This is a genomic window from Janthinobacterium sp. BHSEK (assembly GCF_056174685.1).
Genome location: NZ_JBWBYV010000019.1, coordinates 1 through 101,185, shown reverse-complemented (window position 1 = coordinate 101,185; position 101,185 = coordinate 1). Strand labels below are relative to the sequence as shown.

The following is a 101,185-nucleotide window of genomic DNA, read 5'->3' as shown; positions in this document are numbered from 1 at the left end:
TCCCGTTCGGCTGCCCATGCAACGGCTTCTGCCTTAGTACTGAATGTCTCTGATTCGCGGGTGCCAAGCACTGCTACTTCTGCGCGCCAGCCGCCTGAACGTTTTCTGAATGATGCCATGATCTCTCCAATTTGGCGTAATCATGGCGTAAATTTGGCGTAACGCCTATCAGTTTTTATCGGGTTTAATCGGGCGTGTTCGGAACGAATGGGCAAGAAAAAAGCCACTAAATCCTTGATTCTATTGGATTTAATGGCTTTATCGGTACTTCTTCGATTTGTCTGGTGGTGCCGGGAGCCGGAATCGAACCGGCACGCTGTTTCCAGCGCGGGATTTTGAGTCCCGTGCGTCTACCTATTCCGCCATCCCGGCAACGCGAGACGCATTATCACTGATTTGTCACAATCTGGCAAGTTTTATGCTTGGCGTGTGTTTTGCACAAGCATGCAGAATCGTTGACGGCGGCGATTCCAGCGCAAGAAGCGGAGTGCCGCGCCGGGCTTGCCGGCCTATCTTTTCCCTTTCAACCACTTGAAGGGGAAGCAAATGTTGCAACTGGAAAACAAGGTCGCCATCATCACGGGCGCCAGCTCGGGCATCGGCCATGCGGCGGCGCGGCTGTTTGCGCGCCATGGCGCGCGGCTGGTGCTGGTGGCGCGGCGGCGGAAGGAACTCGATGCGCTGGTGGCGCAGCTGGCGGACGGCGGCGCGCAAGCCGTGGCTTGCGCCGGCGACGTGGGCGACGCGGCGTGCGCGCAAGCGGCCGTGGCGCTGGCGCTGCAACGCTTTGGCGGCCTCGATATCGCCTTCAATAATGCGGGCACCCTGGGACCCATGGGGCCCACGCAGGAAGTTGCCCTGGAAGACTGGCGGGCGGCGGTCGATACCAATCTGACCAGTGCCTTCCTGGCGGCCAAATACCAGCTGCCCGCCATGGCGGCGCGCGGCGGCGGTTCGCTGATTTTTACCTCGACCTTTGTCGGCCATACGCTGGGCATGTCCGGCATGGCGGCGTATGCGGCCAGCAAGGCGGGCGTGATCGGTTTGACGAAGGCCCTGGCGGCCGAGTATGGCGCGGCGGGTATCCGCGTGAATGCCCTGCTGCCGGGCGGCACCGATACGCCGATGGGGCGGGCAGTGGCGAATACGCCCGAAGCGCTGGCCTTCGTGGCGGGCTTGCATGCCCTGAAACGTCTGGCCACGCCGGACGAGATCGCCCGCTCGGCGCTGTACCTGGCCTCCGATGCCTCGAGCTTCACCACCGGCACGGCGCTGCTGGCCGATGGCGGCGTGTCCATCGTGCGGACATAAACGCGGCGGCGAAAACGCCGACGGCCCGGGATGAGCCGGGCCGTCGGTGATTTGCGCTACATCAAGCTCAGTTGTGAACCGAGTTCAGCTGGCGCGCGATGATGTCGTGGTTGAGCCAGACGACGGGGGCTTGCGGCTCCGACATGGCGTGGAACATCAGCGGGCCCGTGCCTTCCAGCACCAGCGAGCTCAGGTGGTCGGTGATCAGTTCCTTGCGGTCCTTGTGCAGCTTGGTGATGTCGTCCGAGGTGCCGATCATGACGTCGGCCAGCTCTGGGGTGTTGTCCATCGGCCAGGCGGCGAAGTTGCGGAATTGCACGCTGGTGGCGTCGCCGTTGTAGGCGGCGATACGGTCCAGCAAGTCTTGCAGCGACACGCCGTCTTCCAGCAAGCCCTGGCAGATTTTCCACTGTTCCTCGGCCCAGGCGCCGCCGCCTTCTTTTTTCAGCGCGTCGAGCAGGGGGAACAAGGACAGTTCCACGCCGACGAAAATGTCGGACGAATTCGTGCGGATTTCCGGGCAATTGAAGACGGTCGCCTTGATGCCTTTTTCCCACGCGGCCTTGGCCACGTTTTCCAGGCGCATCTTGGCCAGGCCTTGCGTGTAGTTGCTGTAAGTTTGCCACTGGTATTTGCCGTCGATCAAGATCTCGGTACCGTGGTAGCCGTAGGCGCTGTAGCGCACCTGGCCGCCCGTCTGCTCGATGCGGGCACGGATGGCGGCGCTGCCGTCGATCAGGTGCTGCAGGGTGTTGGCCGTGACTTCGTCGAAGTTCATCAGGATCAGCTTGCCCAGGTCGCTGTCGAGCAGGGCGCGCGAGGACATGAAGCGCTCGCCGCGGCCTTTGTAGATGCGGTTGGCAATCGCCAGGAAGACCTTGACCTTGGGAATGCCGCCCGCCATGGTGTGGGCGAAATACACATTGCTGCCGTCAGGAATCAGGCTGTCCAGTTCGGCCATGGCTTTGGCCACGGACGCGCTGAAGCGGGCGATGCCGGCTTCGCGGCAGCGTTCGATCTGCGCCCAGTCCAGCTTGTCTTCTTGCCAGCTTTTCAGGGTCATGTCGGCCAGCAGGGCCGTCGGCGTCGGCTCGCCGGCGGGCGCGTCGAGGTCGAAACCGGCCATCAGCGGCACATTGATGATGCGGCCGCCCAGGTTGGCTTCGGCTTCGGCCAGCTCTTCCGCGTTCAGCGGGCGCAGCGCCATGTTTTCATCGCGGCGGCCGACCGTCATGCCGACGATATTCATGCCCGCCTTGCGCGCTTCGTCCAGCAAGCCATTTACATAGCCGCGGCCGAACAGCTCGCCGAACAGCACAAAGGTGTCGCCCTTGCGGAAGATATTTTTTTGCGGGATGTCTCTTAAGGACGTGATCTCGGTCATGGTGTCAATTCATTCAAAAATTAGCAGGGCAGACGGCTGGTGCTGCTGCCCGCTGGTTCAACATAGTGTTAAATTATGCGCCATTTCAGCGGGGAAAATCTTCTTGCGAACGATTCTCGTCTGGAATGGCATCTTCTTTTTCATGCAGCTCTTATTCTTTCGCCAAGGCGTATTTTACGCTGCCCCGGCGCACAGCGCCCGCGGACTGGCCCGGCAGGCGCCGATATTACCTCAGCTTTGCCATGCCGGTCAGCAGAATTGATCTAAAACAAATTCTGTTGCCCCGACACCAGGCGCGAAAAATCGTCGCCGAGGAAGGGCAAGATGGCGTCTGCCACGGGCTGCAGCTGGCGCGTCAGATAGTGGTGGTAGTCGATGGGCGAGCGCTGCGTTTCCAGTGGTTCCGGCCCCGCCACCGTGATGACATAGCTGATCCAGCCGCCATTCTGGTATTGCAACGGCCGGCCCTGCGCCAGGTTGTAGGCGTCGGCCGTGCGCGCCGCGCGCACGTGGGGCGGCACGTTGCGCTGATAATCGTCGAGCGGACGGCGCAAGCGCTTGCGGTAGACCAATAAGGCGTCGCATTCGCCGCGCACGGTGCGCGCCACGTAGTCGCGCACATAGTCCTGGTAGGCGGCGCGCTGGAAGATGCGCAGGTACAGCTCTTGCTGAAATTGCTGCGCCAGCGGCGTCCAGTCGCTGCGCACCGTCTCCAGGCCCTTGTAGACCATCTGTTCGCTGCCGTCGGGCTTGCCCACCAGGCCAGCGTAGCGCTTCTTGCTGCCTTCTTCCGAGCCGCGGATGGTGGGCATCAGGAAACGCCGGTAATGCGTCTCGAATTCCAGTTCCAGCGCATTCTCCAGGCCGAACTCCTCGCGCAGATGGGCGTCCCACCAGGCGTTCACATGCGCCACCAGGGCGCGGCCGATCTTGCCCGCCTCTTCATCCGTATGCGCTGTTTTGAGCCACACAAACGTGGAATCCGTGTCGCCATAGATCACCTGATAACCCTGTTCGGTGATCAGCTCGCGCGTGCGGTGCATGATGTCGTGGCCGCGCAAGGTGATCGACGAGGCCAGGCGCGGATCGAAAAAGCGGCAGCCGCTCGAGCCCAGCACGCCGTAGAACGCGTTCATGATGATCTTTAACGCTTGCGACAGCGGCGCGTTGCGCTCGCGCTTGGCCGCCTCGCGCCCTTGCCACACCTGTTTCACGATGGCAGGCAGGCAATGTTTTACGCGTGAAAACTGCGCGCCCCGGTAGCCGGGCACGGTATCGGCCTCGTCGCCGCTGGTGCCCACCACCAGGCCCACGGGGTCGATCAGGAAAGTGCGGATGATGGACGGGTACAGGCTTTTATAGTCGAGCACCAGCACGGAGTCGTACAGGCCCGACTGCGAATCCATGACGAAGCCGCCGGGGCTGTTTTCGCCCGAGATATCGCCCAGGTTGGGCGCCACGTAACCCTGCCGGTGCATCAGCGGCACATACAGGTGTTCGAAGGCGGCCACGGAGCCGCCGCTGCGGTCGGCCGCCAGGCCCGTCACGCTGGCCCGTTCCAAGAGAAAGGTCAGCAGCTCGGTCTTGGCGAAGATGCGCGTGACCAGCTCGCAATCCTTGAGGTTGTAGCGGGCCAGCGCAGGCTTGTCTTCGCGGAAACGCCGGTCGATCTCCGCCATGCGCTGGTAGGGATTGTCGATGGACTTGCCCTCGCCCAGCAAGGTCTGCGCCACGTTTTCCAGGCTGAACGAGGAAAAATTCCACGTCGCCGAGCGCAGGGCTTCGATGCCGTCGATGATCAGGCGTCCCGCGGCGGCGGCAAAATAATGTTCCTGCTTGCCGCCATGCTCGCGCCATTCCATCACGGCGCCGCCGCGCCCCAGTTTCAAGGGCACTTGATAACGTTCGGCATGTTCCTTGAGCACGCGCAAGTCGAACTGCACCAGGTTCCAGCCGATGATGGCGTCCGGATCGTGCCGCTCCATCCACGTGTTCAGGCGCTCGAGGATCTGTGCGCGCGTGTCGCAGTATTCGAGGTCGAAGTCGAGTAGCTCATCGCCGCCGTTTGGTGGCCCCAGCATGTAGACCTGGCGCTGGCCGCAGCCTTCCAGGGCCAGCGAATACAGCTCGCCATGCGCCGTCGTCTCGATATCGAGCGATGCCAGTTTCAAGCTTGGCCGGTAGCCGGGCGCCGGCCTCAGCTGCACTTCCTGCCCTGTTTCCCCTTTGACGCTTACCGGCGCCGTGATGAAACGCTCCATCAGGTAGCGCTCGGGCGGGCGGATGTCGGCTTCGTACACGTCGATGCCGTGCGCGCGCAGCTGCTTTTCCAGCTTCAGCAAATGTCGGTATTGCTTGCAGTACAGGCCCAGCACGGGACGGTGGTGAAAATCGCACAGCGACAGGGGCCGCAGCTCGGCATGGCGCTCGCCGCGCAGAAGCTGTTGCGCCTGTTCCTGCTGCTCCATGGGGATAAAGGCGACGGCCGTCTGCAGGGGCAGGCGCACGTGGCGGGGCCCGGCGTCCGTTGCCAGCCAGAAATCGACTTCCGTGCCGTCGCGCGTGTCGCGCCAGTGGCGGGTCAAGATAAAGCCCTGTTCGGGCGGGTGCTGCGCGTTGCCTGTCATGGTGCCGTGAGTATCTGCTGTGCTGGCCTGCACATTACAGCAAGCTGACGCAGGGCGGGGACGGTTGCGGCTATAATTTTCTGCATCGAAGACGATAACAAGAGCGCGCCGCGCCACCCACCCCGGAGACAGCATGCAAGCAATGAGTTATGTACACGGCGCCCACGAGACGCCGTTGATCGGCGAAACGATAGGCGCCTACCTGGACGGCATCGCCGCCCGCTACGGCCAGCACGATGCCCTGATCGTGGCGCACCAGAACGTGCGCTGGACGTATCTGGAATTCCAGCAGCGCGTGCACAAGCTGGCCGCCGGCCTGTTGAAACTGGGCTTGCAGCCGGGCGACCGGGTCGGCATCTGGTCGCAGAATTGCGCCGAATGGGTGCTGACGCAGTTTGCCACGGCGAAAGCCGGCTTGATCATGGTCAACATCAACCCCGCCTACCGGCGTTCGGAACTCGAATACGTGCTCGACAAGGTGCAATGCAGCGCGCTGATCCTGTCGCCCAGCTTCAAGTCCAGCGATTATCTGGCCATCGTGCAGGACGTGGTGCCGGAAATCGCCCGTTCGCGCGCGGGCGCCCTGCAGTCGCCGCGCCTGCCGCAATTGCGCCACGTCATCCGCCTGGGCGCGGCCGCCACGCCGGGCATGCACACCTTCGACGCGGTGATGGACGGCATCACGGACGCCGACCTGGCGCATCTGGCCGAAGTGAGCGCCACCTTGCAGTTTGACGATGCCGTCAACATTCAGTTCACGTCCGGCACCACGGGCGCGCCGAAGGGCGCCACCTTGACGCACCACAATATCCTGAACAACGGTTTCTTCATCGGCGAAGCCATGCGCCTGACGCAGCAGGACCGCTTGTGCATCCCCGTGCCCCTGTACCACTGCTTCGGCATGGTGCTGGGCAACCTGGCCTGCGTCACACACGGCGCGGCCATGGTGTTTCCGGGCGAAGGCTTCGATCCGAAAGCCGTGCTGGAAACCGTGCAGGCCGAGCGCTGCACGGGCTTGCATGGGGTGCCGACCATGTTCATCGCCATCCTCGACCATCCTGATTTCAAGCAATACGATCTGTCGAACTTGCGCACCGGCATCATGGCCGGCTCGCCTTGCCCGATGGAAGTCATGACGCGGGTCATCGAATTGATGCACATGGCGGAAATCACGATTGCGTATGGCATGACGGAAACGTCGCCAGTCAGCTTCCAGACGTCGATCGACGACCCGCGCGAGATGCGCGTCTCGTCGATTGGCCGCGTCCACCCGCACCTGGAAGTGAAAATCATCGATGCGGAAGGCCGCATCGTGCCGCGCGGCGAAAAGGGCGAATTGCTTACGCGCGGCTATTCCGTGATGCAGGGCTACTGGGGCGACCCGGAAAAAACCAGCGAAGCCATCGACGCGGCGCGCTGGATGCACACGGGCGATCTGGCCGTCATCGACGACTACGGCTTTTGCAGCATCGTCGGCCGCTCGAAGGACATGGTGATACGCGGCGGCGAAAACATCTACCCGCGCGAAGTCGAGGAATTCCTGTACCGCCACCCGAGCGTGCTCGACGTGCAATGCGTGGGTGTGCCGGACGCCAAGTATGGTGAAGAGCTGTGCGCCTGCATCATTCTGCGCCCGGGCACGCAGGCCACCAGCGACGACATCCGCGCCTTTTGCGACGGGCAGATCGCCTATTACAAGATTCCCCGCTATGTGCGCTTCGTCGAGGAATTCCCCATGACGGTGACGGGCAAGATCCAGAAATACCTGTTGCGCCAGCAGGTGGCGACGGATCTGGGGCTGAGCGCGGATTAAGTTTCTCGCCAGCACAATAAAAAACACCGGGACGCTCGCGCGGCCCGGTGTTTTTTTATGGATGTAGCGTAAAGCTTAAGCCATCGCGGCTTGCGGTGCGCGCGCTGGCGTGCGGCGGCGCATGAAGGCCAGCAAGCCCAGGCCGGCCAGCAGCATGGCGTAGGTGCCTGGCTCAGGTACGGCCGAGACGTTGACCGTGTTGAAGCCGGAGCCGTTCATCGCGACGTGGCCATAATTGATCGAGCTGACCGAATTGGCGATCAGGGTGCCATTCATGTCGCCCGAACCCGAGAACGCGCTGTGCGGCGCCAGGATGCTGCCGTTGATGCCGACGTTCTGCAGGCTGGTGGTGGTGGCGTTGGCGAAGTTGAACAGCGTGCGGTTGGCGAAACTGGCGAAATTGTCGAAGCCGCCGCTCATGGTGATGTTGGTGGCCGTGCCGTTGATGATGATGCTGGCCGTGCTTTTCAGCGAGGACAGGTCCAGGGTCAGGTTATGCAGGTTCGACGCATCGATGTTGAAAATATTCACGTCGGCGTTGACATTGCCCACCAGGGTCATGTTGCCGTACTGCGAAATCACGGTACCGTTCGATTGCAGCTTGGCCACGTCGCCCGACAGGGTCGTCAGTTGCTGCTTGGCGCCCGCGAAGTCCAGGGTGGACGCATTGCCTTTGCTGATGTTGTTCGTTGGGAACCATTGCGGCGCCGTCAGGGTGGCGTTAGGGTTGCTGACGCCGTACACGGCCGAACCGCTGAGCGTGCCCCAGCCCGTGTTCAGGTTGCCGCCAGCAACGACCGAATTGACGGCGCTGCCTGGCTTTTTATTCGTGCCAACGCTGTAGTTGTCCAGGTAGATATTGCCGCCAGCGGCAATGCTGCCGCCGACGCTGGTAAAGCCGCTGGAGCCGCTGCTGCCGATGTTGCCGAAGATAAAGGCCGAGTAGCCATTGGCAACGCCCAGGTCGACCACGGTCGCTTGCGCCGAAGCGCTGAAGGAGAAGGCGAACAGGGCGGCGCTGATGAGCGGCAAGGTGCGTGTGGTAAATAATTTCATGGACAATCTCATAGTGAATTGGGGGACGATTCGGGCGGGAAAGCAAGACACCGCCATCGCGCAGTCCGCTATTATAATCTAAAAAACAATGTTAGTTCAATTTAGGTAATTAACTATATTTTAAGACAACACTTTTCCTGGCGGCAATTATTCTCTGCCGGACGTAAAAAAACCGGGGCTGGCCCGGTTTTTTTTGCTGCTTACCTGACGCGCTGGTACAGGCGGAAGCGTTCCACGTCATCCGTGGGGCGGCGCCCTTCCCACAGCTTGATCCAGTCCGCACCGTGGTGTTCTGGCAGCTTTTCCTTGTTGTCGGGAACTTTGATGCTGTCTTGCAACAAGAACACATCGCATTGCTGCTGCCCCACCGTGGCAAACGGCAGGTGGCCGTAGTAGGCGAACGAGGAGCGCTGGGCGGCGCCGACGTTGCTGTTGATGCAAGTAGTGCCCGGCGGCAGGTGGACGGAAATCTGGTGCGCCACGCTGGCGTAGCTCTTGCTGTAGTTCAGCGGCGGCAGGAACAGGGTCATGATCAGCACCCAGATCAGGATCAGGCCGCCGGACGACAGCACCACGGCGCGCCACAGCACGGCCGGCTGGCGCGAGATGCGCCAGTGCACCAGCGCCACCCAGCCCGCGCTGGCGCAGGCGGCGACGAAGAAGGCCAGCAAGTCCAGCTCGGGCTTGAAGCCGGGCATGAGTTTCAGGGCATTATGCGACAGTTTCGGCGGCCAGCCGGTCAGGATGGCGAACCAGAACAGCCACAGCGCGAGGGCGCAGATGGTCAGCACCATCACGGAGAACCAGTCGATGGCGTTGATGGCGCCCCGTTTCATGGTCAGCAGGCCGAACGCGGCCATCACGGCCAGCGGCGGCAGCAGCGGCAGCAGCTGGCTCGGGTCGGGATCGGGATGGCACAGGCCCAGGATGGCCAGCATGGCAACAAAGGTCAGCGGCACGACGATGTGCAGCACGTGGTGCTGGCGGCGCCAGGCATACACGGCCCAGGCGGCGAACGGCCACGCGGGCCAGAAGAACCAGATGCCGACGCGCAAGAAGTACTGCACGCTTTTCAGGCTCGGGGCGCTGAACTGGCGGCAATTCCATTCCATCCATGCCTGCATCGGCGAATGGCCGTACGGTTGCAGCCATTCGCCCGGCAGCAGCCAGAGCAGGGTCAGCGCGGCGCCGATCAGGATGGCCAGCGCCAGGTGGCGCACGCTGCGCAGCAGCGGCAGGCGCAGGAAGACGGTGCACAGCAGCAGGGCGATGCTCAGCGCCGCCGGCGTGATCCAGCCGCGCGTGAGGGTCAGGCCGCCCAGCGCCAGGCCCAGCAGGGCTGCATTGCGCACGGACGGGCCTTCCATGTAGCGCACGGCGCGGTACAGCAGATAGGCCATCAGGGACACGTACAGCGCTTCGGCCGTGATGTCGTGGCTGTGCTGCAGCAGGCCCAGGCAGCCCAGATAGATGAGCACGGCGGCATCGGCCAGGGTGCGGCCGAAATCGTCCGGCTCGGGCTGGCCGCCGAAGGCCAGGCGCAGCGGCTGGGCGTCGTTGCGGCGGCCCAGGTTGAAGGCGGTGTACCAGACGGACAGGGTGCTGACGACGAAGATGCCGATGGTCGACATGCGCGCGCCGAAGACGTCGCCGTCGATCCAGCCGAACAGCTTGATGAAGATGGCGCCCAGCCAGAAGGTCAGCGGGCCTTCATCGGGCAGCGACAGGCCGGCCACGTTGGGCCACAGCCAGTCGTTCAGGCCGCCATGCGCCATGGTCCACATGATGCCGAAACTGGCGGCGTCATCGTTCTTCCACGGTTCGCGGCCGATCAGGCCAGGCAGGATGTACAGCAGGCCGAGCGCAAACAAGGCCCATCGTGGCAGCGCGAGTGTGGCAGCGGCGGGAAGGCGGACTGGCTTCATCGATAATCGGTATCAGAATAGTGGCAAGACGCGACGAATGGCGTCGGGTATGCGCGAGTATAAAGTAAAGCGGCCAAAGACAAAAAAGGCAGCCGTGGCTGCCTTTTCTCTGGCAGCCGAAGCTGCCCTGTTTTGCCGCAAAGCGGCAAAAATCAGCCTGCTGCGACTGCGGTTTTCGAACCAACCGAACCGAACTTCTGACGGAACTTCTCGACGCGACCAGCGGTATCGACGATTTTGTGCTTGCCCGTGAAGAATGGGTGCGATTCAGCCGAAACCTCGATCTTCACCAGTGGGTATTCTTTACCGTCGTGGGTGATTTTTTCGCGGGTTTGGATGGTCGAGCGGGTAACGAATTTGAAATCGCACGACAGATCGTGGAAAACAACTTCGCGGTATTCTGGATGGGTATCGACTTTCATGGTCTTCTCTCTAGTTTGGTAGCCAAACAGCACTTCGTCGGTCGTCCTGCTTCTTGACCCGATTGCCGATCACTTGCCAGGGTTTAAAATAATGCAACCGTCGATTATATAGCGCTTTGGGGCCGGAGGCAATAAAAAAGCCGCTCCAGGAGCGGCTTGGGCCGGTAGCGCATTGATATGACGCCACCGAGGGGAGGGAAACCGTAGCGAGCAGGCCCGATATACGGCCGAGTAGCGCAGCTGTACGAAGGTACAGCGAGCAACACAGGCCGTAGAGCGGGACGCGCAGTAGGTTTACCCCCCTCGGCGCATCATGTCGAAGAACTCGGCGTTGTTCTTCGTGGCCTTCATCTTGTCCAGAATGAACTCCATCGCTTCGATCTCGTCCATCGAGTACAGCAACTTGCGCAGGATCCAGATTTTCTGCAGCTCGTTCGGCTTGATCAGCAGTTCTTCGCGGCGGGTACCCGATTTGTTCAGGTTAATTGCCGGATATACACGTTTTTCGGCCAAACGGCGTTCCAGATGCACTTCCATGTTGCCGGTACCCTTGAATTCTTCAAAGATCACGTCATCCATGCGCGAACCCGTTTCGATCAGCGCCGTGGCGATGATGGTCAGCGAGCCGCCTTCTTCGATATTGCGCGCGGCGCCGAAGAAGCGTTTTGGACGTTGCAGCGCGTTCGCGTCGACACCGCCGGTCAGGACCTTGCCCGAGGCAGGGATGACGGTGTTGTAGGCACGGGCCAGGCGGGTGATCGAGTCGAGCAGGATGACCACGTCTTTTTTCATTTCGACCAGGCGCTTGGCTTTTTCCAGCACCATCTCGGCCACTTGCACGTGGCGCGTGGCCGGCTCGTCGAAGGTCGAGGCGACGACTTCGCCGCGGACCGAACGTTGCATTTCGGTAACTTCTTCCGGACGTTCGTCGATCAACAGCACGATCAGGGTGATATCCGGGTGATTGGCCGTGATCGCATGCGCGATGTGCTGCAGGATCACGGATTTGCCGGATTTCGGCGACGCCACCAGCAAGCCGCGCTGGCCTTTGCCGATCGGGGCGATCAGGTCGATGATGCGGCCGGTGATGTTTTCCTGGCCATTCATTTCACGTTCCAGGCGCAGCGGCTCGTTCGGGTGCAGCGGCGTCAGGTTTTCAAACAGGATGCGGTGTTTCGACATCTCCGGCGATTCGCCGTTGACCTTGTCGACTTTGACCAGTGCGAAATAGCGTTCGCCATCTTTCGGGGTCCGTACCTCGCCTTCGATCGAATCGCCGGTGTGCAGATTGAAGCGGCGGATTTGCGAAGGGGAGATGTAAATGTCGTCGGTGGACGCCATGTAGCTGGCGTCAGGCGAGCGCAGGAAGCCGAAGCCGTCAGGCAGCACTTCCAGGGCGCCGTCGCCAAAAATCTGTTCGCCGGACTTGGCGCGTTTCTTCAGGATAGCGAACATCAGCTCCTGTTTGCGCAAGCGGGCTGCGTTGTCAATGTCAAGACCGATCGCCATCTCAAGCAGGGCGGATACGTGTAGGGCCTTTAGTTCGGATAAATGCATATGTGTTGAGTGTCCCGAGACGGGATGTAAAGGTAGGGGAGGGGACTGCGTGGCGTTGATTAATTATTGGGGAAGGCTGTGCACGAATGAGGCAAAGCCGCTTCCCGGTCTATCCAGTCAGGCGGCGCTGCGGGCGCAGCGCTGCCCATCATACATTAAATGTTGCTGTCGACGAAAGCGGTCAACTGGCCCTTGGCCATGGCGCCCACTTTTTGAGCAGCTGCAACACCATCCTTGAACAGGATCAGGGTCGGGATGCCGCGGATGCCGAACTTGGCAGGCACTGCCTGGTTGGCGTCCACGTCCATCTTGGCGATCACGATGCGGCCGGCGTATTCCTTGGCCACTTCTTCCAGGATCGGAGCGATGGCCTTGCAGGGACCGCACCATTCTGCCCAGAAGTCGACCAGTACTGGCAACTCGGATTTCAGGACGTCTGCTTCAAAAGATGCATCGCTAATGTGTTTGATATTTTCGCTCATATTTTCCTCAAATGAGGGTGGGATCAATAATGCCTGGAATTAACCATACGCTGGTTCGCCATCCATGCTTCCTGGAATGCAGTGAGAAGATGGGGGCAATGGGCACAAATTCAATGTTCTTGGAAGGTGCGACCAGAGGTATGCAGGCGGGGATGGCTGAAATAATAACCCATTTTTTCAAAGCGTGGCGATTATTGCAGAAAAACTTGAGGCATATCACCAGCATATCGTCCCTGCGCGTGCCGGCAGGGCGGCAAAGCCGCATGTCTGCTGGCCTGCAGCGCCGTGTCCGCCCTCCCGGCCTGGCTGCGCGATCAGGCTTGGGCGCCGGCCTGACGCGCCGTGTGCTGCAGCTGCAAGTTCACCATGAGCTGCAGTTCCGCGCTTTCCATCGGCTTGCGGAAGGTGCCTAATATATGCAGGCCGTTGGCCATGGCCAGGCGTTCGGCCGCCAGGCGCACGGCCGAATGCAGGCCCGACAGCAGGACCACGCCGCCGCGGAAACCGTTTTCAGCCGCCATGCGCAAGAATTCGATGCCGTCGATGTCGGGCATGGACAGGTCGCAGATCAGCAGATCGGGCTGGTGCTGCTTCAGGGTGGCCAGCGCCTGTTCGCTGTGCGACTCGCAGCGGATGTCGAACGGACCCATCTGCTCGAGCATGTCGCTGAGCACGTCGAGCATGAACACGTCGTCGTCCAGCAGCAATACGCGCAATGGCGCCAGGCCTGCTTCGCTGTGTTCCCGGCTTGCTTGGTTTGATACAGTAGTCATCGTCCTGTCTTTCTATTGATATGCGCATCGCTGTCGATGCCGATACCTTGCCTCAAAGGAATTTGGCGGTAGCTAATCGTCATTGGCAAAGCTGGTGTTATTCATGATTTGTTCGGTAATCTGTTCCAGCAGGGGCCACAGGCGCGCGATGATATGCTGCGCCCGCTCCGCCTCGTCGGCCGGTTCGCCCGGCGCCAGGGTTTCCAGGTTGTGGCACAGCTCGGCCAGCCCCAGGGCCCCCACGGTGCGCGCCGACGACTTGATGCGGTGCCCCAGTTCCCGCACCTGGTGCACGTCGCCGCGCGCCAGGGCCGCATCGATGTCGCCAAAGCCATCCTGCGTCGTCTGCAGGAACTTGAAGGCGAATTTGCGCACCTTTTCCGGGTTGTAGCCCAGCAACTTGGCCAGGATCGACAGGTCGATCACCTGCGGGTCGCCCGCCAGCGTGGTCTTGAAGGCGGGCGCGGCGCGGCTGCGCGCCGGTGGCGGCGGCGTTTCGCGCGCCGGCAGCCAGCTGGCGATGGTCTGGTACATCATGGCCGGCTGGATGGGCTTGGAAATGAAATCGTCCATGCCCGCGTCCAGGCAGCGCACGCGGTCTTCGCTGGTGGCCGTGGCCGTCATGGCCAGCACGCGCAGGTGCGCCAGCTGCGGGTCGGCGCGGATGTGGCGCGTCGCCTGCAAGCCATCCATCAGCGGCATCTGCACGTCCATCAGCACGCAGTCGAACTGGGTCTGGCGCAGCAAATCGAGCGCTTCTTCGCCATTGTTGGCCAGGCAGACGGAGGCGCCCGCTTCCTCCAGCAATTCCAGCGCCACCTGCTGATTAAACGTGTTGTCTTCCACCAGCAGGATGCGCGCATGCTTGAGCGTACGCATCACCAGGGCCGCGTCGGCGCTGGCGCGCATGGCCGCCGCCGTCTGTACCATGCTGTCGAGCATGGCGGGCGCCGCCTGGTCGGAAATGCCCAGGTTGGCCGTGAACCAGAAGGTGCTGCCGGCGCCGGGACGGCTGTCGACGCCCACGTCGCCGCCCATCAGCTGGGCCAGCTGCTTGCAGATGGCCAGGCCCAGGCCCGTGCCGCCATATTCGCGCGTGGTGGAGGTATCGGCCTGCTGGAAGGACTGGAACAGCTTGCTCATTTCATCCTGCGACAGGCCGATGCCGTGGTCGCAGACTTCGAAGCGCACCAGGCAGTGCCTGGCGTCCGCCACCACCTTGCGCACTTTCACGGTAATGCTGCCCTGTTCGCTGAACTTGATGGCGTTATTGGCGTAGTTGATCAGCACCTGCCCCAGGCGCAGCGGGTCGCCCACGAGCACGGCCGGCAACTGCGGGTCGATCTCGAACAGCAGCTCCAGGTTTTTGCCGGCGGCGCGCGGCGCCACCACCGTCATCAGCGTCTGCACCACGTGGTCGAAACTGAAGTTGACGCGCTCGATTTCCAGCTTGCCCGCCTCGATCTTCGAGATGTCGAGGATATCGTCGATGATGCCCAGCAAGTGTTCTCCGGCAAAGCGGATCTTTTCCAGGTAATCGCGCTGGCGCGGTTCCAGGTCCGTTTTCAGGGCCAGATAGGCCATGCCGATCACGCCATTCATGGGCGTGCGGATTTCATGGCTCATGTTGGCCAGGAATTGTCCCTTCGCCAGGCTCGCCTCTTCGGCCACCTGCTTGGCCTGGTCCAGCTGCTCCGTGCGCTGCGCCACGCGCTCTTCCAGATGTTCGTTGAGTTCGCGCAAGGCGCTCTCGCTGCGCTTGTGATACGTGATGTCCGTCAGGCTGGCCACCACCATGCCCACCTTGCCGTATTCATCGCGGATGGCCTCGGTATTTACGGACAGCCACGACAGGCTGCCGTCGGGCTGCTGCACGCCCATCAGCACGTCGCGCATGGCCTCGCCCGTCGACAGGGTGATGTGCACGGGATGGCTGCGCTGGTCGAAGGCGGAGCCGTCTTCGCGGATGGCTTGCCACAGGCTGTTGCCGGCCGGACTGGCCGCCAGCATGCGCTCGGCGGCGGCGTTGCTTTCCAGAATGTGGCCGTGGCTGTCCTGCACCACCAGGCCATTCGTCACGGCGCCGAACACGGACGCCATGCGCTGGCTCGAGTTCGACAGGGCGATCGACGCCTGGCGCCGTTCCGTGATGTCGGTGATCATCGCCAGGGTGCCGCCCGGCTCGCCATTGTCCGACTGGATGCTGGTGCTTGACAGCAAGCCCCACAGGCTGGACTGATCCTTGCGGAAGAAGCGGAAATCGACCTGGTCCGGCTGGCTGGCGGCACTGCCGTGGCTGGCCAGGCGGCGCTGCATCAGCAGCTGGCTGTCGCGGTCCATGAAGTCGAGCAAGGGGCGGCCCAGCATTTCCTGCACCGTGTAGCCCAGCATGTGCGCCATCTTCGGGTTGACGAAGGTGGTCTTGCCGTCCGCATCCGTCATCCAGATGCCTTCGGCGGCCGTCTGCACGATCAGGCGGTAGCGTTCCGAACTGGCGTGCAGGGCTTCCTCGGCGCGTTGCCGCTGCGTCATGTCGCGCAGCGAGACGATGGAAAACACTTGCCCGGCCATGCGCAGCGGCGACAGGCTGACCTTGGCCGGGAAGTGCGTGCCGTCGCGGCGGCGCGCCATCATCACCCGGCCTGGCAGGCTGTGCCGCGCTTGCGGGTCGCCGACGGACTGGCTGGCCGTGCTTTCCGGTACCAATTGCTCCAGCGACATGCCCGTCAATTCGGCGAGAGGATAGCCGAAGCAGCGCGCGCCGATCTGGTTGGCGTAATGCACCTTGCCCTCGACGTCGGCCACCAGCATGGCTTCGGGCGCCGCTTCCAGCATTGAGCGCATGCGCGATTGCTCGTCCTGCTTGCGCTCGCTGATATCGCAGACGATGCCGCTGGCCTGCGTGGCGGCGCCGTCCGAGGCGCGTGTCAGCACGGCGCCGCGCGCCAGCAGCCAGCGCCAGTGGCCGTCGCTGTGGCGCAAACGGAATTCGCAATTGAAGGTGCCGGGCGCCTGCCCATCCAGATGCTGGCGAAAGGCCAGGCTCAGACGTGCGCGGTCGTCGCGGTGCACCTCGGCCAGCCAGTCGGCCAGTGCATGGTCGAGCCTGGCGCCCTTGTCGCCCAGCACGTCCTGGTACTGGGGGGCGAACAGCAGCCGGTCGGACTGGCGCCGCCAGGTCCAGCCAGCCAAGGCCGCGCCGCGCAAGGCGTGCACGGCATCCTGTTCGGCCAGGGCCTGCGCGGGCAGCAGCAGGCGGCGCAACTGTTTCCGCAGCCGCCAGGCTTGCCAGCAAGCCACTCCCGCCAGGGCGGTGGCGCTGGCGGCAGCATACGGCCACAGCAGTGCCGGCGCCATGCCGTGTGCCGCCGCCTGTACCGGCAGCGAGACTGCCAGGCCTGCCGCCAGCATCGTACGCGCGAGCCGGCGCAGCGCAGGGCGCCGTCGGCGTGGTGCGCTGAAACTCGTGTGGCTGCAATACGACAAATGCATCCCTTTCTGGGGCGTGATTGGACTGGGCTGGCAGTGCATGATGCGCGCTCAAATAAACGCCTGCGGCGCTTTCTGGCGGCAACTATAGCATCGAATATTTAGTCGGAGTAGTTAAGTTCTGAAACAGCCAGAACGGGATTTTTTTTGCCCCGGAATGGCTGTTTTTTTTGCGATTTGGTGAGAATCTGAGAGAAAGTTGGCGCGAAATCGTGCTACTCAATCGAGGCGATAGCCTTTAAGCGAAACTGCCGGCAAACTGATAGCGGTGTCCGGGATGCCACATGGTGGCGATCGAGGCGATCTTGCCGCCCGAGCGCGTCTGGCGGCGCAGCACCAGGCATGCCTGTTTCGTGTCGATGGCCAGCATTTCGGCGATGTCGCGCGGCGCCGACAGCGCCTCGATGCTGTAGGTGGCCCCTTGCAGGGGCGCGGCGGCCATCAGGTATTCGTTCGGCGTGATGCTGGAAAAATTCTGCGTCATGTAGTCGGGCGCGCACTCGGGGTTGACCCAGCGGTCTTCCACCTGGATCGGCACGCCGTTTTCAAAATGCACGATCAGCGAATGAAACAGCGGGTGTTCCGGCGGCAGGCCGAATTGCTTGGCCAGCAAATCCGAGGCCTTGGTACGCTCCAGCAATTGCAGGCTGCTGCGGTGGATATGCCCGCGCGCGCGCACTTCATCGGCGATACTCTTGATTTCCAATAAGGTCGCCTGGTATTTTTGCTGTGCCACATAGGTGCCCGATCCCTGGCGCCGCGTCAATATTTGCTCGCTGGTGAGTTCGCGCACGGCGCGGTTGACCGTCATGCGCGAGACGCCGAACTGTTTCACCAGGGCTTGCTCGGACGGAATCACGTCGCCTTCCTTCCAGCGTCCGGCGGCAATGCCGGCCAGCAGAAAATCCTTGATGCGCTGGAAAATGGGCGTATTTTCTTGTGTATTCTGGTCGTCCAATGCGGTTTCTCCGGGGCGCGGGCAGGACGCGCCGCCGGCTGGAGGCGCGATGGCCGATTTTAGCACCGAGCAAGGCAGGCGCCGCCAGCCTTTTTTTGAATTCAAAAGCAAGCGCCGGAGTGTGGCGCGCGCGGGCGCTGGCTATGCTGGTGACTTGTTATTGACCTGCACGGAGTTCGCCATGGAACACGCTTACCTGACTGACGATGAACGCTGGGACGCCCTGCAGCGGCGCGCGCCCGACGCCGACGGCGTCTTTTATTACTCGGTGCGCACGACGGGCGTGTATTGCCGGCCATCCTGCGCCGCGCGTCCCGCCTTGCGCCGCAACGTGGCCTTCCACGCCACGTGCGAGCAGGCGGAGGCGGCCGGTTTTCGCCCCTGCCTGCGCTGCAAGCCGAACTTGCCGCCGCTGGCCCAGCGCCAGGCGGCCATCGTGGCCGACATCTGCCGGCTGATCGACGCCAGCGACGAGCTGCCTGACCTCGACAGCCTTGCCAGCGCCGCCGGCATGAGCCGCTTTCACTTCCACCGCGTCTTCAAGGCGCACACGGGCATCACGCCGAAAGCGTACGCGGCGGCGCGGCGCGGCGAGCGCCTGAAGGCCGGCTTGCAGGGCGCGGCGAACGTCACGGAAACGTTGTATGCGGCCGGTTTCAATTCCAGCGGCCGCCTGTATGCCGCCACGCCCGGCTTGCTGGGCATGACGCCGGGCGCATTCCGCGCTGGCGGCAGCGGCGCCGTGATCCGCTTCGCCATCGGCGCCTGCTCGCTGGGCGCCATCCTCGTGGCCAGCACGGAGAAGGGCATTTGCGCGATTCTGATCGACGACGACCCGGAAGTGCTGCTGCGCGACTTGCAGGACCGTTTCCCGCAAGCCGAGCTGCGCGGCGCCGAGCCTGACTATGAACGGACGGTGGCGCAGGTGGTGGGACTGGTCGAGGCGCCGGCGATCGGCCTGGACTTGCCGCTCGACGTGCGCGGCACCGTGTTCCAGCAGCGCGTGTGGCAAGCCTTGCGCGAGATTCCCGCCGGCAGCACGGTCAGCTATGCCGAGCTGGCGCGGCGCATCGGCGCACCGAACGGGGCGCGGGCCGTGGCGGGCGCCTGCGCTGCGAACGCGCTGGCCGTCGCCATCCCCTGCCACCGGGTCGTGCGCAACGATGGCGCGCTGTCCGGCTACCGCTGGGGCGTGGAGCGCAAGCAGGCGCTGCTCGAGCGCGAGGGCGAGCGGTGAGGGCGCTGGACTGGCGCCAGATCGAGGATGAGCTGAATCAATACGGCTGCGCCGTCGCGCCGGGCTTGCTCAATCCCGCGCAGTGCGGGGCGCTGGCAGCGCAGTATGACGATGCGTCGCGCTTTCGCAGCCGTGTGGTAATGCAGCGCCACGGTTTCGGCCAGGGCGAGTACCAGTATTGGGCGCATCCGCTGCCGGACGTGGTGGCCGCCTTGCGCGAACAGTTGTACGGGCCGCTGGCAGCGATCGCCAACCGCTGGCACGCCAGCATGGGCCTGGCAGCGCGCTTTCCCACCAGCCACGCGGATTTCCTCGCGCGCTGCCATGCGGCGGGGCAGACGCGGCCCACGCCCTTGCTCTTGCGCTACCGCGAGGGCGATTACAACTGCCTGCACCAGGACCTGTATGGCGAGCACGTGTTTCCGCTGCAACTGGCCGTGCTGCTGTCCCGTCCGCAAGACGATTTCACGGGCGGCGAGTTCGTGCTGACGGAGCAGCGCCCGCGCATGCAGTCGCGCTTGGAGGTCGTGCCGCTGGCGCAGGGCGACGCCGTGATCTTTCCCGTGGCGCTGCGCCCCGTGAATGGCACGCGCGGCAGTTACCGCGTCAACATGCGCCATGGCGTGTCGCGCCTGCGCTCGGGCTTGCGCCACACCCTGGGCATCATTTTCCATGATGCGAGCTGAACGCTAGCTGCGGCGCTTGAGTTTCCGCAATTACATGGCATGATGGCTACTCCCTGTCACTTTTCACTTTTGCCATGTCCGCGTTGCTCCGCCTGTTGTGCCTGTTGACGATCTTCCTCTTCCCCGTGGCCCATGCGCAGGACGCTGCGCCATCGCTCGTTACGGAGACTGCCAGCGTCATGGCGCCGGCGCATGCCACGGCCGTCAAGACGGCGCCATTGATGTTCGCCAACCGCAAGGTGTTCGTCTTCCGCGCCGCGCTGGCCGGCTATCCGCCCGATGAACGGGCCATCGGCGCGCAGCGCCGCCTGGAAGGCGTGCTGGCGAAAAACGGTCCGCTGCAGGCAAGCACGCGCATGATTCCCGAGGGCACGCAGGTGCTGCTCGACGGCGTGCAGCTGTTCGTCGTCGTGCCTGGCGACGTCAACTTGCTGGCCGGCGACACGACGGAAAGCGTGGCGAAAACGGCCGCCAGCGAGTTGAGCAAGGCCGTGTTTGACTATCGCGAACAGGGCAGCTGGCGCTACCTGTCGATTGCCGCCGCCGTGTGCGCGGCCGCCACCCTCGTTTTCTGGCTCGTGTGGATGGGCTTGACGCGCTTGTACCGCTGGGCCAAGCGCCGCAGCGGCATCCTGCTGGCCTCGCGCCTGCGCGACGTGCGCCTGAAAAACGTGCGCGTGCTCGACGCCGAACACTACATCGCCTTCGCGTATCAACTGCTCAGCGCCGTGCTGTGGGGTTTGCGCCTGATGGCCACCTATCTGTGGGCCGCCTTCGTGCTGGGCCGCCTGCCCTACACGCGTTCCTGGGGCGAAAGCCTGAGCGGCTACCTGTTCGACGTGGCCGCCGACGTCTTCCACGCCATCATCGGCGCCTTGCCGGGGCTGGTGCTGGTGTGCGTGATCTTCGCCATCGCGCGCCTGATCGCCGCCACCGCCGCCTCGCTGTTCAAGCGCGTGGAAAGCGGCGAATTGCAGATCGGCTGGCTGGACAAGGACACGGCCCTGCCCACGCGCCGCATCGCCAGCGTGGTGATCTGGCTGTTCGCGCTGGCCATGGCGTATCCATACCTTCCCGGCTCGCACACGGCCGCCTTCCAGGGCCTCTCCGTGCTGGTGGGCCTGATGGTGTCGATCGGCGCGTCGAGCATCGTGGGCCAGGGCGCCAGCGGCCTGATCCTGATGTACACGCGCGCCCTGCGCAAGGGAGAATACGTGCGCGTGGGCGACAGCGAGGGCACGGTGGTCGACGTCGGCATGTTCGAGACGCGCCTGCGCACGGGCCTGGGCGAGGAAGTTGCCTTGCCGAACGCCTGGGTGATGTCGCAAACGACAAAGAACTATTCGCGCGCCCAGCCCGGCGGCGGCTTCGTGCTCGACTCCACCGTCACCATCGGCTACGCCACGCCATGGCGGCAAGTGCACGCCATGCTGGAACTGGCCGCTGCCCGCACGCCGGAGCTGTCGACCACGCCGAAACCGTACGTGATGCAACTGGCGCTGCAGGATTACTACGTGCAATACCGCCTCGTCGCCTACGCCAGCGCCGAAGTCCCCCGCCAGCGCGCCGAAGTGCTGAACCGCTTGCACCAGAACATCATCGACGTCTTCAACGAATTCGACGTGCAGATCACCTCGCCGCACTATATCGACGACCCGAAGGAGTCGCACGTGGTGCCGCCCGGTGAATGGTTCAGGGCGCCGGCGAAGCGGGGGGAAGAATCGATTGAGGTGGTTCCGCCCAAGTCTTGAACGCGAGGCGTGGTCTGTGCGTGACGGATGCAATGGCACGCGCTATCTTGGTTTTTCCTCGGGAGCGCAGGTATTCTTGCCATTTGTCAGCTGAATTACCTGGAAACCCCCGGCGGGTGCCGCGAGCAGGCAGAAATCTGCGGAGTAGCGCGAAGTGGGATCGGACGCGGATGGCGGCCTTCCCAGGAAGGATACGCCATACACTTTTCCCGCAAGCAGCGGCGCGGCAGCGCTGCTCTCGGCCCCCTCGGGTGCCTTGCCATAGCGCACGCATCCCTTGTTTGGCAGACGATAGCTGGGATCGCCAAACGAGGCATTGGGAAACATGACCGTCCATACATCTTTCCAGCCATTCGGCCCAGGTGTGCTGATCGTCAGCATCTTCAGGCTGACTGGTCCCCTTGAGCGTTCCTCTTCGCTGGCAATCTTGAAGCAGGGAAGGCCAGCCTCAGTCATGACGGCGGCAGTGCCCATGCGCGACCACGCCGAGGCATTGATGCTCGTCAAGGCGGCAAGCAGGAATAACAGTGTGTGACGATATGGCATGGCGATCCTTGCACTATCTGATGAGCGAATGTTCTGGGCAGCTATTTTTTTTCCACGCTGGCATGTCGCTGCCAATGGCGATGATTTTTCGTTCATCTGTGGAGGTGACAGCGATGCAGAATTTCCCTCTGTAGCCATAGGTCGGGTCGGAAGGATCATCTGGACGCCCATTCAAGAAGACGCTGTAAACCCGCCCGGTTTGCAGTTCAGGGGCAGGCGTGCCATTTGCGCCCTGTGGAATATCGCCATAGAGAAGGCAGATTTTTGATGAAAGCGGAATTTTTCTTCCTCCGGTCATCACATAGCTCCATACTTTGGTAGCCGGTTTTACTGACAGGTCTGAAATACTGAGTGCCCCCAGGAGTGGCTGGCCGTTACGTTTCTCTTCCGTCTGCGAGATTGTGAAGCAGGGTGTGCCATTCACTGAATTGATTTCAGCATCGGCGATGCGTGATGTTGCACCCGCATCAAGGTATGTCGACGAGAGGAGTACGCTCGATATACCCGCCAGGTAAATTCTTTTCACTTTTTCTGTCGGTGAAAAAATCATTGAGTACCTCTTCATAAACTGCTTGGTCATTAGCATATTGCTCCTGGCGCATTGCGGAGGAATCCTTTAAGTATTTCAATGCGTAGTAGTCGGCTAACAAGTCTCCTTGTGCCTCCATGTTGTAGTCGGCTAATTTTTTTTGGGACGACAAAACGTACTTGTAGTCCAGTCCTATTCTGAATGCTCCACGCATTGCCACCGGATATTTCAGTTGATATTGCCAAACATGGACCATTTCATGAATGAACCAATGACGCTCGGTATTATCTGCATTGGAAAAATCGTCCAGAAATCTCGACTCATGAAAGTACATTTCCCCATTGGGTGTCATGGCAGTGTTTTTTGGTTGGAACAGCCATAGATAAGGCCTCTTGTGAATTTTGACTTTGCTATAGTCGACGGCATCCTCGAAAATCATCCATGCCATGTCTATTTCACCCTGGGTAAGCGGGCGAGCAATGCTATCGATTTTTACCTGTTTTACTGATGTATCGATATCCTTGTCGGTCGTTTTTACGTCTTGTAGCTCCACTATGATCGCCGTCGAAGCCACTGGGTCTGGTGCAGCAGAGCAGCAGGGAAGGCTGTCTTCTTGTGGGAAAAATTCCACCGTCGTGATTTGCTCTTCCCGCTTGCTGGCGATGCGCCCCGTGCGTCCCTTCGCATCCGTCGTCCCCGTCCACGTTTCCCCATTGCTCAAGGTGAGCCGGTAGTCGGCGTGCGCCAGCGGCACCTTGTTTTGCGAGACGAATTCCAGCTGCTCGTCGTAGCCGCAGCACCAGCATTCGTCGGGCTGGCCGGCCAGGCGGTGCAGTTCGCAGCCGCTTGTCGCGTTGCGCAGGGTGGCACCCAGCACGGGTCGGCCGTTGGCGCTGAAGGTGACGATCATGCTGTCGAAGCGCGCGCCCAGGCTTTTCTTCTGGTGGGCCACGAGCTTGAAGAACACGTCGCACGCGGTGGTGCTGATGACATGGTGCCTGGCCATAGGGGCTCCGCGATAAAACGCCAGCGTAGGCCAGCGGCGGCGGGGAGGTATTGACTGGGCGCAAGGCCTGGGCGCTTGCGTTAAGATGCCGGGCGTTTCCCCGTTACGATGAAAAGAAAGAGAACCCATGTCCAGCGCACCCCATACTGAAGCATCGCAAGCCGCCCGCAGCCTGGCCGCCGCCCTGATCGGCGACCCGTTCTACCGCGCCGTCACGGTGGCCTGCGGCGACGATGAAGCGGCGCGGCTGGCCATGCTGGAAGCGTATTTTGCGCTGGCGCTGGACGAAGGCTGGCAGGCGGGCCGCGTCGACCTGGCTGGCGATGGGTGCAATGAGGCGGGCAATGGTGCCGCCATCTGGACGACGGATACGCCGGCAGCCCGGCGCCAGGCCGCGTATGCGCAGCGCGAAGACGCCTTGCGCGTGCTGCTGGGCGAGCAGGGTTTCGCGCATTTTTCGGCCATCGTCGAGAACATGGAGCATGCGCTGGCGCCGCATGGTCTGCAGGACGCGTGGTACCTGTCGATCGCCGGCATCCACCCGGACGCACAGGGCCGGGGATTGGGCGCGTCCGTGCTGGCGCCGGGCCTGGCGGCCGTCGATGCGGCCGGCGCCGTGTGCTTCCTGGAGACCTACAACGAACGCAGCCTGGCGTTCTACGGCCGTCTGGGCTTCGTGGTGGCGGGGCGTTATGCGGAAGCCGTCACGGGCTGTGATTACTGGCTGATGCTGCGGCAACCCACTGCTGCCTGATTGACCATTTTGCCAATTTCTATACACTCGTCTTTTCACTCATTTATTAAAAGACCTGGAGATGGAAATGCCGACCCCGCACCTGCGCCGCACCCTGCTAGTTCTCGCCTGCCTGGGCGCCCTCGGCCACGCTCACGCCGATACCGTCATCGACAATGCGAATGGCTACACGCTCGACGCGCATGGCAGGGTAGTCCGCTTCACGGCGCTGGCGTTTGACGACGCTGGCAAGCTGCTCGCCGTCGGCAGCGCCGCGCAGGTGAAGCGCAAGGCGGCCAACGGTGCCCTGCACGTTGACGTGCAGGGCAAGACCGTGCTGCCAGGGCTGATCGACGCGCATGGCCACGTGTTCGGCCTGGGGACGATCGCCAGCGGCGTGATGCTGTACGGTTCGTCCTCATTGCCTGCCGCCGTGCAGGCCGTGGGCGACTTCGCCCGCGCGTATCCCGAGCGCAACTGGATCGTCGGCAGCGGCTGGAACCAGGAAATCTGGAAGCTGGGGCGCTTTCCCACGGCCGCAGAACTTGATGCGGCGGAAAGCGCACGGCCCGTGTGGCTGCGCCGGGTCGATGGCCACGCGGGCTGGGCCAACAGCCGCGCGCTGGCGCTGGCCGGCATCACGCGCGCCACGCCGGATCCGGCGGGCGGCAAGATAGTCCGCGACGCGGATGGCAACGCCACCGGCGTGCTGGTCGATAATGCCATGGACTTGATGGATGCCGTGCTGCCCAAGCCGGGCGACGTGGAAAACCGCGCCGCCCTCGATGGCGCGCTGGCGCAGCTGTCGCAGGTAGGCCTGACCAGCGTGCACGATGCGGGCATCGGCCAGATGCAGGACCGGCTGTTCCGCGACTACGCGGACCACGGCAAGCTGACGGTGCGCGTCTACGGCATGATTGCCGATACCACCGAAGACTTCGACGTGCTGTCGAAAAGCGGCCCATTAAAAAGCTATGCGCGCGACATGTACGCCTTGCGCGCCGTCAAACTGCTGTCCGACGGCGCCCTGGGCAGCCGCGGCGCGGCCCTGCTGGCGCCGTACAGCGACGATCCTTCTACCCGCGGCCTGCTGTTCTTCAAAGATGACGCCATGCGCGCGAAGATGGAAAAAGCCATGCGCGCCGGCTACCAGGTGAACGTGCACGCCATCGGCGACGCGGGCAACCATCAAATCCTCGACGGCTACCAGGCCTTGATCGCGCAATATCATAGCGTGGGCATGCGCCACCGCATGGAGCATGCGCAGGTGGTGCAGTTGTCCGACATCCCCCGCTTCAAGGCGCTGGGCATCGTGCCGTCGATGCAGCCCACGCACGCGACGTCCGACCAGAACATGGCGGAGCAGCGCGTCGGCCACGAGCGCATCAAGGGTGCGTATGCGTGGCGCACCTTCCTCAAGCAGGGGTCGCGCATCGCCTGCGGCTCCGACTTTCCCATCGAGTCGCCGAACCCGTTCGAGGGCATCCACGCGGCCGTCACGCGGCAGAACAGCGAGGGGTTCCCGGCCGGCGGCTGGTATCCGCAGCAAGCCATGACGGTCACCGAGGCGCTGCGCTGCTTCACCCTCGACGCGGCCTGGGCGGCCCACCAGGAAAAGGTCATCGGCACGCTGGAAGCGGGAAAATGGGCGGACTTCATCGTCGTCGACCAGGACCTGTTCAAGGTGTCACCAGCCGCCATCGGCAAGACGCAGGTGCTGCAGACGTGGGTGGCGGGCAAGCGCGTGTTCGAGAAAAAGTAAGGATTTGACACCTGCAAAAACCTGTTGACTTGGTTGTATAGACAACCTATGCTGGGAGTACCAGAGCGGACCACGCATGTCCGCTCGCACCCTACGAGGAGACAGCATGAACAGCACAATGGACACCGATCCACGCTTTGATGCCAGCCGTACCATCCGCGCGCCGCGCGGCACGGTGATGGCTTGCAAGAGTTGGCAGGCCGAGGCGGCCTACCGCATGTTGCAAAACAACCTGGACCCGGAAGTGGCGGAAAATCCGCAGCACCTGGTCGTCTACGGCGGCATCGGCCGCGCCGCCCGCAACTGGGCCTGCTTCGACCAGATCCTCGCCTCGCTGCGCGAGCTGGAAGACGACCAGACTCTCCTGATCCAGTCCGGCAAGCCGGTGGGCGTGTTCCAGACCCACGCGGACGCGCCGCGCGTGCTGATCGCGAACTCCAATTTGGTGCCGAAATGGGCCAACTGGGAACACTTCAACGAACTCGATCGCCAGGGCCTGTTCATGTACGGCCAGATGACGGCCGGCAGCTGGATCTACATCGGCACGCAGGGCATCGTGCAGGGCACGTATGAAACCTTCGCCGAGGCGGGCCGCCAGCATTTCGGCGGCGACTGGGGCGGGCGCTGGATCTTGACGGCGGGCCTGGGCGGCATGGGCGGCGCGCAGCCGCTGGCCGCCACCATGGCGGGCGCCGTCTCGCTCAACATCGAATGCCAGCAAAGCAGCATCGATTTCCGTTTGCGCACGCGCTACCTGGACAAGCAGGCCGCCAGCCTGGATGAAGCTCTGGAACTGGTGAAATACCACACCGAACGCAAGGAAGCCATCTCGATTGGCCTCCTGGGCAACGCGGCCGAAGTGCTGCCGGAACTGGTGCGCCGCGCCAAGGCGGGCGGCCTGGTGCCGGACCTGGTGACGGACCAGACGTCCGCGCACGACCTGGTCAACGGCTACCTGCCGCGCGGCTGGAGCGTGTCGGACTGGAAGGCGGCGCAGCAGGACCCGCAGCGCCACGCGCGCCTGACGGTGGCCGCCGCCGATTCCTGCGCCGCCCACGTGCAGGCCATGCTCGATTTCCACGCCATGGGCGTGCATACGGTCGACTATGGCAACAACATCCGCCAGGTGGCGTTCGACCAGGGCGTGCAGAACGCCTTCGACTTCCCCGGCTTCGTGCCCGCCTACATCCGCCCGCAGTTCTGCGAAGGGCGGGGGCCGTTCCGCTGGGTGGCCCTGTCGGGCGACCCGGAAGACATCTATAAAACGGATGCGAAGATCAAGGAGCTGTTCCCGCACCACAAGCAAGTGCACCACTGGCTGGACATGGCGCGCGAGCGCATCGCCTTCCAGGGCCTGCCGGCGCGCATCTGCTGGCTGGGACTGGGCGAGCGCCACATCGCGGGCCTGGCCTTCAACGAGATGGTGCGCACGGGCGAACTGAAGGCGCCCATCGTCATCGGCCGCGACCACCTGGACACGGGTTCCGTCGCCAGCCCGAACCGCGAGACGGAAAGCATGAAGGACGGCACGGACGCCGTCTCCGACTGGCCGCTGCTGAACGCCATGCTGAACACGGCCGGCGGCGCCACCTGGGTCTCGCTGCACCATGGCGGCGGCGTGGGAATGGGGTATTCTCAGCATGCGGGCATGGTCATCGTGGCCGATGGCACGGAAGGGGCGGCGAAACGCCTGGCCCGGGTGCTGGTCAACGACAGCGGCTCGGGCGTCATGCGCCATGCCGATGCCGGCTACGAAACCGCGGCCGCCTGCGCCAAGCGCAACGGCCTGATTCTTCCAATGCTTCCTTGAGACCTTGATGCGAATGACTATGACACAGCATGCCAAAAGTTGGACCCTGAAACCGGGCGCGATGACCCTGGGCGACCTGCGCGCCGTCTGGGCCGCGCCCGCGAAACTGATCCTCGCCGCCGAGGCCTATCCCGTCATCGAGGCGTCGGCCGCCGCCGTGCAAGCCATCGTCGCCAAGGGCGATGCGGCCTACGGCATCAACACGGGTTTCGGCCTGCTCGCCAAGACGCGCATCCCCGATGAAAAACTCGAGCAATTGCAGCGCAACCTGATCCTGTCGCATTCCGTCGGCACGGGAGAATTGCTGTCGGACGCCGTCGTGCGCCTGATCATGCTGATGAAGATCGGCAGCCTGGCGCGCGGCTTTTCCGGCGTGCGCCCGCTGATCGTCGATACCTTGATCGCCCTGTACAACGCGGGCATCATGCCGGCCATTCCCGCCAAGGGTTCCGTCGGCGCCTCGGGCGACCTGGCGCCCCTGTCGCACATGACCCTGGCCATGTTGGGCGTGGGCGAGGTGCGCGTCAACGGCGAATTGATGCCGGCCCCCGAGGCACTGGCGCAGGCAGGCATCGCGCCCGTCGTGCTGGCGGCAAAAGAGGGGCTGGCCCTGATCAACGGCACGCAGGTGTCGAACGCGCTGGCGCTGCATGGCCTGTTCATGGCCGAGCGCCTGCTGGAAGCGGCCATGGTCACAGGTGCGCTGTCGCTGGACGCGGCCAAGGGCAGCGATGCGCCGTTCGACGCGCGCGTGCACGCCGTGCGGGGACAGCCGGGGCAGATACTGGCCGCGCAGATGTACCGCCAGCTGGTGGCCAACAGCGCCATCCGCGCTTCGCACCTGGAAGGCGACGAGCGCGTGCAGGACCCGTACAGCCTGCGCTGCCAGCCGCAAGTCATGGGCGCCTGCCTGGATTTGATCGGCAACGTGGGCCGCACCCTGCTGATCGAAGCCAATGCCGTCACGGACAATCCGCTGATCTTCCAGGATGGTCCCAACGGGCAGGCGGAGATCGTCTCGGGCGGGAACTTCCATGCCGAACCGGTGGCCTTTGCCGCCGATACCATGGCGCTGGCGATCGCCGAAATCGGTGCGCTGGCAGAGCGCCGCATCGCGCTGCTGATCGACGCGACGCTGTCCGGCCTGCCGCCGTTTCTCGTGCGCGACCCGGGCGTCAATTCCGGCTTCATGATCGCCCACGTGACGGCCGCCGCGCTGGCGTCGGAAAACAAGTCGCTTGCCCATCCGGCCAGCGTCGACAGCCTGCCCACGTCCGCCAACCAGGAAGACCACGTGAGCATGGCCACGTTCGCCGGGCGCCGCCTGGACGACATGGCGCACAACACGGCCGTCATCGTCGGCATCGAGCTGCTGGCCGCCGCGCAGGGCATCGATTTCCACCGTCCGCTGAAAACCTCGCCGCACCTGGAACACGTGCACCACCAGCTGCGCCAGAAGGTGCCGTTCTTCGACGCCGACCGTTTCTTCGCGCCCGACATCGAGGCTGCCAAGCAGATGGTGCTGCAGGGTGAATTGAGCAGCACCTGCAAGAATTTGTTCGCCCCGCTGTACGCTTAAGCGGGAGCAAGGAGACAGGCATGGATTTTCGCTTCAACGAAGGCAGCATCCCGCTGCTCGTGTCGATGCCCCACGTGGGCACCGACATACCGGACGATATCGCCGCGCGCATGACGCCGCAGGCCTTGGTCAAGGCCGACACGGACTGGCATCTGCGCGAGCTGTATGACTTTTTGCAGGAGATGGATGCGTCCGTGCTGTCGGCGCGCTGGTCGCGCTACACCATCGACCTGAATCGCCCGCGGGAAGACACGAACCTGTACCCGGGCCAGGATACGACGGGCTTGCTGCCCAACGATACCTTTCACCGCGAGCCGCTGTACCTGGCCGGCAAGGAACCCGATGCGGCCGACGTGCAGCGCCGATTGCAGCGCTACTGGGCACCGTATCATGCGCAGCTGCGCGCGGAACTGGACCGCCTGCTGCGCGTGCATGGCGCCGTGGTGCTGTGGGATGCCCATTCCATCGCCTCGCATGTGCCGCGCTTCTTCGACGGCAAGCTGCCCGACCTGAACTTCGGCACGGCCGATGGCGCCAGCTGCGATGCGGGCCTGACGTCCGCCGTGGTGGATATCGCGCGCGCGCAGGAACAGTTTACCGTGGCGCTCAACGGCCGCTTCAAGGGCGGACATATCACGCGCCATTACGGCCAGGCGGACAAGCGCGTGCATGCGATCCAGCTGGAGATGTGCCAGTGCCTGTACATGAATGAACCTGGCATGGACGAATCGGCGCCTTTCGGCTACCGGCCCGACCTGGCGGCCCGGGTGCAGCCGCTGCTGCGCCGGATGATGGAAGCGGCCGTGGCATGGGTGGCGCATTGAGTACCGGTTTGTTTGCGCGCCACGCGCTGCTGCCGCAGGGCTGGCGCCGCGACGTGCTGCTGGAATGGGACGCGGCCGGCGACTTGACCCACGTCGAGGAGGGCGCCACGCCGCCGCCAGGCGCGGAAGTGGCCGAATATGTCTTGCCCGGCATGGTCAACCTGCATTCGCATGCCTTCCAGCGGGCGCTGGGCGGCATGACGGAGGTTGCAGGCGACGAGGTTAATCATGTCGCGGACAGCTTCTGGACCTGGCGCGACTTGATGTACCGCTTCGCCCGCCACATCACGCCGGAACAGATGGAGACCATCGCCGCGCAGCTGTTTGCCGAATGCCTGCGCCATGGCTACACGTCCGTCTGCGAATTCCACTACCTGCAGCGCGATGCGGCTGGCGCCCTGTATGCGCGTCCCGCCGAAACGGCCGAGCGGGTGCTGGCGGCGGCGCGCATCAGCGGCATCGGCATGACCATGCTGCCCGTGCTGTACAGCCATGCGGGCTTCGGCGAGCAGCCCCTCAAACCCGAGCAGGCGCGCTTCCGCACGGGTGCGGACGATGTCTTGCGCATCGTCGAGGCGCTGGCGCCGCAGCGCGGCGGGCAGGTGGAAGTGGGCTTTGCGCCCCATTCGCTGCGCGCCGCCGGTGTGGCGCAGATCCGCGAAGTGGCGCAAGCGCTGCCCGCGGGCCGCCCTATCCACATCCATATCGCCGAACAGCAGGGCGAGGTGCGCCAGTGCCTGGACTACAGCGGCCGGCGCCCGGTGCAGTATTTGTACGATCAGCTCGACGTCGATGCGCGCTGGTGCCTCGTGCACGCCACGCACGTGCAGCCCGACGAAGTGGCGCGGATGGCCGCCAGCGGCGCCGTGGCGGGCCTGTGTCCGACGACGGAAGCGAACCTGGGCGACGGCCTGTTTCCGCTGGCCGAATTCATCGCCGCCGGCGGGCGCTTCGGCGTCGGCAGCGACAGCCATGTGTCGCAGTCGCCGGTGGAAGAATTGCGCTGGCTCGAATACGGCCAGCGCTTGCAGCGGCAGCAGCGCAACGTGGCTGCCACGCCGGAGCAGCGGCATGTGGGCGACTATCTGTGGCAGGCGGCCTTGCGGGGCGGCGCGCAGGCGGCCGGGCGCAAGCTGGGCGCGCTGGCGCCGAGCTGCCGCGCCGATGTGCTGGTGCTCGACGACGCGCACGTGAACCTGAGCGGCGTGCCCATCGCCGATGTGCTGGGCAGTTTTATCTTCTGCGGCAACGACAAGCTGGTGCGCGACGTGCTGTGCGGCGGCCAGTGGCAGGTGCGCGATGGACGCCACGTGGCGCAGGATGCCATCGCCACCGCCTACAAGCGCACCCTGGCGCAACTGAGGGCGCTCTGATGGCGACCTTCATCCCACAGGAATACCTGCGCGCCGCGCCGTGGAAAAACGGCGGCGGCAGCACCATGGAAATTGCCATTTCTCCCCCGGACGCCGGTTTCGGCGATTTTGACTGGCGTATCAGCCTGGCGACGATCACGGCCAGCGGGCCGTTTTCCAGTTTTCCCGGCATCGACCGCAGCCTGATGCTGGTCGATGGGGACAGCGTGCAGCTGACGCTTGACGGCACGCGCAAGGTGGTTTTGAGCGCGGCGCAGCCGATGCTGTGGTTTCCCGGCGAGGCGGTCGTGGAGGCGCAAGTCAAGGGGCCGACGACGGATTTCAATGTGATGACGCGGCGCGACCGCTGCCGCCACCAGCTGGAAAAAATCACGGCGCCGGGCAAGCTGGTACGGCGCAGCGCGGCCACCTTGCTGTTCGTCGCCGGCGAAGGCCACGTGCTGGCGCGCGCAAGCGACCAGCAGTTTGCGCTGGCCCGCCATGACGCGCTGCTGCTGGACGCCGACGATGCGCAGGAATGGCGGCTCGACGCCTTGCAGCGCACGGCCGTGTTCCGCGTCGACCTGTTCATCTAGGAGAGAAAAGCAATGCAAGACTGGGATATGGTCATCCACAACGTCCACCTGGCCACCATGGAACACGGCTATGGCGAACTGCTGGACGCGGCCATCGCCGTCAAGGAGGGCCGCATCGCCTGGTTCGGCCCCGGCGACGAGCTGCCGGTCAGCGGCGCGGTGCTGATTGACGGCCAGGGCTGCTGGCTGACGCCCGGCCTGATCGACTGCCATACGCACGTCGTCCACGCGGGCAACCGCAGCGACGAATTCGAGGCGCGCCTGAATGGCGCCAGCTATGAAGACATCAGCCGCGCCGGCGGCGGCATCATGTCCACCGTGCGCGCCACGCGCGCGGCCAGCGACGACGAACTGCTGCGGCAAAGCCTGCCCCGCGTGCTGGCGCTGCTGGCCGAGGGCGTGACCACGCTGGAAATCAAGTCCGGCTATGGCCTGACGGCGGACAGCGAGGCGAAGATGCTGCGCGTGGCGCGCAGGATAGGGAAACAGCTGCCGGTCACCGTGCGCACCACGTTTCTCGGCGCGCACGCGCTGCCGCCCGAATACGCGGGCCGGCCCGACGCGTATATCGAGCTGCTGTGCGCGCAGATGCTGCCCCGGCTGGCTGGCGATGGATTAGTTGACGCCGTCGACGCCTTTTGCGAGCGCATCGGCTTTACGCCGGCGCAAACCGAACGGGTGTTCGAGGCGGCACAGGCGCTGGGCCTGCCCGTCAAACTGCATGCGGAGCAGCTGTCGGACCTGGGTGGCGCGGCGCTGGTAGCCCGCTACGGCGGCCTGTCTGCCGACCATCTGGAATTCTTGTTGGACGAGGGCATCGCCGCCATGGCAAAACACGGCACGGTGGCCGTGCTGCTGCCGGGCGCATATTACTTTTTGCGCGAGACGCAGCCGCCGCCTGTCGCGGCCTTGCGCGCGGCGGGCGTGCCGATGGCCGTATCCACCGATTGCAACCCGGGCACCTCGCCCATGACGTCATTGCTGCTGGCGATGAACATGGCGTGCACCCTGTGGCGGCTGACGCCGCAGGAAGCGCTGGCCGGTGCCACGTGCCACGCGGCGCGCGCGCTGGGCCTGCAGCAGGAAACGGGCAGCCTGGCGGTGGGCAAGCGCGCCGATTTCGCCCTGTGGCGCATCGCGCGCCCGGCCGACCTGGCATATGCGCTGGGCCTGAACCCGTGCGCGGGCGTGGTGCATGGCGGTGTCTGGCGCACGCCGGTGGTAAGCTTGCCGGATTGATCATCCGTCCCGGAGCGCCGCGTGCGTGCTGCTTATTTGCCGTTTTACTTGCTGTTGTTACTTGTCTTCGCCGCCGCGCCCATGTCCTCCCTTGCCATGGACGGCGGCACCCTGAAGGTGGGTTCGAAGCGTTTCACGGAATCGTACATCCTCGGAGAGATCATCCAGCAAAGCGCCGCGCCGCACGTGAAGGCCGAACACCGCCAGGGACTGGGCAACACGGCCATCGTGCTGGCCGCGCTGCAGGCGGGCAGCATCGACGTGTATGCCGAATACATGGGTACCATCGCCAGCGAAATCCTCAAGCACGATAAAGCCATTGATCTGGATCAGATGCGGCGCGAGCTGGCCGCGCTGGGGCTGGGCGTGGCCGTGCCGCTGGGCTTTAACAATACGTATGCGCTGGCCATGCGCGGCGATGAACAATCCATCGCCAGCCTGGCGCAGCTGGCGCAGCACCCGGCCTTGAAATTCGGTCTGTCGCATGAATTCATCGGCAGGGTCGATGGCTGGCCGGGCCTGGCCGCGCGCTATGGCTTGCCGCAGCGCCCGCGCGGACTCGATCACGGCATTGCGTATGAAGCGCTGGCGCAGCGCCAGGTGGACGTGATCGACATCTATTCGACGGACGCGAAGATCCGCCAGTACGGCTTGCGCGTGCTGGCCGACACGCAGCAGTATTTCCCCCGCTACGACGCCATGCTGCTGTACCGGCTCGACGTGCCGCGGCGCTTTCCCGCCGCCTGGCACGCCTTGCAGGGGCTGCAGGGGCGCATCAGCGAGGGCGACATGATCGCCATGAATGCGGCCGTGGAAATCGACGGCAAGAGCTTTGCCGGCGTGGCGCGGCAGTGGCTGGCATCGGGCACGCGGGCGAACAAACCGGCCGCCGCGCGCAGCGGCCTGCTCGATAAAATCCTCGGCGACGATCTGTGGACCCTGACGCGCCAGCACCTGACCCTGGTGCTGCTGTCGGTGGCCCTGGCCTGCCTGATCGGCATTCCGCTGGGCGTGCTGGCGGCGTTTTCGGCGCCGCTGCGGCAAACGGTGCTGGCCTTCGTCGGCGTGCTGCAGACGGTGCCGTCGCTGGCCCTGCTGGCGATATTGATTCCCGTGCTGGGCATGATCGGCTTGGCGCCGGCGCTGGTGGCGCTATTCGTGTATGCCTTGCTGCCCATCGTGCGCAATACGTGCACGGGCATCTTGCAGGTGCCGCAAGGCTTGCGCATGGCGGCGCTGGCGCTGGGCCTGAGCCGGCGCGACCGCCTGCTGCACGTGGACTTGCCGCTGGCCTTGCCCGTCATGCTGGCGGGCGTGAAAACGGCGGCCGTGATGAGCGTGGGCACGGCCACCATCGCCGCCTTCATCGGCGCGGGCGGCTACGGCGAACGCATCACCATCGGCCTGGCCCTGAACGACAACGACATGCTGCTGGCCGGCGCGATCCCCGCAGCCGTGCTGGCCCTGCTGACGCAAGGCTTGTTCGAGCTGGTGGAGCGCTGGGCCGTTGCCGGCCGGCAGCACTGACGGCATCACGGTTACAGCGAGTGCAGTTTGGAGCGCACCGAGACGACGGCCTGGTGCAGGATGCGTTCGGCCTGGAAGTCGTTTTCGCGCTGTTCGGCGATGGCTTGCAAGTCGCGCGTGTAGCGTTCCAGGCGGGAACGCAGGTAGGCGCGGTAGATTTTCATGACGAGCGGTTTGGCAGAGACATTCATGATGTGGCTCCCAGTTGCGGAATGATGCGTTCATTTTGTGTGAGCGGAATGCAGCCACTTTGCGTCATATCAAACGCCATGACCCCGGCAAATTGGCGCGTTTGACATTACGCAATGCCCCCAACGTCGAAGATGCCACACTGAATCTTCCCTGCTCGCCTGGACATCATCAGCCGCGGGCCCTGATTCCATCAAGCATACTCGAGGAGCGTCGCATGGTCATTTTTGCCGTGGTTGCTGGCTGCATCGCCTGCCTGACAGTGTACCAAATCTATAAAAATGCGCAGGGTGGCAGTGGCGTTACGCAACAACATATCGGCTTGCACGGCACATTGATTGAACCACGGAAATAATCAGTGTCATCCAAGCGACACCTGGCACCTGCTTGGCGGATTTAAGTCAAATGTAAGGTCCGGTAAGCAAATGTAAAGGTCGGCGCGGTGACCAGTCGTAGCGTTTATATTGATAACCGTTGATTGCATTCTCCCCCTCCCACTTGACAATGGGTTCACCCCGCGGTGCCGCTAGCCCGCGGGGATTTTTTTGGGAACTTGCATTGTCAGTGCCCTCGCTACAATTCCAATCAGGCCGCTTTTGGCGTGCCCGCCGACAATTGCGTCAAGGCATCGCCAGCCACGCGGCAGATGCGCCAGTCCGGCATCACGTCCGCGCCCATGCCCTGGTAGAAGTTGATCGCGTTGTCATTCCAGTCCAGCACCGACCATTCGAAGCGGCCGCAATCGCGTTCGATGGCCAGTTGCGCCAGCGCCACGAGCATCTGCTTGCCATAGCCCTTGCCGCGCACTGATTGCTTCACATACAGGTCTTCCAGATACAGCCCCTTGCGGCACAGGAAGGTGGAAAAATTGTGGAAGAACAGGGCGAAGGTTACGACCGTGCCGTCTTCCTCGCCCACCAGCGCCTCGCACGCGGGGTGTGTGCCGAACAGGCTGTCGTGCAGCATGGATTCCTTGGCGATCATCATGTGTTCGAGTTTTTCAAACACGGCCAGTTCGTGGATCATGCCGAAGATGGCGCCCACGTCGGATGCGGTCGCGGGACGGATGGCGAGGGAGGAAGAGGTGCTCATGTTGCCTTTGTTGAGGGAGTGGTGGAAAGGGAAGCAATGCTACTCGTCTTGCGCGCGCCCGACGTCAGGGCCCAGGCCACGCTGGACAGGCATAGCACCATGCCTACCAATTCGATGGGGGCGGGCCGGTAATGTTCGAACTGCACCGACAGCAGCACGGAAATGACGGGCGTGACGACGCCGATATACACGGTCTTTTGCGTGCCGATGCGCGCGATTAAAGTGAAATACGCGCTGAAGGCGATCACCGAGCCGAAGAGGGCCAGATACAGCAATCCCATCCAGTAACTCGTGCGCGTAGGCAATTGCCAGGACTGGCCCGTGGCGATGGCCCAGGCGGCGACCATCAAGGTACCCCACAGCATGGTCCAGGCCATGGTCAGCATCACGTTGCCGGACTGTTCGCGCACTTTCATGACGAGGGCATTGCCCACCGTGCTCGACACGGTGGCCACCAGGGCCAGCATGAAGCCGAGCAGAAAATGGCCATTGCCGCCGCCGAGCATATCGTGCAGCGCCGCGCCGATGGACTGGTAAAACAGCAGCACGATGCCGCAGATGGCGACGAACGCCGCGCAACAGGTGCTCCAGGTGATCGGCGTGCCGAAGGCGATGCGGTTGAGCAAGGGCGTCCAGAACACCATCAACGCGAACAGCACGCTGACGAGGGCCGACACCAGGTATTGTTCCGAGCTGTAAGTACACACATAGCTGAGGGCAAACGAGGCCAGGCCCTGCAGCAGCATCCATTTTTGCGCGCGCCAGGGCAGGCGCAGGCGGTCGCCGCGCAGCGCGCACCAGGCGAACAGGGTGGCGGACGCCAGGCCGAAGCGGTAGACCACGGAAACGGCGGGGGCGACGTCGCCCAGCTGCAAGGTGATGGCCCAGAAGGTGGAGCCCCAGATCAGGCAGGCAATGATGAACAGGAGAGGAGAGGACATCGCGCAAGTATACGGGCATCGCGCGGGGATGGCGAGTCTTGGTCGAGCTTGCCCGATGAGCCGTCAGCAGACACTCCGGCATTGAGCCAGCGCAGTGCTTCTGGAGAATGTTGAATTTATGAAAATATTTACTTTAATATCAAGTAAATATTTTCCAAATTGCATCTTTGAAGGGGAACCGCCATGCCAGCCTCACTGCAGATCAAAGTATGGAGCGTGCTTGTGTATGTTGTCGTGGCAACCTTGATGGCCATCTGGCTGCACGAGGGCATGTCGCCCTCGGCCTTGCTGATGGCTGCCGGCGCCTTTGGTTGAACCCGTGCACCGGCAAGCAGATCAGTGGGTGACGCGGGTCTTGCGGCCATCCGACAGCAGGCGCACGCGCTCGCCCGGACGGAACAGCTCGTCCGCGTCCTGCACGATGGCGCGCATGTCGCCATTGTCCAGGCGCACGGTGATTTCCAGGCCGGGTTTGTTCGAGGCGTTCGCTTCGATGCTCTTGCCGGCCATGCCGCCGGCGACCGCGCCGAGAATGCTGGCCGCGATGGCGCCCTTGCCGCCTCCGACGGTCGAGCCGGCCACGCCGCCCAGCGCCGCGCCAGCCAGCACGCCCGTGCCCGTTTCGCCCTTGTCGATGGTTACCTGGCGGACGGATTCAACCGTGCCCATGCGAACCGACTGTTCGTTCTGCGCCTGGCGCGCGTTGTACACATTCGCCGAGTTCGGTTGTACGGCACAGCCGGCCAGGGTGGCGAGCAATGCCACTGCAATAATTGGTGCTTTCATGTAGGACTCCCTTGGACAAAAGTTGGTTGCCGATTGCGTCGACCGGCAGATGATGACTTATCATAAGGACACTTGTCGCAGATAACTAGTTGCGAATAGTAAAAATCTGTTACCGGTCCCGCGTAACCGCTTGCCGCTCAATACGCCAGCCGCAGGCGCCGGTACAAAAATCCCAGCACGAACAGCGGACCCACCAGCAAAAAGCGCACATCGTCGAGAAACGACGGTTTCTTGCCTTCGATCTGGTGGCCGATGAACTGGCCTATCCAGGCCAGCACGAACAGCGCCAGCGACACGGGCAGGATGGTCAGCGGGGGCATGAGCAGCAGCAGGCCCAGCATGGCGGCCAGCATCGCCAGCATGCCCGCAGCAAACGGGCGCGACAGCTTGTAGTAATAGTATAAGGCCAGAATACTGCCGAGCAGCGCCACGCTGGGATGCACGCTCCACAGCAGCCCCAGCAGGCTGAAAACGATCAGTGGCACGCACACGATGTGCACCCATTCATTGACGTGGTTGCGGTGGCTTTCGCCATACTGGGCCAGCAGGGTGTCGATGGTGCGCATGGGCGGTCTCTTGTGTGGGAAGGTGGTGCGGGAATTCTACACCGTCGCGTGGCCGGGTAAAATGGCCCTCCATCTTGCCTTCCGGACCTCTCATTTGAATCGCCCAGCCCTCTTGCCGGACCCTGCTGCCGATGCGCGCAAGCGCTGTTTCGATCCCGTCGTCGACGCCGGCACGCGCTTATTGATACTGGGCAGCCTGCCTGGCGAAAAATCGCTGGCGCACAGCCAGTACTATGCGCACCCGCAAAACAGGTTCTGGATGCTGTTGGGCGAAGTGCTGGGCGTGGAGTTGAAGAGCCTGCCCTATGAAGAGCGCCTGGCCGGCGTGCTGGCGCATGGCGTGGGCTTGTGGGACGTGGTGGCGCAGGCGCAGCGCACGGGCAGCCTGGACAGCAATATCCGCTTCCGCGACGATAACGACTTGGTGGCGTTGGCCGCCAGCCTGCCGCAGTTGCAGACGATCGCCTTCAACGGCGGCACGGCCGCCAAGCTGGGCATCAAGGTGCTGGGCGACCATGCGCAGCGCTACCGCATCGTCAGCTTGCCGTCGAGCAGCCCCGCCTATACCTTGGCGTATGCGCAGAAACTGCAGGCGTGGCTGTCGCTGCGTGACCAGCCGGAGCCGGCCGCGCGCTGATCGTGTCGCCGGCCTTACGCCGGCGCGTACGGCTGCGCTTCCAGCGGCTGCCCCTTGGCATCGAATTTCAGCGCCACGGACAAGCTGGTGACGCCGATGGTGGCCAGCGCGTCGCAGATGTCGTCGACTTCGTCCTGCAGGTCGGCGGCCAGGTCCAGCGGCTTGTCTGCGCTGTGCAGCAACTGGCCGCCCGCCGTGCTGACGTTGACGCGCAGCAGCATTTCGCCATGCTCATCGGCCGGGCCGACGACCACCGAGACGTCGCCCGCGTCCACCTTGTTTTCCGCCAGTGCATGATTGATGCCGGACATCATCTGCAGCATCGCATACTCGCTCATGCCTTGTTCCTTGCCACCGTGGAACAGATCCTGGTACAGAAAACTCACTTCCAGGGTACTGCCGGCCGGCGCCAGGCAGCGTTTCACCAGGTCGCCCACTTCCGTCGTCCACTGCTGGTAGCGGGCCATGCGCGCATCGAACCAGGCGTCGAGCGCCGCTTCATCCTTCGGTTCCGCATAGAACGGGTCGTCCACGCGCTTCAAGGCAAAGCCCAGCAGGAAGCGCAGTTCGACGGCCGTGTCCTGCGGGCCGAAAGCCGTCTCGCTCCAGCCGACGATGCTGCTTTCCAGACCCGGCGTGGCGACGATTTTCTTGTCCGTCATCGACGAATAGGCATCGCGCACCATGTCGTGCAGGTGGCTGTAGGTGATGCGGTCGATCTCGTTGAGGTCGTAGGCATGGCTCATCAGGACCACCTTGGCCTTGGCGCTTTCCAGTTGCGCCTGCTGGAAACTCTTCACCAGCGCTTCGAACGCGTCCTGGTCCTGGAAACTGTCCGCTTCCCGCAGGCCGCCCGTGCTTTGCACCAGCAGGGGCACGACGAAGGCGTTGATTTCCATGGCCGGGGCATTCTCGCGGCGGATCACGGAAACGGCAGCCGCTTCCTCGATATGGCTGCGCAGGTACTGGTAGGCGCCCACGTCCTCGTACTTGGCACGCTCGATGGCGTCGTACAGGATTTCATCCTTCTTTTGATTCAGGGCCTTACGGATCAGGCGGCCGAACTCGACGGCTTGCTCGGCCAGCACCGTGCCCTGCGATTCGCTGTCTTCCTGCTCCGCCAGGTTCAGCGCCATCGTGCACAGCATGCGTGTGACGGACTCGTCCTTGTCTTCGGGCGTGTTGGCGGATTTACGGGGGACAGGGCGCTTATTTTTGGGCATGGCGATCAAGAGGTTAAGAAATACGGGTCAGGCAAACGGAAACGGGCGCCAGGACTCTACCAGGCGCCGGGACGGATCATACAGGCGGACGCGGCCGCCTGATACCTCAATGGTCGGTATCGAACATCTCGTGCAGCTCGTCGAGCAGGTCGGCGGCTTCTTCCTGCGACAGGCCAAGATGCTGGCAAGCAAGTTCGCCGCCCTTGTCCCACTCGAGCGAAGTACTGTTGCCATGGTAGCGCTGAATGCCCTTTTCGGCCAGCAGCGACAGGGCGACGAGCGAGCGGATGGCGTCGTCCGTGGACGGGTCGGCCAGCACCGTGTAGTCGTGGTGGTGCAAAATCGCCCAGGAGACGTCGGAGGACAGGCCCCAGTTGCGCGCCAGCAAGCAGCCGATGGCCGCATGGTTGGTCTTGTGGCGCGCGTCTTCCAGTGTCGTAAAACAATTGTGCGCATCGTTGGCCGCCGCCGCGTACGTCTTGACATAGTCGGGGAAGCGGTTCATCAACAGGGGCACGCCGATGTCGCAGAACAGGCCGAAGGTATGCGCGATGTCGGGCGGGGCGATGCGCAGCTTGCGCGAGGTAAATACCAGGGCGCGCGCGCGCTTGGCCGACACATCCCAGAAATTGGTCAGTTCCACGCCTTCCGCTTCCAGCGCCTGGCGCGCCAGCAAGCCCGTCATCATGGCGCTGCACTGGTTGATACCGAGAAAGTTGATGCCTTGCTCGACGGATTTGGCTTTGCGCGCGGCGCCATAGAACGGTGAATTCGCCAGTTTCAGCAGGGCGCCCGACATGCCGACGTCGTCGGCGATGATGCGCGCGATGCGGCGCGGCGACGGGTCGTCTTCCGCCAGTTCGCGCTGCAGGTCGACCAGCAGGCTGGGACGCGGCGGGATACGGATGGAACGCATCAAGGCGTCAACCGGATCTTCCTGCACTACCTGCTTTTGCGCTGCCGCTCTCATCATCACGCTTTCATCATCATTTTTGTGTCCGGTGCTTATTCTGTCGCGCGCTGCCGCTGCCCGCCTCATGAGCGTCTGGCGCAGTGCCCGACGATTATCGCTGTTTATGCATGGCAATAGTTCATATCTGCAATATATTGTCGCAAAAATCCCCGTTTTGGCCTGGTCCGGCCGCCATTTTCGTCATTTTACGACGCTGCCCATCCCGATATCCGTGATAAAAAGTTCAAGTTTTATTTGTTTTCAAGGCGGGGGTGAGGCGTGCGGTGGACAGCGCGGCGGTACAATTGCCGGATGAAAAAAATCCTCGCGGGTATCGATTTTGCGGACGATTCCAGCAGCGTGGCGCGCCAGCTGATCGGCGTGACCGTGCTGGTCGACGGCGTGGGCGGGCGCATCGTGGAAACGGAAGCGTATGACCGGCTGGACCCCGCTTCGCACACGTATGGCGGCATGACGCCGCGCAATGCGGCCATGTTCGGCCCGCCCGCGCACGCCTATGTCTACCGCTCGTACGGCATCCACTGGTGCCTGAACTTTGTGTGCCGCGAAGCGGGGCATGGCGCGGGCGTGCTGATCCGCGCCATCGAACCGCTCGTGGGACTCGATGCCATGCGCGAGCGGCGCGGCGTCGAGGATGCGCGGCTGCTGTGCTCGGGACCGGGCAAGGTGTGCCAGGCGCTCGGTGTGAGCCATCTGCAGAACCGGCTGGCGCTCGATGCGCCGCCCTTCATGCTGCTGGCCCGCGAGGACGAGGTTGCTGTACAGGCGGGACCGCGCATCGGCATTTCCAGGGCGATGGAGACGCCGTGGCGTTTCGTGCTGGCCGGCTCCGCTTATCTGAGCAAACCGATGCGCGCGCCCGTCATCTAGTTACCTTCCTGCCCGCGCCGGCGCGGGGGCGCATCCTTGGCGCCACGCATGCCGGGCATGCCGCGCAGCGGACTGTGCAGCGCGCGCCGTTCCCGGGCGGGCATCCTGGCGGGGTCTTGAAAGGCGTCGTCTTCGGCGCCGGCGGGCGTGGCCGGCGCGGCTGGATCCAGGGTGAACACGCTGACCGCCGCCGACAGTTTGACGGCCTGGTCCTGCAGGCTGGCCGCCGCCGCTGCCGCCTGCTCCACCAGGGCCGCGTTTTGCTGCGTGACGTCATCCATCTGCGCCACGGCCAGGTTCACTTCCGTGATGCCCGACGCCTGCTCGGCGCTGGCCTCTTTGACGCGCTGGATGATCTCGTTGACTTGCTGCACCGAGGCCACGATGGCGCCCATGCTGTCGCCCGCCTGCTGCACGGCCACGCTGCCGCCGTCGATGGTGGTGACGGACGTGGCGATCAGGGTCTTGATTTCCTTGGCCGCCTGCGCCGAGCGTTGCGCCAGGGTGCGTACTTCCGACGCCACCACGGCAAAGCCGCGGCCCTGTTCGCCCGCGCGCGCTGCCTCCACCGCGGCGTTCAGCGCGAGGATATTGGTTTGGAAGGAAATACCGTCGATCACGCCGATAATATCCACGATCTGGCGCGAATTGGCCCGTATCGTCGCCATCGTCGCCACCGCCTGCTGCATCGACGTGCCCCCTTGCACGGCCAGGGTGGACGCTTGCCCCGCCAGCTCGCAGGCCAGCTGGGCGTTGTCCGCATTGTTGTTGACGGCTTCCGTTAAGGTTTCCATGGCGCTCGATGTTTCTTCCAGCGAACTGGCTTGCATTTCCGTGCGCGCCGACAAGTCCAGATTGCCGGTGGCTATTTCGCGCGAGGCCGTGTCGATCGATTGCACGGCGCCCATGATGGTGCGCAAGGTCTGGTTCAGGTGGGCGATGGTCTGGTCCAGCACGCGCGAGGTGGCGGCGATTTCGTCATTGCCCGGCTTGGGGGCGCCGGCCATCAGCTTGCCTGCCGCCAGGTCTTGCACGGCGTCGGCAATGCCGCGGATTTCCACCAGCATGGCGCGGCGCACCAGCATGGTCACCACGATGGAGACGAGGATGGACAGCAGGACGGTCAGCAGCAGGCTCCAGCCCAGGCTGCGGAACTCGGCGCTGGCCGTCGCATGGGCCTGGCTGCTGAGCTTTGTTTCCAGGGCCGACAGCTGCGCCAGCTGCGTATTGAACTGGACGAATTGGGTTTCCGCCTTGAGCATGGAATTGGTGGCGATCGACTGGTCCATCTGCGCCATTTCCATGGTTTCCAGCACGGCCTTGCGATAGCCGGCCAGGGCCGCGATGGCCGCATCGACCAGGGTGCGTTCGGCGCCCGTGGCCGTGGAACGCAAGGTGGCCAGCTGGGCGCCGATGGCCGCGTGGCGCGCCTTGATCTGTTGCTCTAGCGCATCGAGGCGAGCCTTGGCGAAGCTGCCATTCGTCCACGACAGCAACTGGTACATATTGCCATGCACATGCTTGGCGTCGCCGACGACGTCGGCGGCCGCTTTCAAATGCGCGATGCGTACCAGCACCATGTTTTCCAGCGAGGCATTTTGCCGTACCATGCCATACCAGGCGCCGGTCGAGCTGAGTATCAGCAGCAGCAAGACCAGGGTGGGCGCCAGCAACAATTTTGGTCCGATGCGTAATTGATTGAGCATGCTTGACTCCTGGCTATGGCTGTTCAACGCGCAGGCGGCGCGCTGCGCGCGCGCCGCCCCTGCCCTATTTTTTGTAGATGCCCGCTTCCAGCACCACATCGTTGACGCGCAGAATGTACGTGGTCTTCGGCTCGATCTTGCCGCTGGTGGGATTCTTGTACTGATAATCGACCCAGCCCTTGCCCTGCTTTTGCGCCAGCTCGATGATTTCACGCCGATATTTCTTGCCGTTCGCATCCGGCACATCCGTCAAGTCCTTGCCCACGATGGAAGGATTGATGGGGTGGGCCAGCACGATGCCCGTCTTGATATCGCGCATGTCCACATACAGCGAACCCTGCACGAAGTCGGGATCTTTCGCCGTGATTTTCTTCATCATTTCTTCCTTGCCATGCGCCTTCATGAAGGCGGCGCCCCGTTCGGCCATGGCGATGGCGTCTTTCTCCGTTGGTTCGACCGCGGCGTTGACGCTGCCGCCTGCAAATGCCAGACACAGCAGGCTACCCGTGAATAAGCGTTTCATGAAAGCTCCTTGTGATATCGAGGGATGTGTTGCCAAGTCGTAATTTACGTCGCCGACGGTGCCGTCAAATTGCGATGGAACAAACTAAGGTGTTGCTTGTAGGCAGCGTGCAACGTATCGAGAGGCTTGTTGATATGTAGCAATTTGATTCCGAGTGGCAAGAACTATGATGACTTTCACAGCATGCCGAGGTGGACTGGCATGGGGGAGGAAGAGGCTGAAATTGGCCGCTATACGGCCGACTTCATGAAAGTTGTCGCTATTTACAGGCAAGGAGCCGATCGTGTCCGCACTCATTACCGAGCCGTTTTCACCCAAGTTCAAGCCATATACGCGGCAAACCATTCAACAGGCGCGGCAGTGGGAATGGCTGCCGGAAGAGCAGCGCGAAGCCGTGCAAGTGGTCTCGCACGTCTTGCCGTTTCGCACCAATGAATATGTGCTCGATCAGTTGATCGACTGGAACAATATCCCTGACGATCCCATCTACCGCCTCGTCTTTCCCCACCGCGACATGCTGCCGCCAGAGCAGTATGCGCACCTGCGCGACCTGGTGCTGGTGCGGCGCGACAAGGCGGCCATCGACGCCTATGTGCATGGCTTGCGCCTGGGAATGAATCCCCATCCTGCCGGGCAAATGACGCATAACGTGCCGAGGGTCAACGATGCGCCCGTGCGCGGCCTGCAGCATAAGTATGCGCAAACGGTGCTGTTTTTTCCCAGCGCGGGCCAGACCTGCCACGCGTATTGCACTTTCTGTTTTCGCTGGCCCCAGTTCGTCGGCATGGACGACATGAAGTTCGATGCGCGCGAGTCGCATGAGCTGGCCGCCTACCTGAAACTGCATCCGGAAGTGACGGACGTGCTGATCACGGGCGGCGATCCGATGATCATGAGCACGCGGCAACTGGCCGCCTACCTGGAGCCGCTGCTGGCGCCGGGCCTGGAACATATCCAGAACATCCGCATCGGCACCAAGGCGGTGGCGTATTGGCCGCAGCGCTTTGTCTCGGACCGCGATGCGGATGACTTGATGCGCCTGTTCGAGCGCATCGTCAAGGCGGGCAAGAACCTGGCCGTGATGGGCCATTACAGCCATGCCGTCGAGTTGCGCCAGGACATCGCGCAGCAAGCCGTGAAACGCATCATGTCCACGGGCGCCACCTTGCGCATGCAGGGGCCGCTGATCCGCCACATCAACGAAGATCCGGCAAGCTGGGCCGAGCTGTGGCAGACGGGCACGCGCCTGGGAGCGATTCCGTATTACCTGTTTGTCGAACGCGACACGGGCCCGCGCGGCTATTTCGAGTTGCCCCTGGCGAAGGCGCACGAGATTTTCCAGGCTGCCTACCAGATGGTGTCGGGCCTGTCGCGCACGGTGCGGGGACCGTCCATGAGCGCCTTTCCCGGCAAGATCGTCATCGACGGCGTCGTCACCATCAATGGCGAAAAACTGTTTGCCCTGCAATTTTTGCAGGCGCGCAACCCGGACTGGGTGCGGCGGCCGTTTTATGCGAAGTTCGATGCGGAAGCGACGTGGATGGACGATTTGAAGCCGGCTTTTGGCCACGATAAATTCTTCTTCGAGATGGATGACCCTGTGCCGCAGTTGCCGCATAAAATCATCCGCCTGGCGCAGGCTGCCTGAGCATGTCTGCCGCCGGTGCGCCTGCCCGCTCCGGTCTGGCCGTGTTTTGTCTCGTATTCCTGCCGTTTGCGCTCGGGCATTACCTGTCGTGCCTGCTGCGCGGCGTGAATGCCGTGCTGACGGCGGAATTGCTGGGCGCCATCGCCCTGACGCCAGCGCAGCTGGGCCTGCTGACCAGCGCCTTTTTCCTCGCCTTTGCGCTGGTGCAATTACCAGTCGGCATGGCGCTCGACCGCTACGGCCCCCGCACGGTGCAACTGTGGCTGCTGGCGCTGGCGGCCCTGGGCGTGTGGCTGTTCAGCCGGGGCCACAGCTTTGCCGAGCTGATGTGGGCGCGCGCCCTGATGGGGGCGGGGCTGGGCGGCTGTTTCATGGCCGCCGTGAAAGCGATCTCGTGCGCCATCGCGCCGGCGCGCCTGCCGTCCGTGCACGGTTACCTGATCGCCGTGGGCGGCCTGGGCGCGGCCACGGCCACCATGCCCGTCAAGCTGGCCCTGCATTACACGGACTGGCGCGGCGTGTTCCTGGGCCTGGCGCTGGCGGCGCTGGCCATCGGCTTGCTGATCCGCCTGCTGTCGCCGGCCATGCCCGCGCGTGCCGCAGGCATGCACAAGGCGAGCAAGGTCAGCGTCTGGAGCGTGTACCGCGATCCCGGCTTTCGCCGCACCATCGCGCTGATCCTGCTGCCGCACACGGTGTTCTTTGGCGTGCAGGGCTTGTGGGTGGGGCGCTGGCTGGCCGACGTGGGCGGCTTGTCCGATGACAGCGTGGCGTATCTGCTGTACCTGGGCATGGCGGCCGTCATCTTCGGCGCCATCGGCATGGGCATGCTGACGGAATGGGCAGGGCGGCGCGGTATCGCACCCATGCAGGTGGCGGCCGCCGGCATCGTCCTGTTTGTCGCCGTGCAAGTGGCGATGGCCTGCAATGTCGTGCCCGGCCTGCCTTTGCTGTCCGTGCTGTTTACCTTGCTGGGCACGGTGACGGGCCTCGAATACGCGATCGTCGCGCAAAGCATGCCGGCCAGCTTGACGGGCAGGGCGGCCACCTGTTTGAATCTGCTCATTTTTACGGGCGCCTTCCTGGTGCAGGCGGGCTTTGGCCTGATCCTCGGCTGCTGGCCCCTGAACAGCCAGCAGCAGTACCCGCCGCAGGCGTATCAGGTGGCGTTTGGCGTGCTGGCGGCCTTGCAACTGCCGGGACTTGCGATGTTTTTCATCAACCGCTACAGGCGTGCCGGGCCATCCGGTAAAATGCCAGCCTGCACAGCGGCAATGATCAACTCCAAGGAAGACTATGAAACTCGTTCGTTATGGACGTCCAGGCAAGGAAAAACCGGGCCTGATCGATGAAGAAGGCAAACTGCGCGACCTGTCCGGCGTGATTGCCGATATTGACGGCGCACAACTGTCCGACAAGGCCCTGCGCAAGCTGGCCAAGCTCGACGAAAAGACCTTGCCCCTCGTGCGCGGCAACCCGCGCTTCGGCGTGCCGCTGGCGAAGGTCGGCAAGTTCATCGGCATCGGCCTGAACTACGCGGACCACGCGGCCGAATCGGGCATGCCGATCCCGGCCGAGCCGATCGTCTTCATGAAGGCAATCACTTGCCTGAACGGCCCGGACGACAATGTCGTGCTGCCGAAAGGCTCGAAAAAGACGGACTGGGAAGTGGAGCTGGGCGTGATCATCGGCACGCGCGCGCAATACGTGAGCGAAGAAGACGCGCTGAAATACGTGGCCGGTTACTGCGTCGTCAACGACATTTCCGAGCGCTCGTTCCAGCTGGAACGGGGCGGCCAGTGGGATAAAGGCAAGGGCTGCGACACCTTCGGCCCCGTCGGTCCGTGGCTGGTGACGCGCGATGAAGTCATCGATGAGCAGGATCTGGACCTGTACCTGGAAGTCAACGGCAAGCGCATGCAGACGGGCAATACGCAAACCATGATTTTTACTGTCGCGCAGATCGTCAGCTACCTGTCGCAATTCATGACCCTGGAACCGGGCGACGTCATCGCCACGGGCACGCCGCCGGGCGTGGGCCAGGGCCGCAAGCCGCAGCGCTTCCTCAAAAAAGGCGACAGCCTGCGTCTGGGCATCGCCGGCCTGGGCGAGCAGCAGCAGGACGTCGTCGCCTGGACGGCCTGATGGCCGGTAGCAATATCGACCGTTTGCCCGCGCTGCCGCTGGACCGGCTGGACCCGCAGCAGCGCGCGGCCGCGCAAGCCATCATCGACGGCCCGCGCGGGGCCCTGTACGGCCCCTTCGTGCCCCTGATCCGCAGTCCCGAGCTGATGGAAACGGCGCAGCGCATGGGAGAGTATTTGCGCTACCGCAGCGCCATCGGCACGCGCCTGTCGGAGCTGGCGATCCTGGTGACGGCGCGCCAGTGGGACCAGCAAGTCGAGTGGGCCATCCACGCGCCGCTGGCCGTGCAGAACGGTATCGCGCAAGCGGCCGTGGACGCCATCGCCGCGCGGCGCATACCGCTTGCCCTGAAGGAAGACGAGCAAGCCGTGTATGACTTCTGTATCGAGCTGCAGCAAAACAAGCGCGTCAGCGACGCCACGTATGCGCGGGCGCTGGCGCTGTTCGGCGAGCACGGCGTGGTCGACTTGATGGGCATCAATGGCTATTACACCTTCCTGGCCATGGTGATGAATGGCGCGCAGACGGCCGTGCCGGCCTTGGGCGTCACGCCTTTGCCCGATTAGAATAGTTCTTCGGGCAAAGATGGACAAAGTGTAATGAAGTTGCAATTATTCAATATATAATTTTGCTTCCCTTCCATTGCCCATTAGCTCAATGAAAACTCGTCCGTGCATCACCCTGATGGGCCGCGCCTTCCTGGCGCTGGCCCTTTCTTTTTCTCCCTTGATGACGCTGCGCGCGCTTGCCGCCGAGACCGCCGCTACGGCGAACGCCAGCGCTTCCGCCCTGGAAAATTCCGTCGTCAAGGTGTTTTCCACCCTGCGCGGGCCGGACCCGTATAAACCCTGGAGCAAGGCCGCGCCGCAGGAAGTGACGGGCTCCGGCGTCGTCATCGAAGGCCGCCGCATCCTCACCAATGCGCACGTGGTCGGCTATGCCAGCCAGGTGCAGATCCAGGCGAATGGCGCCGGCGACAAGATACCGGCGACCGTGCTGGCCATTTCGCGCGGCATGGACCTGGCCTTGCTGAAGATCGACGACGACAGTTTTTTCGCCAGCCACAAGGCGGTGCCGCGCGCGAACGTCTTGCCGGACGTGCGCGATGCCGTGCTGGCGTATGGCTATCCGACGGGCGGCACCTCGCTGTCGATCACCAAGGGCATCGTCTCGCGCATCGAATTCGTGCGTTACAGTTTCCCCGTGTCCGGCCTGCGCATCCAGATCGATGCGGCCATCAACCCGGGTAACAGCGGCGGCCCCGTGATCGCCGGCGACAAGATGATCGGCCTGGCCTTTGCCGGCATGCTCAATGCGCAAAACATCGGCTACATCATCCCCAACGAGGAAATCGAGCTGTTCCTGCGCGACCAGGAAGGCGGCGCGCCCAAGGGCAAGCCGGCCATGCGCGATGTGACGCAAACGCTGGAAAATCCCGCGCTGCGCACGTATTTGAAACTGGCCAAGGGTGTCGAGGGCGCCGTCGTGATGACGCCGGCCAGCAAGGATGCCGCCTATCCGCTCAAGGAATGGGATGTCATCACACATATCGGCGATTTTCCGGTCGACAACCAAGGCATGGTCAAGCTGAATGCCAACAGCCGCGTGCGCTTCCAGTACCGGGTGCAGCAACTGGCGAAAGACGGGCAATTGCCATTGACGGTGGTGCGCCAGGGCGCGCCTCTGAAAATCAAGGTGCCCGTCTCGGCGGCGCACCCGATGCTCATCAGCGGCCTGCAGGGCAGTTATCCGTCCTATTTCATCTTCGGCCCGATGGTGTTTTCGCGCGCCACTACGGAATTCATGGCGGCGCCGAATGGCAACCCGGCAATGTTGGGCGGTATGGCGTTTGCCGGTAATCCGCTGGCCACGCGGCGCGGCGATGCGCCCGACAGCGAGCGCGAAGAGCTGGTGGTGATCGCCGCGCCATTCTTCCCGCACAAGCTGATGAATGGCTACAGCACCCGTTTCTTCTCGGTCGTCGATTCCGTCAATGGCGTGCGCGTGCGCAGCCTGGCGCACCTGGTGGCCTTGCTGCGCGACCAGACCGATGAATTGCTGACGTTCCGCTTCCAGCAGCGCGATGCGGAAATGGTCGTCGTGCCCCGCAAGGAGATGCTGGCCGCGACGGAATCGGTGCTGACGGACAACGGCATCCGCTCGGAAGCGTCGCCCGACATGTTGAAAGTCTGGAATGAAAAAACGCCGGCGAACTGATCGTTCCCGGCGTTCCGAATGACAACAGGCGCGGCGCACACCGCGCCTGTTTTACTTTAAGCCAATACTTTTTTCAGCCAGGCGCCGATGGCGTCGATTTCTTCCTGGCACAGCGAGTGCTGCATCATGTATTCGTGCCATTCCACCTTGTAACCCATGCCGGTGAGCAAGTCGCGCGATTGCTGCGCGCGGGTAATCGGCACCACGGGGTCGGCCGTGCCATGCGCCATGAAGATGGGCGTCTGCAGGCTGGCTGGCGTGCGCTCGGCTGCCGTCTTGTCGGCCAGGGGCAGGTAGCCGGACAGGCACATCAGGCCGGCCAGCGGTTCCGCGTGGCGCAAGCCCGTTTGCAGGGTCATGGCGCAACCTTGCGAGAAGCCGGCCAGGATGATGCGGCTTGCGGGAATGCCGCGCGCCTTTTCGCGCGCGATCAGCGCTTCGATTTGTCCCTGCGAGGCGCGCAGGCCAGCCTCGTCCTCGCGGCGCACGAGGTCGTTCACGAGGATGTCGTACCAGGCGCGCATCACGTAGCCATTGTTGATGGTGACGGGCATGGTGCCGGCGCTGGGGAAAATGAAGCGGATGGCGGGGCAGCCACGCAAATCGAGTTCTTTTACCAAGGGCACGAAATCGTTGCCGTCGGCGCCCAGGCCATGCATCCAGATGATGGAAACGGTGGGATTCGGTGCGCTGTCGAGTTCTATGGTTTCCAGCAAGGTGCTCATGTATTTTCCTCAGGTAATGGTTGCGCCGGACGCAGCGCCGATTTGGGACGGAAGGCCTTGCAGATGGCCGGGTCGGTTTCCATGTAGGGACCTCCGATGAGGTCGATGCAATACGGCACGGCGGCAAAGATGCCGTTCACCAATTGATTTCCATCAACATCCTTCAAGCCTTCCAGGGTTTCCTTGATGGCTTTTGGCTGGCCCGGCAAGTTCATGATCAGGCAAGCGCGCTCGGGCGTCTCGCGGATCACGGCCACCTGGCGCGACAGGATCGCCGTCGGCACGAATTGCAGACTGATCTGGCGCATCTGTTCGCCGAAACCGGGCATTTCCTTGGTGCCCACGCTGAGCGTGGCGTCCGGCGTGACGTCGCGCCGTGCGGGACCCGTGCCGCCCGTCGTCAGGATCAGATGGCAGTGGTTCAGGTCGACCATGTCGATCAGGGTGTTTTCAATTTGCGAGCGCTCGTCCGGGATCAGGCGTTTTTCCAGGCGGAACGGCGTGCGGATGGCGGCGGACAGCCAGCTTTCCAGGGCCGGGATGCCCAGGTCTTCATACACGCCGCCGCTGGCGCGGTCCGAGATCGACACGAGGCCGATAATCAATTCGTCTTCTATCGTGGTCATGGGGCACCTGTCTATGTCGTAAAAAAACCGGGCTGATCCCGGTTTTTAGCTACTTTCGGGGTCAGACCCGCCGGGTCAGACCCAGTTGCTTATTCGTCTTCTTCTGGCTCGACGCCATCTTCATCGGCATCTTTCTTGCCGCTGTTGTTCTTCTTGGCGATCTCTTTCAAGATCTGGAAGATTTCGCGGTAGGCTTTCGGCGGCTTGTTCTCGGCTTGCTCCTTGCGGGCATTGCGGATCAGGGTGCGCAGGTGTTGCACGTCCAGTTCCGGGTTTTCCGACAGCAAGACGGTCAATGCCTTGTCGTCCGTCAAGAGTTTGTCGCGGCGGCGTTCCATCGCGTGCATATTGGCCGTGTCGGCTTTCGACAAGCCTTTCCAGCTATCGATGGTGCGTTGGATGGCGGCAACTTCTTCTTCATCCAGGGTGCGCATTTTCTTGCCCACGTATTGCAGCTGGCGGCGGCGGCCTTCGTGATCCTTGATTTGCTGGCATTCGAGAATGGCGTCGCGCACGTCTTCCGGCATCGGGACGCGCTTGACGCGGTCACGTGCCTCATTGACGAGTTCTTCGCCCAGCTTTTGCAGGACGGTCATCTGGCGCTTGAGTTCCGATTTCGATGGACGTTCATATTCCTGTTCGAATTCGGTGGATTGGAAGCCGCAAGCTCCCCGGTTTGGATTTGGCATGATAAGGCGGGATTGGCCGCGTAGGCCGCACCTGTAAACTGTAAACGACTGCTATGATAACCTTTTTAGCGGCTTTCCGAAGAAAACAGCGCATGAACGACTCCGTATTTACCCATAGTCAAGAGCAATTGCAGCAACTGGCCCGTGATGTGTTGTCTTTTGCGCGGGAAGCGGGCGGCACCGACGCTGCCGTCGAGGTCAGCGAAGGCGGCGGCCTGTCCGTTTCTGTACGAAAAGGCAAGATCGAGACGATCGAGCAAAACAAGGACAAGGGCATGGGCGTGACCGTGTTTGTCGGCAAGAAACGCGGCAATGCCAGCACCTCCGACTTTTCGCCGTCCGCCCTGCGCGCCACGGTGGACGCCGCCTACAACATCGCCCGCTTCACGGCCGAGGACGATTGCGCGGGGCTGGCCGACGCCGACATGCTGGAAATGTCTCCCCGCGATTTGCAGCTGTTTTATCCGTGGCTCATTTCCGCCGAGGAAGCCGTCGCACTGGCCCAGCGGGCCGAGGCGGCCGCGTTTGCCGTGGACCCGCGCATCACGAACAGCGAGGGCGCCAGCGTGCACGTGCAGCAATCGCACTTTGTGTCCTCCAATTCGCGTGGCTTCATCGGCGGCTACCCGTTTTCACGCCATACGCTGTCCGTGGCGCCCATCGCCGGCAGGGGCGCCAAGATGCAGCGCGACGACTGGTATTCGTCCGTGCGCGACGCCGCCAAGATGTCGAGCCCGGAAGCCATCGGCCGCTACGCCGCCGAGCGCGCCCTGTCGCGCCTGAACGCGCGCAAGCTGGGCACGCGCACCTGTCCCGTGCTGTTCGAGGCGCCGCTGGCGGCCGGTTTGCTCGGTACCTATGTGCAAGCGACCTCGGGCGGCGCCCTGTACCGCAAATCCACTTTCCTGAACGATTCCCTGGGCACGCAGGTGCTGCCGTCGCACGTGCAGATCTTCGAAGACCCGCACGTGATCGGCGGCGTCGGTTCCGCGCCGTTCGACGAAGAAGGCGTCAAGACTGTCAGCCGCGACGTCGTCAAGGATGGCGTGGTGCAAGGCTATTTCCTGTCGACCTATACGGCCCGCAAGCTGGGCATGCAGACGACGGGCAATGCGGGCGGCTCGCACAATCTGTACCTGACCTCGAGCCTGACGGCCGCCAGCGACGATTTCAGCGCCATGCTGAAAAAGCTGGGCACGGGCTTGCTGGTGACGGAGCTGATGGGGCAAGGAACCAATTACGTGACGGGCGACTATTCGCGCGGCGCCTCCGGTTTCTGGGTGGAAAACGGCGTGATCCAGTATCCGGTGGAAGAAATCACGATTGCCGGCAACATGAAGGACATGCTGCGCCACATCGTCGCCGTGGGCGCCGACACCTTGCGCCGCGGCACCAAAGAGACGGGTTCCATCCTCATTGAGAGCATGGTGGTGGCCGGCGGTTAAATCTGCCCGGTACCACCCCAGCCTGCGGCATAGCTGCCGGTTGGCTGGGGTGGTACCGCATTACCTTCTTACGTTGATTTGACGTTGACGCATGTCCAAGAAATATTCGAGGCGTCCCAGGTCGCTTTCCAGTTGATCGTCGTCTGGTCCCTGCATGCTTGCTCAGATGCAAATTTGGTGTCCTGGTAGCGCTGGTAGATATAGCCGTCCTGAGGACGCCAGACGGCGCCATACCAATAGTTGTTGGCATCGACGGCGGTGGCCGGCTGTTCCAGTGGCTTATTCAGGGCCGTGTTCTTGTAATCGATAGCGGAACTGCCATCCGGGTTGAAGAGTCGAATCCACACGGAATTGTTCTGCGTACCAGCCGCATCGACTGGAATGCACATTCTCGTTTTGGCCGTGTACAGGCTATCAGGCATTGTTAGGCAGAAATATGGACTTGGCGAACCTGCTGCAATCGACCATTCCACGTTGCTGGTCGTCGTGCCGCTTGGGTCGCAGTAATTCGCGTATTTGCCCGATTTGAAGCCTTGGACATAAGTCGACGTTTGCACACCCGAAAAATACGTTCCGGATGAATTGCTGAGGGTGGGCAACACATTACGGCCTGTGACGGACATGCATGCCTTGTAGCCGGCATCGGCATACCCGATCGCCATGCCGATGGGGTGCATATTCGTATCCAGATGCAATTTCCAACTATTCCGGTATTGCAGCTTGCCACTGGCATTGCTACGTAGCAGTGAAATGACTTTGACGGATGTTGCTTGTTGCGATACTCCATTGGTAATGAATGGCGCAGACTGTCCAGATTCCTGGCTCACGATTAAGGTCGCCGTCCCCAGGCTGCCATCGTTGGATGCCAGATTCGAGATGGTCAGGTCGCTTCCCAGGAATTTATTCAATGCATCAGCGGCATTGATGGATGCCAGCACCGGTGTCGGTGGAACCACCGGTTTAGGATCCGGACTGCTGCCATTCCCGCCACCGCCTCCGCCGCCTCCGCAAGCGGCGAGCAAGCTGACGATCGCGCACAATATGCTCTGTTTCTTCATCTTTACAACCTAATATAGCGACAAGAATGCGTGTCGTTGCGCCGCCGCATTATAGGGAGTGTTGATTGTAGGAAATCTATCCAATTGTATCGATGGTCCCCCATTTGCCCTTTCATTGCCGGCGCCATGTTTTTCTTACGCTCGAATCAAAACATGGCTGCCTGGCGAGAAAAGCCGTGCTGGATGAATGATGCCGGCGGCCGGCGCAATACGTGCATGTGCTGCGTGTCGGCCAGCGTGCAGGTCTCGCTCCTCCAATAGTGATCAGCGCGTCATACGGCGGAAATATTCGCTTCGTATGATGGCGCCATCTGACGTTATCTGCGTAATTTAGATGCTTTTAATGTAAGTAAGCCGAACTTCGTGATATTTCATGCAAGATACGAGTCTTGCTGTGACGCGTCGTTGTTGATCCAACCTGCATAGTGAACCCTCCCCATGACCTGTTCCCGTACCCGCATCGCCCGCGCGGCGGCCCTGTTGTGCGCCATGAGCGCTGTCTTCGCCAGCCAGGCGCATGCCCATGGCGATGCGCCCGCCGCGCCCGTTGCTGCCAGCGATACCCTTGATGCACCGCAAGCCGTGATCGTCACCGGCACGCGCGGCAGCAACCGAACCCAGTTCGACACCATGGCGCCCGTCGATGTGTTCAACCGCAGCGATATCGGCGCCGTCGAATCGTCGGACTTGAATGATGTCCTGGCGCAATTGGTTCCCTCGTATGTGGTGCAGCGCTTGCCGATGGCCGATGGGCAAGTCTTCGTGCGCCCGGCTACCTTGCGCGGCCTGTCGCCGGACCAGACCCTGGTGCTGGTCAATGGCAAGCGTTTCCACCGCAGCGCCCTGCTGGGTGCGCGCGGTGCGCAGGCGCCGGACCTGGCGCAGATTCCCGTGTCCGCCATCAAGCGCATCGAAGTGCTGCGCGACGGCGCTTCGGCCCAGTACGGCTCCGACGCGATCGCGGGTGTGATCAACATCATTCTCGAAGACACGGTCGGCACGGAAATCTCCGTGCACCATTCGCAATACTCGGAAGGCGACGGCAAGGGCAATGAGCTCAACCTGAAGACGGGCTTTGCCTTTGGCGAGACGGGCAAGGCGACGATTTTTGGCGCCCTGGCCAAGTCCGACCCCACTTCGCGCACGCGCCAGCGGGCCGACGCCATTGCTTTCCAGCAAGCGCATCCGGAACTGAAGGTGCCCAACCCCGTGCAGCGCTGGGGCCAGCCTGAACTCGACAGCAAGCGCCTCGGTTTCAATGCCGGCATGGCTCTGTCCGACACGGCGGAACTGTACGGTTTCGGCCTGTTCAGCCGCAGCGACGGTACCTCGGATTTTAATTGGAGAAATCCCGATACCAGCACGGGCGCGTATAAGACCAGCAGCCTGTTCCCCGGCTGGGACTTGCGCAGTGTATATCCGCTCGGTTTCAGCCCCAGCTATTCGAACGAGCAGGATGATGTGCAGCTGGTGGCCGGTGTGCGCGGTCACTTCAACGACCGCTTGGGCTGGGATGTGAGCGCTTCCTATGGCCGCAACCGCATCGATTACAAGCTGGCCAATTCCATCAACGCCTCGATGGGGCCGGCCAGCCCGACGTCGTTCTACCTGGGCCAGTTGTCGCAGGCGGAAAAGATTCTCAACGCCAACTTCAACTATGAACTGCCCGTGGCATCGTTGCCGCAACCCGTCAATATCGCGTTTGGCGCGGAAGCGCGCAATGAAACGTACGGCGTGAAGGCGGGCGATGTAGCGTCCTGGACGGTAGGGCCGGGCGCGGCCATCGGCCTGGACGCGAATGCCAACGGCGCACCCGGTTTCAGCGGCCGCCAGGCGGGCAGCTGGGGCCAGGACAGCTATGCGGCCTACCTGGACGTGGAAGTGCCCGTCAGCAAGGCCCTGAGCCTGGGCGGCGCGGCCCGCTACGAACATTTCTCGGAATTCGGCAGCACCGTCAACGGCAAGCTGTCGGCCCGCTACGCCTTGAGCGAAGACCTGGCCCTGCGCGGTTCCTACTCGACGGGTTTCCGCGCGCCAACGCCGGGCCAGTCGAACACCAACAGCACCAACCAGGGCCTCGACACCAAGACCCTGCTGTTGTTTACCAGTGGCCGCCTGGCCAATAGCGACCCGCTGGCCATCCTGCTCGGTGCGCAGGCGCTGAAGCCGGAGAAATCGAAGAACCTGTCGCTGGGTTTTACCTGGAAGACGCCGGCCGGTTTTTCCGGTTCCGTCGACGTGTATGACATCAAGGTCAGCGACCGCTTCAGCACGTCCGCCGCGTTTGCCGTGCCCGCTGGCGTGGCCAACCCGCTGCGCTACACCTCCGTCAGCTATTTCACGAACGACTTCGACACCACCACGCGCGGCATCGATATCGTGGCCAGCCACCTGAGCCGTATCGGCGACGGCAAGCTGAACCTGACCCTGGCCTACAACTACAACACCACCAAGGTCGACGGCGGCAAGTCCAGCCTGGTGACCAATGCAGCCCAGCGCCAGGTGTTCGAAGAGCGCCTGCCGCGCCAGAAAGCCACCATCAGCGGCAACTATGACCTGGGCAACTGGAATGCCCTGGCACGCGTACGCTATTACGGCGCGTGGACGGACAATTCCGGCAACGCCACGGGCGATATCTTCCAGCGCTTTGGCGCCATGCAATTTCTCGACCTGGCGGCCAGCTACAAGATCAGCGACAAGCAATCCGTGCGCGTGGGTATCGACAACGTGCTGGACAAATATCCCGATGAGGCAACCTTCCAGGCCAGCCGCGGTCTGATCTATTCGCGCAATGCGCCGTACGACACGGACGGGCGCAAGCTGTACGTCGAGTACAAAGTGACGTTCTAAGGGGGTAATGTGAATATGAATCCACAACGCCGCGCCTTGTTGCGCGCCGGTTCGCTGGCGGCGGCGCTGCCCTTGACGGCGGGCGCAGGATCGGCTGCGGCGGCGTCCGCCGCCTTGCCTCCTGCCTTGCCGCCATTGCCAGCAGTACCGGCCGGCACCACGCCGGAAGCGCTGGCCAGCAACCAGGCTTACTGGCAAGCCGTGGCCGCGCAGTACGACACCACCGATGCCATCGTGCAACTCGACAACGCCTACTGGGGCTCGATGGCCAGGCCCGTGCTGCGTCATTACGAGCAGCAACTGGCCATGGTCAACCGCGACAACGCCTGGTATGCGCGCATGCGCTTTCCCGCCGACTTCGAGGCGGCCCGCGCGGCGGCGGCCAGGGCGCTCGGCGTGGGTGTCGATGAAATCGTGCTGACACGGGGCGCCACGGAAGCGCTGCAAGTCCTGATCGCCGGCTACAACCGCCTGCAGCCGGGTGATGCGGTGCTGTACGCGGACATCGATTACGACAATATGATCACCGTCACGCGCTGGCTGCAACAGCGGCGCGGCGCCCAGGTGGTGTCCATTGCGATCCCGGAACCATTTACGTATGACAATGTTGTTGCTGCCTATGTTGCCGCCATGGAACGTCAGCCGAAGCTGAAACTGATGCTGCTCACGCATGTCAACCACCGTAACGGCATGGTCTTGCCCGTGGCCGAGATCAGCCGCCTGGCGCGCGCGCGCGGCATCGATGTGATCGTCGACACGGCGCACGGCTTTGGCCAGCTGGACATGACGATCCCCGACCTGCAGGCGGACTTTGCCGGTATCAACCTGCACAAATGGATAGGCGCGCCCGTCGGCGTGGGGGCCGCCTACATCAAGCGGGGCCGGGTGGCCGATATCGACCCCTACCTGGGAGAAAAGGCGGGCGACGATATCCGCACCCGCGTGCACACGGGCACGCTCAATTTCGCCGCCTACCTGAGCTTGCCGGCGGCGCTGGACTTGCATGCGCAGATCGGCGTGGCCAACAAGCAGGCGCGGCTGCGATTGCTGCGCAACCGCTGGGTGGAGGCGGCGCGCGGCATCGACGGCATCGAGGTGCTGGCATCGAGCGACCCGCGCCTGACGAGTGCCATCGCTTCGTTCCGCTTAAAAGGCAGGAGCAGCGCGGCAGACAGTTATGCCCTGTCGAAAAAGCTGGTGCAGGAACACGGCATCTTTGCCGTGCCGCGCGACGGTCTGGCCAGCGGCGCGTGCGTGCGCGTCACGCCGGGCATCTTTACGCCCGAGTCGCATCTGGACCGGCTGGTCGATGCCCTGCGCAAGGTGGCGCGCGGCTAGTTGCCAGGGGGCGTTCCGGCGCTGGAACCCCCCATGTCTTACTGCTGGACTTGATAGCCATCCGTCAAGGTGGCTAAAAACTTCACCATATCCTCGATCTCGCCCGCCGTCAGTGCGGGCGCCATGCCGCGCCTGCGGTCGAACGGCGCTTCGCTGACGTTGACGTTGGCGCGGTACCTGGCCGGTACGTCATTGAATTTCTGCACTTTTCCCCGCTTGTCGCGCGGATACCATTCTTGCGGATGCGTATCGCGCCGCACGTAGAAACGCAGGGCATCCGTCAGGTTGTCGAACACGCCGTTATGGAAAAACACCTGGCGCGTGGCCACATTGCGCAGGCTGGGCACCTTGAAGGCGCCGCATAGCTCGGCTTTTGTTGCCAGGTCGGTGCGGTCCGGGCCGCACAAGCCCAGGTCGAAATACGCGGGGTCGGCCGTGGCGGGAATGCGCGTATTGCGCGGCACGCCCAGATTGTCGAAACTGAAGTCCGTAAACAAGGGTGGCGCGCCATGTTCGCCCCGCACGCTGGGGTGGCAAGCGGCGCAATTGCCCTTGCGTTCATCGTTGAACAGGGCCAGGCCACGCAATTCCGCCAGCTCCAGCGGAACCTTGTTGGCCAAGTAGAGGTCATATTTGGAATCGTAGCGGTGGAAGTCCGGCTCTTCCTGCTGGAATTGCTGCAAGGCATAGGTGATACGGCGGAATGCCTGTTGCGGTTGCGTAAAGATGGCGGCGCCAAAGACGTGCCGAAATGCTTGCGCGTAACTGCCATTGCGCAGCCGTTCCACAACTTCATCCGTGCTGGTATTGGCCATTTCGTGCGCTGCCAGGAAAGGCCGTTCCGCCTGTTCCGCCAGGCTGGCGGCGCGGCCGTCCCAGTTGATGCCGCCGTTGGGCGCGCCTTCCTCATCAAAGCGGAAGGGCGGATTGTGTTCCAGGTAGCGCAGCGATGGCGTGGCGCGGTAGCCGTGCGCCTGGCCATCGGCGCCCCCCAGTTGCACGGCCAGCTGGTTGCCGGGTGCGTAAGCGTGGGCCGGGTCATGGCAACTGGCACACGACTGCTTGCCCGAGGCGGATAGGCTGGCATCGTGGAAGATGCGCCGCCCCAGCTGTGCGGCGGGGCTGAGTTCGGCCGCCGTGCCTGGCATGCCGTACAAGCCAGCAAACAAGAATATGCACACGTGTGCAAATCGGGTCGGTGAAAATCGCGCCGCAGCGCGTGGCTGGTCTTTGATGGTCATAGGTAGGAGCTTATCGGCAAGGGAAGGGACGAACAATGCTGCGCCCAGTATAGGCAGCAATGGCCGGCGTGGCAACGATTAGCGGTGCTGCGCTGCGCCATGGCGGCGCGCCGCTCCCGCCGCGCTGGACGGCGGCACGGGCGGCTGGCTGCTGCCCGGTCAGGTCAGTATTGTTCCCACTCGCCTTCCGCCGCCATGGCGGGCGCGGCGCTCTTGCGGCTGGCGGGAGCGTTGGCGACGAGACGGGGCGGGACCGCCCTGGCGGCTGCGGCCTGTGGCGCTGGCTTTGGCGCCGGCCGCGCTGCTGGCGCGGCGGCTGGCAGCGTCTGCGTGCCGTCGAGCTTGAACACGCTGACGGCCTCGGCCAGGATGCCCGCTTGCTCCTGCAGCGCTTCGGACGCGGCGGCCGCTTCTTCCACGAGCGCGGCATTTTGCTGGGTCACGGCATCCATTTCCGTAATGGCCTGGTTGATCTGTTCGATCCCTGCTTCCTGCTCGTTGCTGGCGGACGTGATCTCGGCCATGATGTCCGTAACGCGTCGCACGCTGCTGACGATCTCTTCCATGGTGCTGCCCGCCTGGTTCACCAGATTGCTGCCGAGATTGACCTGGTGCACGGAATCGTCGATGAGGATCTTGATTTCCTTGGCGGCGGAGGCGGAGCGGTGGGCCAGGTTGCGCACTTCCGTGGCCACCACGGCAAAGCCCCGTCCCTGATCGCCCGCCCTGGCCGCTTCCACGGCCGCATTCAGGGCCAGGATATTGGTCTGGAAGGCAATGCCGTCGATGACGCCGATGATGTCGACGATTTTCTTCGACGAGGCATTGATGGAGTCCATGGTCGTGATCACTTCCGCCACCACCTGGCCGCCCTTGCCGGCCACGCTGGAGGCCGATTGCGCCATCTGGTTGGCCTGGCGCGCGTTTTCGCCATTCTGCTTGACGGTCGACGTCAGTTCTTCCATCGATGATGCCGTTTCTTCCAGCGAGCTGGCTTGCTGTTCCGTGCGCGAAGACAGGTCCATATTGCCGGAGGCGATTTCGCGCGAGCCGTGGGCGATAGCGTCCGTGCCATGGCGCACGCGCGCCACGATGCCTTGCAGATTGTCGTTCATGTCTTTCAGGGCGCGCAGCAGCTGGCCCGTTTCATCGGTGCCGCGCGCGTCGATGGTGCCCGACAGGTCGCCGGCCGCCACCCGTTGCGCCACTGTGACGGCTTCGGCGATGGGCCGGCTGATGGAGCGGCTGATCAGGACGGCCAGCGCGATGGCAATGGCCGTCGCCGCGATGGACAGGGACAAGGTCAGGATGATGGCCATGCGCCCATCGGCCGCGGCTTGCTTGCCTTCGCTTTCCATCAGCGATTCCTGGAAGCCGGTCATGGCCGCCAGTGCAGTCAAGAATTTTTCTTGGGGATAGCGCAGCTGCGTCAACAGGAAGATGCCCGCCGTTTCCGATTTGCCTTCTTGTAGTAGCTTGATGTTCGCATCGCGCGTCCTGGCATAGCTTTCGCGGCTGGTCATCACGGCCTGGAGCAGTTCCTGGCCCTTGGGCGTATTGACCATGGTTTTCAGGCGCGCCAGCAGTTCCAGGTTCTTTTTGATCGAGGCCTGAATCTTGGCCACAGAACTGCTGACTTCGTCGGCATCGTTGGCGCCGATGATGGCGATGCTCAGCAGGCGGGCCTGGATATTGACCTCGGACTGTATCGTATTCGACAACATGACCTTGACATAGCGGTCGTTGAGAATTTTTTCCGTCGATGCATTGATGTTGCGGATGCGGCTGACGGAAACAAATGCCACCATGGCAAGCAGGACAATGATCAGGCCGAAACTGAAGGTCAAACGGGTACTGATTTTAAGCTTAGACATAGATCATTCATCCTCGGCGAAAAGCGGAAAGCGTGCGCTGGGAATCGTCCCGCGGACAGGCGGTGTCCATTCAAGACGATGCTGATGCGGTCAGTTTGCGTTACAGAAAGCTAATTCGGCAGGGACAGGGCCGTGGATGCGTATTGCCGGTGGCCGGGAAGTCATGGCGACCCGCCCGGCGAGATATTCTTGCGGGGCAGCGCAGCGTGGCGTGGCCCGATTCTGTTGCTTAGTGTAGGACGATAATTTCTGGTAGGCAAGATGTTAGGAAAAAAATCTGCTCGGCCAGCAACGCTTGTCGTGCGGTCAAAAAAAATGCCCCGGCGAGCGGGGCATGGGATCAAGCGGGCCGCTTCGGCCCAGGCGCTCAGGCGCGCAAGGTGGACAGGATAGGCTGCAGCACGGCCGCGCCCAGGGCAGCGCTGCGGGCGCCGCTCCAGCCCGTTTGTGGGTCGGGATCGTTGGCGTTGTCCTTGAACGGCAGTTCCAGGGTCAGCGACAGGCAGCCGAAGGCGTGCGTGATGTGGGGCGAACCCATGGTCAGTACTTCCGGCGTGAACGGGCCGTCTTCGTAGCCGTGCTCATCCTGGAAGTCGGGGCTGGCCACCTTGAAGTCGGCGATGAAGCGGTCTTGTTCCGCCTTCTGGGCTGGCGTAAAGTTTTCCAGCGCATCGCTGCCGGCCACGAAGACGTAGGGCAAGCCTTCGTCGCCATGCACGTCGAGGAACAGGTCGCAACCGATTTCATGCATTTTCTGTTTCACCAGGAACACTTCCGGGCTGCGCTCCATGGTCGGCGTCATCCACTCGCGGTTCAGGTTGGCGCCGGCCGCGTTGGTGCGCAGGTTGCCATGCACGGAACCGTCCGGGTTCATGTTCGGCACCACGTAGAAGACGGCGTCCTGCAGGCACTGGCGGGCAAACGGATTGGCCTGGTCCAGCAAGGCTTCGAGCATGCCTTCGACAAACCATTCGGCCATCGTCTCGCCCGGATGCTGGCGCGCGATGACCCAGACTTTTTTCTCGGCATCGGCGTCGCCGACGACCAGCAGATTCATGTCGCGGCCTTCCACCGTGCTGCCCAGGTCGATCAAGCGCACCAGCGGCGACGCTTGCGCGCTGTCGATCAGGGCCAGGTGGCGGTCCCATGGGTACGGCTCGAAATAGGCGTAGTAGACGCTTTCTTCCTCGGGCGTGTGTTCGATGGTCATCACCGTGCCGTCAAAGCTGGTGGGTACGCGGAACCAGGTTTCGCGGTCGTAGCTGGCCACGGCCTGGTAATCTTTCCAGCCGTCCGGGTAGGCCGACTTGCCTGCGTTCATGAAGCGGATCGTGCACGCCTCGCCTTGCGCGCCTTGCAGGCGGAAGTAAAACCACTGCGTGATGTCGGCGTGGGAATCCTTGCGGATGTTCAGCTCGATGGAGTGGGCATCGTCGGCGCGCAGCACCTCGATCGCGCCGGCGTCGAATTGCTGGCTGATTTTAATGGTCATGAGTGTTCCTGATAAAAACGTATGGGTTTTGCATCGTGTGCAATGGCGCGATGATACCTGTTTTGCGGTGGCCTTTGTGCTGGCGCAAACGATGACGGACATGCTTTGCTAACGTGGAAGCTCCGATATGGGGAGAGCATCATGGACGACAACGGTAAACACATACGCGAACTGGAAAAGAAAATCAGCGCCCTCAGCGACGCGCTGGCGCACCTGGGCAAGGGGACGACCTTGCAGGAATTGCTGCGCATCATACGTTTCCCTGGCTACACGACGCCGGCCGAATTCACCTTCAATGTGGCCATCCTCGACACCATGCTGGTGCAGGCCAATGCGCTGGAAAAGCTGGGGCAGGATTTGTTGGCGGGGGCCAAGCAGGTGGTGGCAAAACAGTGAGCAGGCGGTGACTTACAACACCTAACAAAACCGTAGCGAGAGGAAGGGAGTTGTGCTTGAGAAGCGCAACTGTACGAAGGTACAGTGAGCATCGCAGGCCGCAAATACCGACGCGCAGTAGGTTTTGATAGGTGTTCTTATTCCTGAACACCTGAAAAATGGCCAGGGCAAGGCGCAGGGCCGCAGGCAGTACGAACGTACGCCCAGGCCCTGCAACGCCGCCATGGATGTTTTATCAGGTGTTCAGTCCGCCGAAGCGTTCGTAAAACCACGGCTCCACATCCGGCGCGTGCTCATCCTCGCGACGCAGGGTGGCCAGGATGTGTTCCTCTGCAGGAGCGTACGTGATGCGGTACAGGTCGCGCGCCAGCGCATAGGCTTGCGTGCCGGGCCACGGTTCGGGCAGCAGTTCGACGGGCAGTTGCGGGTCGTGCAACTGCACGCGGCGGTAGGCGTGCGTCAGCAGCGAGCGGATGACGAAGGCCTGCTCGGCATCGAACACGGGTTCTTCCTGCAGCAGGGTCAGCAGCGGCTGGAAGCTGGCGATGAATTTTTCGTAGCCGGCCATCACTTCCGACAAGTCCCAGCAGTCGCCCACCATGTCGCGCAGGGGACGCGTGCTGACACCGGGCAACTCTGTTGTGTGGCAGACATACAGCTTGCCCTGCACCTCGTTGCGCACGAGAATATCTTCCAGCGCCTCCGCATTGCTGGCCGGGTGGCCAAAGATGCCGGGCGAGATCAAGCCATAGCCCGCCCACAATAATTCCTTGCGCAGCGCGCCCCGTTCGGCGGCGCCGATGCTGCCGGCCGGCCCGATCACCAGAGTCCAGCTGCCATCCCAATGCACGACCAGCGGCGCATAGATGCGGCGGTAGGCGCGTTCGAAGCGGGCCAGCGCCTCCGGGCGTATCGCATAGGCGCTGCGGCGGCCGTCGCGCTGCGAGCTGAGCCAGCCTTCCTGCGCCAGGCGGAACACGCTGGTGCGCAATAGCCGGTCATTGACGCCGAATGGCGCCAGCAGTTCGATCAGGCTGCCCAGCCAGATGGCGCCGCCGCGCGGCACGATGGCGTCGCCGAAGATGGTCATCACCAGAGACTTCGAGCGCGGTGGGTCGCTTTCCAGGAAATCGGCTATCCATGCCGTGCAGCGGGTGTTCTTCATGTGGTTCCGGTCTGGCCGTGTTGCGGTCGGTTCAATAAAAGCAGCAGTTTACTTGGCTGCGCGGGTAGCGCGGCAATAATTTGCCGGAAGCGCGGGTAGCGCCCCATGGTGTTTTCTCATAAGCAATATCATACGCACAAAAAAGCGGCATAAGATACGTTTTTTTAAAATGATTCATATCAAGTGTATGCAAATCGTTTTTTGTATCGTATTATCTGTTCATCGCACCGCGCGGCTGCGCAAAATCAAAGACATGGGAGACACATCATGTACGCACAAATGGTTGAAACCGGCCTCAAGAACGTCCGCTCCATCGACGACATGGGCCAGGAAGAGCGCGCTTTCCAGGCGCGCATCGACGAAGGCATCAAGATCGAGGCCAAGGACTGGATGCCGGACGCCTACCGCAAGACCCTGATCCGCCAGATTTCGCAGCACGCCCACTCGGAAATCGTCGGCCAATTGCCCGAAGGTAACTGGGTTACGCGCGCGCCGACCCTGAAACGCAAATCGATCCTGCTGGCGAAGATCCAGGACGAAGCGGGCCACGGTCTGTACCTGTACAGCGCCGCGGAAACCCTGGGCGTCTCGCGCGACGATTTGCTGGCCGCCTTGCACTCGGGCAAAGCCAAATATTCCAGCATCTTCAACTATCCCACCCTGTCGTGGGCCGACATGGGCGCCATCGGCTGGCTGGTCGACGGCTCCGCCATCATCAACCAGATTCCCTTGTGCCGCTGCTCCTACGGTCCGTATGCGCGCGCCATGATCCGCGTCTGCAAGGAAGAATCGTTCCATGCGCGCCAGGGCTACGACATCATGATGTCGCTGTGCAAGGGCACGCCCGAACAGAAAGCCATGGCCCAAGATGCCTTGAACCGCTGGTGGTGGCCATCGTTGATGATGTTCGGCCCGTCCGACGCCGCCTCCGTCAACAGCGCCCAGTCGGCGCAATGGCGCATCAAGCTGTTCTCGAACGATGAATTGCGCCAGCGCATGGTCGACCAGACCGTGCCGCAAATCGAATACCTGGGCCTGACCGTGCCCGATCCCGACCTGAAGTTCAATGCGGAGACGGGCCATTATGAATTCGGCGAGATCGACTGGTCCGAGTTCAACAATGTCTTGAAGGGCAATGGCCCGTGCAACCGCGAGCGTTTGCAAACGCGCGTGAAAGCGTATGAAGACGGCGCATGGTTCCGCGATGCCTTGCTCGCGTATGCAGACAAGCAAGCCGCCAACAAAGCGGCAGCGTAATTACATAAGACAGATAGGGGATAGCAACATGAGCAAAGAATGGCCTTTGTGGGAAGTTTTCATCCGCAGCCAGCACGGCCTGGCGCACAAGCATGTGGGCAGCCTGCACGCTTCCGACGCCACCATGGCGGTCAACCATGCGCGCGACGTCTACACGCGCCGCAATGAAGGCGTGAGCATCTGGGTGGTGCGCGCGGCCGATATCGTCGCCAGCAGCCCCGGCGACAAGGGCGCCCTGTTCGAACCGTCGAACAGCAAGGTGTACCGCCATCCCACCTTCTTCCCGATGCCGGAAGAAGTCAAGAACCTGTGATGGGAGCGCCTGTAATGGATGACAAGGTCAATTACCTCCTGCGCCTGGGTGACAATGCCCTGATCCTCAGCCAGCAGCTGTCGCAGCTGTGCGGCAAGGGCCCGGCGCTGGAAGAAGACATGGCGCTGACCAACGTGTCGTTGGACTTGCTGGGCCAGACGCGTTTGTGGTTCAGCTATGCGGCCGAACTGGAAAACGCGGGCCGCGACGAGGACGACATCGCCTTCCTGCGCGATGCCCACGATTTCAAGAACTGCCTGCTGGTCGAACAGCCGAACGGCAATTACGCCGACACCATGATGCGCCAGTTCTTCTTCGACAGCTGGCATTACTTCCAGCTGCTGGAACTGACGAAATCGACGGACGCGCGCATCGTCGAGGTGGCGCAGAAGTCGATCAAGGAAGTGACGTATCACCTGCGCCGCAGCGGCGACCTGATCGTGCGCCTCGGCGACGGCACGGCGGACAGCCATGCAAAAACGCAGGTGGCCGCCGACAAGCTGTGGATGTACACGGGCGAGATGTTCAAGTACGACGCCGTCGACCAGGCCATGGTCGCCGCCGGCATCGCGCCGCCATCGGACGTGCTGCGCCGGGCCTTCCTCGAGCACGTGGCCGAGATCTTCGCCGAAGCGACGCTTGTCATGCCGGCGCCCGACGCGTGGATGCAAAAGGGCGGCAAGCAGGGCACGCACACGGAGCACCTGGGTTTTATCCTGGCCGAGATGCAGTTCCTGCAGCGCGCCTATCCCGGGGCGGAGTGGTAATGCACGCCGCCGGCGCATCACTGGACGCGGCCCAGGTCTGGGCCTGGCTCGGTGACGTGCCGGACCCGGAAATCCCCGTCATCTCGGTGGTGGACCTGGGCATCGTGCGCGCCGTCGAAGTCACGGATGGCGATGCGTGCATCGTGACGATCACGCCCACATATTCGGGCTGCCCGGCCATGCAGGTGATCGCCGACGCCGTCACCGATGCCTTGCGCAGCCATGGCGTGGCCAGGGTGACCCTGGTGAACCAGCTGGCGCCCGCGTGGACCACGGACTGGATGAGCGAGACGGGCAAGGCCAAGCTGAAAGGCTACGGCATCGCCCCGCCGCAGCAGCAGGTGATCGACATCAGTGGTTTGAAAGGTGGCGTCAAGCGCCAGGCTGGTCCCAAGCTGGAGGTGATCTGCCCGAACTGCGGCTCCACGCATACGCAGCTGACCAGCCAGTTCGGCTCCACGCCGTGCAAGGCCCTGTACAAATGCCTGGCTTGCCGTGAACCGTTTGACTACTTCAAGTGCCACTAAAAAAATCAGGCACACGTTCCGAAGAAACTGGAGATGAAGCATGAGTAAATTTTATCCGCTGTGCGTAGCGAACGTGCGCAACGAAACGCGCGACACCATCGCCGTCACGTTCGATGTGCCCGCCGAGCTGCAGCAGCAGTTCCGCTTCCAGCAGGGCCAGCACCTGACCCTGCGCGCCCATATCAATGCGGAAGACGTGCGCCGCTCGTATTCCATCTGTTCGGCGGTGCAGGACGGCACGCTGCGCGTGGCCATCAAGCGCACGCCAGGCGGCGCCTTTTCCACCTGGGCGAACGACACCCTGAAAGCCGGCGCCACCATCGACGTGATGCCGCCCATGGGCCACTTCAACGTGCCGCTCGACTGCGTCAACCGCAAGCACTACCTGGCGTTTGCGGCCGGCAGCGGCATCACGCCCATCCTCTCCATCATCAAGACGACCCTGCTGACGGAACCATTGAGCCGCTTCACCCTGTTCTACGGCAACCGCGCCTCGTCCTCCGTCATCTTCAAGGAAGAATTGACGGACTTGAAGGATGTGTACCTGGAGCGTTTGAACCTCGTCTACGTGATGAGCCGCGAGCAGCAGGACATCGAACTGTTCAACGGCCGCATCACGCAGGAAAAATGCGAGCAGTTCCTGCAGCACTGGATCAAGGTCGAAGACTACGACAACGCGTTTATTTGCGGCCCGGAAGACATGATGCTCGGCGTGTCCGCTGCCCTGCAGGCGGCCGGCATGCCCAAGCAGAACATCAAGATCGAACTGTTCGCCGCCAGCATCCCGAAAAACGCCCACAAGCCGCGCGCCCAGCTGGCCGCGGATACGGTGCAGGAAACGGAAGTGACCGTCGTCATGGATGGCAACCACACCACCTTCACGATGGACAAGGACAAGGAATCCATCCTCGACGCGGGCCTGCGCCATGGGCTGGACATGCGCTACTCGTGCAAGGGCGGCGTGTGCTCGACCTGCCGCTGCAAGATCCTCGACGGCAAGGTCGAGATGGACGTCAACTACGCGCTGGAAGACTACGAAGTGGCGCGCGGCTTCGTCCTCAGCTGCCAGAGTTTTCCATTGACCGACAAGGTGGTGGTCGATTTCGACCAAGCTGAATAGTCGCAAACCCCAAACAACATCTGGGGTCGGACCTTAAGGGTAATTCGGCCCAGTGGGGCGAATGACGATTCCGCAGGAACCGACCTTACTTGTCCCTGGGTTAAAAATAAACGTATACGAGACACGCCATGACCTACCAAAACATCCTCTTCACCATCGAGCAGGGCATCGCGACGCTCACCCTGAACCGTCCCGACAAGCTCAATAGCTTTACCCAGGCCATGCACGAGGAAGTGCGTGACGCGATTGCGCAAGTGAACGCCGACAGCACCGTGCGCGTCTTCGTGCTGACGGGCGCTGGGCGCGGCTTTTGCGCCGGCCAGGATCTGTCCGACCGCGCCGTGGAGCCGGGCTCGAAGGGCGTGGACCTGGGCGAATCGGTGGAAAAGAACTATGCGCCGCTGGTGCTGGCCTTGAAAGCCTTGCCTATGCCCGTGATCTGCGCCGTCAACGGCGTGGCCGCCGGCGCGGGCGCCAACCTGGCGCTGGCCTGCGACATCGTCATCGCCGGCAAGTCGGCCAGTTTCGTCGAAGTGTTCTGCAAGCTGGGCCTGATCCCGGACACGGGCGGCACCTTCTTCCTGCCACGGCTGATCGGTTCGGCGCGCGCCATGGGCCTGGCCATGCTCGGCGAAAAACTGACGGCGGAAAAGGCCGAGGACTGGGGTTTGATCTGGAAATGCGTGGATGACGCCGAACTGGCGCAGGAAACGCGCAAGCTGGCCGTGCACTTTTCCACGGCGCCGACCAAGGGCCTGGCGTATACCAAGCAGGCGCTGGCTCTCAGTGGCGCCAATACCCTGCCGCAGCAGCTGGCGCTGGAAGCGCGCATGATGAGCGATCTCGGTAACAGCGACGATTACCGCGAAGGCGTCGCCGCCTTCATGGAAAAGCGCGCACCGCAATTCAAGGGACACTGATATGGCAGCTTTGGACAAAAACAGTATCGTCGCCGTTATCGGCAGCGGCGCCATGGGCGCCGGCATCGCGCAGGTGGCCGCTGCCGCCGGCTACCGCGTCAAGCTGTACGACACGCGCGCGGAAGCGGTGAGCAAGGCGCTGGCCGACATCGGCAAGATGTATGCGAAGCTGGCCGAGAAGGGCCGCATGACGTTGGACGAAGCCGCCGCCGCCACGGCGCGCCTGCAGGCGGCCGGCAGCCTGGCTGATGTGAGCGATGCTGTCCTGGTGGTGGAAGCCATCGTGGAAAACCTCGACGTCAAGCGCGGCCTGTTCGCCGAACTCGAAGCGTTAGTCAGCGACGACTGTATCCTGGCGACGAATACCTCGTCGATCTCCGTCACGGCCATTGCCGCCAAGCTGCGCCGGCCGGAACGCCTGGTCGGCATGCACTTCTTTAATCCCGTGCCCCTGATGGCGCTGGTGGAAGTGATCAGTGGCCTGGCCACCAGCGAGCAGGTCGCCGCCACCGTCTACGACACCTCGATTGCCTGGGGCAAGAACCCCGTGCATGCGAAATCGACACCCGGCTTCATCGTCAACCGCGTCGCCCGTCCGTTCTATGCGGAAGGCTGGCGCCTGTTGAACGAGCAGGCGGGCGACCCCGCCACCATCGATGCCGTGCTGCGTGAAGCGGGCGGCTTCCGCATGGGCCCATTCGAATTGATGGACCTGATCGGCCATGACGTGAATTTCTCCGTCACGCAATCCGTGTTCGGCGCCTACTTCAACGACCCGCGCTTCACGCCGTCCGTGCTGCAGCAGGAGATGGTCAACGCCGGTTTCCTGGGCCGCAAATCGGGCCGCGGCTTCTACCTTTATGGCGAAGGCGCCAGCGCCCCTGTCGCGCAGGCGGAAGGCGCGCAAGCGACCCCGGAATTCGTCGCCCTGTCGGCCGCCATCGGCGGCGATGGCCGTGGCCACAGCGGCATCATCCGCAGCCTGGTGCAGCGGCTGGAGCAGGCGGGCGTCACCGTCAGCCGCCGCGTGACGCAGGAAGGCCAGGTGCATGACGAAGCGCCCGCCCTGCATTGCCATGGCGCCGCGATCTATCTGACCGATGGGCGCAGCGCCACCCAGCGCGCGCACGACAACCAGCATCCGGACACGGTGCTGTTCGACCTGGCGCTCGATTACGCCAGTGCAAAGCGCATCGCCGTGGCCCGTGCCGACCAGTGCAGCGACGACGCCTACGCGGCCGTCGTCGGCCTGTTCCAGGCGGCCGGTTTCATCGTCACGCGTCTGGACGACGTGCCTGGCCTGGCCGTCATGCGCACCGTCGCCATGCTGGCCAACGAAGCGGCCGACGCCGTCAACCAGGGCGTGTGCACGGCGGACGCCGTCGATATCGCCATGCAGAAGGGCGTCAATTACCCGCGCGGACCGCTGGCCTGGGCCGATGCGGTGGGCGTTCAACAGATCGTGACCGTGCTGCACCACCTGGCGCAAGGCTATGGCGAGGACCGCTACCGGGTCTCGCCGCTGCTGCGCCGCAAACTCGCCAATGGAGTACCGTTTCATGGATAAGGAAGACCAATTTCACGCCGCCCAGGCCTTGGCTGAAGCGGCCGCCGCCTCCATGCTGTCGCGCGATAACGCCACCGCCGCCATGGGCATCGCCCTGGCCGACGTGGGCCCCGGCCATGCACGCATGACGATGACGGTGCGCGCCGACATGCTCAACGGCCATCAGACCTGCCATGGCGGCTTTATCTTCGCCCTGGCCGACAGCGCCTTCGCCTTTGCCTGCAACAGCTACAACATGAACACCGTGGGCGCCGGCTGCACCATCGATTACCTGGCGCCGGGCCGCGAGGGCGACGTGCTGACGGCGCACGCCGTCGAGCAGGCGCTGGCCGGCAAGAGCGGCGTCTATGACGTCAAGGTCAGCAACCAGGATGGGCGCGCCATCGCGCTCTTCCGCGGCAAGTCGATCCGCGTGGCGGGCGAAGTCATTAGTGATTGAAGGTACAAGAGCAGGCTTGAACTGCCGTTGCAGCATTTCATAGTAAAAGAACCGATTAGGAGACAATGATGGTCCAACGAATTCCCGCCCCGAATGACCTCGAGCCGATCGAGCGCGCCAGCAAGGATGAACTGCAGGCGCTGCAGCTCGAACGCATGAAATGGACGCTCAAGCACGCGTATGACAACGTGCCCCATTACCGCGCCGCTTTTGACGCAGCGGGCGTGCATCCGGATGACCTGAAGTCCCTGGCCGACCTGGCCAAATTTCCGTTCACCGACAAAAAAGTCTTGCGCGACAATTACCCGTTCGGCCTGTTCGCCGTGCCGCGCGAGCAGGTGGTGCGCATCCACGCATCGAGCGGCACCACGGGCAAGGCCACGGTGGTCGGCTACACGCAGAACGACATCGATACCTGGGCCAACGTGGTGGCGCGCTCGATCCGTGCCGGCGGCGGACGCGCGGGCGACATGGTGCATATCTCCTACGGCTACGGCCTGTTCACGGGCGGCCTGGGCGCGCACTACGGCGCCGAGCGCCTGGGCTGCACGGTCATCCCCATGTCCGGCGGCCAGACGGAAAAGCAGGTGCAGCTGATCCAGGATTTCAAGCCGTCCATCATCATGGTCACGCCGTCGTACATGCTCAACATCATCGAGGAATTCACGCGCCAGGGCCTGGACCCGGCCGAATCGTCGCTGAAGGTGGGCATCTTCGGCGCCGAGCCGTGGACGGACGCCATGCGTTCGGAAATCGAGGCGCGCGCCGGCATCGACGCCGTCGACATCTACGGTCTGTCCGAAGTGATGGGCCCTGGCGTGGCGTCCGAGTGCATCGAGAGCAAGGACGGTCCCGTCATCTGGGAAGACCATTTTTATCCGGAGATCATCGATCCGGAAACGGGCGAAGTGCTGCCGGACGGCGAAGAGGGCGAGCTGGTCTTTACCTCCTTGTCGAAAGAGGCGCTGCCCATCATCCGCTACCGCACGCGCGACCTGACCCGCTTGCTGCCGCCGACCTCGCGGGCGATGCGCCGCATCGGCAAGATCACGGGCCGCTCGGACGACATGCTGATCATCCGCGGCGTGAACGTCTTCCCCACGCAGATCGAAGAATTGATTTTGAAAATGCCGAAGCTGGCGCCGCAATACCAGCTGGTGGTCACGCGCGACGGCCACCTCGACAAGCTCGAAGTCATCGCCGAGCTGCGCATCGACCTGACGGCCACCATCTCGGCCAGCGAAACGGACGCCCTGGCGCGCGAGCTGGAACACCGCATCAAGACGCACGTGGGTGTGAGCACGCGCGTGCGCCTGGTGGCCGCCGCCGGCATCGAACGCACGCTGACGGGCAAGGCCCGCCGCGTGGTCGACCAGCGCCCGAAGATTTTCTCCTGATAGCCCGAACAAGGAAACAAACATGAACGAAGCCTTTATCTGTGACGCCGTGCGCACCCCCTTTGGCCGTTATGGCGGCGCGCTGTCCAGCGTGCGCGCCGACGACCTGGGCGCGCTGCCGATCGCCGCGCTGATCACCCGCAACCCGTCCGTCGACTGGTCCGCCATCGACGACGTGTTCTATGGCTGCGCCAACCAGGCGGGCGAAGACAACCGCAACGTGGGCCGCATGGCCGCGCTGCTGGCCGGCTTGCCGGCGGCAGTCCCGGCCAATACCATCAACCGCCTGTGCGGCTCCAGCCTGGACGCCGTCGGCATGGCTGCCCGCTCGATCAAGGCGGGCGAGGCGGAACTGATCATCGCCGGCGGCGTGGAAAGCATGACGCGCGCACCGTTCGTGATGGGCAAGGCCGACAGCGCCTTTTCGCGCGCGGCGAAAATCGAGGATACGACCCTGGGCTGGCGCTTCGTCAACGGCAAGATGAAGGCGCAGTACGGCATCGACACCATGCCGGAAACGGCGGAAAACGTGGCCGTGGAATTTGGCGTCAGCCGCGCCGACCAGGACGCGCTGGCCTTGCGCAGCCAGCAGCGCTGGGCCGCCGCCAACGCGGCCGGCGTGTTCGAGCGCGAAATCGTGCCCGTCGCCGTGCCGCAAAAGAAGGGCGAGCCGAAGATGGTGACGATGGATGAGCATCCGCGTCCGGACACCTCGCTGGAAATGCTGGCGAAACTGAAAGGCGTGGTGAAAGCGGACGGCACGGTCACGGCCGGCAATGCCTCGGGCTTGAACGATGGCGCCTGCGCGATTTTGCTGGCGTCCGCCGCCGCCGTGGATAAATACAAGCTGACGCCGCGCGCAAAAGTGCTGGGCATGGCCACGGCCGGCCTGGCGCCGCGCATCATGGGCTTTGGCCCCTCGCCGGCGTCGCGCAAGGTGCTGGCGCAGACGGGATTGAGCATCGAACAGATGGATGTCATCGAACTCAATGAAGCGTTTGCGGCGCAGGCGCTGGCCGTCACGCGCGACCTGGGCCTGGCCGACGATGCGGCCCACGTGAACCCGAATGGCGGGGCGATTGCCATCGGCCATCCGCTGGGGGCATCGGGCGCGCGCCTGGTGATGGCCGCGCTGAACCAGCTGGAACGCACGGGCGGGCGCTATGCGCTGTGCACCATGTGCATCGGCGTGGGGCAGGGTATTGCCGTGGTGATTGAACGCGTATAAAAAAGTAGAAAAACAAAAAAGGCGCAGGCTTGTAAAAAAGCGCCAATATTAATTGACCGTAGTGCCAACCTGGTGGAGACCACAATGATTGCCAATATCTTCAAGAAAACCCTGATCGCCGGCGTGCTGGCCATGACTGCCGCGGGTGCGTACGCGGCCGACAACATCAAGATCGGTTCCGTGCTGTCCGTTACGGGACCGGCCGCCTTCCTGGGCGATCCTGAACTGAAAACCCTGCAGCTGTATATCGAGAAAATCAATGCGGCAGGCGGCGTGCTGGGACGCAAGCTGGAACTGGTGCACTACGACGATGGCAGCGACGCGGCCAAGGCCAACGGTTTTACCAAGCGCCTGATCGAGTCGGACAAGGTCGACGTGCTGATCGGCGGCACCACCACCGGCGCGACGATGGCGATGGCGCCGCTGGTGGAGCGCGCCGGCATGCCGTTCATTTCGCTGGCGGGCGCCGTGGTGATCATCGATCCGGTCAAGAAGTGGGTCTTCAAGACGCCGCATACGGACCGCATGGCGGCCGAGAAGGTGTTCGAGGACATGAAGAAGCGCGGCATCAGCAAGGTGGGCCTGCTGTCGGAAACGAGCGGCTTTGGCGCCTCGGGCCGCAAGGAATCGCAGATCGTCGCCTCGAAATACGGCATCACGCTGGTGGCCGATGAAACCTACGGTCCGAAAGACACGGACATCACGGCGCAGCTCACGCGCATCAAGAACACGGCCGGCGTGCAGGCCGTATTCGTCTTCGGCCTGGGCCAGGGCCCGGCCGTGGTGACCAAGAACTACGGCCAGCTGGGCATGGCCGCGCTGCCGTTGTACCAGTCGCATGGCGTGGCGTCGGACGAATACCTGAAGCTGTCGGGCAAGGCTGCCGAAGGCGTGCGTCTGCCGACGCCGGCCCTCCTGATCGGCGCCATGCTGCCCGACAGCGACGCGCAGAAGGCCATCGTCGTCGGCTACGACAAGACGTATAAAGAGCGCTACAAGATCGATCCATCGACCTTTGGCGGCTATGCGCTCGATGCCCTGAACCTGTCGGTGGACGCCATCAAGCGCGCCGGCGGCACGGACCGCGAAAAAGTGCGCACGGCGCTGGAACAGACGAAGGGTTTTGTCGGCACCACCGGCGTGTTCAACATGTCGGCCAAGGACCACATGGGCCTGGACCTGTCGGCTTTCCGCATGGTGCAAGTGAAGAACGGCGAATGGCAATTGTCGAAGTGATGTAAGCCAGAGTACCTGCGCGAGGCCGCCCTCGAAGGCGGCCCGCGCACAGCCGAACATAATGGAGACACCATGGAAGTCGCTCAATTTTTACAATTTCTGTATTCCGGGATGACGGTCGGTTCCGCCTACGCGCTGGCGGCGCTGGGCTTTACCATCATCTACAACACCAGCGGCGTGATCAATTTCGCCCAGGGCGAATTCATCATGCTGGGCGGGATGCTGGCCGCCGTGATGTCGGCCGCCGGCGTGCCGCTGCCGCTGGCCATCATCCTGGCCGTCATCGCCACCGGTATCGTTGGCCTGCTGATGGAAAAAACCGTGATCGAGCCGGCGCAGAACGCGCAGGTCATCACCCTCTTGATCATCACCATCGGCGCCTCGCTGGTGCTGCGCGGCCTCGTGCAGATCTGGCTGGGCAAGGATACGCACTCGCTGCCGGCGTTTTCCGGCGACGCGCCGATCGAATTTCTGGGCGCCAGCCTGCTGCCGCAAAGCCTGTGGGTGCTGGGCGTGACCGTCGTCATCGTGCTGGTGCTGGGCTGGTTCTTCGGCCGCACGCTGATGGGCAAGGCCATGCTGGCCACCTCGCACAACAAGCTGGCCGCGCAACTGGTGGGCATCAACACGCGCAAGGTGCTGCTGTTCTCGTTCGGCCTGTCAGCCCTGCTGGGCGCGGCGGGCGGCATCCTCGTCGCACCGATCACGTATACCTCGTATGACGCGGGCATCATGCTGGGCCTGAAAGGCTTTGTCGCCGCCGTACTCGGCGGCCTGGGCGGCGGCGCGGGCGCGATTGCCGGCGGCCTGATCCTCGGCATCGCCGAAGCCATGACGGCCGGCTATATCTCGTCGGCCTACAAGGACGCGGTGCCGTTCGTGCTGATCTTATTGATCCTGTTCTTCCTGCCGCAAGGCTTGTTTGGCGCTAAAAATTCGGAGCGTGTATGAAGAATTTCCTCACCCGCTCGCGCCACGGCGGCCTGTTGTTGCTGGCCCTGGTGCTGGCCATCCTGCCGCTGTTCCTCAGCAATGCGTTCTACTATGACGTGGCGATCCGCATCGCGCTGAATGCCATCGTCGTCATCGGCCTGAACCTCTTGATGGGCTATACGGGCCAGATCAGCCTCGGCCACGCGGGTTTCTACGGCCTGGGCGCGTATGCCTCGGCCGTGCTGACCACGCACTACGGCTGGCCGCCGCTGGCCGCCTTGGCCGCCGGCGCCGTCGCCACGGGTCTGCTGGCGCTGCTGCTGGCGCGTCCCGTGTTGAAACTCAAGGGCCATACCCTGGCCATGGCGACCCTGGGACTGGGCATCATCATTTCCATCGTCATCAACAACGAGACGCAATGGACGGGCGGCCCGGACGGCATCGGCGTGTCCGCCTTCAGTGTCGCCGGCCTGGAAATCGCCGGTGAAAAATCGTGGTACCTGGTGTGCGCCGTGCTGCTGTTGCTGGTGACGTGGCTGGCCCTGAACCTGATCGATTCGCCCGTCGGCCGCGCGCTGCAGGCCATCCACGGTTCGGAAGTGGCGGCCCGCGTGGTCGGCGTCGATACGACGCGCTTCAAGGTGCGCGTGTTCGTGCTGTCGGCCGTCATTGCCAGCATCGCGGGCAGCATCAGCGCCCATTACATCGGTTTCATCACGCCCAACCTGGCCGGTTTCTTCCACTCGATCGAGCTGGTGACGATGGTGGTGGTGGGCGGCATGGCCTCGATCTTCGGTTCCATCATCGGCGCGGCGCTGCTGACGATCCTGCCGCAATTGCTGTCCAGTTTTGAAGGCTGGGAAACGGTGGTGTTCGGCGTGATCCTGATGGCCACCATGATCTTCATGCCCAAGGGCCTGGTGCCCAGCCTGGCCAGCCGTTCGCGCAAGCGTTCTGCGACGCCGAAAGCACCGCCTCAATCTGCACGGGAGGTGTGAGATGCTGACGATTAACAACCTGAGCAAGAGTTTCGGCGGCGTGCACGCGGTGCAGGACGTAAGCTTTACGGTCAAGGAAGGCAATATCCACTCCGTGATCGGGCCGAACGGCGCCGGCAAGACGACCCTGTTCAACCTGATCACCGGTGTCTACACGCCGACCAAGGGCGAGATCCTGCTCAATGGCGAGAACGTGGCCGCCATGTCGCCCGATGCATTGGCGCGGCGCGGCATGAGCCGCACCTTCCAGAACCTGCAGGTGTGCATGAACATGACGGCCATCGACAATGTGATGGTGGGCGCGCACCTGCGCCTGAACCAGAACCTGTTCGCTTCCATGCTGCGTTTGCCGTCCGTGCGCCGCGCCGATGCGGCCTGCCGCGACGAGGCGGCGGGCCTGATGGAATTCGTCGGCGTGGGCCGGCATATCGGTGACGAGGCGGGGCAGATGTCGTATGGCGCCTTGAAGCGCCTGGAAATCGCCCGCGCGCTGGCGGCCAAGCCGAAGGTGCTGCTGCTCGATGAACCGGCGGCGGGCCTGAACCACACGGAGACGGGCGAGATCGAAGCCCTGATCCGCAAGGTGGCGCAATCGGGCGTGACGGTGGTGCTGGTCGAGCATGACATGAAACTGGTGATGAATTTGTCGGACCATATCCTGGTGCTCGACTATGGCAAGAAGCTGGCCGAAGGGACCGCCGCCGAAGTGCGCGCCAATCCCGACGTAGTGGCGGCATACCTGGGAGTGGCGGCATGATGAAGATGGAAAAACCTCAGACACCGCTGGTGCTCGATATCGCCGGCCTGACCAGCCATTACGGCCGCATCCAGGCCCTGCACGGCATCGACCTGCAGGTGCGCCAGGGCCAGCTGGTGGCGCTGGTGGGCGCGAACGGCGCCGGCAAGACGACCCTGTTGCGGGCGATTTCCGGCGTGCAGCCGATCAGCGCCGGCAGCATCGCCTTCGCCGGCCAGGACGTCAGCCGCATGAGCGCCGACAAGCGTGTGCGCGCCGGCATTTGCCAGGTGCCGGAAGGGCGGCAAGTGTTCGGCCCCATGACGGTGGAAGACAATCTGCGTCTGGGCGCCTTCACACGCCCCGCACAGGACGTGGCGGGCGACATGGAGCGCATGTACGGCCTGTTCCCGATCCTGAAGGAAAAGCGCCTGCTGCTGGCCGGCACGCTCTCCGGCGGACAGCAGCAGATGCTGGCCATGGCGCGCGCGCTGATGGGCCGCCCGCAACTGCTGCTGCTCGATGAACCGAGCATGGGCCTGGCGCCGCTCCTGATCGCGGAAATCTTCCGTATCGTGGCCGAGCTGCGCGACCAGGGCATCACCATCTTCCTCGTCGAGCAGAACGCGCACGCCGCCCTGTCGATCGCCGACGTGGGCTATGTGATCGAGACGGGCGCGATTACCCTGTCCGGTCCCGGGCCTGAATTACTGCACAACGAGCAGGTACAAAGCGCGTACCTGGGTATGTGAAGACGTAGGTCGGATTAGCGGGGGCGCCGAGCCGCTTGCGCGTAATCCGACATCAGCCGCTACGGCTGGCAATAATGTTTTGGAGAGCAACATGGTCAAAGTCTACGAAATCAACGGCGTCACCCCCGTCGTCCACCCCAGCGCCTATGTGCACCCGTCGGCCGTGCTGATCGGCGACGTGATCGTCGGCCCGCGCTGCTATATCGGCCCGCTGGCCTCGATCCGCGGCGATTTCGGCCGCTTGATCCTGGAAGAGGGGGCGAACCTGCAGGACACCTGCGTCATGCACGGTTTTCCCGGTTGCGACACGGTGGTCGAAGTCGACGGTCATGTCGGCCATGGCGCCGTGCTGCATGGCTGCCGCATCGGCCGCAACGCGCTCGTCGGCATGAACGCCGTGGTGATGGACAACGCCGTCATCGGCGAGGAATCCATCGTCGCCGCCATGAGTTTCGTGAAGGCGGGCATGCTCGTCGCGCCGCGCAGCATGGTGGTGGGCACGCCCGCCAGGGTGACCCGCGCGCTGACCGACGATGAAATCCAATGGAAAAGCTCGGGCACGGGCCAGTACCACGAACTGGCCGTGCGCTCGATGCAGACGATGCGCGAGGTGGAAGCCCTGACGCAAGTCGAGGCGAACCGCCAGCGCCTCAATTTCGAATCGGCCTTGCCGCTGCACTTGCACAAGAACGCTGCTGCGCAATAAACAGTATGGGCGTAGGTCGGATCAGCGGGGCTGCGCCTCGCGTCATCCGACACCACCAACGTCACCAACACCCTCGTTTTACGGAGAAACCACATGGCTCACATATCCACCCTGCAAAGCCTGATCGCCGGCCGCTGGCTGGGCGACAGCGCCGCCGTGCCCCTGCACAGCGCCTTGAACAACCGCGTCATCTATCATACGCATGCGGAAAAAATCGATTTCGACGAAGCCGTCACGTATGCGCGCAGGACGGGCGTGCCGGGCCTGATGGCGCTGGACTTCCAGCAGCGCGCCGCGCGCCTGAAGGCGCTGGCCCTGTACCTCGTCGAGCGCAAGGAAGAACTGTATGCGATCTCGCACCTGTCGGGCGCCACGCGCGCCGACAGCTGGGTCGACATCGAAGGCGGCACGGGCACCCTGTTCGCCTACGCCAGCATGGGCAGCCACGAGCTGCCGTCGTCGAACGTGCTGCACGAAGGTCCTGCCATCGCGCTCGGTAAAAAAGGCGGCTTCGCCGGCACGCACATCCTGGTGCCGCGCGGCGGCCTGGCCGTGCACATCAACGCCTTCAACTTCCCCATCTGGGGTCTGCTGGAAAAATTCGCGCCAAGTTTCCTTGCGGCCATGCCCTGCATCGCCAAGCCGGCCACGGCGACGAGCTATCTGACGCAGGCCGTCGTGCGCATGATGCATGAATCGGGCTTGCTGCCGGCCGGCAGCCTGCAACTGGTGATCGGTTCCACGGGCGACTTGCTGGACCGCCTGAATGGCCAGGATTTCGTCACCTTCACGGGATCGGCCGCCACGGCCGCCAAGCTGCGTACGAATTCCAACCTGATCGCCCAGTCCGTGCCCTTCAACGGCGAAGCCGATTCGCTCAATTGCGCCATCCTGGCGCCGGACGTCACGCCCGACGACGTGGAGTTCGACCTGTTCGTCAAGGAAGTCGTGCGCGAAATGACGGGCAAGTCGGGCCAGAAGTGCACGGCGATCCGCCGCATCATCGTGCCCGAGCACCTGATGGATGCCGTCGGCACGCGCCTGCGCGAGCGCCTGGCCAAGGTGGTGGTGGGCGATCCGTCCATCGAAGGCGTGCGCATGGGCGCGCTGGCGTCGAAAGAGCAGCAGAACGACGTGGCTGAACGTGTCGCCACCCTGTCGCAGGGTAACGAGGTGGTATTCGGCGCTGCCGACGGTTTTAATCCGCTCGGTGATGGCGCGCAGGACGGCAGCTTCTTCTCGCCGACCTTGCTGATGTGCCGCGACGCCTTCGGCAACGACGCTGTGCATGACGTGGAAGCGTTTGGCCCCGTCAGCACCATGATGGGCTACAAGGACATCGACGAAGCGCTGGCCCTGGCCGCGCGCGGCAAGGGCAGCCTGGTGAGCACCCTGGTGACGCGCGATCCGAAGATCGCCGCGCGCGTGGTGCCGCAAGTGGCGGCCACGCATGGCCGCGTGCACGTGCTCGAGCGCGTGGCCTCCGTCGATTCGACTGGCCACGGCTCGCCCTTGCCGCAACTGAAGCACGGCGGCCCTGGCCGCGCGGGCGGCGGCGAGGAACTGGGCGGCGTGCGCGCCGTGCGCCATTACCTGCAACGCGCGGCTGTGCAAGGCTCGCCGACCATGCTGGCGGCGATCACCGGCGAATACGTGCGCGGCGCGGACGTCAATGAAAGCCCGATCCACCCGTTCCGCAAGCATTTCGAGGACTTGAAGACGGGCGACTCGCTGCTGACGCACCGCCGCACGGTCAGCGAAGCGGATATCGTCGCCTTCGGCGGCATCTCGGGCGACTTCTTCTACATGCACTTCGATGAAATCGCCGCGAAGGAATCGCAGTTCGGCAAGCGCATCGCCCACGGCTACTTCGTGCTGTCGGCCGCCGCCGGCCTGTTCGTCTCGCCCGGCGTCGGTCCCGTGCTGGCCAACTACGGCCTGGACAACCTGCGCTTCGTCGCTCCCGTCGCCATCGGCGACACCATCCGCGCGCGCCTGACGTGCAAGCGCAAGGTCGACCGTAACCGCAAGGACGTCTTTGGCGTGGGCCAGGGCGTGGTCGCATGGGACGTGCAGGTGACCAACCAGAACGAGGAACTGGTGGCCAGCTACGACATCCTGACCCTGGTCTCCAAGCGCGAGTAAGTCCGAGAGTAAGCGTCTCCGGCAGGACTGGTGTGAATGGCGCCGCCCGCGATCTTCGCGCGGGTGGCGCCTTTTTTATGCGGGTTCTTTTCGTCTTGAATTATCCATAAGTGTATGAAAAATATAGGCTAAGTGTGGTTTTGCACGGCGTGCTATTTAGATAAACCCCTCTAGAACGCGTGCTTTTTTCATGAAAATGGGCGAATTCGCTCATTGCCTCAAGAAAACTTTCCAACGTAAAACCTTTTCTATGTAGCATGGTTTTACTCACTGGTCACGCCGCCAAGGACGCCCAAGGCGATGGCGGCGCGAAAAAATGGACCCGGCCTGTTACGGCCGGTGAACCATCGATCGGGAGTCCCATTCCACGTTCACCGCTACGGGTATTTAATTACTATGAATAAACACGTCCTGATTTTCCTGCTGGCCATGCCCCTGGCCATCAGCCATGCTTATGCCGAAGAGGCCGTTGGCCCCGCCGTCAAGATCAGCGGTTACGGCACGGCCGCCCTGACCATGGCCGATACCGACAAGGCGCAGTTCGCGCGCCCGAACCAGGCTGCCGGCGCCGGCCGCACCGCCCGCACGGGCGTCGATTCCAACCTGGGACTGCAGGCCAATGTCACCGTCAACCCGTGGCTGTCGGCCACCGTGCAGGGCCTGGCGCGCAAGGATGGCGAAGATGATGTCGGCGCCGAACTGGCGTGGGCCTTTGCCAAGGCCAAGGTGTCGGACAGCTTCAGCGTGCGCGTCGGCCGCATGGGCCTGCCCGTCTTCATGATTTCCGATTACCGCAACGTCGGCTATGCCAACACCATGCTGCGCCCGCCGGGCGAAATGTATTCGCAGGTACCCCTGAACAGCATCGACGGCATCGACGGCACCTACCAGTTCAGCGCGGGCGACACCAGCATCACCACGCAGCTGGCGCTGGGCCGCACCAAGGCCACCCTGGCCACGGGTCCCGCTTCGACCGTGCAGGTGGAAGGCAAGTCCATCGTCGCCCTGAACGTGGTGGCTGAACATGGCCCCGTCACCGTGCGCTTCGGCCGTGCCGAGACCAGGCTGACGATCAACGATTCGCCGAGCCTGAACACGCTGATGGGCAGCTTGCGCGCGGCCGGCAGCGGCTACAGGATCGCCCAGCTGGGCGCCCTGGCCGATGCGCTGGAAGTCAAGGACAAGAAGGCGTCGTTCACCTCCGTGGGCCTGGGCCTGGACTGGAACAATGTGCTGCTGCAGTCCGAATATGCGAAGCGCAAGACGGACAGCTATGTCAGCGACAGCACCTCGTGGTACGTGATGGGCGGCTACCGCATCGGCGCCTTCCTGCCCTACTACAGCCACGCCAGCCTGAAGGCCGATGGCCGCGTGAACAACACCGTGCCCGCATCCTGCCCTGCCGGCTATCCGGCCGCTTGCACGCCGACCCTGCGCGCGCTGTCGGCCGGCGTCGAGACCCTGGCCACCATGCGCAACCAGCTCGAACAATCGACGGACAGCATCGGCGTGCGCTGGGACTTCCACCGTTCGGCCGCCTTGAAGGTGCAGATCGACCGCATCAAGCCGAAGAATGGCCCGGGCCTGTTCGTGCAAGCCAAGCCGGGCTTCCATGGCCCCGTCACGGTGGCTGCCGCCGCCATCGATTTCGTTTTCTGAGGAGCGCCGCATGAAACCATTGATCTTGAATGTGGCCGCCTTGCTGGCGCTGTCGACCGCCGTTCCCGCCATGGCCGAAGTGGTCGTGGTCGTCAATGCCAAGAGCGCCGCGGGCGCGATGACGAATGAACAGGTGGCGCAGTTTTTCCTCGGTAAATCGACGGCCATGACGCCGATCGACCAGCCGGAAAGCGCCCCCGTGCGCGCCGAGTTCTACAAGAAGGTGACGGATAAGGAACCGTCGCAAGCGAAGGCCCTGTGGTCCAAGCTGGTCTTCACGGGCAAGGCCACCTTGCCGAAGGAAGTGGCCAATAGCGCCGACGTGAAGAAGGCCGTGGCGGCCGATCCGAAAGCCATCGGCTATATCGAAAAGAGCGCCGTCGACGCCAGCGTCAAAGTGGTGCTGACGGCGCCATAAAGCCGGCCCGGGCCGCGCGCCATGCTGCGGCCCGGTACACATACCATCAGGAGACAGCAATGAGCATCAAACGCAAGATATGGGCACTGCCTGTCGTCTCGGCCGTGATTTTCGGGCTGGGACTGGCCGTCAGCGCCTACCTGTCCACGGCCACGCTCAATTCCATCCACGCTACCGAAAGCGCCGACTATCCCGTGCTTGACCTGGCCAAGTCGCTGACCCTGGACGTGGCCGCCGTCGGCGACGCCTTGCGCGATGCCGTCAGCGAAGGCGACAAGGAACGCATCGGACAAGTCGGCGGCCAGGCTACCAAGCTGCGCGCCAGGCTGGACGCCTTTGCGGCGATCCCCGGCCAGCGCGAGCAGGGCGCGCGGCTGGCCAAGGAATTCGATGCCTACTATGCGCCGGCCCTGAGCGCGGCGCGCATCATGCTGGAAATGGAAGAGGGCGACCCGCAGGCGACCGTGGCGCGCATGCAGGGCGCGCTGGCGGTGCTCAATGCCGACCTGGCAAAGACCAATGAACAGGCGCAAGCGCAGTTCAGGCAGGGCATCGAGCGCAGCGCGGCCAACGTGCGCAATGCGCTCAATACCAGCATCGCCGTGGCGCTGGCCGTCATCGTCTGCCTGGTGGCCGTGTCGCACTTCGTCGTGCGCGCCATCTGGCAGCAGCTGGGCGGCGAACCCGAATATGCGCGCCAGATCGCGCGCGCGGTGGCCGATGGCGACCTCTCGATGGAGATTGCCACCGAGGCGGGCGACCAGGCCAGCCTGCTGGCGGCGCTGAAGGACATGCGCGCCAAGCTCGGCGGCATGGTCTCGGATATCAAGGCGTCGGCCGAAACCATCCAGGTGGCCAGCGCGGAAATCGCCCAAGGCAATGCGGACCTGGCCGCGCGCACGGAATCGCAGGCGGGCAGCCTGGATCAGACGGCGCGCAGCATGGACAGCCTGACCTCCACCGTGCGCGACAACGCCGCCAACGCGGGCCAGGCGCATGAACTGGTGCTGTCGGCATCGTCGGTTGCCGTGAAGGGCGGGCAGGTGGTCAGCCAGGTGGTGACCACCATGGGCGAGATCAACGATGCATCGAAACGCATCGTCGACATCATCGGCGTCATCGACGGCATCGCCTTCCAGACGAATATCCTGGCCCTGAACGCGGCCGTGGAAGCGGCGCGCGCCGGCGAACAGGGGCGGGGCTTTGCCGTGGTGGCGTCCGAAGTGCGCAACCTCGCGCAGCGCAGCGCGGCAGCGGCGCGCGAGATCAAGCAATTGATCGGCGACTCGGTGGCCAGGGTGAGTGTCGGCTCGAAACTGGTCGACGAAGCGGGTCTGACCATGGGCCAGATCGTCGATTCCGTGAAAAAGGTGGCCGACATCATGGCCGAGATCAGCGCCGCGAGCCAGGCGCAAAGCGCCGGCATCGGCGACATCGGCGTGGCCATCGGCAGCATGGACCAGATGACGCAGCAGAACTCCGCGCTGGTGGAAGAAGCGTCGGCGGCGGCCGAATCGCTGCAGGAACAGGCCGTGCAGCTGGGTACGGCGTTGGCCGTGTTCAAGCTGGCGCAGGGTGCTGTGTCGGATTACGCGCCATGCGCCTCGGCGGCCCCGCTAATCCGACCTGCCAGGTATTGGCGTATGCGTAGGTTGGATTAGCGCAGCGTAATCCAACACAGGAGCACCGGCTTACGCGCGCAGGCCGAACGGATCGTCGATGCTGTGCGCCGGTTGCGTGAACCAGCGCGGACCGTTTTCCGTCATGTAAAAATGGTCTTCGTGGCGGATGCCGAATTCGCCGGGGATGCAGATCATCGGCTCGTTCGAGAAGCACATGCCCACGTCGAGCGGCGTCGTGTCGCTGCCCACCAGGTAAGGCCATTCGTGGATATCGAGGCCGATGCCGTGGCCCGTGCGGTGCGGCAGTCCGGGCAGTTTGTAGCCGGGGCCGTAGCCGTCCGCTTCCAGCGAGACGCGGGCGGCGCGGTCCACATCGCCGCAGGGTACGCCCAGCCGGGCGGCCGCGAATGCGGCGGCCTGCGCGGCCTTTTCGCTGTTCCATACGCTGCGCTGGCGTTCGCTGATCTGTCCGAAAACATAGGTGCGCGTGATGTCGGAGATGTAGTTCATCACCTGGCAGCCCGTGTCGATCAGCACCGTGTCGCCCGCCTTCAGGGTCTGCACGTAGTTGACGCCATGCGGGTAGGCCGTCGCTTCGCCGAACAGGACGATGCAGAAGTACGAGCGGGGTGCGCCTACCTTGCGGTGCGCGCGCTGGATGAATTCTTCCACTTCCACCGTCGTGATGCCTTCGTACAGCATGCTGGCCGTGGCCACGTGCACGGCCAGGGTCATGTCCATCACGCGCTGCATCAGGGCGATTTCCGCCTGTGATTTTCTGCTGCGGCAGTACGCCGTCACGGTGCGCGCGTTTTCCAGCGCGTAGCCGGGGGCCAGCGGCCGGATGCCGTCATAGATGAAGAAGGCGGCGCTTTCGCAGATGCCCACGCGCGGCGGTTGATGCGCGTCCTGGGCGATTCCCATGCGCGCCAGCACGTCGACGAACAGCTGGTACGGGCTTTCATGCTCTTCCCAGCAATTGACACGGCCTGCGACGAGCATGAAGCCTTGCAGGGTGCTTTCCTCGAAGGCGGGGGCGATGTATTCGATGTCGCCGCTGGCCGGCAGGATGGCGCCCACCATGCGTTCGCTGGCATACCATTTGGTGCCCGTGAAATAGGTGAGGTTGGCGCCCGCGTTCAGGTAGAGCGCGGCGATGCCCTGTTCGCGCATGAACGCTTGCGCCTTGGCGATGCGCTGCGCATGTTCGTCCTTGCCGATGGCGGCCATGCCGCCCGTCATGTCCGACAGCGACGCCAATGCCCGTTCGATGGAAGTGCCACCTATGCTCATGCCTGCTCCTTTGCTCGATGCTGAATATGGAATGCGGGCATGATATCAGTTCGCGCCTTTCGGCTTGAGGCCGGGCGCGCCGCCGGCCGCATCGGGCGGAGCCAGCACCAGGTCGTGCGGATACGTGAAGTGCCAGTCCGCGTAGCGCTGCTTGCGGCGCAGGCTGGCGTCTTCGTCGAGGAAGTTGTCCTGCTTGATGGGCAGCTGCGGCGACAGCGAATGGATGCCGACGATGCGTCCCTCCTGCCGCAGCACGCCCCATTCCGCCTTGCCCGTGACGGGATCCGCATACAGGCGGCGCAAATGCCGCCGGGCGTTGGCGAAGCGCGGGTCGCGCAGCAGTTCCTGCAGGGTCAAGGGATAGCGGGGCCGCCCGTCGGCCGGCGTGCTGTCGTAGTAGCGGCCCAGCGCGTTGCGGAATTCATGGCCGATGAACAGCAGCTCGCGTTCCTTGTCGCGCCGCGCGGCCGTGGCATGCAATTCGCCGGCCAGCACCAGGCCCACGCCCATGAAGGCCACCAGCATCAGGGTCCAGATGTAGGCGAAACCCGCCGCCCGCCGCCGCACGCTCCTAGAGCTGTTCAAAGGGGATGCCCTCGCGCGTCTTGCCCTTGGCGCCGCTGCGCACGTCGGCCACGCCGCCGATCTCGCCATTCGGCGAAGGGATCAGCTGCCAGGTGGCGCTGGACTCCGTGACGGGGTCCAGCGGCACGCTGCGGAAGTAATGGTGGGTCACCAGGTCGGCCAGCGCGGCCGGGTATTCTCCCTTGTCGGCATAGTATTTATCGAGGCCGCTCCTGAGCACCTGCAGGTTTTCCTTCAGGGCGACTTCCTTCGATTTTTCCACCGAGCCGAAATAGCGGGGGATGGCGATCGTCAGCAGCAGCGAGATGATCGCCAGCACCACCAGCAGTTCGACCAGGGTGAAGCCGCGGCGGATGGTCGTGGTCTGCATGGCGGTCACCATTGGTTGAGCGGCACGCCGTTCAGGCCCGCCTTGGTCGAGCGCGAGGCGACGTCGAACACGTCTTCGCCTTCGCTGGGATTGTCGGGCGGCGAGGCATACGCGCGCTTGCTCCAGCTGTCGGCCGCGCTGCCGGCTTCCCTGGGCTGGAACGGGTCGCGCGGCAGGCGGCGCAGGAAATAGATGTTCTGCTTCGACGGACTGCGCTGGTCGGGCACGCCCTCGACCAGTTCCTCGAGTTTCTTCGGATAGCCCGATGCGCCCAGCGACAGCTTGATGCGGCCATTGTCCGACGCCCGCTTGTAGGCGTCGATCGCCTCGCGCATCTCGATCAGGGCGCTGCGCAATTCCTGCTCCTTGGCCCGTTGCAAGGCCACCTGCGCCATCGGCACGGCCACCGTGGCCAGGGTCGCCATGATGGCCAGGGTGATCATCAGTTCGATGAAGGTAAAGCCCCGCTCTTTCACTGGCCACCTCACTGGCCACCTTTGCCGGACTTGTCGCCTGCCGCGGGTGCCTCGTCGCCGCCCGTCATGGGCGAGCCGGCGCGCACAGGGGCTTGCTCGGGCGCGGCGATGGCCTCCGGCGTGCCGCCCACGCTGGCGCGGCCGCCCACGGACGCCTCGGTGCCGGAATTGAATTCGGCCGTCATCAGGTCGGGGCGGCGGATGCTGCGCAGCAGGCGCGGCGTGATCGACAGCACGATCTCGCTGCGCATGGCGTCGTCCTTCTGGCTGCCGAACAGGCGGTTCAGCACGGGCAGTTCACCCACGCCGGGCACCTTGTTGGCCGTGCCCCGGTCCTCGTCGCTGATCAGGCCCGCCAGCACCTGCGTCTCGCCATCTTTCAAACGCAACACGGTCGAGGCGCTGCGCGTGCCGATCTGGTAAGCCTGCGTGCCCGTCTTGCTGATCACCTCCTTGACGACGTTCGACACTTCCAGGTTGATCTTGATGGCCACCTCGTCGTCCAGGTAGACGTTCGGTTCCACGTCGAGTTTCAGGCCCACGTCGATGTAGTTGACGCTGTCGGAACTGACGCCGTTATTCGTCGTGACGGTAATGACGGGCACGCGGTCGCCGATGAGGATCTTCGCCTTTTCCTTGTTGCGCACGCGGATGCGCGGGTTGGCCAGGATATTGCTGTCGCTGTCCGTCTTGTTGGCGTTGAGGGTGACGCCGCCGATGCCCAGGTTGATATTCTCGCCATTGATGCGGTGCAGGTCCGCCACCTTCAGGCCGCCGAGGCCTCCCGTGCTGCCCGCGACACCGGCCAGGGTCAGGCTGGCCTGGTCGGGCCAGCGCACGCCCAGTTCCATCAGGCGCGTGCGCTTGACTTCCAGCACCTCGACTTCCAGCATCACTTCCGGGTCGGCCAGGTCCTGCACGTTGATGATGCGCTCGGCCATGCGCACCATTTCCGGCGTATCGCGCAGCATGATGATGCCCAGGCGCTCGTCGGTGACGACGTCCTTGGCCTTGAGCAGGGTCTTGATGGAAAACGCCACCGTCTTGACGTCCGCATTGGCGAGGAAAAAAGTGCGTACCACCAGCTGCTGGTAATCCTTCACCTTTTGCGGCGTGTTCGGGTAGATCGTGATCGACTTGTCGCTGGTGACGCTTTGCTCCAGCTGGTTCGCGCCCAGCAGCATGGCAATCGCCTCTTCGATGCTGGTGTCGCGCACGGAGATGGTGGCGCGCAGGGCCGGATCGACTTCCTTGTCGAAGACGAAGTTCAGGCCCGACACCTTGCTGATGAAGTCGAACACGGAGCGCAGGGGCGCGTCGCGAAATTCCAGCGTCACGGGTTTGCGGTAGGCGGCCGCCAGCTTGCCGCCGGCCGGACGGCTTTTGGCCTGCTCGTCGCCGATGCGGCCCTTCAGGGCCAGCGCCTCACGCTGCGCGGGCCGTTCCTGCAGCACCTGGCGCAAGGCTTCCTGCGCCTGCGCGACATTCGCTTCGCCGCCGCGCTGGTAGCTGGCCTGCGCCTCCTGCACCAGCTTGCGGTGCCGTTCATCCTGTGCCACGCCGGCCAGGCCTCGCTGCGCCACGTCGTTGCTGGCGTCCAGCGCCAGCGCCTGCTGGTACAGCGCTTGCGCTTCGGGCAGCTTGCCTTGCTGGCGCAGCGCCTCGGCGCGGCCATTCAGGCTGTTCAGCGCGCGCATCCTGCCGTTGGTGACGGCGATGCGGTACTTGGCATTGGTCGGTTCGGCCTGCGCCGCCTGTTCCAGCAGGGCCAGGCCCTGTTCCGTGCGGCCGGCGCCCAGCATGGCCTGGCCGTCGGTATAGGCCTGGTTGCCGGCGCAGGCGGCCAGCAGGGACAGCATCGGCAGCAGGGTGATGCCAGTACGTGGTGTGCGTCGTTTCAATTGAGGTCCCCTACGGCGAGTGTCTGTTTCAGGTTGAGCGGCAGATAGGTAAATTGCAGGGCGCCCTGCACCACGCCGTCGAAGCGGTAGCGCTCCTCAAGCGTGTCGCCAGGGCGCGCCACCACGTTGCGTTCGCCCGCCTGGAGAAAATAGGCGGCCTTGCCTTCGTCGACGAAACGGCCGAGGAACTGGAAGGGCAAAGGCGGCGGCGCGTTCGCGTCGACGGCGGCGACAGTGCGCGCGGCCTGCGCCGCCTGCTGGTCGAGCATGATCTTTTTCGGCGTCTCCGGCTGCCAGCTTTGCTTGGCGAACAGGGCGGCCGCTTCCTCGTCGTCGAGGCCCCGGCGCGGTTCGATGGCCAGCGCGCGATTGGCCGGCGCAGCGGCCGTGGCTGCGGCCAGGGGCGCTGCCGCCACCCGCTCCACCTGGCGCGGCGTGGCCGTGGCCGGCCCCACGATGCTGCCTTCATCCTCCGGGGCGAAGAGGGCGGCCAGCAAGGTGGCCACGGCGGCGCCTCCCAGTACGGCTTTTTTCATCGGCGCGCCTCCGGCTTCTTGACCAGCAGGATGAACTGGATGCGCGCATCGATCTCGCCCGTCTCGATCTGCTCGCGCTTGAACAGCACGGAGTCGAGCGTCAGCGTGGGCAGCGCCTGCAGGGCGTCGACGATAAAGGCTTGCAGCTGCGCGTATTCGGCTTTTACCGGCAAGGTGATCTGGTAGCGCAAAAAGGCTGTGTTGCCGTCTTCCTGCGGCTTGTAGTCGGCCTTGGCCAGGGTGACGCCGCTCTTCTGCGCCACTTCCAGCAAGGTCTTCAGCTGCTCGGGAATGCTGTCATGCGCGGGCAGGTAGGCGTGAAAGGCGGCCAGGCTGTCCGCGTCGGCATCGAGCGTGACGGGCGTCGGCGGCAGCGCCGCCTGTTTCGCCATCACGGCCAGCTGCGCGCGCAATGGCTGCTGGCGTCCGGCCAGCGCCTCGCCCTGCTGCACGGCGACGGCGGCCAGCACCAGGCAGGCCGCGCCGATGGCGCTGGGCCAGCCCAGGGCACGCCACAGACGCGCCGTTTCCCACGCCAGGCGTGGAGGAAGGCGCAGTTGCAGGTGCGGCCGGGCCACGGGCGTGCCGGCTTTTGACACGGGTTTTATTGCCGCCATTGCGCCTCCAGCTGAAAACGGTAAGGGTGTGCGGGCGCGTTCGCATTCGCGTTACTGTTCATCTCGTGCTTGAGCAGATACACGGAACTGAACATGGGCTGCTGGTTCAGGAAGGCCAGATAGTTGAGCATGTCCTGCGGCGTTTCCGCCTCGGCGGCGATTTTCAGCACGCTGGCGCCATCTTGTCCCTGCTGTGCGTTCAGGTCCAGTCCCAGGAGGGCCACGCGCACGTCGCGCGGCGCCTGCACCGTCCTGACCAGGCGCGTGACGGGCAGGTTGAGCTGGCGCACGGCGGCGGCCACCTGTTTCAGTTCGAGGTCGCGTTCGCGCTGCTGGCTCGCCGAGAGGGGCGCGCGCACGGGACGCGCCGGCTGCAGCTGCGCCAGCTGCGCTTCCAGGCGCCGCGTTTCCTGCGCCTGCACCAGCCAGTACCCGGCGGCCGGCAGCAGCAGCAAGCCGCCCGCCAGGCACAGGGCCAGGCGCCAGCCCTGGAACGTCCGCGCGGCGCCGGGCGGCAGGAATTCCAGGCGGCTCAGGCCCATGCGGCCTCCCGCATCAGGTGGGCGGCGCCGGCCACGGCGATGGGCACGAAGCGTTCCGGCACGTTCGCTTGCGGCACGCCGCTCAAGTCGATCAGGGCCACCTGTTCGATGGCGTCGAGCTGCGGCGCGCGCAAGTTCCAGCGCCGCCACGCCCGGTCCAGTTCGTCGCCCCAGGCGGCGGCGCAGGACTGGCTGTGCAGGGCCGTGATGCGCCCGCCGCCGCCTGTCGCCAGCAGCAGCCGTCCCGCTTCCACCAGGGCGAAGGCGGCAGGTGTGCTACCGGCAGGTTTGCCGCCGGCAATGCTGCGCCAGGCCGGTCCGGCGATCGGTTCGATGGACAGGCAGCGCCGGCCATGCGCGGCGGCCGCGTCCTGCACGCCTTGCAGCAGGGCCGCATCGATGCCGCAGGCCAGGCGCGGCATGCCGTACGGGGCATCGTCGGCGGCCAGGCGCCAGGTCCGCGCGCCTTCGCCATACACGGCGCCGAACTGGCTGTGCAGGAAGCGCTGTGCGCTGCTCCGGTCGAGCAGGGCGCCGCTCCACGGCACCATCAGCATGGCGCACCAGCGGCTGGCCAGGCTGACGGCCAGCGGCACTTTTTTGCCGCCATCGTGTTCGAGCCAGCCGCGCAGGGCGGCCAGCGCCACTTCCCAGCTGGCGTCGGGATTCGCAATCGGCAGGTGGAAGGCGCTGTCTGGCAAGGGACGGCCGGCGCGGCGCAGCACGCCGTGCAGCCCGTGCGGGGCCAGGTGCAGGCACACGGTGGCGCGGGTGACACGTTCAATAAGTGACACGATTGAGCTCCGCTAAAGTGGTTTCGCCGCGCCGCACCAGGTCCAGGCCCGCCTCGCGCGCCAGGCGGAAACCGTTGCGCGCCGCCTCTTCCTTCATCTGGCTCAGGGGCGCGCGCGTGCAGATCATTTCGCGCATCGTATCGCTGAGCATCAGTACCTCGGCGACGGCCTTGCGGCCCTTGTAGCCGGTGCCGCGGCAGTGGCCGCAGCCCTTGCCGGCCATGAATTGCCAGTCCTGCACCTGATGCAGGGCCAGCCCGCTGTCGCGCAGCTGCTGCGCGTCGGCCAGCACCTCGGCGCTGGCGTCGACGGCGCAATGGGCGCAATTGAGGCGCAGCAGGCGCTGCGCCACGATGCCGTTCAGGGCGGCCGCAAAGCTGTAGGCATCGACGCCCATGTGCAGGAAGCGGCCGACCACGTCGAACACGTTGTTCGCGTGCACGGTGGTAAACACCAGGTGGCCCGTGAGCGCGGCCTGTACGGCGATCTGCGCCGTTTCATCGTCGCGGATTTCGCCGATCATGATCTTGTCGGGATCGTGGCGCAGGATGGAGCGCAGGCCGCGCGCGAACGTCAGCCCCTTTTTTTCGTTGACGGGAATTTGCAGCACGCGCGGCAGCCGGTATTCGACGGGGTCCTCGATGGTGACGATCTTGTCGCGCCCCGTGTTGATTTCCGTGATGGCCGCGTACAGGGTGGTGGTCTTGCCCGAGCCCGTGGGCCCCGTCACCAGCAGCATGCCGTGCGGCTTGGCGGCCAGGCGGCGGATCTGTTCGATGGCATCCTCGTTCAGACCCAGGCTTTCCAGGCGCAGCGCCTGCGCCGCCTCCGTCAGCGCGCGCCGGTCCAGCAGGCGCAGTACGGCATCCTCGCCAAAGATATTGGGCATGATAGAGACGCGGAAGTCGATCTCCGCCCCCTTTACGCGCACCTTGAAGCGGCCATCCTGCGGGATGCGGCGCTCGGCGATGTCGAGATCGGCCATCACCTTGATGCGCGAGATGATCTGTTCGGCCATCGCCAGTCCCTGCACCTGGCCCGCCTGCACCAGCACGCCGTCGACGCGGTATTTGATGACCAGGCTGGCCACGTCGCATTCGAGGTGGATGTCGCTGGCCTGGAATTTCAGGGCATCGTAGATGGTGGAGTTCACCAGTTTCACGACCGGGCTGCTGTCTTCGCTGATGCGGATGAGCGAGATGTCCTCGATGCTCTGGTCGAGGCCCGGCACATCATCGCCATGCTGCATTTCCTGCATCGCCTGCTGCACGCTTTCCTGCTGCTGCAGGTAGGCGGCCAGGTCGTCCGGATGCGCCAGCGCCACTGTGAAGGGCGTGGACAGGGCGAAGTCGGCCCATTGCAGCAGGTCTTCGCTGAAGGGATTGCCGATGACCAGCACGGGCGGCGCGTCCGGAACGCCAGGTTGCAGCAGCACGCAGTCGCGCTGGGCGCAATCGGTGTAGGGCAGCAGGGCAAAGGCGGGCAGGGCGGCCTGCAGTTCGGCCATCGTCCAGGCCGGATAGCGGAACAGGGCGGCCAGCTGGCGCAGGAAGACCTCGGGCGGCAGGGCCGCCGTTTCCTGCAGCACGGCCATCTGCGGGCGGCCCTGTTCCAGCGCGCTGGCGTGGGCGCGGCGCAGCATGGCCGCATCGAGCACGGCCCGTTCTTCGTCGCGCGCGTTCATGGCAGCACCTTCACGATAAGGTTCAAGACAAGCTCCCCGCCAGTTCAAAGATCGGCATGTACATCAGCACTACCACGCCGCCGATCACCACGCCGATGATGGTCATCAGGAGCGGCTCGAGCAGGCGCGAAGCCCAGTCCACCCAGCGGGCGAATTCCTCGTCGTGGAATTTTGCCGAACGTTCCAGCATGTCGCCCAGGCGGCCCGTGTTCTCGCCCACCTTCAGCAGCGATTGCGCCACCGGCGTGGCCATGCCGGCCTGTTCCAACGCGGTGGAAAACGGCATGCCTTCCTGCACCGCGCGGCGCGCCTGCGCCAGCTGCTCCTGCTGCGCCGGCAGCAGCATGGGGCCGACCATGGCCAGCGCCTTGTGCAGCGGGATGCCCGCGTGCAGCAGCAGGCTCAGGGCGCGGTAGAAGCGGGCCAGGCGGAATTCCGCCGCCTTGTCCGCCAGTACGGGCAGGCGCAAGAGGCGCAGCACCAGCGCCACGCGCATGGCGCGGTTGGCGATGCCGAAGACCACGGCACCCACCGCCGCGGCCAGCGCGCCGGCGCACAGCAGCGGATGGGCGGCCAGGGTCTGGCCAAAGCCGAGCAGCATCTGCGACATCCAGGGAATTTCGCGGCCCGAGCTTTCGTAGACGACGCTGAATTTGGGCACCACGTAGCCGAGCAGGAACAGGGTCACCAGGCCGCCGACGACGAGCAGCATGCACGGGTAGATGGCGGCGGAAATGAGTTTTTTGCGGATGGCGTCGAACTGCAGCTGGTAGGCGACGAAGCGCGCCAGCGCCTCGGGCAGGTTGCCCGAGCGTTCGGCCGCGTGCACGGTGGCGATGTAAATGTCGGGGAAGATATCGGGGAAATCGGCCAGGGTGTCGGAAAAGCTTAGGCCCTGCTGCAGGGTGAGCACGATGGCGGCCAGGATGGCCCGGGCGCCCGGGCGCGTTTCCTTGTTGTGCAGGGTGGCCATGGCCTCGCCCAGGTTCAGGCCCGCTTCGAGCAGGGCCAGCAGCTCCTGGCTGAATTGCAGCAGGGGCAGGCCCTGTTTGCCGGGGCGCAGCGCGGCGCCCGCATCCTGCGCGGCGCCGGCATCGACGGCCAGCACGCGCCAGCCGCCGCGCACGGCCGCGCGGATCGCCTCGGCCTCGCTGGCGGCGTCGATGGCCAGCGCCTGGCTGCCCGCCGGGCCCTGCACCTGGAGGTGGAACTGCATGGCCGGCTCAGGCGAGCATGGCGGCAGGCGTAAAAATGGACAGGCTGGAATGGGGGAAAGCGCGTGCGGACAAGGTCGAAGTAGGCATCGGTCAGGAACCATCCAAAAAAAAGTTCAATTCGTCGCGGGTACCGGCAGCAGGCAAGAGGCAATCACTGCCTCAGGGTAGACTGGAATTGCCAGGAAATCAATCGTGCCGTGCGGTGGATGCGGGCGACTGGCGGCAAACCGGCCTGCCGCCCGCATGTTCAGCCGCTTACTGGGTAACCAGGCTGACCTTGTCGATCACGAACGAGGTTTGCAGCGACGCATCCTCGGTCGCGGCAAACGACAGTTGCACGGTCTGGCCCTTGTAGGCGATCAGGTCGAACGTGCGGATCTGGTAGCCGGCCGCCTTGTTCACGTTCGAGTACGAGGCCAGGGTGCCCAGCACCGTGCCGGCGCTGTTCTTCACGGTGACGACCAGCTTGTCGTACACGGTATTGCCCGTTTCTGCCGTGTCGATATGCAGCGCGAAGGTCAGGCTGGCGGACGTGGCGGTGGCCGGAATGGCCACGCTTTGCGTCAGCGATTCGCTGGCCGTGACGCCATTGCCGCCCAGCCAGGCGTACTTCGTGCCTTCGTACGCTGCTTGCCCCGTAAACGTGCCGATGGCGCCCGTGGTGCCGCTCCAGCCCGTGGCGCCGGCTTCGAAGCCGCCGTTCGTCACGCGTTCGGTGGCGCTGCTGGTGCCCACCGTCAGCGTGGCGTTGTTCGACGTGGCCGTCACGGCGGGCGACGAGGAATCCGTCACCGTGGCCTTGAAGACGGCGCCGCTGTCGGCCGCCACGGCCGTGAAGCTGTAGGCCGGCGACGTGGCGCCGCTGATCACGGCGCCGTTGCGGTACCACTTATAGGTGTACGGCGCCGTGCCGCCGCCCGCGCCCACGGCGAACGAGGCGGTGGCGCCCGGTGCGACGGTGATGCTGGCCGGCTGGCTGGTGATGGTCACCGCGCCGCCCGTCGTCGATTCATCGACGTCGGTACCCACGTTGATGGCCGCATATGCGCGCTTGACGGCGATCGATTCCGCGCTGCCCACGCCATACAGTTCCTCGGCTGCCTGCAGCACCTTGTTGCGCGCGTCGGCATAGTTGGTCGACGAGGTGAACTTGGTGGTGGCGGCCTTGAACCAGATGCGGTAGGCCTTGTCGCTGCCGATACCGGTCATGGCCAGCGGGCTTTTGTTCAGGTAGGAGCTGTAGTAGTCGCTGCTGGACGTGGAATTCGAGCCTTGCGACAGGAAGTAGAACATGCGGTTGTTCGGGCCGCTGCTGTAGTGGACGTCGAGGTTCTTGATGGTGCTGCTCCACGCATTCGGGCTGCTGCCATCCTTGCTCGGCTTGTACAGCCAGCGCAGCGGCTGGCCGTTCTTGGCGATCTCCTTGCCCGTCATCCAATCGTTGCCCGTGTTGGGAATCGTGGTGCCCGTGCCGCCGGCGCGCGCATACGCTTCCACCATCTCGCCGGCGATGTCCGAGCTCGATTCGTTCAAGCCGCCCGACTCCTGCGAGTAGATCAGGCCCGAGGTGGCGTCCGTGATGCCGTGGCCCATCTCATGGCCGATCACGTCGATGGAGCCGAGGTTGTTGAACGAGCTGCCGCCGTCGCCGATGTACATGCATTTGCAGTTGCCGTCGTAGTAGGCGTTGTCGTAGGCCGTGTTGACGTGGGCGGCGATGTGGGTGGCCGTGTTGTTGCCGTCCAGGCTGGACCAGCCCAGCACGTTCTTGTGCGTGTCGTAGGTGTTCATCAGGCCCCACATCGCATTGACGGCCGCCGTCTGGCCGTTGGCGTTGGTGGTGCTGCCGCCGTTGATGTATTGCTGGCCGTCGCCCCAGGTATTGCTGGTGTTGCTGTACACGCTGCCCGAGGTGGTGCCGTGGTTGGCATTCGTGATGGCCATGCCGCCGAAGCTGCCGCCCGTGCCGCGGCTGGGGTCCTTCATGGTGTAGGTGCTGCCCGTGAGCGTGGTGTTGAGCGGCACCTGGCCGTTGTACTGGCTGTTGCCGATGCCGGCGACGGTTTTCAGGGCTTTCCATTGACGCAGGATGCGGCCATCCTTGGCGCTGACGACGGTGTCGTAGTAGACGGGCTTGCTGCCGCTGATCATGCGCGTCTGCACCAGATAGGCCAGCTCGTAGTGATCGACCACGTCCTGCACGTCGAGGGCGTTCAGCGCGGCTTCCGACTTGTTCTCGGCGCCGGCCACGCGCACGGTTTTCATGACGGGGTAGATCAGCAGCTGCGCATGCGGCGGCACATGGTCGACGGCCTGCACGCCGATGCTTTTCACGGCGGCGGCGATGGCAGCGGCGGCGCTGACGGCCGGCGTGGTGTCGATATCGGTGGTGGCGCTGCGGGTGACGGCATTGACGCCGCCGCTGCCGAGGCCCGACGCGCGGTCCGACACGGATTCGCTGACGATGTCGCCGGCGCTGTTGCTGACCACTACCGTCTCGGAACCGAAGACGGGCAAGCCCTTGTAGGTGTGCTGTACGCGGCTCACGCGGGTGCCGCTGACGCCCGGATGCTGGGCGCCGACGGCAAAGCCATGCTCGGTATTCAGGCCGCGGCTGCGCGCCTGCGCGGCCAGCTTGTTGACCAGGCTGGCGGTCTCTTGTGGAGAAGCCAGGGCGACCGGCGCAGCCATCAGGGTCTGTGGCAGCGGCGTGGCGGCGTCGGCCGTGGTGGCCATCAGCGGCAAGGCGGCGATGGATGCGGCAACTATCGTCAAACGTAAATTCATTTCTGCTCCATGGTATCGGTTAAGGAAATGGTGAATGAGCTGGCCGCGATGCCTGATGGCCACCCCGGCGCGCCTGGCGGCGGGCGGATAGCCTGCCGTTTTGTGGTGGCATGACGCCGGGTAGGGGGACACTAAACTTGTCGATATCGCCATGTCAAAAAATTCAAGAAATGGGTCACTACGCGAATTTTTGTTAAGAATTGAACATTTATCGGCGTCGTATCGTTGGAAAGTTTGATCTACCACAAGCTGCAACTTTTGTTTTGGACTACTTCCCCTATTGGCGCGCTCTGTTGGAAAAACACTGTTGCCTTTTCTAAATATTGCGATCTACACTAGCTCTTCGCGTTGCCCCCAGCGGAGCATGCGAAAACAAAAAAAGCGCACGCGGCAATGACCGCGTCCAGATACAGCGCATCGGGAAAAAAATCGGGAGTTTCACATGACGTCAGTTCTGTTTTCTGCTATTGGTTTCAGCCATTTCCCCTCTGGAGCGGCACTCATGCTGCATCCGCCTTCCTAGGCGCCGCTAGCCGGCTCTTCCCCCGCGAGGGGGGGCTTTTCAGCGAGTCCGACCGCGCCACCCGGCGCGGCCGCTGGCGCAGTGCATCTTTTTTTCAGGAAGGGTTGCCGGCTCCTGGTGCGTGCACCGGAATCACCGGCCCGAAGAACTATGCTTTCGATAGCGACCAAAGTGGAACAGATCGTGATGGAATCGGCCTTTCTCAGCGAGGGATTGGGCCGGGGCTTGCTGAACCTGTCGGAACTGGCGCGCCAGCTGCAGCCGCAATTGCAGAGCGACCTATGGAAACCGGTGGGGCAGGCCGCCGTGGTGATGGCGCTGCGCCGTCTGGCCGAGCGGATGCCGCAGCAGAAATGCGGCGAGATCGTGCTGGCGCACCGCGCGGGTGAACTATCCACGCGCAGCGAATTGATGGTATTTACCTACCGCTATTCCGACCAGACGTATGCCTGCCAGCGTCAGTTGCTGGCGCTGGCAGCGCCCCAGCGGGGCACGTTCATCACTATTACGCGCGGCGTCAACGAGGTGATGGTGATCTGCAGCCGTACGCTGCATGCGCTGGTGGAAGAGGTGTTCGGCGAAGAGCAGGAACTGGCGCGCCTGGAGCGGGTGACGGCCGTGACCCTGCACCTGGCCGCCGAAACCTGCTATACGCCGGGCGTGTATCACGCCATCCTCAAGCGCCTGGCCTGGGAGCGCATCAACCTGATCAACATCATTTGCACGTATACGGAGCTGACCTTGCTGCTGGAAGCGTCGCAGACGGGCGCGGCCTTTTCCGTATTGTCGAAAATCGTGGCGCAATGAAAAAGGCTCTGTCCCCGCCAAGTAGGGGAAGTCCGGGAATCTTCCTGTATCCCTGCTGTCTGACTGTACATCGCAGACAAACGGGAGCCTTCCATGCAGACCGGCCAATGGAAAACCTTCATCGCCCAGTTCGCCGCACTGAACCGTCGCCAGCGCCTGGCGGGTATCGCTCTGCTGCGAGGAAGCGCACCGCGGGACGCTGCCGCGGTACTCGTCGAAAACGTGGCCCGGCAGCGCTTGCACTGTCCTGCCTGCAAGAGCAATCATGCTCACCGGCATGGCCATGCGCACGGACTGCAGCGCTACCGTTGCGTGCCGTGCGGCCGCACCTTCAATGCGCTCACCGGCACGCCGCTGGCGCGCTTGCGCCATAAATCACTGTGGCTCGATTACGCCGATTGCCTGCTGGCATCCGATTCCGTGCGCAAAGCGGCGTTACAGCTGGGCGTGCACCGCAACACCACCTTTCGCTGGCGCCACCGGTTTTTATCGTTGGCAAAAACGGACCGGCCGCATTGCCTGCATGGCATTGCTGAAGCGGACGAATTGTATGTGCTCGAATCGGAAAAGGGATCGCGACATCTGACCCGTCCGGCGCGCCGCCGGGGCGGTCATGCCCGCCAACGTGGCATTTCCGATGAGCAGGTCTGCATCCTGGTGGCGCGCGACCGCACGGGGCAGACCCTCGATTTCGTCACGGGAAAAGGAGCGCTGACGCAGGCGCAGGTGCGCCATTATTTGTTGCCCATGATCGACAAGGATATCCTGTTGCTCACCGATGGCCATGCCGCCTACCGGGCTTTTGCAAAGGAGGCGGGGATCAGCCACGAGGCCGTCAATTTGCGCGCAGGCATCCGGGTGCAGGGCGCCGTGCATGTGCAGCACGTCAATGCCTATCACAGCCGCCTGCGGGAATGGCTACGC

General features: G+C 63.7%; 91 protein-coding genes and 1 tRNA gene. 49 read left to right on the top strand and 43 right to left on the bottom strand.

Annotated features, from left to right (window positions below):
- Positions 1-285 precede the first annotated feature (285 nt).
- Positions 286-372, bottom strand: a tRNA-Leu gene (locus AC0V2Y_RS09450).
- A gap of 174 nt (positions 373-546) precedes the next feature.
- Here AC0V2Y_RS09450 and AC0V2Y_RS09445 point away from each other — a divergent pair.
- Positions 547-1,311 carry an SDR family oxidoreductase gene (locus AC0V2Y_RS09445; protein ID WP_475416600.1) on the top strand — a complete coding sequence of 255 codons (765 nt, stop codon included), beginning with the start codon at positions 547-549 and terminating at the stop codon, positions 1,309-1,311.
- A 67-nt stretch (positions 1,312-1,378) separates the two neighbouring features.
- Here the strand turns inward: AC0V2Y_RS09445 and AC0V2Y_RS09440 are convergent, their stop codons facing one another.
- Both AC0V2Y_RS09440 and AC0V2Y_RS09435 read right to left on the bottom strand, forming a co-directional pair.
- Positions 1,379-2,695, bottom strand: a complete 1,317-nt coding sequence (locus tag AC0V2Y_RS09440) for an enoyl ACP reductase FabMG family protein (RefSeq protein ID WP_475416599.1) — start codon at positions 2,693-2,695, stop codon at positions 1,379-1,381.
- A 263-nt stretch (positions 2,696-2,958) separates the two neighbouring features.
- Positions 2,959-5,322 carry a DNA polymerase II gene (locus AC0V2Y_RS09435; RefSeq protein ID WP_475416598.1) on the bottom strand — a complete coding sequence of 788 codons (2,364 nt, stop codon included), beginning with the start codon at positions 5,320-5,322 and terminating at the stop codon, positions 2,959-2,961.
- Between the two features lie 133 nt (positions 5,323-5,455).
- Between AC0V2Y_RS09435 and AC0V2Y_RS09430 the strand changes: the two genes are divergently transcribed.
- Positions 5,456-7,135, top strand: a complete 1,680-nt coding sequence (locus AC0V2Y_RS09430; protein WP_475416597.1) for an AMP-binding protein — start codon at positions 5,456-5,458, stop codon at positions 7,133-7,135.
- A gap of 75 nt (positions 7,136-7,210) precedes the next feature.
- Here AC0V2Y_RS09430 and AC0V2Y_RS09425 read toward each other — a convergent pair whose 3' ends face one another.
- The 8 genes from AC0V2Y_RS09425 to hutC form a co-directional block, all read right to left on the bottom strand.
- Complete coding sequence (locus tag AC0V2Y_RS09425) at positions 7,211-8,191, bottom strand: choice-of-anchor A family protein (RefSeq protein ID WP_475416596.1); 981 nt, start codon at positions 8,189-8,191, stop codon at positions 7,211-7,213.
- A 200-nt stretch (positions 8,192-8,391) separates the two neighbouring features.
- Complete coding sequence (locus AC0V2Y_RS09420; RefSeq protein ID WP_475416595.1) at positions 8,392-10,116, bottom strand: ArnT family glycosyltransferase; 1,725 nt, start codon at positions 10,114-10,116, stop codon at positions 8,392-8,394.
- Positions 10,117-10,268: 152 nt separating this feature from the next.
- Complete coding sequence (locus tag AC0V2Y_RS09415) at positions 10,269-10,538, bottom strand: type B 50S ribosomal protein L31 (protein ID WP_034746247.1); 270 nt, start codon at positions 10,536-10,538, stop codon at positions 10,269-10,271.
- A gap of 294 nt (positions 10,539-10,832) precedes the next feature.
- A complete protein-coding gene (gene rho / locus AC0V2Y_RS09410; protein WP_034746249.1) occupies positions 10,833-12,095 on the bottom strand; it encodes a transcription termination factor Rho in 1,263 nt (420 codons plus the stop codon).
- Positions 12,096-12,250: 155 nt separating this feature from the next.
- Positions 12,251-12,577, bottom strand: coding sequence for a thioredoxin TrxA (gene trxA / locus AC0V2Y_RS09405; protein WP_086137203.1), 327 nt, complete (start codon positions 12,575-12,577; stop codon positions 12,251-12,253).
- 314 nt (positions 12,578-12,891) lie between these two features.
- A complete protein-coding gene (locus tag AC0V2Y_RS09400) occupies positions 12,892-13,350 on the bottom strand; it encodes a response regulator (protein ID WP_070224201.1) in 459 nt (152 codons plus the stop codon).
- A 72-nt stretch (positions 13,351-13,422) separates the two neighbouring features.
- Positions 13,423-16,761, bottom strand: a complete 3,339-nt coding sequence (locus AC0V2Y_RS09395; RefSeq protein ID WP_475416594.1) for a PAS domain S-box protein — start codon at positions 16,759-16,761, stop codon at positions 13,423-13,425.
- Between the two features lie 316 nt (positions 16,762-17,077).
- Positions 17,078-17,797, bottom strand: coding sequence for a histidine utilization repressor (gene hutC / locus AC0V2Y_RS09390; RefSeq protein WP_475416593.1), 720 nt, complete (start codon positions 17,795-17,797; stop codon positions 17,078-17,080).
- Between the two features lie 181 nt (positions 17,798-17,978).
- Here hutC and ada point away from each other — a divergent pair, with 181 nt between their 5' ends.
- From ada to AC0V2Y_RS09375, 3 genes are all read left to right on the top strand, one after another.
- A complete protein-coding gene (gene ada / locus AC0V2Y_RS09385) occupies positions 17,979-19,034 on the top strand; it encodes a bifunctional DNA-binding transcriptional regulator/O6-methylguanine-DNA methyltransferase Ada (protein WP_475416592.1) in 1,056 nt (351 codons plus the stop codon).
- Complete coding sequence (locus AC0V2Y_RS09380) at positions 19,031-19,720, top strand: 2OG-Fe(II) oxygenase (protein ID WP_475416591.1); 690 nt, start codon at positions 19,031-19,033, stop codon at positions 19,718-19,720. The genes ada and AC0V2Y_RS09380 overlap by 4 nt, the downstream gene beginning before the upstream one ends.
- Before the next feature lie 74 nt (positions 19,721-19,794).
- Positions 19,795-21,471: a mechanosensitive ion channel family protein gene (locus AC0V2Y_RS09375; RefSeq protein WP_475416590.1), complete on the top strand. Its 1,677-nt coding sequence runs from the start codon at positions 19,795-19,797 to the stop codon at positions 21,469-21,471.
- A 42-nt stretch (positions 21,472-21,513) separates the two neighbouring features.
- On the opposite strand, the gene AC0V2Y_RS09370 is transcribed toward AC0V2Y_RS09375, so the two are convergent.
- The 3 genes from AC0V2Y_RS09370 to AC0V2Y_RS09360 are packed head-to-tail and all read right to left on the bottom strand — an operon-like array spanning position 21,514 to position 23,552.
- Positions 21,514-22,017, bottom strand: coding sequence for a hypothetical protein (locus tag AC0V2Y_RS09370; RefSeq protein ID WP_475416589.1), 504 nt, complete (start codon positions 22,015-22,017; stop codon positions 21,514-21,516).
- A gap of 13 nt (positions 22,018-22,030) precedes the next feature.
- Positions 22,031-22,567, bottom strand: coding sequence for a hypothetical protein (locus tag AC0V2Y_RS09365; protein ID WP_475416588.1), 537 nt, complete (start codon positions 22,565-22,567; stop codon positions 22,031-22,033).
- Positions 22,485-23,552 carry a hypothetical protein gene (locus AC0V2Y_RS09360; protein ID WP_475416587.1) on the bottom strand — a complete coding sequence of 356 codons (1,068 nt, stop codon included), beginning with the start codon at positions 23,550-23,552 and terminating at the stop codon, positions 22,485-22,487. Before AC0V2Y_RS09360 ends, AC0V2Y_RS09365 begins: the two co-directional genes overlap by 83 nt.
- A 127-nt stretch (positions 23,553-23,679) precedes the next feature.
- Between AC0V2Y_RS09360 and AC0V2Y_RS09355 the strand changes: the two genes are divergently transcribed.
- The 9 genes from AC0V2Y_RS09355 to AC0V2Y_RS09315 all read left to right on the top strand — a co-directional run bounded on the left by AC0V2Y_RS09355 (position 23,680) and on the right by AC0V2Y_RS09315 (position 34,974).
- Positions 23,680-24,306: a GNAT family N-acetyltransferase gene (locus AC0V2Y_RS09355; RefSeq protein WP_475416586.1), complete on the top strand. Its 627-nt coding sequence runs from the start codon at positions 23,680-23,682 to the stop codon at positions 24,304-24,306.
- Positions 24,307-24,373: 67 nt separating this feature from the next.
- Positions 24,374-26,047: an amidohydrolase gene (locus AC0V2Y_RS09350; protein ID WP_475416585.1), complete on the top strand. Its 1,674-nt coding sequence runs from the start codon at positions 24,374-24,376 to the stop codon at positions 26,045-26,047.
- A gap of 106 nt (positions 26,048-26,153) precedes the next feature.
- Positions 26,154-27,857, top strand: a complete 1,704-nt coding sequence (hutU, locus tag AC0V2Y_RS09345) for a urocanate hydratase (protein WP_475416584.1) — start codon at positions 26,154-26,156, stop codon at positions 27,855-27,857.
- Between the two features lie 19 nt (positions 27,858-27,876).
- Positions 27,877-29,436 (top strand): histidine ammonia-lyase, encoded by a 1,560-nt coding sequence (gene hutH, locus AC0V2Y_RS09340; protein WP_475416583.1) that lies wholly within the window; start codon positions 27,877-27,879, stop codon positions 29,434-29,436.
- Between the two features lie 20 nt (positions 29,437-29,456).
- Positions 29,457-30,260: an N-formylglutamate deformylase gene (gene hutG, locus AC0V2Y_RS09335; protein ID WP_475416582.1), complete on the top strand. Its 804-nt coding sequence runs from the start codon at positions 29,457-29,459 to the stop codon at positions 30,258-30,260.
- Positions 30,245-31,633 (top strand): formimidoylglutamate deiminase, encoded by a 1,389-nt coding sequence (locus tag AC0V2Y_RS09330; RefSeq protein WP_475416581.1) that lies wholly within the window; start codon positions 30,245-30,247, stop codon positions 31,631-31,633. The genes hutG and AC0V2Y_RS09330 overlap by 16 nt, the downstream gene beginning before the upstream one ends.
- Entirely contained in the window at positions 31,633-32,208 is a 576-nt protein-coding gene (locus AC0V2Y_RS09325) for a HutD/Ves family protein (RefSeq protein ID WP_475416580.1), read from the top strand. The genes AC0V2Y_RS09330 and AC0V2Y_RS09325 overlap by 1 nt, the downstream gene beginning before the upstream one ends.
- A gap of 12 nt (positions 32,209-32,220) precedes the next feature.
- Positions 32,221-33,447, top strand: coding sequence for an imidazolonepropionase (gene hutI / locus AC0V2Y_RS09320; RefSeq protein WP_475416579.1), 1,227 nt, complete (start codon positions 32,221-32,223; stop codon positions 33,445-33,447).
- Between the two features lie 81 nt (positions 33,448-33,528).
- Positions 33,529-34,974 carry a glycine betaine ABC transporter substrate-binding protein gene (locus tag AC0V2Y_RS09315; protein ID WP_475416603.1) on the top strand — a complete coding sequence of 482 codons (1,446 nt, stop codon included), beginning with the start codon at positions 33,529-33,531 and terminating at the stop codon, positions 34,972-34,974.
- An 11-nt stretch (positions 34,975-34,985) separates the two neighbouring features.
- On the opposite strand, the gene AC0V2Y_RS09310 is transcribed toward AC0V2Y_RS09315, so the two are convergent.
- The gene (locus tag AC0V2Y_RS09310) at positions 34,986-35,165 is read right to left on the bottom strand and encodes a hypothetical protein (protein WP_034746290.1); all 180 of its coding nucleotides are present in this window, start codon (positions 35,163-35,165) and stop codon (positions 34,986-34,988) included.
- A gap of 59 nt (positions 35,166-35,224) precedes the next feature.
- Here AC0V2Y_RS09310 and AC0V2Y_RS09305 point away from each other — a divergent pair, with 59 nt between their 5' ends.
- Entirely contained in the window at positions 35,225-35,518 is a 294-nt protein-coding gene (locus tag AC0V2Y_RS09305; protein ID WP_475416578.1) for a hypothetical protein, read from the top strand.
- 230 nt (positions 35,519-35,748) lie between these two features.
- On the opposite strand, the gene AC0V2Y_RS09300 is transcribed toward AC0V2Y_RS09305, so the two are convergent.
- Positions 35,749-36,255 (bottom strand): N-acetyltransferase family protein, encoded by a 507-nt coding sequence (locus AC0V2Y_RS09300; RefSeq protein ID WP_475416577.1) that lies wholly within the window; start codon positions 36,253-36,255, stop codon positions 35,749-35,751.
- Positions 36,252-37,196: a DMT family transporter gene (locus tag AC0V2Y_RS09295; RefSeq protein ID WP_475416576.1), complete on the bottom strand. Its 945-nt coding sequence runs from the start codon at positions 37,194-37,196 to the stop codon at positions 36,252-36,254. Before AC0V2Y_RS09295 ends, AC0V2Y_RS09300 begins: the two co-directional genes overlap by 4 nt.
- Positions 37,197-37,379: 183 nt before the next feature.
- Here AC0V2Y_RS09295 and AC0V2Y_RS09290 point away from each other — a divergent pair, with 183 nt between their 5' ends.
- A complete protein-coding gene (locus AC0V2Y_RS09290; protein WP_268993776.1) occupies positions 37,380-37,511 on the top strand; it encodes a hypothetical protein in 132 nt (43 codons plus the stop codon).
- A gap of 21 nt (positions 37,512-37,532) precedes the next feature.
- On the opposite strand, the gene AC0V2Y_RS09285 is transcribed toward AC0V2Y_RS09290, so the two are convergent.
- Together AC0V2Y_RS09285 and AC0V2Y_RS09280 are read right to left on the bottom strand one after the other, a co-directional pair.
- Positions 37,533-37,982, bottom strand: a complete 450-nt coding sequence (locus tag AC0V2Y_RS09285; RefSeq protein WP_034780449.1) for an outer membrane lipoprotein — start codon at positions 37,980-37,982, stop codon at positions 37,533-37,535.
- A gap of 137 nt (positions 37,983-38,119) precedes the next feature.
- Positions 38,120-38,548 (bottom strand): Mpo1 family 2-hydroxy fatty acid dioxygenase, encoded by a 429-nt coding sequence (locus AC0V2Y_RS09280; RefSeq protein WP_475416575.1) that lies wholly within the window; start codon positions 38,546-38,548, stop codon positions 38,120-38,122.
- A 94-nt stretch (positions 38,549-38,642) separates the two neighbouring features.
- On the opposite strand from AC0V2Y_RS09280, the gene AC0V2Y_RS09275 reads away from it, so the two are divergent.
- On the top strand, positions 38,643-39,185 hold the full coding sequence (locus tag AC0V2Y_RS09275; protein WP_475416574.1) for a DNA-deoxyinosine glycosylase: 543 nt from the start codon (positions 38,643-38,645) through the stop codon (positions 39,183-39,185).
- 14 nt (positions 39,186-39,199) lie between these two features.
- On the opposite strand, the gene AC0V2Y_RS09270 is transcribed toward AC0V2Y_RS09275, so the two are convergent.
- The gene (locus AC0V2Y_RS09270) at positions 39,200-40,408 is read right to left on the bottom strand and encodes a hypothetical protein (RefSeq protein ID WP_475416573.1); all 1,209 of its coding nucleotides are present in this window, start codon (positions 40,406-40,408) and stop codon (positions 39,200-39,202) included.
- A gap of 106 nt (positions 40,409-40,514) precedes the next feature.
- Entirely contained in the window at positions 40,515-41,381 is an 867-nt protein-coding gene (locus AC0V2Y_RS09265; RefSeq protein ID WP_475416572.1) for an HDOD domain-containing protein, read from the bottom strand.
- Between the two features lie 291 nt (positions 41,382-41,672).
- On the opposite strand from AC0V2Y_RS09265, the gene AC0V2Y_RS09260 reads away from it, so the two are divergent.
- A complete protein-coding gene (locus tag AC0V2Y_RS09260; RefSeq protein WP_475416571.1) occupies positions 41,673-42,251 on the top strand; it encodes a DNA-3-methyladenine glycosylase in 579 nt (192 codons plus the stop codon).
- Here AC0V2Y_RS09260 and AC0V2Y_RS09255 read toward each other — a convergent pair.
- Together AC0V2Y_RS09255 and AC0V2Y_RS09250 are read right to left on the bottom strand one after the other, a co-directional pair.
- A complete protein-coding gene (locus tag AC0V2Y_RS09255; RefSeq protein ID WP_475416570.1) occupies positions 42,248-43,957 on the bottom strand; it encodes a methyl-accepting chemotaxis protein in 1,710 nt (569 codons plus the stop codon). The genes AC0V2Y_RS09260 and AC0V2Y_RS09255 overlap by 4 nt on opposite strands.
- 64 nt (positions 43,958-44,021) lie before the next feature.
- Positions 44,022-44,480 (bottom strand): cache domain-containing protein, encoded by a 459-nt coding sequence (locus AC0V2Y_RS09250; protein ID WP_071075415.1) that lies wholly within the window; start codon positions 44,478-44,480, stop codon positions 44,022-44,024.
- A gap of 283 nt (positions 44,481-44,763) precedes the next feature.
- Between AC0V2Y_RS09250 and AC0V2Y_RS09245 the strand changes: the two genes are divergently transcribed.
- The 5 genes from AC0V2Y_RS09245 to AC0V2Y_RS09225 all read left to right on the top strand — a co-directional run bounded on the left by AC0V2Y_RS09245 (position 44,764) and on the right by AC0V2Y_RS09225 (position 50,490).
- Positions 44,764-46,128: a KamA family radical SAM protein gene (locus AC0V2Y_RS09245; RefSeq protein WP_475416569.1), complete on the top strand. Its 1,365-nt coding sequence runs from the start codon at positions 44,764-44,766 to the stop codon at positions 46,126-46,128.
- Positions 46,129-46,130: 2 nt separating this feature from the next.
- Positions 46,131-47,480 (top strand): MFS transporter, encoded by a 1,350-nt coding sequence (locus tag AC0V2Y_RS09240; RefSeq protein ID WP_475416568.1) that lies wholly within the window; start codon positions 46,131-46,133, stop codon positions 47,478-47,480.
- On the top strand, positions 47,425-48,273 hold the full coding sequence (locus tag AC0V2Y_RS09235; RefSeq protein ID WP_070291020.1) for a fumarylacetoacetate hydrolase family protein: 849 nt from the start codon (positions 47,425-47,427) through the stop codon (positions 48,271-48,273). Before AC0V2Y_RS09240 ends, AC0V2Y_RS09235 begins: the two co-directional genes overlap by 56 nt.
- On the top strand, positions 48,273-48,839 hold the full coding sequence (locus AC0V2Y_RS09230) for a carboxymuconolactone decarboxylase family protein (RefSeq protein ID WP_475416567.1): 567 nt from the start codon (positions 48,273-48,275) through the stop codon (positions 48,837-48,839). The genes AC0V2Y_RS09235 and AC0V2Y_RS09230 overlap by 1 nt, the downstream gene beginning before the upstream one ends.
- A 91-nt stretch (positions 48,840-48,930) precedes the next feature.
- The gene (locus tag AC0V2Y_RS09225) at positions 48,931-50,490 is read left to right on the top strand and encodes a S1C family serine protease (RefSeq protein WP_475416566.1); all 1,560 of its coding nucleotides are present in this window, start codon (positions 48,931-48,933) and stop codon (positions 50,488-50,490) included.
- Positions 50,491-50,546: 56 nt separating this feature from the next.
- Here the strand turns inward: AC0V2Y_RS09225 and AC0V2Y_RS09220 are convergent, their stop codons facing one another.
- From AC0V2Y_RS09220 to yjgA, 3 genes are all read right to left on the bottom strand, one after another.
- Positions 50,547-51,215 carry an alpha/beta hydrolase gene (locus tag AC0V2Y_RS09220; RefSeq protein ID WP_475416565.1) on the bottom strand — a complete coding sequence of 223 codons (669 nt, stop codon included), beginning with the start codon at positions 51,213-51,215 and terminating at the stop codon, positions 50,547-50,549.
- Positions 51,212-51,841 carry a molybdopterin adenylyltransferase gene (gene mog / locus AC0V2Y_RS09215; RefSeq protein WP_475416564.1) on the bottom strand — a complete coding sequence of 210 codons (630 nt, stop codon included), beginning with the start codon at positions 51,839-51,841 and terminating at the stop codon, positions 51,212-51,214. The genes AC0V2Y_RS09220 and mog overlap by 4 nt, the downstream gene beginning before the upstream one ends.
- A gap of 89 nt (positions 51,842-51,930) precedes the next feature.
- Positions 51,931-52,530, bottom strand: coding sequence for a ribosome biogenesis factor YjgA (yjgA, locus tag AC0V2Y_RS09210; protein ID WP_131373528.1), 600 nt, complete (start codon positions 52,528-52,530; stop codon positions 51,931-51,933).
- A 92-nt stretch (positions 52,531-52,622) separates the two neighbouring features.
- Between yjgA and pmbA the strand changes: the two genes are divergently transcribed.
- Positions 52,623-53,975, top strand: a complete 1,353-nt coding sequence (gene pmbA, locus AC0V2Y_RS09205) for a metalloprotease PmbA (protein ID WP_475416563.1) — start codon at positions 52,623-52,625, stop codon at positions 53,973-53,975.
- A 68-nt stretch (positions 53,976-54,043) separates the two neighbouring features.
- On the opposite strand, the gene AC0V2Y_RS09200 is transcribed toward pmbA, so the two are convergent.
- Positions 54,044-55,033, bottom strand: a complete 990-nt coding sequence (locus AC0V2Y_RS09200; protein ID WP_475416562.1) for a hypothetical protein — start codon at positions 55,031-55,033, stop codon at positions 54,044-54,046.
- Positions 55,034-55,471: 438 nt separating this feature from the next.
- Between AC0V2Y_RS09200 and AC0V2Y_RS09195 the strand changes: the two genes are divergently transcribed.
- Complete coding sequence (locus AC0V2Y_RS09195) at positions 55,472-57,883, top strand: TonB-dependent receptor plug domain-containing protein (protein ID WP_475416561.1); 2,412 nt, start codon at positions 55,472-55,474, stop codon at positions 57,881-57,883.
- Positions 57,884-57,898: 15 nt separating this feature from the next.
- Complete coding sequence (locus tag AC0V2Y_RS09190; RefSeq protein ID WP_475416560.1) at positions 57,899-59,221, top strand: aminotransferase class V-fold PLP-dependent enzyme; 1,323 nt, start codon at positions 57,899-57,901, stop codon at positions 59,219-59,221.
- A gap of 38 nt (positions 59,222-59,259) precedes the next feature.
- Here the strand turns inward: AC0V2Y_RS09190 and AC0V2Y_RS09185 are convergent, their stop codons facing one another.
- From AC0V2Y_RS09185 to AC0V2Y_RS09175, 3 genes are all read right to left on the bottom strand, one after another.
- Positions 59,260-60,390 carry a cytochrome-c peroxidase gene (locus tag AC0V2Y_RS09185; protein WP_475416559.1) on the bottom strand — a complete coding sequence of 377 codons (1,131 nt, stop codon included), beginning with the start codon at positions 60,388-60,390 and terminating at the stop codon, positions 59,260-59,262.
- A 236-nt stretch (positions 60,391-60,626) separates the two neighbouring features.
- Positions 60,627-62,336, bottom strand: a complete 1,710-nt coding sequence (locus tag AC0V2Y_RS09180; RefSeq protein WP_475416558.1) for a methyl-accepting chemotaxis protein — start codon at positions 62,334-62,336, stop codon at positions 60,627-60,629.
- 367 nt (positions 62,337-62,703) lie between these two features.
- A complete protein-coding gene (locus tag AC0V2Y_RS09175) occupies positions 62,704-63,828 on the bottom strand; it encodes a M14 family metallopeptidase (protein WP_035822333.1) in 1,125 nt (374 codons plus the stop codon).
- A gap of 141 nt (positions 63,829-63,969) precedes the next feature.
- Between AC0V2Y_RS09175 and AC0V2Y_RS09170 the strand changes: the two genes are divergently transcribed.
- A complete protein-coding gene (locus tag AC0V2Y_RS09170) occupies positions 63,970-64,224 on the top strand; it encodes a hypothetical protein (protein ID WP_077408596.1) in 255 nt (84 codons plus the stop codon).
- Between the two features lie 235 nt (positions 64,225-64,459).
- Here the strand turns inward: AC0V2Y_RS09170 and paaX are convergent, their stop codons facing one another.
- Positions 64,460-65,389: a phenylacetic acid degradation operon negative regulatory protein PaaX gene (paaX, locus tag AC0V2Y_RS09165; protein WP_070224237.1), complete on the bottom strand. Its 930-nt coding sequence runs from the start codon at positions 65,387-65,389 to the stop codon at positions 64,460-64,462.
- A gap of 267 nt (positions 65,390-65,656) precedes the next feature.
- Between paaX and paaA the strand changes: the two genes are divergently transcribed.
- From paaA to AC0V2Y_RS09065, 20 genes are all read left to right on the top strand, one after another.
- The gene (paaA, locus tag AC0V2Y_RS09160; RefSeq protein ID WP_219132666.1) at positions 65,657-66,646 is read left to right on the top strand and encodes a 1,2-phenylacetyl-CoA epoxidase subunit PaaA; all 990 of its coding nucleotides are present in this window, start codon (positions 65,657-65,659) and stop codon (positions 66,644-66,646) included.
- A 28-nt stretch (positions 66,647-66,674) separates the two neighbouring features.
- A complete protein-coding gene (paaB, locus tag AC0V2Y_RS09155; RefSeq protein ID WP_034746356.1) occupies positions 66,675-66,959 on the top strand; it encodes a 1,2-phenylacetyl-CoA epoxidase subunit PaaB in 285 nt (94 codons plus the stop codon).
- Positions 66,960-66,973: 14 nt separating this feature from the next.
- Positions 66,974-67,726: a 1,2-phenylacetyl-CoA epoxidase subunit PaaC gene (gene paaC / locus AC0V2Y_RS09150; RefSeq protein WP_475416602.1), complete on the top strand. Its 753-nt coding sequence runs from the start codon at positions 66,974-66,976 to the stop codon at positions 67,724-67,726.
- Positions 67,726-68,253 carry a 1,2-phenylacetyl-CoA epoxidase subunit PaaD gene (gene paaD / locus AC0V2Y_RS09145; RefSeq protein WP_475416557.1) on the top strand — a complete coding sequence of 176 codons (528 nt, stop codon included), beginning with the start codon at positions 67,726-67,728 and terminating at the stop codon, positions 68,251-68,253. Before paaC ends, paaD begins: the two co-directional genes overlap by 1 nt.
- A 40-nt stretch (positions 68,254-68,293) precedes the next feature.
- On the top strand, positions 68,294-69,373 hold the full coding sequence (paaE, locus tag AC0V2Y_RS09140; RefSeq protein ID WP_475416556.1) for a 1,2-phenylacetyl-CoA epoxidase subunit PaaE: 1,080 nt from the start codon (positions 68,294-68,296) through the stop codon (positions 69,371-69,373).
- Between the two features lie 128 nt (positions 69,374-69,501).
- Positions 69,502-70,293 carry a 2-(1,2-epoxy-1,2-dihydrophenyl)acetyl-CoA isomerase PaaG gene (paaG, locus tag AC0V2Y_RS09135; protein ID WP_475416555.1) on the top strand — a complete coding sequence of 264 codons (792 nt, stop codon included), beginning with the start codon at positions 69,502-69,504 and terminating at the stop codon, positions 70,291-70,293.
- Between the two features lies 1 nt (position 70,294).
- On the top strand, positions 70,295-71,860 hold the full coding sequence (gene paaH / locus AC0V2Y_RS09130) for a 3-hydroxyacyl-CoA dehydrogenase PaaH (protein WP_475416554.1): 1,566 nt from the start codon (positions 70,295-70,297) through the stop codon (positions 71,858-71,860).
- Positions 71,853-72,299: a hydroxyphenylacetyl-CoA thioesterase PaaI gene (gene paaI / locus AC0V2Y_RS09125; protein ID WP_475416553.1), complete on the top strand. Its 447-nt coding sequence runs from the start codon at positions 71,853-71,855 to the stop codon at positions 72,297-72,299. The genes paaH and paaI overlap by 8 nt, the downstream gene beginning before the upstream one ends.
- Positions 72,300-72,367: 68 nt before the next feature.
- Positions 72,368-73,696 (top strand): phenylacetate--CoA ligase PaaK, encoded by a 1,329-nt coding sequence (paaK, locus tag AC0V2Y_RS09120; RefSeq protein ID WP_475416601.1) that lies wholly within the window; start codon positions 72,368-72,370, stop codon positions 73,694-73,696.
- 22 nt (positions 73,697-73,718) lie between these two features.
- A complete protein-coding gene (pcaF, locus tag AC0V2Y_RS09115) occupies positions 73,719-74,924 on the top strand; it encodes a 3-oxoadipyl-CoA thiolase (protein WP_475416552.1) in 1,206 nt (401 codons plus the stop codon).
- Positions 74,925-75,008: 84 nt separating this feature from the next.
- Positions 75,009-76,160 (top strand): ABC transporter substrate-binding protein, encoded by a 1,152-nt coding sequence (locus tag AC0V2Y_RS09110; RefSeq protein WP_475416551.1) that lies wholly within the window; start codon positions 75,009-75,011, stop codon positions 76,158-76,160.
- Between the two features lie 72 nt (positions 76,161-76,232).
- Positions 76,233-77,111, top strand: a complete 879-nt coding sequence (locus AC0V2Y_RS09105; RefSeq protein ID WP_034780386.1) for a branched-chain amino acid ABC transporter permease — start codon at positions 76,233-76,235, stop codon at positions 77,109-77,111.
- Positions 77,108-78,091: a branched-chain amino acid ABC transporter permease gene (locus AC0V2Y_RS09100; protein WP_475416550.1), complete on the top strand. Its 984-nt coding sequence runs from the start codon at positions 77,108-77,110 to the stop codon at positions 78,089-78,091. The genes AC0V2Y_RS09105 and AC0V2Y_RS09100 overlap by 4 nt, the downstream gene beginning before the upstream one ends.
- 1 nt (position 78,092) lies before the next feature.
- The gene (locus AC0V2Y_RS09095; RefSeq protein ID WP_070224251.1) at positions 78,093-78,848 is read left to right on the top strand and encodes an ABC transporter ATP-binding protein; all 756 of its coding nucleotides are present in this window, start codon (positions 78,093-78,095) and stop codon (positions 78,846-78,848) included.
- On the top strand, positions 78,848-79,579 hold the full coding sequence (locus AC0V2Y_RS09090) for an ABC transporter ATP-binding protein (protein ID WP_070291038.1): 732 nt from the start codon (positions 78,848-78,850) through the stop codon (positions 79,577-79,579). Before AC0V2Y_RS09095 ends, AC0V2Y_RS09090 begins: the two co-directional genes overlap by 1 nt.
- Positions 79,580-79,670: 91 nt before the next feature.
- On the top strand, positions 79,671-80,285 hold the full coding sequence (gene paaY, locus AC0V2Y_RS09085) for a phenylacetic acid degradation protein PaaY (protein WP_475416549.1): 615 nt from the start codon (positions 79,671-79,673) through the stop codon (positions 80,283-80,285).
- Positions 80,286-80,378: 93 nt separating this feature from the next.
- A complete protein-coding gene (paaZ, locus tag AC0V2Y_RS09080; RefSeq protein WP_475416548.1) occupies positions 80,379-82,430 on the top strand; it encodes a phenylacetic acid degradation bifunctional protein PaaZ in 2,052 nt (683 codons plus the stop codon).
- A gap of 396 nt (positions 82,431-82,826) precedes the next feature.
- Positions 82,827-84,089 carry a hypothetical protein gene (locus tag AC0V2Y_RS09075; protein WP_475416547.1) on the top strand — a complete coding sequence of 421 codons (1,263 nt, stop codon included), beginning with the start codon at positions 82,827-82,829 and terminating at the stop codon, positions 84,087-84,089.
- 10 nt (positions 84,090-84,099) lie between these two features.
- Entirely contained in the window at positions 84,100-84,507 is a 408-nt protein-coding gene (locus AC0V2Y_RS09070; RefSeq protein ID WP_475416546.1) for a type 2 periplasmic-binding domain-containing protein, read from the top strand.
- 59 nt (positions 84,508-84,566) lie between these two features.
- Positions 84,567-86,168 carry a methyl-accepting chemotaxis protein gene (locus AC0V2Y_RS09065; protein ID WP_475416545.1) on the top strand — a complete coding sequence of 534 codons (1,602 nt, stop codon included), beginning with the start codon at positions 84,567-84,569 and terminating at the stop codon, positions 86,166-86,168.
- A 30-nt stretch (positions 86,169-86,198) separates the two neighbouring features.
- Here the strand turns inward: AC0V2Y_RS09065 and AC0V2Y_RS09060 are convergent, their stop codons facing one another.
- From AC0V2Y_RS09060 to AC0V2Y_RS09005, 12 genes are all read right to left on the bottom strand, one after another.
- Positions 86,199-87,422, bottom strand: a complete 1,224-nt coding sequence (locus AC0V2Y_RS09060) for a M24 family metallopeptidase (protein ID WP_475416544.1) — start codon at positions 87,420-87,422, stop codon at positions 86,199-86,201.
- A 45-nt stretch (positions 87,423-87,467) separates the two neighbouring features.
- Positions 87,468-88,007: a type II secretion system protein gene (locus AC0V2Y_RS09055; protein WP_475416543.1), complete on the bottom strand. Its 540-nt coding sequence runs from the start codon at positions 88,005-88,007 to the stop codon at positions 87,468-87,470.
- Positions 87,994-88,377: a type IV pilin protein gene (locus AC0V2Y_RS09050; protein WP_475416542.1), complete on the bottom strand. Its 384-nt coding sequence runs from the start codon at positions 88,375-88,377 to the stop codon at positions 87,994-87,996. The genes AC0V2Y_RS09055 and AC0V2Y_RS09050 overlap by 14 nt, the downstream gene beginning before the upstream one ends.
- Before the next feature lie 5 nt (positions 88,378-88,382).
- Entirely contained in the window at positions 88,383-88,865 is a 483-nt protein-coding gene (locus AC0V2Y_RS09045; RefSeq protein WP_475416541.1) for a type II secretion system protein, read from the bottom strand.
- A complete protein-coding gene (locus AC0V2Y_RS09040) occupies positions 88,862-90,754 on the bottom strand; it encodes a secretin and TonB N-terminal domain-containing protein (RefSeq protein ID WP_475416540.1) in 1,893 nt (630 codons plus the stop codon). Before AC0V2Y_RS09040 ends, AC0V2Y_RS09045 begins: the two co-directional genes overlap by 4 nt.
- Complete coding sequence (locus AC0V2Y_RS09035) at positions 90,751-91,290, bottom strand: hypothetical protein (protein ID WP_475416539.1); 540 nt, start codon at positions 91,288-91,290, stop codon at positions 90,751-90,753. Before AC0V2Y_RS09035 ends, AC0V2Y_RS09040 begins: the two co-directional genes overlap by 4 nt.
- Positions 91,287-91,907: a type 4a pilus biogenesis protein PilO gene (gene pilO, locus AC0V2Y_RS09030; RefSeq protein ID WP_475416538.1), complete on the bottom strand. Its 621-nt coding sequence runs from the start codon at positions 91,905-91,907 to the stop codon at positions 91,287-91,289. The genes AC0V2Y_RS09035 and pilO overlap by 4 nt, the downstream gene beginning before the upstream one ends.
- Positions 91,895-92,449, bottom strand: coding sequence for a hypothetical protein (locus AC0V2Y_RS09025; protein WP_475416537.1), 555 nt, complete (start codon positions 92,447-92,449; stop codon positions 91,895-91,897). Before AC0V2Y_RS09025 ends, pilO begins: the two co-directional genes overlap by 13 nt.
- Complete coding sequence (locus AC0V2Y_RS09020; protein ID WP_475416536.1) at positions 92,440-93,243, bottom strand: hypothetical protein; 804 nt, start codon at positions 93,241-93,243, stop codon at positions 92,440-92,442. The genes AC0V2Y_RS09025 and AC0V2Y_RS09020 overlap by 10 nt, the downstream gene beginning before the upstream one ends.
- Positions 93,230-94,927, bottom strand: coding sequence for a GspE/PulE family protein (locus tag AC0V2Y_RS09015; RefSeq protein WP_475416535.1), 1,698 nt, complete (start codon positions 94,925-94,927; stop codon positions 93,230-93,232). The genes AC0V2Y_RS09020 and AC0V2Y_RS09015 overlap by 14 nt, the downstream gene beginning before the upstream one ends.
- 22 nt (positions 94,928-94,949) lie before the next feature.
- Entirely contained in the window at positions 94,950-96,143 is a 1,194-nt protein-coding gene (locus tag AC0V2Y_RS09010; protein WP_475416534.1) for a type II secretion system F family protein, read from the bottom strand.
- A gap of 256 nt (positions 96,144-96,399) precedes the next feature.
- Positions 96,400-98,931 carry a M4 family metallopeptidase gene (locus AC0V2Y_RS09005; RefSeq protein WP_475416533.1) on the bottom strand — a complete coding sequence of 844 codons (2,532 nt, stop codon included), beginning with the start codon at positions 98,929-98,931 and terminating at the stop codon, positions 96,400-96,402.
- Between the two features lie 673 nt (positions 98,932-99,604).
- Between AC0V2Y_RS09005 and AC0V2Y_RS09000 the strand changes: the two genes are divergently transcribed.
- Both AC0V2Y_RS09000 and AC0V2Y_RS08995 read left to right on the top strand, forming a co-directional pair.
- On the top strand, positions 99,605-100,261 hold the full coding sequence (locus tag AC0V2Y_RS09000) for a hypothetical protein (protein WP_475416532.1): 657 nt from the start codon (positions 99,605-99,607) through the stop codon (positions 100,259-100,261).
- A gap of 93 nt (positions 100,262-100,354) precedes the next feature.
- Positions 100,355-101,185: IS1595 family transposase (locus AC0V2Y_RS08995; protein WP_475416531.1), on the top strand; the 831-nt coding region annotated here is incomplete at its 3' end.

What these genes read in the sequence shown, in the direction of transcription:
- paaX (WP_070224237.1), bottom strand. Translation starts at nt 65,389, where the DNA reads ATGAAGAACACCCGCTGCACGGCATGGATAGCCGATTTCCTGGAAAGC.
- AC0V2Y_RS09375 (WP_475416590.1), top strand. Translation starts at nt 19,795, where the DNA reads ATGTCCGCGTTGCTCCGCCTGTTGTGCCTGTTGACGATCTTCCTCTTC.
- AC0V2Y_RS09280 (WP_475416575.1), bottom strand. Translation starts at nt 38,548, where the DNA reads ATGCGCACCATCGACACCCTGCTGGCCCAGTATGGCGAAAGCCACCGC.
- AC0V2Y_RS09200 (WP_475416562.1), bottom strand. Translation starts at nt 55,033, where the DNA reads ATGAAGAAACAGAGCATATTGTGCGCGATCGTCAGCTTGCTCGCCGCT.
- pcaF (WP_475416552.1), top strand. Translation starts at nt 73,719, where the DNA reads ATGAACGAAGCCTTTATCTGTGACGCCGTGCGCACCCCCTTTGGCCGT.
- AC0V2Y_RS09440 (WP_475416599.1), bottom strand. Translation starts at nt 2,695, where the DNA reads ATGACCGAGATCACGTCCTTAAGAGACATCCCGCAAAAAAATATCTTC.
- AC0V2Y_RS09090 (WP_070291038.1), top strand. Translation starts at nt 78,848, where the DNA reads ATGAAGATGGAAAAACCTCAGACACCGCTGGTGCTCGATATCGCCGGC.
- AC0V2Y_RS09290 (WP_268993776.1), top strand. Translation starts at nt 37,380, where the DNA reads ATGCCAGCCTCACTGCAGATCAAAGTATGGAGCGTGCTTGTGTATGTT.
- paaZ (WP_475416548.1), top strand. Translation starts at nt 80,379, where the DNA reads ATGGCTCACATATCCACCCTGCAAAGCCTGATCGCCGGCCGCTGGCTG.
- AC0V2Y_RS09015 (WP_475416535.1), bottom strand. Translation starts at nt 94,927, where the DNA reads ATGAACGCGCGCGACGAAGAACGGGCCGTGCTCGATGCGGCCATGCTG.
- AC0V2Y_RS09095 (WP_070224251.1), top strand. Translation starts at nt 78,093, where the DNA reads ATGCTGACGATTAACAACCTGAGCAAGAGTTTCGGCGGCGTGCACGCG.
- AC0V2Y_RS09350 (WP_475416585.1), top strand. Translation starts at nt 24,374, where the DNA reads ATGCCGACCCCGCACCTGCGCCGCACCCTGCTAGTTCTCGCCTGCCTG.
- paaE (WP_475416556.1), top strand. Translation starts at nt 68,294, where the DNA reads ATGAGTAAATTTTATCCGCTGTGCGTAGCGAACGTGCGCAACGAAACG.
- rho (WP_034746249.1), bottom strand. Translation starts at nt 12,095, where the DNA reads ATGCATTTATCCGAACTAAAGGCCCTACACGTATCCGCCCTGCTTGAG.
- AC0V2Y_RS09190 (WP_475416560.1), top strand. Translation starts at nt 57,899, where the DNA reads ATGAATCCACAACGCCGCGCCTTGTTGCGCGCCGGTTCGCTGGCGGCG.
- AC0V2Y_RS09225 (WP_475416566.1), top strand. Translation starts at nt 48,931, where the DNA reads ATGAAAACTCGTCCGTGCATCACCCTGATGGGCCGCGCCTTCCTGGCG.
- hutG (WP_475416582.1), top strand. Translation starts at nt 29,457, where the DNA reads ATGGATTTTCGCTTCAACGAAGGCAGCATCCCGCTGCTCGTGTCGATG.
- paaB (WP_034746356.1), top strand. Translation starts at nt 66,675, where the DNA reads ATGAGCAAAGAATGGCCTTTGTGGGAAGTTTTCATCCGCAGCCAGCAC.
- paaK (WP_475416601.1), top strand. Translation starts at nt 72,368, where the DNA reads ATGGTCCAACGAATTCCCGCCCCGAATGACCTCGAGCCGATCGAGCGC.
- AC0V2Y_RS09060 (WP_475416544.1), bottom strand. Translation starts at nt 87,422, where the DNA reads ATGAGCATAGGTGGCACTTCCATCGAACGGGCATTGGCGTCGCTGTCG.
- AC0V2Y_RS09255 (WP_475416570.1), bottom strand. Translation starts at nt 43,957, where the DNA reads ATGCTCAATCAATTACGCATCGGACCAAAATTGTTGCTGGCGCCCACC.
- AC0V2Y_RS09050 (WP_475416542.1), bottom strand. Translation starts at nt 88,377, where the DNA reads ATGCAGACCACGACCATCCGCCGCGGCTTCACCCTGGTCGAACTGCTG.
- AC0V2Y_RS09370 (WP_475416589.1), bottom strand. Translation starts at nt 22,017, where the DNA reads ATGCCATATCGTCACACACTGTTATTCCTGCTTGCCGCCTTGACGAGC.
- AC0V2Y_RS09330 (WP_475416581.1), top strand. Translation starts at nt 30,245, where the DNA reads ATGGGTGGCGCATTGAGTACCGGTTTGTTTGCGCGCCACGCGCTGCTG.
- AC0V2Y_RS09000 (WP_475416532.1), top strand. Translation starts at nt 99,605, where the DNA reads ATGCTTTCGATAGCGACCAAAGTGGAACAGATCGTGATGGAATCGGCC.
- yjgA (WP_131373528.1), bottom strand. Translation starts at nt 52,530, where the DNA reads ATGCCAAATCCAAACCGGGGAGCTTGCGGCTTCCAATCCACCGAATTC.
- trxA (WP_086137203.1), bottom strand. Translation starts at nt 12,577, where the DNA reads ATGAGCGAAAATATCAAACACATTAGCGATGCATCTTTTGAAGCAGAC.
- AC0V2Y_RS09065 (WP_475416545.1), top strand. Translation starts at nt 84,567, where the DNA reads ATGAGCATCAAACGCAAGATATGGGCACTGCCTGTCGTCTCGGCCGTG.
- AC0V2Y_RS09435 (WP_475416598.1), bottom strand. Translation starts at nt 5,322, where the DNA reads ATGACAGGCAACGCGCAGCACCCGCCCGAACAGGGCTTTATCTTGACC.
- hutU (WP_475416584.1), top strand. Translation starts at nt 26,154, where the DNA reads ATGAACAGCACAATGGACACCGATCCACGCTTTGATGCCAGCCGTACC.
- AC0V2Y_RS09195 (WP_475416561.1), top strand. Translation starts at nt 55,472, where the DNA reads ATGACCTGTTCCCGTACCCGCATCGCCCGCGCGGCGGCCCTGTTGTGC.
- AC0V2Y_RS09075 (WP_475416547.1), top strand. Translation starts at nt 82,827, where the DNA reads ATGAATAAACACGTCCTGATTTTCCTGCTGGCCATGCCCCTGGCCATC.
- AC0V2Y_RS09315 (WP_475416603.1), top strand. Translation starts at nt 33,529, where the DNA reads ATGTCCTCCCTTGCCATGGACGGCGGCACCCTGAAGGTGGGTTCGAAG.
- AC0V2Y_RS09025 (WP_475416537.1), bottom strand. Translation starts at nt 92,449, where the DNA reads ATGGGCCTGAGCCGCCTGGAATTCCTGCCGCCCGGCGCCGCGCGGACG.
- AC0V2Y_RS09260 (WP_475416571.1), top strand. Translation starts at nt 41,673, where the DNA reads ATGAAAAAAATCCTCGCGGGTATCGATTTTGCGGACGATTCCAGCAGC.
- pilO (WP_475416538.1), bottom strand. Translation starts at nt 91,907, where the DNA reads ATGGCGGCAATAAAACCCGTGTCAAAAGCCGGCACGCCCGTGGCCCGG.
- paaY (WP_475416549.1), top strand. Translation starts at nt 79,671, where the DNA reads ATGGTCAAAGTCTACGAAATCAACGGCGTCACCCCCGTCGTCCACCCC.
- AC0V2Y_RS09265 (WP_475416572.1), bottom strand. Translation starts at nt 41,381, where the DNA reads ATGATGAGAGCGGCAGCGCAAAAGCAGGTAGTGCAGGAAGATCCGGTT.
- paaC (WP_475416602.1), top strand. Translation starts at nt 66,974, where the DNA reads ATGGATGACAAGGTCAATTACCTCCTGCGCCTGGGTGACAATGCCCTG.
- AC0V2Y_RS09395 (WP_475416594.1), bottom strand. Translation starts at nt 16,761, where the DNA reads ATGCTGGCGGCAGGCCTGGCAGTCTCGCTGCCGGTACAGGCGGCGGCA.
- hutI (WP_475416579.1), top strand. Translation starts at nt 32,221, where the DNA reads ATGCAAGACTGGGATATGGTCATCCACAACGTCCACCTGGCCACCATG.
- AC0V2Y_RS09250 (WP_071075415.1), bottom strand. Translation starts at nt 44,480, where the DNA reads ATGAAACGCTTATTCACGGGTAGCCTGCTGTGTCTGGCATTTGCAGGC.
- AC0V2Y_RS09355 (WP_475416586.1), top strand. Translation starts at nt 23,680, where the DNA reads ATGTCCAGCGCACCCCATACTGAAGCATCGCAAGCCGCCCGCAGCCTG.
- AC0V2Y_RS09325 (WP_475416580.1), top strand. Translation starts at nt 31,633, where the DNA reads ATGGCGACCTTCATCCCACAGGAATACCTGCGCGCCGCGCCGTGGAAA.
- AC0V2Y_RS09430 (WP_475416597.1), top strand. Translation starts at nt 5,456, where the DNA reads ATGCAAGCAATGAGTTATGTACACGGCGCCCACGAGACGCCGTTGATC.
- AC0V2Y_RS09415 (WP_034746247.1), bottom strand. Translation starts at nt 10,538, where the DNA reads ATGAAAGTCGATACCCATCCAGAATACCGCGAAGTTGTTTTCCACGAT.
- AC0V2Y_RS09100 (WP_475416550.1), top strand. Translation starts at nt 77,108, where the DNA reads ATGAAGAATTTCCTCACCCGCTCGCGCCACGGCGGCCTGTTGTTGCTG.
- AC0V2Y_RS09070 (WP_475416546.1), top strand. Translation starts at nt 84,100, where the DNA reads ATGAAACCATTGATCTTGAATGTGGCCGCCTTGCTGGCGCTGTCGACC.
- AC0V2Y_RS09310 (WP_034746290.1), bottom strand. Translation starts at nt 35,165, where the DNA reads ATGAATGTCTCTGCCAAACCGCTCGTCATGAAAATCTACCGCGCCTAC.
- AC0V2Y_RS09295 (WP_475416576.1), bottom strand. Translation starts at nt 37,196, where the DNA reads ATGTCCTCTCCTCTCCTGTTCATCATTGCCTGCCTGATCTGGGGCTCC.
- AC0V2Y_RS09105 (WP_034780386.1), top strand. Translation starts at nt 76,233, where the DNA reads ATGGAAGTCGCTCAATTTTTACAATTTCTGTATTCCGGGATGACGGTC.
- AC0V2Y_RS09235 (WP_070291020.1), top strand. Translation starts at nt 47,425, where the DNA reads ATGAAACTCGTTCGTTATGGACGTCCAGGCAAGGAAAAACCGGGCCTG.
- AC0V2Y_RS09035 (WP_475416539.1), bottom strand. Translation starts at nt 91,290, where the DNA reads ATGAAAAAAGCCGTACTGGGAGGCGCCGCCGTGGCCACCTTGCTGGCC.
- AC0V2Y_RS09220 (WP_475416565.1), bottom strand. Translation starts at nt 51,215, where the DNA reads ATGAGCACCTTGCTGGAAACCATAGAACTCGACAGCGCACCGAATCCC.
- AC0V2Y_RS09360 (WP_475416587.1), bottom strand. Translation starts at nt 23,552, where the DNA reads ATGGCCAGGCACCATGTCATCAGCACCACCGCGTGCGACGTGTTCTTC.
- AC0V2Y_RS09240 (WP_475416568.1), top strand. Translation starts at nt 46,131, where the DNA reads ATGTCTGCCGCCGGTGCGCCTGCCCGCTCCGGTCTGGCCGTGTTTTGT.
- AC0V2Y_RS09175 (WP_035822333.1), bottom strand. Translation starts at nt 63,828, where the DNA reads ATGACCATTAAAATCAGCCAGCAATTCGACGCCGGCGCGATCGAGGTG.
- paaI (WP_475416553.1), top strand. Translation starts at nt 71,853, where the DNA reads ATGGATAAGGAAGACCAATTTCACGCCGCCCAGGCCTTGGCTGAAGCG.
- AC0V2Y_RS09425 (WP_475416596.1), bottom strand. Translation starts at nt 8,191, where the DNA reads ATGAAATTATTTACCACACGCACCTTGCCGCTCATCAGCGCCGCCCTG.
- paaG (WP_475416555.1), top strand. Translation starts at nt 69,502, where the DNA reads ATGACCTACCAAAACATCCTCTTCACCATCGAGCAGGGCATCGCGACG.
- mog (WP_475416564.1), bottom strand. Translation starts at nt 51,841, where the DNA reads ATGACCACGATAGAAGACGAATTGATTATCGGCCTCGTGTCGATCTCG.
- AC0V2Y_RS09300 (WP_475416577.1), bottom strand. Translation starts at nt 36,255, where the DNA reads ATGAGCACCTCTTCCTCCCTCGCCATCCGTCCCGCGACCGCATCCGAC.
- AC0V2Y_RS09180 (WP_475416558.1), bottom strand. Translation starts at nt 62,336, where the DNA reads ATGTCTAAGCTTAAAATCAGTACCCGTTTGACCTTCAGTTTCGGCCTG.
- paaH (WP_475416554.1), top strand. Translation starts at nt 70,295, where the DNA reads ATGGCAGCTTTGGACAAAAACAGTATCGTCGCCGTTATCGGCAGCGGC.
- pmbA (WP_475416563.1), top strand. Translation starts at nt 52,623, where the DNA reads ATGAACGACTCCGTATTTACCCATAGTCAAGAGCAATTGCAGCAACTG.
- AC0V2Y_RS09005 (WP_475416533.1), bottom strand. Translation starts at nt 98,931, where the DNA reads ATGAATTTACGTTTGACGATAGTTGCCGCATCCATCGCCGCCTTGCCG.
- AC0V2Y_RS09170 (WP_077408596.1), top strand. Translation starts at nt 63,970, where the DNA reads ATGGACGACAACGGTAAACACATACGCGAACTGGAAAAGAAAATCAGC.
- AC0V2Y_RS09230 (WP_475416567.1), top strand. Translation starts at nt 48,273, where the DNA reads ATGGCCGGTAGCAATATCGACCGTTTGCCCGCGCTGCCGCTGGACCGG.
- paaD (WP_475416557.1), top strand. Translation starts at nt 67,726, where the DNA reads ATGCACGCCGCCGGCGCATCACTGGACGCGGCCCAGGTCTGGGCCTGG.
- AC0V2Y_RS09010 (WP_475416534.1), bottom strand. Translation starts at nt 96,143, where the DNA reads ATGCAGTTCCACCTCCAGGTGCAGGGCCCGGCGGGCAGCCAGGCGCTG.
- AC0V2Y_RS09445 (WP_475416600.1), top strand. Translation starts at nt 547, where the DNA reads ATGTTGCAACTGGAAAACAAGGTCGCCATCATCACGGGCGCCAGCTCG.
- AC0V2Y_RS09365 (WP_475416588.1), bottom strand. Translation starts at nt 22,567, where the DNA reads ATGATTTTTTCACCGACAGAAAAAGTGAAAAGAATTTACCTGGCGGGT.
- hutH (WP_475416583.1), top strand. Translation starts at nt 27,877, where the DNA reads ATGACACAGCATGCCAAAAGTTGGACCCTGAAACCGGGCGCGATGACC.
- AC0V2Y_RS09270 (WP_475416573.1), bottom strand. Translation starts at nt 40,408, where the DNA reads ATGCCCAAAAATAAGCGCCCTGTCCCCCGTAAATCCGCCAACACGCCC.
- AC0V2Y_RS09400 (WP_070224201.1), bottom strand. Translation starts at nt 13,350, where the DNA reads ATGACTACTGTATCAAACCAAGCAAGCCGGGAACACAGCGAAGCAGGC.
- paaA (WP_219132666.1), top strand. Translation starts at nt 65,657, where the DNA reads ATGTACGCACAAATGGTTGAAACCGGCCTCAAGAACGTCCGCTCCATC.
- AC0V2Y_RS09420 (WP_475416595.1), bottom strand. Translation starts at nt 10,116, where the DNA reads ATGAAGCCAGTCCGCCTTCCCGCCGCTGCCACACTCGCGCTGCCACGA.
- AC0V2Y_RS09110 (WP_475416551.1), top strand. Translation starts at nt 75,009, where the DNA reads ATGATTGCCAATATCTTCAAGAAAACCCTGATCGCCGGCGTGCTGGCC.
- AC0V2Y_RS09285 (WP_034780449.1), bottom strand. Translation starts at nt 37,982, where the DNA reads ATGAAAGCACCAATTATTGCAGTGGCATTGCTCGCCACCCTGGCCGGC.
- ada (WP_475416592.1), top strand. Translation starts at nt 17,979, where the DNA reads ATGGAACACGCTTACCTGACTGACGATGAACGCTGGGACGCCCTGCAG.